General features: G+C 62.3%; 108 protein-coding genes, 4 tRNA genes, 1 other RNA gene and 1 pseudogene (1 of these 114 running past the window's edge). 61 read left to right on the top strand and 53 right to left on the bottom strand.

Going from position 1 to position 112,157, the window contains the following annotated elements; all coding sequences use genetic code 11:
• Window positions 1-347: the 5' end (the start) of a thermonuclease family protein gene (locus ACIOWL_RS00570; RefSeq protein WP_400380351.1), read on the bottom strand. It extends 691 nt beyond the left edge of the window; only the first 347 of its 1,038 coding nucleotides appear in the window; the start codon lies at window positions 345-347; its stop codon lies beyond the left edge, outside the window.
• 232 nt (window positions 348-579) lie between these two features.
• On the opposite strand from ACIOWL_RS00570, the gene cls reads away from it, so the two are divergent.
• Together cls and ACIOWL_RS00560 are read left to right on the top strand one after the other, a co-directional pair.
• The gene (cls, locus tag ACIOWL_RS00565; RefSeq protein WP_400380349.1) at window positions 580-2,088 is read left to right on the top strand and encodes a cardiolipin synthase; all 1,509 of its coding nucleotides are present in this window, start codon (window positions 580-582) and stop codon (window positions 2,086-2,088) included.
• Window positions 2,089-2,175: 87 nt separating this feature from the next.
• Window positions 2,176-2,979 carry an IclR family transcriptional regulator gene (locus ACIOWL_RS00560; RefSeq protein ID WP_400380347.1) on the top strand — a complete coding sequence of 268 codons (804 nt, stop codon included), beginning with the start codon at window positions 2,176-2,178 and terminating at the stop codon, window positions 2,977-2,979.
• Window positions 2,980-3,007: 28 nt separating this feature from the next.
• On the opposite strand, the gene ACIOWL_RS00555 is transcribed toward ACIOWL_RS00560, so the two are convergent.
• The 8 genes from ACIOWL_RS00555 to efeU form a co-directional block, all read right to left on the bottom strand.
• Entirely contained in the window at window positions 3,008-4,033 is a 1,026-nt protein-coding gene (locus ACIOWL_RS00555; RefSeq protein WP_400380344.1) for a 2-hydroxyacid dehydrogenase, read from the bottom strand.
• The gene (locus ACIOWL_RS00550) at window positions 3,985-4,947 is read right to left on the bottom strand and encodes a hydroxymethylglutaryl-CoA lyase (RefSeq protein WP_400380341.1); all 963 of its coding nucleotides are present in this window, start codon (window positions 4,945-4,947) and stop codon (window positions 3,985-3,987) included. The genes ACIOWL_RS00555 and ACIOWL_RS00550 overlap by 49 nt, the downstream gene beginning before the upstream one ends.
• Window positions 4,944-6,203: a CaiB/BaiF CoA transferase family protein gene (locus ACIOWL_RS00545; RefSeq protein WP_400380338.1), complete on the bottom strand. Its 1,260-nt coding sequence runs from the start codon at window positions 6,201-6,203 to the stop codon at window positions 4,944-4,946. Before ACIOWL_RS00545 ends, ACIOWL_RS00550 begins: the two co-directional genes overlap by 4 nt.
• Before the next feature lie 35 nt (window positions 6,204-6,238).
• Window positions 6,239-7,657: a GntP family permease gene (locus tag ACIOWL_RS00540; RefSeq protein ID WP_400380335.1), complete on the bottom strand. Its 1,419-nt coding sequence runs from the start codon at window positions 7,655-7,657 to the stop codon at window positions 6,239-6,241.
• A gap of 150 nt (window positions 7,658-7,807) precedes the next feature.
• On the bottom strand, window positions 7,808-8,992 hold the full coding sequence (locus ACIOWL_RS00535) for a thiolase family protein (RefSeq protein WP_400380332.1): 1,185 nt from the start codon (window positions 8,990-8,992) through the stop codon (window positions 7,808-7,810).
• Window positions 8,993-9,061: 69 nt separating this feature from the next.
• Window positions 9,062-10,345 carry an iron uptake transporter deferrochelatase/peroxidase subunit gene (gene efeB / locus ACIOWL_RS00530; RefSeq protein ID WP_400380330.1) on the bottom strand — a complete coding sequence of 428 codons (1,284 nt, stop codon included), beginning with the start codon at window positions 10,343-10,345 and terminating at the stop codon, window positions 9,062-9,064.
• Between the two features lie 66 nt (window positions 10,346-10,411).
• Window positions 10,412-11,563, bottom strand: coding sequence for an iron uptake system protein EfeO (gene efeO, locus ACIOWL_RS00525; protein WP_400380327.1), 1,152 nt, complete (start codon window positions 11,561-11,563; stop codon window positions 10,412-10,414).
• A gap of 28 nt (window positions 11,564-11,591) precedes the next feature.
• Window positions 11,592-12,428, bottom strand: a complete 837-nt coding sequence (gene efeU, locus ACIOWL_RS00520) for an iron uptake transporter permease EfeU (protein WP_400380324.1) — start codon at window positions 12,426-12,428, stop codon at window positions 11,592-11,594.
• Window positions 12,429-12,704: 276 nt separating this feature from the next.
• Here efeU and ACIOWL_RS00515 point away from each other — a divergent pair, with 276 nt between their 5' ends.
• On the top strand, window positions 12,705-14,522 hold the full coding sequence (locus tag ACIOWL_RS00515; RefSeq protein WP_400380322.1) for a DUF222 domain-containing protein: 1,818 nt from the start codon (window positions 12,705-12,707) through the stop codon (window positions 14,520-14,522).
• 42 nt (window positions 14,523-14,564) lie between these two features.
• Here ACIOWL_RS00515 and ACIOWL_RS00510 read toward each other — a convergent pair whose 3' ends face one another.
• Window positions 14,565-15,194, bottom strand: a complete 630-nt coding sequence (locus ACIOWL_RS00510) for a LysE family translocator (RefSeq protein WP_400380320.1) — start codon at window positions 15,192-15,194, stop codon at window positions 14,565-14,567.
• Between the two features lie 261 nt (window positions 15,195-15,455).
• Between ACIOWL_RS00510 and rpsP the strand changes: the two genes are divergently transcribed.
• The 17 genes from rpsP (at window position 15,456) to ACIOWL_RS00425 (ending at window position 30,177) form a co-directional block, all read left to right on the top strand.
• Window positions 15,456-15,866: a 30S ribosomal protein S16 gene (gene rpsP / locus ACIOWL_RS00505; protein ID WP_400380317.1), complete on the top strand. Its 411-nt coding sequence runs from the start codon at window positions 15,456-15,458 to the stop codon at window positions 15,864-15,866.
• Between the two features lie 2 nt (window positions 15,867-15,868).
• Window positions 15,869-16,111, top strand: coding sequence for an RNA-binding protein (locus ACIOWL_RS00500; protein WP_047118965.1), 243 nt, complete (start codon window positions 15,869-15,871; stop codon window positions 16,109-16,111).
• Between the two features lie 137 nt (window positions 16,112-16,248).
• Window positions 16,249-16,791 (top strand): ribosome maturation factor RimM, encoded by a 543-nt coding sequence (rimM, locus tag ACIOWL_RS00495; protein WP_400380313.1) that lies wholly within the window; start codon window positions 16,249-16,251, stop codon window positions 16,789-16,791.
• On the top strand, window positions 16,791-17,615 hold the full coding sequence (trmD, locus tag ACIOWL_RS00490) for a tRNA (guanosine(37)-N1)-methyltransferase TrmD (RefSeq protein WP_400380310.1): 825 nt from the start codon (window positions 16,791-16,793) through the stop codon (window positions 17,613-17,615). Before rimM ends, trmD begins: the two co-directional genes overlap by 1 nt.
• A 260-nt stretch (window positions 17,616-17,875) precedes the next feature.
• The gene (gene rplS, locus ACIOWL_RS00485) at window positions 17,876-18,235 is read left to right on the top strand and encodes a 50S ribosomal protein L19 (RefSeq protein WP_400380307.1); all 360 of its coding nucleotides are present in this window, start codon (window positions 17,876-17,878) and stop codon (window positions 18,233-18,235) included.
• Between the two features lie 13 nt (window positions 18,236-18,248).
• Window positions 18,249-18,896, top strand: coding sequence for a signal peptidase I (gene lepB / locus ACIOWL_RS00480; protein WP_400380305.1), 648 nt, complete (start codon window positions 18,249-18,251; stop codon window positions 18,894-18,896).
• Window positions 18,897-19,437: 541 nt separating this feature from the next.
• Window positions 19,438-21,828, top strand: a complete 2,391-nt coding sequence (locus ACIOWL_RS00475; protein ID WP_400380302.1) for a trypsin-like serine protease — start codon at window positions 19,438-19,440, stop codon at window positions 21,826-21,828.
• Window positions 21,829-22,013: 185 nt separating this feature from the next.
• Window positions 22,014-22,595: a hypothetical protein gene (locus ACIOWL_RS00470; RefSeq protein ID WP_400380300.1), complete on the top strand. Its 582-nt coding sequence runs from the start codon at window positions 22,014-22,016 to the stop codon at window positions 22,593-22,595.
• Window positions 22,596-22,790: 195 nt separating this feature from the next.
• Window positions 22,791-23,492, top strand: coding sequence for a signal peptidase I (lepB, locus tag ACIOWL_RS00465; RefSeq protein WP_400380297.1), 702 nt, complete (start codon window positions 22,791-22,793; stop codon window positions 23,490-23,492).
• Window position 23,493: 1 nt separating this feature from the next.
• Entirely contained in the window at window positions 23,494-24,213 is a 720-nt protein-coding gene (locus ACIOWL_RS00460) for a ribonuclease HII (protein ID WP_400380294.1), read from the top strand.
• Window positions 24,213-24,533, top strand: a complete 321-nt coding sequence (locus ACIOWL_RS00455; RefSeq protein WP_400380291.1) for a DUF2469 domain-containing protein — start codon at window positions 24,213-24,215, stop codon at window positions 24,531-24,533. The genes ACIOWL_RS00460 and ACIOWL_RS00455 overlap by 1 nt, the downstream gene beginning before the upstream one ends.
• A 101-nt stretch (window positions 24,534-24,634) precedes the next feature.
• Window positions 24,635-25,000 carry a YraN family protein gene (locus ACIOWL_RS00450; protein WP_400380288.1) on the top strand — a complete coding sequence of 122 codons (366 nt, stop codon included), beginning with the start codon at window positions 24,635-24,637 and terminating at the stop codon, window positions 24,998-25,000.
• The gene (locus ACIOWL_RS00445) at window positions 24,997-26,538 is read left to right on the top strand and encodes a YifB family Mg chelatase-like AAA ATPase (RefSeq protein ID WP_400380286.1); all 1,542 of its coding nucleotides are present in this window, start codon (window positions 24,997-24,999) and stop codon (window positions 26,536-26,538) included. Before ACIOWL_RS00450 ends, ACIOWL_RS00445 begins: the two co-directional genes overlap by 4 nt.
• Before the next feature lie 24 nt (window positions 26,539-26,562).
• Window positions 26,563-27,822 carry a DNA-processing protein DprA gene (locus tag ACIOWL_RS00440; protein ID WP_400380279.1) on the top strand — a complete coding sequence of 420 codons (1,260 nt, stop codon included), beginning with the start codon at window positions 26,563-26,565 and terminating at the stop codon, window positions 27,820-27,822.
• Between the two features lie 28 nt (window positions 27,823-27,850).
• Window positions 27,851-28,879, top strand: a complete 1,029-nt coding sequence (locus tag ACIOWL_RS00435; protein ID WP_400380276.1) for a tyrosine recombinase XerC — start codon at window positions 27,851-27,853, stop codon at window positions 28,877-28,879.
• A gap of 141 nt (window positions 28,880-29,020) precedes the next feature.
• Window positions 29,021-29,524: a DUF3145 domain-containing protein gene (locus tag ACIOWL_RS00430; protein WP_400380273.1), complete on the top strand. Its 504-nt coding sequence runs from the start codon at window positions 29,021-29,023 to the stop codon at window positions 29,522-29,524.
• 278 nt (window positions 29,525-29,802) lie between these two features.
• On the top strand, window positions 29,803-30,177 hold the full coding sequence (locus ACIOWL_RS00425; RefSeq protein ID WP_400380270.1) for a VOC family protein: 375 nt from the start codon (window positions 29,803-29,805) through the stop codon (window positions 30,175-30,177).
• Between the two features lie 12 nt (window positions 30,178-30,189).
• Here the strand turns inward: ACIOWL_RS00425 and ACIOWL_RS00420 are convergent, their stop codons facing one another.
• The 6 genes from ACIOWL_RS00420 to aceE all read right to left on the bottom strand — a co-directional run bounded on the left by ACIOWL_RS00420 (window position 30,190) and on the right by aceE (window position 38,001).
• Window positions 30,190-30,765 carry a dihydrofolate reductase family protein gene (locus ACIOWL_RS00420; protein ID WP_400380267.1) on the bottom strand — a complete coding sequence of 192 codons (576 nt, stop codon included), beginning with the start codon at window positions 30,763-30,765 and terminating at the stop codon, window positions 30,190-30,192.
• A gap of 167 nt (window positions 30,766-30,932) precedes the next feature.
• Window positions 30,933-32,180 carry a beta-ketoacyl-ACP synthase II gene (fabF, locus tag ACIOWL_RS00415; protein WP_400380264.1) on the bottom strand — a complete coding sequence of 416 codons (1,248 nt, stop codon included), beginning with the start codon at window positions 32,178-32,180 and terminating at the stop codon, window positions 30,933-30,935.
• A gap of 131 nt (window positions 32,181-32,311) precedes the next feature.
• On the bottom strand, window positions 32,312-32,557 hold the full coding sequence (locus ACIOWL_RS00410) for an acyl carrier protein (RefSeq protein ID WP_188947790.1): 246 nt from the start codon (window positions 32,555-32,557) through the stop codon (window positions 32,312-32,314).
• Window positions 32,558-32,776: 219 nt separating this feature from the next.
• Complete coding sequence (locus ACIOWL_RS00405; protein WP_400380261.1) at window positions 32,777-33,700, bottom strand: ACP S-malonyltransferase; 924 nt, start codon at window positions 33,698-33,700, stop codon at window positions 32,777-32,779.
• A gap of 173 nt (window positions 33,701-33,873) precedes the next feature.
• Window positions 33,874-35,073, bottom strand: a complete 1,200-nt coding sequence (locus ACIOWL_RS00400; protein WP_400380258.1) for a PucR family transcriptional regulator — start codon at window positions 35,071-35,073, stop codon at window positions 33,874-33,876.
• A gap of 138 nt (window positions 35,074-35,211) precedes the next feature.
• The gene (gene aceE, locus ACIOWL_RS00395) at window positions 35,212-38,001 is read right to left on the bottom strand and encodes a pyruvate dehydrogenase (acetyl-transferring), homodimeric type (RefSeq protein ID WP_400381517.1); all 2,790 of its coding nucleotides are present in this window, start codon (window positions 37,999-38,001) and stop codon (window positions 35,212-35,214) included.
• Window positions 38,002-38,319: 318 nt separating this feature from the next.
• Here aceE and ACIOWL_RS00390 point away from each other — a divergent pair, with 318 nt between their 5' ends.
• The 5 genes from ACIOWL_RS00390 to ACIOWL_RS00370 all read left to right on the top strand — a co-directional run bounded on the left by ACIOWL_RS00390 (window position 38,320) and on the right by ACIOWL_RS00370 (window position 40,891).
• The gene (locus tag ACIOWL_RS00390; RefSeq protein WP_400380255.1) at window positions 38,320-38,736 is read left to right on the top strand and encodes a DUF3052 domain-containing protein; all 417 of its coding nucleotides are present in this window, start codon (window positions 38,320-38,322) and stop codon (window positions 38,734-38,736) included.
• The gene (locus ACIOWL_RS00385) at window positions 38,737-39,186 is read left to right on the top strand and encodes a redoxin domain-containing protein (protein ID WP_400380252.1); all 450 of its coding nucleotides are present in this window, start codon (window positions 38,737-38,739) and stop codon (window positions 39,184-39,186) included.
• A gap of 84 nt (window positions 39,187-39,270) precedes the next feature.
• Window positions 39,271-39,346: transfer RNA gene (locus ACIOWL_RS00380), tRNA-Val, on the top strand.
• 245 nt (window positions 39,347-39,591) lie between these two features.
• Window positions 39,592-40,725, top strand: a complete 1,134-nt coding sequence (locus ACIOWL_RS00375; RefSeq protein WP_400380250.1) for an AI-2E family transporter — start codon at window positions 39,592-39,594, stop codon at window positions 40,723-40,725.
• 93 nt (window positions 40,726-40,818) lie between these two features.
• Window positions 40,819-40,891 (top strand) — tRNA-Val (locus tag ACIOWL_RS00370).
• A gap of 453 nt (window positions 40,892-41,344) precedes the next feature.
• On the opposite strand, the gene ACIOWL_RS00365 is transcribed toward ACIOWL_RS00370, so the two are convergent.
• From ACIOWL_RS00365 to ACIOWL_RS00340, 6 genes are all read right to left on the bottom strand, one after another.
• Window positions 41,345-42,151, bottom strand: a complete 807-nt coding sequence (locus ACIOWL_RS00365; protein WP_400380247.1) for an ABC transporter ATP-binding protein — start codon at window positions 42,149-42,151, stop codon at window positions 41,345-41,347.
• Window positions 42,152-43,255, bottom strand: coding sequence for a FecCD family ABC transporter permease (locus tag ACIOWL_RS00360; protein WP_400380244.1), 1,104 nt, complete (start codon window positions 43,253-43,255; stop codon window positions 42,152-42,154).
• The gene (locus ACIOWL_RS00355; protein WP_400380241.1) at window positions 43,252-44,286 is read right to left on the bottom strand and encodes a FecCD family ABC transporter permease; all 1,035 of its coding nucleotides are present in this window, start codon (window positions 44,284-44,286) and stop codon (window positions 43,252-43,254) included. The genes ACIOWL_RS00360 and ACIOWL_RS00355 overlap by 4 nt, the downstream gene beginning before the upstream one ends.
• Window positions 44,287-44,297: 11 nt before the next feature.
• Window positions 44,298-45,086, bottom strand: coding sequence for a siderophore-interacting protein (locus ACIOWL_RS00350; protein ID WP_400380238.1), 789 nt, complete (start codon window positions 45,084-45,086; stop codon window positions 44,298-44,300).
• Window positions 45,087-45,088: 2 nt separating this feature from the next.
• Window positions 45,089-46,075, bottom strand: coding sequence for an ABC transporter substrate-binding protein (locus ACIOWL_RS00345; RefSeq protein WP_400380235.1), 987 nt, complete (start codon window positions 46,073-46,075; stop codon window positions 45,089-45,091).
• Between the two features lie 292 nt (window positions 46,076-46,367).
• Window positions 46,368-47,738, bottom strand: coding sequence for a helix-turn-helix domain-containing protein (locus tag ACIOWL_RS00340; protein WP_400380232.1), 1,371 nt, complete (start codon window positions 47,736-47,738; stop codon window positions 46,368-46,370).
• A 107-nt stretch (window positions 47,739-47,845) separates the two neighbouring features.
• Between ACIOWL_RS00340 and argE the strand changes: the two genes are divergently transcribed.
• Entirely contained in the window at window positions 47,846-49,012 is a 1,167-nt protein-coding gene (gene argE, locus ACIOWL_RS00335) for an acetylornithine deacetylase (RefSeq protein WP_400380229.1), read from the top strand.
• Window positions 49,013-49,102: 90 nt separating this feature from the next.
• Here argE and ACIOWL_RS00330 read toward each other — a convergent pair whose 3' ends face one another.
• Window positions 49,103-49,795, bottom strand: coding sequence for a hemolysin III family protein (locus ACIOWL_RS00330; protein WP_400380226.1), 693 nt, complete (start codon window positions 49,793-49,795; stop codon window positions 49,103-49,105).
• A gap of 199 nt (window positions 49,796-49,994) precedes the next feature.
• Complete coding sequence (locus ACIOWL_RS00325) at window positions 49,995-50,261, bottom strand: GlsB/YeaQ/YmgE family stress response membrane protein (RefSeq protein WP_400380224.1); 267 nt, start codon at window positions 50,259-50,261, stop codon at window positions 49,995-49,997.
• 272 nt (window positions 50,262-50,533) lie between these two features.
• Here ACIOWL_RS00325 and ACIOWL_RS00320 point away from each other — a divergent pair, with 272 nt between their 5' ends.
• From ACIOWL_RS00320 to ACIOWL_RS00310, 3 genes are all read left to right on the top strand, one after another.
• Window positions 50,534-51,040 carry a gluconokinase gene (locus tag ACIOWL_RS00320; RefSeq protein ID WP_400380221.1) on the top strand — a complete coding sequence of 169 codons (507 nt, stop codon included), beginning with the start codon at window positions 50,534-50,536 and terminating at the stop codon, window positions 51,038-51,040.
• 53 nt (window positions 51,041-51,093) lie between these two features.
• The gene (locus tag ACIOWL_RS00315) at window positions 51,094-52,512 is read left to right on the top strand and encodes a GntP family permease (protein ID WP_400380219.1); all 1,419 of its coding nucleotides are present in this window, start codon (window positions 51,094-51,096) and stop codon (window positions 52,510-52,512) included.
• A 130-nt stretch (window positions 52,513-52,642) separates the two neighbouring features.
• Window positions 52,643-53,968: a hemolysin family protein gene (locus ACIOWL_RS00310; protein WP_400380216.1), complete on the top strand. Its 1,326-nt coding sequence runs from the start codon at window positions 52,643-52,645 to the stop codon at window positions 53,966-53,968.
• Window positions 53,969-53,982: 14 nt separating this feature from the next.
• Here ACIOWL_RS00310 and ACIOWL_RS00305 read toward each other — a convergent pair whose 3' ends face one another.
• Window positions 53,983-54,714 carry a FadR/GntR family transcriptional regulator gene (locus ACIOWL_RS00305; RefSeq protein WP_400380213.1) on the bottom strand — a complete coding sequence of 244 codons (732 nt, stop codon included), beginning with the start codon at window positions 54,712-54,714 and terminating at the stop codon, window positions 53,983-53,985.
• Between the two features lie 207 nt (window positions 54,715-54,921).
• Here ACIOWL_RS00305 and gndA point away from each other — a divergent pair, with 207 nt between their 5' ends.
• From gndA to ACIOWL_RS00285, 4 genes are all read left to right on the top strand, one after another.
• The gene (gndA, locus tag ACIOWL_RS00300) at window positions 54,922-56,361 is read left to right on the top strand and encodes an NADP-dependent phosphogluconate dehydrogenase (protein ID WP_400380211.1); all 1,440 of its coding nucleotides are present in this window, start codon (window positions 54,922-54,924) and stop codon (window positions 56,359-56,361) included.
• A 278-nt stretch (window positions 56,362-56,639) separates the two neighbouring features.
• Window positions 56,640-57,617 (top strand): phosphodiester glycosidase family protein, encoded by a 978-nt coding sequence (locus tag ACIOWL_RS00295; RefSeq protein WP_400380208.1) that lies wholly within the window; start codon window positions 56,640-56,642, stop codon window positions 57,615-57,617.
• 11 nt (window positions 57,618-57,628) lie between these two features.
• The gene (locus ACIOWL_RS00290; protein ID WP_400380205.1) at window positions 57,629-58,726 is read left to right on the top strand and encodes a GtrA family protein; all 1,098 of its coding nucleotides are present in this window, start codon (window positions 57,629-57,631) and stop codon (window positions 58,724-58,726) included.
• A gap of 31 nt (window positions 58,727-58,757) precedes the next feature.
• Window positions 58,758-60,353: a carbohydrate-binding domain-containing protein gene (locus ACIOWL_RS00285; protein ID WP_400380203.1), complete on the top strand. Its 1,596-nt coding sequence runs from the start codon at window positions 58,758-58,760 to the stop codon at window positions 60,351-60,353.
• Here the strand turns inward: ACIOWL_RS00285 and ACIOWL_RS00280 are convergent.
• Complete coding sequence (locus tag ACIOWL_RS00280; protein ID WP_400380200.1) at window positions 60,350-60,940, bottom strand: TetR/AcrR family transcriptional regulator; 591 nt, start codon at window positions 60,938-60,940, stop codon at window positions 60,350-60,352. The two genes, ACIOWL_RS00285 and ACIOWL_RS00280, sit on opposite strands and share 4 nt — an antisense overlap.
• A gap of 70 nt (window positions 60,941-61,010) precedes the next feature.
• On the opposite strand from ACIOWL_RS00280, the gene ACIOWL_RS00275 reads away from it, so the two are divergent.
• The 3 genes from ACIOWL_RS00275 (at window position 61,011) to ACIOWL_RS00265 (ending at window position 63,164) form a co-directional block, all read left to right on the top strand.
• On the top strand, window positions 61,011-61,433 hold the full coding sequence (locus tag ACIOWL_RS00275) for a DUF1304 domain-containing protein (protein ID WP_400380197.1): 423 nt from the start codon (window positions 61,011-61,013) through the stop codon (window positions 61,431-61,433).
• A 64-nt stretch (window positions 61,434-61,497) separates the two neighbouring features.
• The gene (locus ACIOWL_RS00270) at window positions 61,498-62,508 is read left to right on the top strand and encodes an NADP-dependent oxidoreductase (protein WP_400380195.1); all 1,011 of its coding nucleotides are present in this window, start codon (window positions 61,498-61,500) and stop codon (window positions 62,506-62,508) included.
• A 47-nt stretch (window positions 62,509-62,555) separates the two neighbouring features.
• A complete protein-coding gene (locus ACIOWL_RS00265; protein ID WP_400380192.1) occupies window positions 62,556-63,164 on the top strand; it encodes a class I SAM-dependent methyltransferase in 609 nt (202 codons plus the stop codon).
• An 8-nt stretch (window positions 63,165-63,172) separates the two neighbouring features.
• Here ACIOWL_RS00265 and ACIOWL_RS00260 read toward each other — a convergent pair whose 3' ends face one another.
• Entirely contained in the window at window positions 63,173-65,434 is a 2,262-nt protein-coding gene (locus ACIOWL_RS00260) for an ATP-binding cassette domain-containing protein (RefSeq protein WP_400380189.1), read from the bottom strand.
• A gap of 150 nt (window positions 65,435-65,584) precedes the next feature.
• Between ACIOWL_RS00260 and ACIOWL_RS00255 the strand changes: the two genes are divergently transcribed.
• Window positions 65,585-66,511: a ketopantoate reductase family protein gene (locus ACIOWL_RS00255; protein ID WP_400380186.1), complete on the top strand. Its 927-nt coding sequence runs from the start codon at window positions 65,585-65,587 to the stop codon at window positions 66,509-66,511.
• Between the two features lie 253 nt (window positions 66,512-66,764).
• Window positions 66,765-68,045: a dicarboxylate/amino acid:cation symporter gene (locus ACIOWL_RS00250; protein WP_400380184.1), complete on the top strand. Its 1,281-nt coding sequence runs from the start codon at window positions 66,765-66,767 to the stop codon at window positions 68,043-68,045.
• A gap of 226 nt (window positions 68,046-68,271) precedes the next feature.
• On the opposite strand, the gene ACIOWL_RS00245 is transcribed toward ACIOWL_RS00250, so the two are convergent.
• The 4 genes from ACIOWL_RS00245 to msrA all read right to left on the bottom strand — a co-directional run bounded on the left by ACIOWL_RS00245 (window position 68,272) and on the right by msrA (window position 71,694).
• A complete protein-coding gene (locus tag ACIOWL_RS00245) occupies window positions 68,272-68,997 on the bottom strand; it encodes a hypothetical protein (protein WP_400380182.1) in 726 nt (241 codons plus the stop codon).
• Between the two features lie 259 nt (window positions 68,998-69,256).
• Window positions 69,257-69,841, bottom strand: a complete 585-nt coding sequence (epsC, locus tag ACIOWL_RS00240; RefSeq protein WP_400380179.1) for a serine O-acetyltransferase EpsC — start codon at window positions 69,839-69,841, stop codon at window positions 69,257-69,259.
• A 166-nt stretch (window positions 69,842-70,007) separates the two neighbouring features.
• Window positions 70,008-70,943: a cysteine synthase A gene (cysK, locus tag ACIOWL_RS00235; protein ID WP_400380176.1), complete on the bottom strand. Its 936-nt coding sequence runs from the start codon at window positions 70,941-70,943 to the stop codon at window positions 70,008-70,010.
• 130 nt (window positions 70,944-71,073) lie between these two features.
• Window positions 71,074-71,694, bottom strand: a complete 621-nt coding sequence (gene msrA, locus ACIOWL_RS00230; RefSeq protein ID WP_400380174.1) for a peptide-methionine (S)-S-oxide reductase MsrA — start codon at window positions 71,692-71,694, stop codon at window positions 71,074-71,076.
• A gap of 38 nt (window positions 71,695-71,732) precedes the next feature.
• On the opposite strand from msrA, the gene ACIOWL_RS00225 reads away from it, so the two are divergent.
• Both ACIOWL_RS00225 and ACIOWL_RS00220 read left to right on the top strand, forming a co-directional pair.
• Entirely contained in the window at window positions 71,733-72,683 is a 951-nt protein-coding gene (locus tag ACIOWL_RS00225) for a Nif3-like dinuclear metal center hexameric protein (RefSeq protein WP_400380171.1), read from the top strand.
• Between the two features lie 10 nt (window positions 72,684-72,693).
• Window positions 72,694-73,077 carry a VOC family protein gene (locus ACIOWL_RS00220; RefSeq protein WP_400380168.1) on the top strand — a complete coding sequence of 128 codons (384 nt, stop codon included), beginning with the start codon at window positions 72,694-72,696 and terminating at the stop codon, window positions 73,075-73,077.
• A gap of 545 nt (window positions 73,078-73,622) precedes the next feature.
• Here the strand turns inward: ACIOWL_RS00220 and ACIOWL_RS00215 are convergent.
• Window positions 73,623-74,411 (bottom strand): YaaA family protein, encoded by a 789-nt coding sequence (locus tag ACIOWL_RS00215; protein WP_400380165.1) that lies wholly within the window; start codon window positions 74,409-74,411, stop codon window positions 73,623-73,625.
• A gap of 95 nt (window positions 74,412-74,506) precedes the next feature.
• Here ACIOWL_RS00215 and rnpB point away from each other — a divergent pair.
• The 6 genes from rnpB (at window position 74,507) to ACIOWL_RS00185 (ending at window position 79,493) form a co-directional block, all read left to right on the top strand.
• An RNA gene (gene rnpB, locus ACIOWL_RS00210) (RNase P RNA component class A) lies at window positions 74,507-74,863 on the top strand.
• A 184-nt stretch (window positions 74,864-75,047) separates the two neighbouring features.
• A complete protein-coding gene (locus ACIOWL_RS00205; protein ID WP_400380163.1) occupies window positions 75,048-76,505 on the top strand; it encodes a glyceraldehyde-3-phosphate dehydrogenase in 1,458 nt (485 codons plus the stop codon).
• Between the two features lie 96 nt (window positions 76,506-76,601).
• On the top strand, window positions 76,602-77,012 hold the full coding sequence (locus ACIOWL_RS00200; protein ID WP_400380161.1) for a hypothetical protein: 411 nt from the start codon (window positions 76,602-76,604) through the stop codon (window positions 77,010-77,012).
• Between the two features lie 185 nt (window positions 77,013-77,197).
• The gene (locus ACIOWL_RS00195; protein ID WP_400380159.1) at window positions 77,198-77,773 is read left to right on the top strand and encodes a hypothetical protein; all 576 of its coding nucleotides are present in this window, start codon (window positions 77,198-77,200) and stop codon (window positions 77,771-77,773) included.
• 74 nt (window positions 77,774-77,847) lie between these two features.
• Window positions 77,848-78,453, top strand: coding sequence for a hypothetical protein (locus ACIOWL_RS00190; RefSeq protein ID WP_400380157.1), 606 nt, complete (start codon window positions 77,848-77,850; stop codon window positions 78,451-78,453).
• Window positions 78,450-79,493 (top strand): winged helix DNA-binding domain-containing protein, encoded by a 1,044-nt coding sequence (locus ACIOWL_RS00185; RefSeq protein ID WP_400380154.1) that lies wholly within the window; start codon window positions 78,450-78,452, stop codon window positions 79,491-79,493. Before ACIOWL_RS00190 ends, ACIOWL_RS00185 begins: the two co-directional genes overlap by 4 nt.
• On the opposite strand, the gene def is transcribed toward ACIOWL_RS00185, so the two are convergent.
• The 5 genes from def to ACIOWL_RS00160 form a co-directional block, all read right to left on the bottom strand.
• Complete coding sequence (def, locus tag ACIOWL_RS00180; RefSeq protein ID WP_400380152.1) at window positions 79,490-80,062, bottom strand: peptide deformylase; 573 nt, start codon at window positions 80,060-80,062, stop codon at window positions 79,490-79,492. The genes ACIOWL_RS00185 and def overlap by 4 nt on opposite strands.
• A gap of 26 nt (window positions 80,063-80,088) precedes the next feature.
• Window positions 80,089-81,237 (bottom strand): acyl-CoA dehydrogenase family protein, encoded by a 1,149-nt coding sequence (locus ACIOWL_RS00175; RefSeq protein ID WP_400380149.1) that lies wholly within the window; start codon window positions 81,235-81,237, stop codon window positions 80,089-80,091.
• A gap of 463 nt (window positions 81,238-81,700) precedes the next feature.
• Window positions 81,701-84,355: a LuxR C-terminal-related transcriptional regulator gene (locus tag ACIOWL_RS00170; RefSeq protein ID WP_400380146.1), complete on the bottom strand. Its 2,655-nt coding sequence runs from the start codon at window positions 84,353-84,355 to the stop codon at window positions 81,701-81,703.
• Window positions 84,356-84,603: 248 nt separating this feature from the next.
• The gene (locus ACIOWL_RS00165; protein ID WP_400380143.1) at window positions 84,604-85,437 is read right to left on the bottom strand and encodes an aldo/keto reductase; all 834 of its coding nucleotides are present in this window, start codon (window positions 85,435-85,437) and stop codon (window positions 84,604-84,606) included.
• Window positions 85,438-85,455: 18 nt separating this feature from the next.
• Entirely contained in the window at window positions 85,456-86,304 is an 849-nt protein-coding gene (locus tag ACIOWL_RS00160) for a helix-turn-helix transcriptional regulator (RefSeq protein WP_400380140.1), read from the bottom strand.
• A 102-nt stretch (window positions 86,305-86,406) separates the two neighbouring features.
• Here ACIOWL_RS00160 and ACIOWL_RS00155 point away from each other — a divergent pair, with 102 nt between their 5' ends.
• Window positions 86,407-87,870: an MFS transporter gene (locus tag ACIOWL_RS00155; protein WP_400380137.1), complete on the top strand. Its 1,464-nt coding sequence runs from the start codon at window positions 86,407-86,409 to the stop codon at window positions 87,868-87,870.
• Window positions 87,871-87,932: 62 nt separating this feature from the next.
• Window positions 87,933-88,814 carry an aldo/keto reductase gene (locus tag ACIOWL_RS00150; RefSeq protein ID WP_400381514.1) on the top strand — a complete coding sequence of 294 codons (882 nt, stop codon included), beginning with the start codon at window positions 87,933-87,935 and terminating at the stop codon, window positions 88,812-88,814.
• Between the two features lie 252 nt (window positions 88,815-89,066).
• On the opposite strand, the gene ACIOWL_RS00145 is transcribed toward ACIOWL_RS00150, so the two are convergent.
• Window positions 89,067-90,332 (bottom strand): Fic family protein, encoded by a 1,266-nt coding sequence (locus ACIOWL_RS00145; RefSeq protein ID WP_400380135.1) that lies wholly within the window; start codon window positions 90,330-90,332, stop codon window positions 89,067-89,069.
• A gap of 525 nt (window positions 90,333-90,857) precedes the next feature.
• Between ACIOWL_RS00145 and ACIOWL_RS00140 the strand changes: the two genes are divergently transcribed.
• The gene (locus ACIOWL_RS00140; protein ID WP_400380132.1) at window positions 90,858-91,073 is read left to right on the top strand and encodes a hypothetical protein; all 216 of its coding nucleotides are present in this window, start codon (window positions 90,858-90,860) and stop codon (window positions 91,071-91,073) included.
• On the opposite strand, the gene ACIOWL_RS00135 is transcribed toward ACIOWL_RS00140, so the two are convergent.
• On the bottom strand, window positions 91,070-91,594 hold the full coding sequence (locus tag ACIOWL_RS00135; protein WP_400380129.1) for a TetR/AcrR family transcriptional regulator: 525 nt from the start codon (window positions 91,592-91,594) through the stop codon (window positions 91,070-91,072). The genes ACIOWL_RS00140 and ACIOWL_RS00135 overlap by 4 nt on opposite strands.
• Before the next feature lie 154 nt (window positions 91,595-91,748).
• Between ACIOWL_RS00135 and ACIOWL_RS00130 the strand changes: the two genes are divergently transcribed.
• A complete protein-coding gene (locus tag ACIOWL_RS00130; protein WP_400380126.1) occupies window positions 91,749-92,204 on the top strand; it encodes a VOC family protein in 456 nt (151 codons plus the stop codon).
• 14 nt (window positions 92,205-92,218) lie between these two features.
• Here ACIOWL_RS00130 and ACIOWL_RS00125 read toward each other — a convergent pair whose 3' ends face one another.
• The gene (locus tag ACIOWL_RS00125) at window positions 92,219-92,866 is read right to left on the bottom strand and encodes a hypothetical protein (RefSeq protein WP_400380123.1); all 648 of its coding nucleotides are present in this window, start codon (window positions 92,864-92,866) and stop codon (window positions 92,219-92,221) included.
• Between the two features lie 121 nt (window positions 92,867-92,987).
• Here ACIOWL_RS00125 and ACIOWL_RS00120 point away from each other — a divergent pair, with 121 nt between their 5' ends.
• On the top strand, window positions 92,988-93,911 hold the full coding sequence (locus ACIOWL_RS00120; RefSeq protein WP_400380120.1) for a MerR family transcriptional regulator: 924 nt from the start codon (window positions 92,988-92,990) through the stop codon (window positions 93,909-93,911).
• Window positions 93,912-93,926: 15 nt separating this feature from the next.
• Window positions 93,927-94,859 (top strand): dihydrodipicolinate synthase family protein, encoded by a 933-nt coding sequence (locus ACIOWL_RS00115; RefSeq protein WP_400380118.1) that lies wholly within the window; start codon window positions 93,927-93,929, stop codon window positions 94,857-94,859.
• Between the two features lie 514 nt (window positions 94,860-95,373).
• Here the strand turns inward: ACIOWL_RS00115 and ACIOWL_RS00110 are convergent.
• Window positions 95,374-95,688: a hypothetical protein gene (locus ACIOWL_RS00110; protein ID WP_400380115.1), complete on the bottom strand. Its 315-nt coding sequence runs from the start codon at window positions 95,686-95,688 to the stop codon at window positions 95,374-95,376.
• Window positions 95,689-95,902: 214 nt separating this feature from the next.
• Window positions 95,903-97,327 (bottom strand): Abi family protein, encoded by a 1,425-nt coding sequence (locus tag ACIOWL_RS00105; protein WP_400380112.1) that lies wholly within the window; start codon window positions 97,325-97,327, stop codon window positions 95,903-95,905.
• A 266-nt stretch (window positions 97,328-97,593) separates the two neighbouring features.
• Here ACIOWL_RS00105 and ACIOWL_RS00100 point away from each other — a divergent pair, with 266 nt between their 5' ends.
• Entirely contained in the window at window positions 97,594-97,857 is a 264-nt protein-coding gene (locus tag ACIOWL_RS00100) for a hypothetical protein (protein ID WP_400380109.1), read from the top strand.
• On the opposite strand, the gene ACIOWL_RS00095 is transcribed toward ACIOWL_RS00100, so the two are convergent.
• Together ACIOWL_RS00095 and orn are read right to left on the bottom strand one after the other, a co-directional pair.
• A tRNA-His gene (locus ACIOWL_RS00095) sits at window positions 97,836-97,911 on the bottom strand. The two genes, ACIOWL_RS00100 and ACIOWL_RS00095, sit on opposite strands and share 22 nt — an antisense overlap.
• Before the next feature lie 167 nt (window positions 97,912-98,078).
• Window positions 98,079-98,684 (bottom strand): oligoribonuclease, encoded by a 606-nt coding sequence (gene orn, locus ACIOWL_RS00090; RefSeq protein ID WP_400380107.1) that lies wholly within the window; start codon window positions 98,682-98,684, stop codon window positions 98,079-98,081.
• 151 nt (window positions 98,685-98,835) lie between these two features.
• On the opposite strand from orn, the gene ACIOWL_RS00085 reads away from it, so the two are divergent.
• The 3 genes from ACIOWL_RS00085 (at window position 98,836) to ACIOWL_RS00075 (ending at window position 99,743) form a co-directional block, all read left to right on the top strand.
• Window positions 98,836-98,911 (top strand) — tRNA-His (locus ACIOWL_RS00085).
• Window positions 98,912-99,315: 404 nt separating this feature from the next.
• Window positions 99,316-99,615 carry a DUF4411 family protein gene (locus ACIOWL_RS00080; protein ID WP_400380105.1) on the top strand — a complete coding sequence of 100 codons (300 nt, stop codon included), beginning with the start codon at window positions 99,316-99,318 and terminating at the stop codon, window positions 99,613-99,615.
• Window positions 99,612-99,743: a DUF4411 family protein gene (locus tag ACIOWL_RS00075; RefSeq protein ID WP_400380103.1), complete on the top strand. Its 132-nt coding sequence runs from the start codon at window positions 99,612-99,614 to the stop codon at window positions 99,741-99,743. Before ACIOWL_RS00080 ends, ACIOWL_RS00075 begins: the two co-directional genes overlap by 4 nt.
• 157 nt (window positions 99,744-99,900) lie before the next feature.
• On the opposite strand, the gene ACIOWL_RS00070 is transcribed toward ACIOWL_RS00075, so the two are convergent.
• A complete protein-coding gene (locus ACIOWL_RS00070; protein WP_400380100.1) occupies window positions 99,901-100,509 on the bottom strand; it encodes a TetR/AcrR family transcriptional regulator in 609 nt (202 codons plus the stop codon).
• 72 nt (window positions 100,510-100,581) lie between these two features.
• Between ACIOWL_RS00070 and ACIOWL_RS00065 the strand changes: the two genes are divergently transcribed.
• The 5 genes from ACIOWL_RS00065 (at window position 100,582) to ACIOWL_RS00045 (ending at window position 107,065) form a co-directional block, all read left to right on the top strand.
• On the top strand, window positions 100,582-101,520 hold the full coding sequence (locus ACIOWL_RS00065; protein ID WP_400380097.1) for an SDR family oxidoreductase: 939 nt from the start codon (window positions 100,582-100,584) through the stop codon (window positions 101,518-101,520).
• 24 nt (window positions 101,521-101,544) lie between these two features.
• Window positions 101,545-102,369 (top strand): hypothetical protein, encoded by an 825-nt coding sequence (locus ACIOWL_RS00060; RefSeq protein WP_400380094.1) that lies wholly within the window; start codon window positions 101,545-101,547, stop codon window positions 102,367-102,369.
• Between the two features lie 172 nt (window positions 102,370-102,541).
• Complete coding sequence (gene mptB, locus ACIOWL_RS00055) at window positions 102,542-104,179, top strand: polyprenol phosphomannose-dependent alpha 1,6 mannosyltransferase MptB (protein ID WP_400380091.1); 1,638 nt, start codon at window positions 102,542-102,544, stop codon at window positions 104,177-104,179.
• Window positions 104,180-104,208: 29 nt separating this feature from the next.
• A complete protein-coding gene (gene mptB, locus ACIOWL_RS00050; protein ID WP_400380088.1) occupies window positions 104,209-105,759 on the top strand; it encodes a polyprenol phosphomannose-dependent alpha 1,6 mannosyltransferase MptB in 1,551 nt (516 codons plus the stop codon).
• Window positions 105,746-107,065: a glycosyltransferase family 87 protein gene (locus ACIOWL_RS00045; RefSeq protein WP_400380085.1), complete on the top strand. Its 1,320-nt coding sequence runs from the start codon at window positions 105,746-105,748 to the stop codon at window positions 107,063-107,065. The genes mptB (ACIOWL_RS00050) and ACIOWL_RS00045 overlap by 14 nt, the downstream gene beginning before the upstream one ends.
• Before the next feature lie 341 nt (window positions 107,066-107,406).
• Here the strand turns inward: ACIOWL_RS00045 and ACIOWL_RS00040 are convergent, their stop codons facing one another.
• The 8 genes and pseudogenes from ACIOWL_RS00040 to ACIOWL_RS00005 form a co-directional block, all read right to left on the bottom strand.
• Window positions 107,407-107,538 carry a hypothetical protein gene (locus tag ACIOWL_RS00040; protein WP_400380083.1) on the bottom strand — a complete coding sequence of 44 codons (132 nt, stop codon included), beginning with the start codon at window positions 107,536-107,538 and terminating at the stop codon, window positions 107,407-107,409.
• Between the two features lie 292 nt (window positions 107,539-107,830).
• A complete protein-coding gene (locus ACIOWL_RS00035; protein WP_400380080.1) occupies window positions 107,831-107,974 on the bottom strand; it encodes a hypothetical protein in 144 nt (47 codons plus the stop codon).
• Window positions 107,975-108,173: 199 nt separating this feature from the next.
• Window positions 108,174-108,641, bottom strand: coding sequence for a hypothetical protein (locus tag ACIOWL_RS00030; RefSeq protein ID WP_400380078.1), 468 nt, complete (start codon window positions 108,639-108,641; stop codon window positions 108,174-108,176).
• 14 nt (window positions 108,642-108,655) lie between these two features.
• Window positions 108,656-109,195 carry a hypothetical protein gene (locus tag ACIOWL_RS00025; RefSeq protein ID WP_400380075.1) on the bottom strand — a complete coding sequence of 180 codons (540 nt, stop codon included), beginning with the start codon at window positions 109,193-109,195 and terminating at the stop codon, window positions 108,656-108,658.
• 46 nt (window positions 109,196-109,241) lie between these two features.
• On the bottom strand, window positions 109,242-110,174 hold the full coding sequence (rhuM, locus tag ACIOWL_RS00020) for a RhuM family protein (protein ID WP_400380072.1): 933 nt from the start codon (window positions 110,172-110,174) through the stop codon (window positions 109,242-109,244).
• 111 nt (window positions 110,175-110,285) lie between these two features.
• Window positions 110,286-110,894 carry a hypothetical protein gene (locus tag ACIOWL_RS00015; protein WP_400380069.1) on the bottom strand — a complete coding sequence of 203 codons (609 nt, stop codon included), beginning with the start codon at window positions 110,892-110,894 and terminating at the stop codon, window positions 110,286-110,288.
• Complete coding sequence (locus tag ACIOWL_RS00010) at window positions 110,891-111,292, bottom strand: hypothetical protein (RefSeq protein ID WP_400380066.1); 402 nt, start codon at window positions 111,290-111,292, stop codon at window positions 110,891-110,893. Before ACIOWL_RS00010 ends, ACIOWL_RS00015 begins: the two co-directional genes overlap by 4 nt.
• 472 nt (window positions 111,293-111,764) lie before the next feature.
• A pseudogene (locus ACIOWL_RS00005) lies at window positions 111,765-112,157 on the bottom strand (hypothetical protein); the annotation flags it as partial.

Here is a 112,157-nt window from a genome sequence, read left to right as displayed (position 1 = left end):
TCGTCCTTGAACACGCCGGCCAGAACCCGCCCGTAGTGGTCCTCGCGTTCGATGTCGTATTCCAAATCCACCTTGTCGCCGGGGTGTAGCAGCGTTGTGAGGTAGTCCGTGGCTTCCGGGCCCATGCATTCCACGGCTTTGTCGGGCTCCACGGTTTCTGGCGTGTCGATATTCAGCAGCCGCACACGCGTTTGTTCACCTGCGACCTCCAGATCCACGGTGTCTCCATCGACAACACGGATGACCGTGCCGTGGGAATCGGAATTCGAGGTGGCGGCGTAGACGGCCCCGCCGGCGACCAGCGAGGCGATGACACCAGCTGAAATCCATCCAGTTCTCTTGCTCATGATGCCTGTTTTCCTTGGATACGGGTGATGAAGTGCAGCGATGACTGCTGCGGCAAGTTACTTGCACCTTCGATATATCTAAGTGCCGGTCACTGCGCTTTGACAAGCCAGAAACCTGCTGGAAGGTTGAACATCCTCCGGTTGCGCGTCATCGGAGGGAAAGCGCGCTCTTGAACATAGGATTTCCTACAGGGCCGCATTCGGCCTTCGCGGCCCTGACCGGCTGCGCACCATGGATTCGAGAGGCAGTGTTTTGAGTACAGCTGACATCACCGGCGTGGTTCTACTGATCCTGCACCTGATCATCGGCATCACCGCCGCGATTGTGATTTCGGCCAGGCGCAAACCTGCCACCGCCATTGCCTGGATCATGGCGATCATTTTTATTCCCTATCTGGGAGCAATCGCGTTTTTCCTGATCGGTTTTGGCCGTTTGCCCCGCCACCGCCGGGAGAAGCAACTCAAGGTCAACGAGCTGATGCATGCAGCTTCCGGGATCAATGCCCACCGCGCCCGCTTTGATTCGCCGCAGTGGCTGATCCCCACCGTGGCAATGAACGAAAAACTCGGGGCCCTGGCCATGGTTTCGGGAACCTCCGCCACCCTGATCGGAGGCTACAAGCAGTCGCTGGCGTCCATGGTCCGCTCCGTTGACAAGGCCCGGAGTTTTGTCCATGTGGAGTTCTACATCCTTGTCAACGACGAGACAACCGGCGAGCTATTCGCCGCCTTGGGCCGCGCGGTGGCCCGCGGGGTGCAGGTTCGGGTGCTTTTCGACCACCTGGCCTCGCTGACCTTGCCGCGACGCAAGGAAACCATCGAAGAATTGGACCGGTTTGGGGTCCAGTGGCAGCACATGCTTCCGCTGAAACCGCTCAAGGGCCACTGGCGCCGACCGGATTTCCGCAACCACCGCAAACTGCTGATAGTCGACGGCGAGGTCGGCTTCACCGGCTCGCAGAACCTGATCGATTCAACCTACCTGAAACCCGGCAACCTGCGCCGGGGGTTGCACTGGAAGGAACTGATGGTTCGCCTGGAAGGGCCGATCGTCAGCGAGCTGGACGCGGTGTTCCTCACCGACTGGTACAGCGAAACCGGTGAACTGCTCGAAGGGGAGAAATACCGCGCCCGCCAGGCGAGCATTCACCATGAAACACCCAGCGAACACCAGTCGCGAACCGTCCACGAGCTCGACGCCCAGGTGATCCCCAGCGGCCCAAGTTTTGAGAACGACAACAACCTCAAGCTTTTTGTGTCGCTGATCCACAGCGCCCAGCGGCGGGTCAGCATCACCAGCCCGTACTTCGTCCCGGACGAGGCCACCTTGCAAGCCATCGTGACCGCGGCATCCCGCGGGCTGGACGTTGAACTTTTTGTCTCCGAGGTCGCCGACCAGGCGATGGTGTATCACGCACAACGCTCCTATTACACAAGCCTGCTTTCCGCGGGGGTGAAGATCTACCAGTACCCCTCGCCCACCGTGCTGCACTCGAAACACTTCTCCATTGACGATCAGGTCGCGGTGATCGGCTCCAGCAACATGGATATCCGCTCCTTCAGCCTGAACATGGAGGTGTCCCTGCTGGTGCGCGGCGAGGGGTTTGTCGCCGAAATGCGCAAGGTGGAGGACGGATACCGCAATCTCAGCACCCCCATCGATCCGAAGGCCTGGCCGCACCGCCCGTGGCGCGAAAAAATCCTGAACTCGCTGGCCCGGCTGACCTCCGCCTTGCAGTAGCGTGAAACCGCACTAACGTGACGCTATGCGCGGAAACCCGCCGCCTGCGGTGGACGGGCCGAACGCCCATGGAATAATCTCGGTTTTATGTCGAAGACCGAAACCGGAACCACAAACAACAATTCCCTGTTGGTGCTGGGAAAAATCAGCTCAATCCTTGATTCCTTCTCTCTGCGTGAACCGGTTTTGACCCTGGCAGACATCCGCGAGGCCACCACCCTGCCCACCTCAACGGTTCAACGTCTGGTGGCCAATCTGGTGGGCCAGGGTTTCCTGGACCGTGAGGGCGACGGATACCGGATCGGCATGAAAATGGCATATTGGGCCGCTCCGGCCACCCGCGGCAAAGAAGTACTTGACGTCATCAGCCCGCTGCTGGCCAACCTGCGCGACCTCACGGGGGAGACCACGTGCCTGTTCCGTGCCGAACAGCACCTGCGGGTGTGTGTCGGGATCGCCGAAACCCGGCACATGCTGCGCCGCGAGATGCACCTGGGAAAGCTCGCGCCGCTGCATGCCGGGTCCGCCGGCCGGGTCCTGCTGGCCTGGAACCCCGCCCTGCTGGAGGAAATCCTGGCCTCCGACCTGGAATCGCTGACCACCACCACGATCACCACGGCGGATGACCTGCGATTGGCGGCCGCCCAGACCCGCGCCGACGGAATGGCGATCACCACCGGGGAACGTGAATCCGGGGCCTCGGGCCTCTCGGCACCGGTGTTCGACTCGGCGGCCTCGCTGGTGGCGGCGGTGACCATCAGCGGGCCGAGCCTGCGGATGCCCCGTTCGGTGTGCGAGGGCTGGATCGAACCGCTGCTGGAAACCGCCGAGCAAATGACGCGCCTGATCGGCGGCCGTTTCCCCGGCGAATCCCTGCGCCCCTCGGTATAACCCAACTCCGGTCTAATCCAACCCCGGCCTAAGGCAGCACGGGGTGCGGCGGGGTGTTCCCGCGGGCCATGGCCAGTGCGTTCAGGGCGCTGAGCCGGGCCATTTCGGCGCGCACCTCGACGGTGGCGCTGCCGACATGGGGCAGCAGCACGGTGTTGGGCAATTCGGCCAGCCCGGGGGCGAGGGCCGGCTCGTCCTCGTACACATCCAGCCCGGCCCCGGCGATCCAGCCTTCGTTCAGGGCCCGCACCAGGGCGCTTTCCTGGAGAATCGGACCGCGCGCGGTGTTCACCAGAATCGCGCTTGATTTCATCGCTCGCAGCACCGCTTCATCAACCAGGTGACGGGTTTGCTCGGTCAGCGGCACATGCAGCGAGAGAAAATCGCTGTCCGCCACCAGCTGCTCCCAGGACACCTGCTGCACCCGGCCGGCGAACTCGCCAAGTTCCTGCTCACCGACCACCCGATCGCCAGGCGGGCGCGGGGCAAAAATCACCCGCATGCCGAAAGCCAGGGCGCGGCGCGCGGTGGCGCGGGCAATCCGCCCGAACCCGGCCAAACCAAGGACCTTTCCGGAGACATCGGAACCAAGCATCAGCTGCGGCGCCCAACCGGTGAATCCGCCGGTGCGCACCAGCGCATCGGCCTCGATGACCCGGCGTGCGGTGCCCAGGATCAGCAGCAGGGCGATATCCGCGGTGGCGTCGGTGAGCACCCCGGGGGTGTTGGCCACCTGGATTCCGGCGCTGGTTGCCGCCGCCACATCGATGTTGTTGTAACCCACCGCGTAGTTGGCGATCCCCTTGATGTTGGCCCGGGCCAGCAGCGGTGCGTCTATCCGGTCGCGCAGCTGGGTGATCACCACGTCGTAGCTGCCGCTGGCGCACAGCTCGGCCAGTTCCGGGTAACTCGGCGGCGTGGCAGGAACACACAGCTGCGCCTCGCGGGTCAATAAGCTTCCCGCCGGTTCCGGCAGCTGAGCGGTGCACAGGATCGTGGGGCGGCTCACAGGCTCGGCTCGCAGGCAGGGCTCTGCGCGGAGTTGATGACCCATTCAAAGGCCTGCGCCTTGGACCGGGCGCCCTGGGCCGACTTCGAGCGGTTCGGTTCACCCAGTTCGCCCAGCAGGGATTCGGAGAGCTGCACCAGGGCGGCGAAAACCTGCGGGTTCAGCCAGTTGGGGCGGGTGGCGAAAAGGATGTCCTCGGTGGAGGTGTTGCCGCTGGCGCCGGGGGCGAACGGACAGCCGCCCAGTCCGCCCAGCGCCCCGTCGACCACCGCGGCCCCGGAGGCGATCGCGGCCAAGGTGTTGGCCACCCCCAAACCCCAGGTGTCATGCCCGTGGTACACGATGCGCCGCGCGGGAGTTTCGGCGCGCACCCGGCTGATCAGCGAGCCGACCTGCGCCGGGTAGGCCTGGCCCAGGGTGTCGCAGATGACGATGTCGCAGGTTCCGGCCGCCCGCGGGTCATTGGCGATGGCAAGGATCCGTTCCTCGGGCACCGGACCGTCAAAGGGGCAGGTGAAGCTGGTGGCCAGGCACAGCTGGATCTTGCCGTTGACCTGTTGGGTGTAGCGCACCGCTTCGGGCAGGGCGGCCAGGCTTGCCTCGGTGCTGCGCCCGATGTTCGCCTGGTTGTGCTGATCCGAGGCGGAGAGGCAATACTGGAAGTTGCGCAGGCCCGCGGCGGCGGCCTTGGCCACATGCCCCGGGGTGGCCACCCACACCCAGCAGCGTTCAAGCTCCTGCTCGGTCAGCGCCGCGGCCACCTCCAAGGTGTTGGCCATGGGAGGCACCAGATCGGCCCGGGCCATGGAACCCAGTTCGATCTCCGGGACCCCCAGCCTGATAAGCTCGCGCACCACCGCGACCTTGCGTTCGGTGCTCAGCAGTTTGCCGGTCAGTTGCAGGCCGTCGCGCAGGGTGACATCTCGCAGGATCACGGGTGCGGTGTCAGCGGTGTTCATACCAGGGTTCCTTCGGTGTTCGAGATTGCGGGGGTTGAAGCGGCGGAGATGGCGGCGGCATCCATGCCCAGCAGCCCGCCGAGGATTTCTTGGGTGTGCTCGCCCAGGTCCGGGCCCAGGGACCGGATGGGCAGCGAGGTGCCGCCGAGCACCGGGACGATGCCCGGGAAACTCACGTCCTCAAGCACCTCGTCACCGGTTGAGACCGGCAGCTTCTGGATCATGTTCCGGGCCGCGTATTGCGGCTCGGCGCCGATATCCGCCGCGGTGTAGATGGGGCCGGCCGGGACTCCGGCCTCTTCCAGCAGGTCCAGGGCTTCGGCGGCCGGTAGGGTGGCGGCCCAGTCGCCGATGGCCGCATCAAGCAGCTCGCGGGCCTCCCAGCGTTGCGCATTGGTCTGCAGGTTTTCATCGGTGCCCAGCTCCGGGCGCCCGATGGCCTGCATGTAGCGCCGGTAAATCGCGTCCCCGTTGCCGGCCACCACGATGCTCGCCCCGTCGGCGCAGACATACGCGTTGGACGGGGCGATCCCTTCCATGCGCCCGCCGGTGCGCTGCCGGTCATCGCCGTAGGCGTCGTGGTCCGGGATCAGCGATTCCATCATGGAGAACATCGCCTCGTGCAGCGCCACGTCGATGATCCGCCGATTCAGCGGGATCTTCGCCGCCGCACCGCGCAGCGTTTCGCGCTGGAACAGGGACATCACCGCGCCGAAGGCCGCATACAGTCCGGCAATCGAATCGCCGATCGACACCCCCACCCGCACCGGGGGACGGTCCGGGTCTCCCACCAGGTTGCGGAAACCGCTGAATGCCTCTGCGACGGCGGCGAATCCCGGACGCTGAGCCAGCGGTCCGGTCTGCCCGAAGGCGGAGATGCGGGTGATGATCAAATCGGGGTTCACCTCGTTGAGCACCTCGGGGCCCAGCCCCCATTTCTCCAGGGTGCCGGGGCGGAAGTTCTCCAGCAGCACGTCGCAGTGCTTGACCAGTTCCAGCACCGCCGCGCGTCCGGCGGCACTGCGCAGATCCAGCACCACGGATTTTTTGTTGCGGTTGATGGTGCGGTAGAGCATGGAGACCGAGCCCTTTTTCAGCCGCCAATTGCGCAGCTCATCCCCGGTGCCGGGGCGTTCGATCTTGATCACCTCCGCGCCGAAGTCAGCCAGCAGGCGTCCGGCGGTGGGCGCGGCGATGTAGTTGCCCAGCTCCAGCACCCGGACCCCGTGCAGCGGCGCAATGTTGGCAGTACTCATGATGTTGACCTTTCGTGAGGTGAGAAGAATACGGTTTAGAGGAAGATGCTCAGCGTGAGCACCATTCCCAGGGCCACCACGGAAGCGACCGAGACGCCGAAGGACACTGTTTTCAGCGCGCCTCGCACGGTTTGTCCCAGCAGCGTCTGCAGCAACCAGAAGGTATTGGAGGTGACGTGGACCATGAACAGCGAGCCGGCGCCGGCGGCCAGCGCGATCAGGATCGGATCAAGTCCCAGCACCGGAGCGATGGGGGCGAGCATCCCGGCGGCGGTAATGGCGGAGAGGGTGACCGACCCGACCGCGATGTGCAGCACCGCGGCAATCGCCCACACCACTACCAGCGGTGCGACCGCGCTGGCGGAGAAAAATCCACCCAGGATATCGCCCAGCCCGGCCGCCGCGACCGTGGCGGCCAGCGAACCGCCCACACCGGTCAGCAACAGGATCTGGCCGCTTTCCTTGAATCCCGTGGCGATGGCGTTTTCAACCCCCTGCTGGCCGATGGCAAACCGGCCAACAATGGTGGTGCCGATCAAGCCGATCAGCAGGGCGACCACCGGGTCGCCAAGCAGTTCCAGCGCCGGCACGTGGGCTTCCAGGATTTCCACGATCGCCCCGCCGGCGATCAGTGCCAGGGAGAGCAGCAGGGGAGCGAAAAGCATCAGCAACGGAGTTTCGCGCTGGGTTCGTGTGCTGGTGGCCACCGCCACGCCGGATCCGGCCGGCTCGCCCTGGCCTTCTGGCTCGGTGGGCGTCCGGGCGCCAACCCGCGGCTGGGAGGTGGGGAAATCCTCTTCCTCGAAAACATTCTGCTCATCCCGGCTGGCCTTCCAGAAACCGCGTTTGAACAAAAAGGACATGATGGCGATGGAAATCACCACGGTTGGCACCACCACCAGGAAACCGAAAATCAGCATCTTGCCCAGCGGCACACCCAGCAGTCCGGCCAGCGCCAGGGAGGCGACCCCGGGAACCATGAAGACGATGCCGCATTCAAGGGCGATGGCCATGGCCGCCGCCATCCGTGCGGTGCCGAGCTTGCCCACCTTGGGTGCCATCCGCCGCGCCAGCGGGGCGGAAATCACCAGCAGCACGTCCAGGAAGATGGATTGCAGGGCCGTGGCGATGGCCAACGCCATGGTGTAGGGCAAATATTTGGGGCCGAAAACCTTCACCAGATGATCCACCAGCCGGCGAATGGCGCCGACATCGTTCAGGATTGAGCCCATCAGCACACCAAAGGCGATCAGCAGGCCGACCTCCACCATGATCTCGCCGAAACCTTCGGTAATTGTTTCGATGGTTTTGCTGACGCCCAGGCCGGTGGACAGGCCCAGGTAGAGGGAGCCGAGTACCAGGGAGATCACCGGGTTCACCTTGAACCGCACGATCAGCACCACGGTGGCGAGCACTGCCACCGCGGTATTGATCAGGATCGCTGTATCAGACATGAGGTTTCCGATCTGGGGGAGGGATGAGGGTTGAAAAGTGACCACCGCCACGTTCGCTAACTCATACTATGAGTTTAAACCCACGATGTAAACATTGTGATGCGATAAACCTCCAGAAAATGGGAAAACTCTAGGCCAGGCGTGTGCTTCTCACGCGCGTTTGAGCAGCATCGCAATTCCCTGCCCGCCGCCGATGCACAGGCTCACCACCGCGAATTCCAGGTCCCGGCGCGCCAGGTCCATGGCAGCCCGCAAGGCCAGGATGGCGCCGGTCGCACCCACCGGATGACCCAGCGCAATCGCTCCGCCGTAGGGGTTGACCTTCTCCGCCTCCAGCTTCGCATCGCGGATCACCGCGACCGCCTGCGCGGCAAAGGCCTCGTTCAGCTCGAACACGTCGATGTCACCCGGCCCCAGGCCGGTGTCGGCGAAAAGTTTGCGCAACGCAAAGGTTGGCGCGTAGCCCATCAGCCCCGGTTCCATGGCGGTCACCACCACATGCTCCACCGTGGCCAGCGCCGGCATACCGCGCTCGCGCACATACTCGCCGCGGGCCAACACCAGGGCCGCGGCCCCGTCGTTCACCCCGGAGGAGTTCCCGGCGGTTGCGGTTCCCTCCGGGGAAAACGCCGGTTTCAGCCCCGCCAGGGATTCACGGCTCACGGTCGGTCGCGGGTGCTCATCACGATCCGCCGCCGCACCGCCGATCAGGGTAGCCCCGAGGATTTCTTGGGTGAACACTTCCCGGGCCGTGGCGGTATCGGCGCGGCGCTGCGAGCCCAGGGCGAACTCATCCTGCTCCTCGCGCGGAACCCCGTACCGTGCGGCCACCGCATCCGCGGTGGTCCCCATGTGCTGGTTGCTGAACGGGTCGGTCAGCATCGCCAGGGTGCCGTGCTGCAGGGTGCGCGGGGCCAGGGAACGCCCCTGCCCACCCGAGTAGTCCAGGTACGGCATATTGGTCATCGATTCGTTCCCGCCGGCCACCACCACCTGCGTGGCGCCAACAGCCAGCGATTGGGCGGCGCTGAACACTGCCTGCAACCCGCTGCCGCACAGCCGGTTCACGTTAAACGCCGTGGTTTGTTGCGGCAACCCCGCACCCAATGCCACCCGCCGCGCATTGTAGGATTCCGGGCCTACCTGCCCGATACAGCCCATGATCACCTCGTCGACCTCCGCAGGCGCCAGCGAGCTGCGAGCTAAGGCCTCGCGCACCGCGGCCGATCCCAGCTGCGCGGTCCCAAGGTCCTTGTACATGCCGTTGAACCTGCCCACCGCGGTGCGCGCCCCGGCGATGATGGTGATCTTCTGCTGCCGCAATACCGTGTTCATGAGCCCTCCATCGCATAAGAGTTGTTGCGCCCAGTGTAGATCAGCATGGGTGCCGGCCCTCCCGCGGGATCAGGACTCGAAGAGCTGCTGGCCCAAATACTGGCCTTCGCTGATGCCCGGCAGCACCGCGTAGAGGCCGGAGGAGGTGTTGCGCAGGTATTCGCTCATCGCGTCGTTGGTGCTCATGGCGGTCTGCAACGGCACAAAGTGGGTGCGTGCGTCGATCACGAAGGCGATAAAAAACAGCCCCGCATCCAGCCGGCCCAAAACGTCGGAGCCATCGGTGTAATTAAACCCCCGGCGCAGCATCTGCACCCCCTGGTGGTTGGAGGGGTGCAGCACCGCAACGTGCGAGTCAACCGGGATGACCGGGCCGGCGGAACCCGCCATGGTGAAATCCGGGGCGCTGAACTCCTCGCCGCCGGATAAGGGCGCGCCGGTGGACTTCACCCGGCCCACCACGTTCTCCTGCTCACGTAGCGCCGAGCGGTCCCAGGTTTCAATCTGCATCCGGATCCGCCGGGTGACCATGTAGCTGCCGCCCACCATCCACGGCTGGTCGGTCGAGTCCGCCCCCACCCACACATGCTGGTTCAGCAGGTCCTGGTCATCGGCCAACAGGTTCGCGGTGCCGTCCTTGAACCCGAAGAGGTTGCGCGGGGTGGCCTGCGCCTTGGTGGTTTTGGCGGTGCGCCCGAATCCGATCTGGCTCCACCGCACCTGCACCGTGCCGAAGCCCAGGCGGGAGAGGTTGCGGATTGCATGCACCGCGACCTGCGGATCATCCGCGCAGGCCTGGACGACGATGTCCCCGCCGCTGCGCTGCGCCTCGATCTGGTCGCCGGAAAAATGCGGGAGCGTGATCAGCGCTTCGGGCAGTTTGCCCGCCAGAGCGAACCGGGGTTCGTCGGCCTCGGTGAGAAACAGGCTGCGCCCGAATCCCACGGTGACACTCAGATTCGCGGCGTCCAGGTCCATCGCCTCGCCGGTGTCCGCCGGCGGGGCGTCGTAGGAGCCGGAGGCCGGATCCTCGGAGCCAATCTGCCGCCCCTGGGTCATCGCCGCGATCGCCGCGGTCCACTGCGCCAGCAGGGCGATCAGCTTGGCCCGGTCCTCGGTGATGACGTCGAAGACGGCGATGTGCATCCGGTCCTGGGCCGCGGTGGTGATCCCGGCCTGATGGGTGCCGTAGAAGTCGACCACATTGGCCGCCGCGCGGGAGTTCGCCGCCTCGCGCAAGCCCGCGTGGGCCAGCGCGCCGATGGCCAGGCCCGCGCCGCCGGCACCCGCCGACGTCAGCAGCGCACGGCGCGACAGGCGGGGTTTGTTCTCACCGGCAGGTTCTCGGGACACGTCATACTTCCTCGGGTGGTAAGGTGCTGGGCACGGCCGCTGGCCGCGCCCCACGGGCAGCGGCTGCTACTTGATGACTGCTGCGGTCAGCTTGGACAGCGGCTCGGACAGCGCGTCGACCCCGGCCGACAGCTCCTGGACCTGCTCCTTGCTCAGCTCGGTGTACAGCTTGAAGCCATCGCCTTCACGATACTGGTCAAGGCGCGCCTGCAGCGAGTCGAAGTTCTCCTTCAGCTGCGCATCGAGCTCGTCATCGGTTCCCACCAGCAGCGGCTGCAGGTCCTGGTAGGCGATTTTCGCGCCTTCCATATTCGCCTGGAAGTCCCACAAATCGGTGTGCGAGAAGGTCTCTTCCTCGCCGGTGACCTTGCCGGTGGCGACCTCGTCGAGCAGCGACTTGGCGCCGTTGGCCAGCTGATCCGGGGTGTAGCTCAATTCCTGGGTGCGATCGTAGAGCTCCTTGGTGTTTTCCACCATGCCGTCCGCGATCTCCTGGCGCTCTTTGCCGGTCATCTTGGTGTAGCCCGACGGGGCCCAGAGGTCCTTCTCCGCGCGGTGCCAGCCGGTGAATTCCTCGCCCTCGGCCAGGTCTGCCTCGCGGGCGTCCAGGATCGGGTCCAGGTCGCCGAAGGACTCGGCCACCGGCTCGATGCGTTCCCAGTGCATACGGGTTGCCGCGTACAGTTCCTTGGCCTTCGCCTCGTCCCCGGCGGCGAACGCGTCGGCGAATTCCTGGGTACCGCGCACCAGCTGCTCGGTCTGGTCCTTCACATAGGCGGCGTACTGGGTGGCGGCGGTGCGCTGCATGGTGGCGCGGTCCGCGGAGACTTCCTGGCCGTCGGCTGCGGCGGTCACGGTGAAGGCCGAACGGATCCCGTCGCCCACCATGCCGGGTTTGCAGGAGGCGAAGTAGCTTCCCTCAGGGGCCAGCACCACCAAGTCGCGGGTCACGCCGGGGCCCACGTTCTCCACTTCGCCCACGATGCGCAGGCCGTCGTCGGCCAGCAGGTAGAACTCGTTGATTTTGGTGCCGTCGTTTTTCACGTTGAACTTCAAGGTGCCACCCGGCGCGGTGTCGGTGGACACGGTGCACGAATCATCGGTGGCAACCACGTCGATGGCGCCGTCGGCCGACGCGTCGGCGTTGTTATCGGTGCAGCCGGTCAGGGCCAAGGCGCCCAGAGCCAGCATCGCGGCAGGTGCGAGGATCTTTTTCACGAGGTAATTCCTAAAGGGGTAGTAGCAGTTAGTTGTTGTCCGCAGCGGACTTTGCCGCGCGCGAATCGGCGGTGATTTTGCGCAGGTAGAAAAACATCACCGGCACCAGGTAGGCCCACCAGGCGATGGCCGCCAGCCACGGGGTGGAAGGATTGAAGTTGAACACACCCTGCAGCACGGTTCCCAGCCAGCCGGACGGGGCGATCACCGAGGTGACGTCGTAGGCCAGGTTGTTCAGCCCCGGCAGCACCCCGGCCTCTTGCAGGTCGTGGATGCCGTAGGAGAACACCCCGGCGGCGACCACCACAAGCGCGGCCCCGGTCCAGGCGAAAAATGTGGAGAGCTTGATTTTCACGATGCCGCGGTGCAAAAGCATCCCGATCACGATCGCGCAGACGATCCCCAGCAGAGCCCCGAGCAGCGGCTGCCAGGTTTCCCCGGTGCTGCGGGCCGCGGCCCAGATGAAGAGCGTGGTCTCCAGCCCTTCGCGGCCCACCGACAGCGCGCCGACCAGCACCAGGCCCCACACCGAGCCGTCGGCCGCCATGTCGACCTGGTTTTTCAAATCCTGGTTCAGCGTTTTCGAGGCGCCGGCCATCCAAAAAATCATCCAGGTCACCAAGCCGGCGGCGATGATCGACAAACCGCCGCCGATGATCTCCTGCGCCTGAAAGGTCAGTCCCCGCGGGCCGAAGGTCAGCAGCGCGCCGAATGCCAGCGACACCGCCACCGCAAACGCCACGCCGGCCCAAATGCGGGGCAACAGGTTCCGGCGATCGGTTTTGGTGAGATAGGCGATCAGCAGGACCACAATGAGTACCGCTTCAAGCCCTTCGCGCAGGCCGATCAAAAAATTTCCGAGCATGGTGTCGTGCTTTCACAGGTCTGAGGAGCGCAGGGGGCGAGTGCCCGGTGCGGCGCAGCCATCACCGAGCACGGCAATGGTTGCAGAGGCCAACAGAATCTAAGGTTAGCCTAAACTCACAAGTAACAGAACCATTTCAGCCGCTTTCCGGATCCGTCACGGTTCGCACCCGGGTTTTGGCGCGTGGCGAAGCCGCCGCTAAAAAAAGTTTCACACTTCTCCACAGTTCGTCGTGCGCCGCGGCGCCTCATGCAGGACGGCGCTCAAGCTGGGTCCATGAGTATTCACCAGCTAGCCGCAGCACTTCAGGTCTTGCGCGAAGTTTTCACCGGGAGCATCCCGCGCGGCGCCGCCGCCGTGGTGCTTGAGGTGATGGCTTCATGCTGCGCGCTGCTGGTGAAACTCTCCGAGGTCCTGCGCGGCATGGATGACCCGCGGGTTGCCGCCGCCCATGCCCAGCTCGTCGAAGACGTCAGCCACTATTGCCAGCGCGAACAGCTGCGCAGCCAGATTCACCTGGAATCCACCGGGGCTCACCTGCTCGCAGACCAAGAACTCAGCGCCCTGCGCGCCGCCCACGACGCCAACTCCTACACCCGGTTGAACCTCGCCGCCGCCCCGAAGCAGCATTCGGGCCGCGCGCACTACCAGAACACCGAGGATTTCACCGCCAGCTGGCTGGGCTTGAACTACCATGGCGCCGCCGCGCGACTGAAGGAGGCCCACCTGCTCATCGCCCGCCGGGGCATGGATGGAAGCGCCCGCACCCCGCGCCTGGCCCGTCTCGCCCAGCTGTACACCGCGCCCGGCAACATCGACCCGAGTCGCATTATCCAGGCCGCCCGCGCGCTGGACAAGCTCGAACCGGCGGACACCTGTTTCGAGGGGGCACCGCTGCCGCCCACCGCCCGGCACCGCGACGGCGCATTCATGCAAGACCACGTCCTCGCCGCGCTGAGCGAACCGAACCGCACCACCAGTGAAAAACTTGTCTCCGCGCTCTTCGCCGAGTACCGTGCCGATCACGGCAAAAACACGTCGCCGAGCACCGGGATCTTCTTCCGCGGGACCCGCGGGGATGTCGACTGCTACGACGTGCGCACCAAGGGGGAGCAGGCCGAGCAGCTGCGCTCACTCCTGGGCCAGGCTGATAACCCGCGCACCGAAGCCGGCAAGGCAGCACGCAACGCGAAGAGCACCTCCACTCATGACGGAGCGCAAAATTCCGCGAGCGGCGATACCTCGCACCAGGACGCAGCCCCACCCCAGGACACGGCCGCGCACGACGACCTTTTCAGCTCATCCGACCCCGCCCCGCCGTGGGCCGGCATCGATTCCGAGCCCGAGGAAACAATCAACCTTCACCAGCGGCGTGCCGAAGCCGACGCAACCCAAGAAACCTTGTGCGACGAGACTGAACAAGATTTTGAGTTTGTAGATTCCGCCGAAGAGGCCGCAGAGGCCGCCGACGGGCAGCGGCATACCGACTTCAGCGACCAGGATCCCGAGCTTGGCGGCGATGCGGATGTGTCCCCGGCCCAACGCCGGCTCAACGCATTCCTTGCCGCCCTGATGGCGGGCAATGCGGCGAACGGACGCAAAACCATCACACCCCGGGTGGGAATCCATATTCAATTGGAGTCGTTGGAGGATTTGCGGCACCCCGAGAGGCTGAGTTCAACCACGGATCACGGGCTAACCCTGAATGCCGCCGAAACCGGCAGGCTGATCTGCGAAGGAGCGATCTACCGGGTGATTTTCGGGCCCGATGGACAACCCCTGGATGTGGGGCGAACCCAACGCTTCTTCACCGAGGCGATCAAACGCGCCGCCCTGGCCCGCGACCGGGGATGTATTGTGCCCGGCTGTACCGCGCCGCCTGAAATGATCGAGTACCACCACGATGACTGGTGGGAGCACGGCGGAAAAACCAGCTGCCGCAACGCGTCCTGCCTGTGCCGGCGGCATCACCTGGCGATCCACGCCGGCCTGCTGACCCTGGTTAAAATCGGGGGACTGGCTCACATCTTGTTCCCCAAACACCTCGACCCGCTGCAGATACCGCAAAGAAACCGGGTGTACACCGCTGCCTAAAACCAGCTGAACCGACCCCGCCCGACCAATGAATGGCGCCAGCTAGGGACGGGAGAGCGCGACCTTCAAGCCGGATCCGACCAGCACGGTACCGGTAATCCGATCCATCCACGTCACGGCCTTGGGGGTGCTCAACCATTTGCCGGCAAGGCTGGCTCCGAGGATCAGCACACCAGCCCAGGCGAGAGTCAGCACCACATGCACCGTCGACAGGGCAATACCCATCAGCAACGCGTTGGCGTCGGCCGGGGTGAACTGGGGAATGGCGGCGATGTAGAACACGCCAATTTTCGGATTCAGCAGGTTGGTGACGAGCCCGGTGCCGAAGGCCTTCCAGCGGCTGGTGGCAACCACCACCTGTGTCGCGGCGACTTCTTTTCGGCGCAGCGAACGGTAAATCATCTGCCCGCCCAGGAAGATCAAATAGGCCGCGCCGGCATAGGTGAGCAGTTGATAGGCCAGGTGGGAGGCGGCCAGCACCGCGGAGGCCCCGGCGGCGGCCACGATGCCCCACACAAATACCCCGGAACAGATGCCCAGGGCTGCGACCAACGCATCAATCCGACTTCGAGTCACGGCCGATCGCAGGATCAGCGCGGTGTCAACACCCGGAACCAGGGTCATCAATGCGGCAACAACGGCGAAGGCAAGCAGTGCAGAAGTAACGGTCATACAATAAATGGTAGGGCTAGCAACCGGTAAATAGTCGGGCGCACCCGGTAAGTGATCAAGCTCATTGGCTTCACCGGCACGCTGGTGCGCTGAGCAATTGGTTTGCGCCCGCAATCTCTGGCATAATTGCAGGGTACTCGATTTGTTATGGACCCTCTCTCCGTTCCGAATCCTGTCCTTTTAGAACTCAAGTTAGTAAGGCCTGCCCCACAGGTGCACAACGCTTGGTTCGACCATGTTGAGAAACAGGAGACCACTAAAGTGGCCGTAAAGATTCGTCTGAAGCGCTTCGGTAAGATGCGCGCACCTTTCTACCGCGTTGTTGTCATGGACTCGCGCTCCAAGCGCGATGGCCGTGCCATCGAGGAGATCGGCAAGTACCACCCGACCGAGCACCCTTCGATCATCGAGATCGATTCGGAGCGCGCTCAGTACTGGCTTTCCGTTGGCGCTCAGCCAACCGAGCAGGTACACGCTCTGCTGAAGATCACCGGTGACTGGCAGAAGTTCAAGGGCATCGATGGCCAGGAAGGCACCTACCAGGTTGCCGAGCCTAAGCCAGCATTCGTTGCTCCTGACAAGGGCTCGGTCATCCTCAAGGAAGCCATCACCAAGAAGGCTGAAAAGCCAGCTGCCGAAGAGGCAGAGGCTGAAGCTACCGAGGCTGAGTAATCATGCTCGTTGATGCGCTAGACCACTTGGTACGCGGGGTTGTCGAGGAACCGGAGGATGTTCAGGTTGCCCTGAAGTCCACCCGCCGCGGCGACCTGCTCGAAGTACGTGTGAATCCGGATGATCTTGGTCGTGTGATCGGTCGTCAGGGACGCACTGCCCGGGCGCTGCGCACCGTGATGGCAGCGTTGGCCAAGGAGCCGATTCGTGTTGATGTGATCGACACGGATCGACGCCGAGGCTGAACATCTTAGGGGTTCGACGTTGTTTGAACCTCATCATTGAAGGAGTTTCCGCACCACCATGCGGGAGCTCCTTCAGTGTTTTATTCCAGTTTTATTCCCCGTCTGAAGTCATCCACCGAAGAAAAGGTTCAGCGAACATGCGATTGCAGGTAGCCCGCATCGGCAAGCCCCACGGCATCCGTGGCGAAGTCACGGCCCAGGTCCTTACCGACGCGCCCGAAGAACGCTTCATTGCCGGCGAGGTACTGCACGTCACCGATGGACCGGTGAGCGAGCTGACCATCAAAAACGCCCGCTGGAACAAGGCCATCTTGTTGCTGTCCTTCGAGGAGATCACGGATCGCAACATCGCCGAGACCCTGCGCGGATCCCGCCTCGAGATCGAGGTGAGTGAAGAGCCGGAAGACGACTCGGATGAGTGGTACGAGCACGAGCTGCAGGACCTGAAGGTGATCCACAACGGCGTCCAGGTGGGTGTGGTGACCGCGCTGCGCACCAATCCCGCACAGGACCTGCTGGTTTTTGAAAACTCCGACGGTGAAGAGGTCTACCTGCCGTTTGTGGACGAGTTCGTCCCCGAAATCGATACACAGGCCGGCACCTTGCGAATCACCCCTCCGGCCGGTCTGCTCGAGCTGAACACCGAAGATTCCTCAGCCGCAGAGGGAGAGGGCAACTAGTGCGCCTGGATGTCATCTCCATCTTCCCCGAGTATCTGGACCCGTTGCGGCTCTCGCTGATCGGACGCGCGGCCCAAGACGGCATCCTTGAGCTGAATGTCACCAACCTGCGCGACTTCACCACGGACAAGCACCGCAAGGTCGACGACACCCCGTACGGCGGAGGCGCGGGCATGGTGATGATGCCCGAACCCTGGGGCCAGGCCCTGGACGCGGTTCGCTCGCAGGCGGCGGTGGAGAAGAAGCCGATCCTCATCGTTCCTTCGCCGGCCGGTGCCGTGTTCAACCAGCAGATGGCCTACGAGCTGGCCGATGAAGACCACCTGGTGTTCGCCTGCGGCCGCTATGAGGGCATCGACGAGCGGGTCATCGAGTACGCGCAGGAGAACTTCACGGTGATCCCGGTGTCCATCGGCGACTATGTGCTTAACGGCGGCGAGGTCGCGGTGATGGTGATGGTGGAGGCCATCGCCCGGCTGATCCCGGGTGTCATCGGCAATCCCGAGTCGCTGGTTGAAGAATCGCACTCCGACGTGTTGCTGGAGTACCCGGTTTACACCAAGCCAGCCTCGTGGCGCGGCCGCGAGGTGCCCGAGGTTTTGCTCGGCGGAAATCATCACCGCGTCGCCCGCCATCGCCGGGATGAGCAGATCAAACGCACCGCCGAACGGCGTCCGGACCTGATTTCCCAGCTGGAGGTTCAGTCTCTGAACCGGCGTGACCGCGATGCCCTGTGGCATAACGGTTTTGCGGTCATCGACGATGAAATCCTGCCCAAATCGCAGCTCGACTGGGCCACCGGCGCCGGGACCGAGGCGGACTAACGCGCCTCACGAGGGCAACATCACCCGGGCGACGATCTCCGCGGTGTTCGCCTGCGGCCGGTTTATATGGCAAAATTGATTCTTGGTGTGTTTTGTCCGATTCCTGCCGCAGGGGGATCCCGGACTTCAAAAACCGCCGCATCGGTTGCTAAAGCCAGCCGATGGCAAACGTTCCGGGGAGTTCGGCGCCTTGCAAGGCGCACGAAGAGCCCCGCTACGAGGATTCGGTGACCTGCGGCATTGATCCTAGGAGATGCACCATGCATATTCTTGACTCTGTAAACGCAGCCAGCCTGCGCTCCGACGTTCCTGCATTCGGTCCTGGCGACACCCTGAAGGTGCACGTCAACATCATCGAAGGCAAGAACTCCCGTGTTCAGGTCTTCCAGGGCTACGTAATGGGCCGTCAGGGCCACGGCGTAGGCGAGACCTTCACCGTTCGCAAGGTTTCCTTCGGCACCGGCATCGAGCGTACCTTCCCAGTTCACTCCCCAATCATCGACAAGATTGAGGTTGTGTCCAAGGGCGATGTGCGCCGCGCCAAGCTGTACTACATGCGCGATCGTCACGGCAAGGCTGCTCGCATCCGCGAGAAGCGCGACTTCAGCGGCAAGAAGTAATCTGCGTTCTTCGATGAAGCAGATTGCTCGCCCCGAAGCGGCAATCACGAAGCGCCGGGCCTTTTACTGGGTCTGGCGCTTCGCTGTTCTCGCCGTCATCTGCGCACTGATCGCCGTGGTCGTCATCCGCGCATTTTTTGTCGACGTGTTCAGCATCCGCTCGGATTCAATGCAGCCCACCCTGAACCCGGGCCAGTCGATCTCGGTCGATCGGCGCGCCTACACAGACTCCGATCCCCAACGCGGGGACGTCATCGTGTTCGATGGCCGCGGCTCATTCCTTCCCTATGCCCGTTCGACGGTACTCGATGACCTCACCGGCGCCCTAAAGCTTTCGGGCAGCTCCAACTCCTACGTTAAACGGGTGATCGGCATCGGCGGCGACACGGTTGAATGCTGCACCGTGGACGGCAAGCTGGCGGTCAATGGTCAGCCGCTTGACGAACCCTATCTCTACCCGGGTGACGCACCGAGTGAGGTGAACTTCGTGGCCGAAGTACCCGCAGGCCGTGTGTGGGTCATGGGGGACCACCGCTTGGTATCGCAAGACTCCCGATCCCTGCTGGGAGCCAGCGGAGGCGGCATGATCAGCCTCGATCGCATCAACGGGCGCGTCACCAACATCATCTGGCCATCGGAGCAACGCACCGAAATCCGCTAGGGCATGGATGCGGCAACGTAGTTATCGGCCGCACCCCCGCACCCACGCATGATGCACTCGTGCGTGGGTGTTTCTGCGTCTGCGCGGCTTTCGGCGGTGGCCGCGCTTGAAAGCTCAAGAACGAAACAGAGGTTAACAAACCCGCACATGGGCGGTTCCACAAGGGTAAACAGCCTGAGTCGACACGCTGCAGTTAATATCAATTTTGGATAATTCTGCGGACATTTTCGAATCTGCTCAGCACGCTGAGCGGATTCTGTGCAAAAATACATCTTACGCCAAGCTGACTAGGCGGAAGAAAGAGTAGCTGAATCTTCAACTTTTTGAGTTAGTGCACCAAGTGTGTGCAGGGCAAAATTTACGAAGTCTACTTGACTAGGCGTAATGCGATCCCGTGTTTATACTTTCGCTGGAGCTGGTGCTTGAAACTGGCATGCCATCCCCGATAAGGTTTCATTTTGGTAACAAACTGAGTTTCAACATGTCCGCAACTACCAGGACATGCCAGAACCCTCGCACCATAAAATTGGGAGAAGCATTAATGCCAAAACCGAATACGAAAGCGGCGCAACGAGGCTTCGTTGCTGTGGCAGCCACGGCCCTTGTGGTCGGCGGTAGCTTCATGCCTGCCGCCGCCGCGCCCGAAATTAACGATGCTCCGGCCGAGTCGCCGAGCGCGTCGGCCTCTGAGTCGGCAAGCTCTTCGGCTACTGCTACCGAAGGTGCTGTGCAGACCGAAGGCCTGAGCGAAGCAGTGCAGCGCGACCTGGGCAAGAGTGTCGAAGAATTCAACGCCGAGTCCAAGGTGTCGGAAGAAGCCGCGGAACTCCGCGAGAAGTTGACCGCCAAGGGCATCGAAGCTTCCGCCAGCGTCGAAGACGGCAAGGCCGAAATCAAGGTCAGCAAGGCTGATGAAGCCAAGGCCAAGAAGGTTGTCGAAACCTCCGCGGCCAAAAATGCTTCGATTACCACCGAGATCGGCAAAATCCGGAACGTCTCCGACGTCTACGAAGAAGTGCTTGAGAACGTCAAGCCAAGCGAGCTCTCGCGCTTGACCGCGATCATGAACACCAAAGATGGCCTGCAGATCATCGCCGACGGTCCCGCCGGCGCAGAACGCAAAGCCAGCGCAAGCCCGAGCAAGTCTTCTGCAGTGGTGTCCTTGACCCTGGAAGAGTTCGTGGAGCAGGCCAAGGGTGTGGAACTTGTTGAGGGTTCCGGCCCAGCCAAGACCACCGCCGCGAACGACTTCTTCGGTTCCATGGGCTACCTCATGGACAAGTCCGGTCAGCCTTCGGCGAATAGCACCGTCTGCTCGGCAGGCTTTAACGCCTGGTCCCCGAGCGGGGCGGACGCCATCATCACCGCCGGCCACTGTGCCGAAGACGGTAAGACCCAGGTGATCGGCATTGCCGAGCAGAGCAAGCCGAATACTCTTGATGCTCTCGGCGCCCCGCTGGGCAACTTCGGATTCAGCCAGTTCGGCGGGCCGAACAACTCGGGTATCCCCGCGGAAGACCTTGAGGGTCTCACCCAGGAGGAACTGAACGAAGTCCTGGCGAACACCGAACCCGGGACCGACGTCGCGGTGATCGATGACATCAACCCGGAGCTGAACCTGCCGGCCGCTGTGTCGAATTGGCCGGCTGCCGGACCGCGTGAGGGATCGGTCAACGTGACCGGTGTCGCCAAGGCGGTTGTCGGCGCAAATGCTTGTTCCTCGGGCCGCACCACTGGCTGGAGCTGCTCCGAAATCCTGGGCGAAGGCATGTTCTTCGTCTTCGGTTACAACAACGATCAGCGTGCCATCTGGGGCTATGTAGCCGAGAACCCGGGGCAGACCGTTCTTGACCAGGGCGACTCCGGTGGAGCCGTACTGGTTGGCTCGCGCGCCATCGGCGTGAACTCCGCCAACAGCGCCGGTGCTGACGGTGCTGAGAACACCGCCGATGACATCGCCTTCTACACCTCGCTGTCCGACGTGCAGTCCAAGGGCTACATTGACGGCTACCAGGTGAAGTTCTTCGTGAACGTCCCGGCGGTGACCTCGGTGGCCAATGGCGCAGAGGTTGAGCCAGGTACCGCAATCAAGGGCTCGGTATCCGATGCCAGCAGCGGCACCCAGGTCAACGTGATCGTCGACGGCAACGTTGTTGACACCGTGAATGTTGATTCCTCCGGGAACTTCAGCTTCAGCGCCCCGCAGACCGAAGGCACGTTCAACTACACGCTGGAGGCGGTCAATGGGCGCAACAAGTCCGAGCAGGTTACCGGCAACGTTGTAGTGGTGGCGGCAGAGCCAACCCCGACTCCAACTGAACCGACGACTCCAACTGAACCGACGACTCCGACTGAGCCTACGACTCCGACCGAGCCGACTGAGCCTACGACTCCAACTGAGCCTACGACTCCGACCGAGCCGACTGAGCCTACGACTCCGACCGAGCCGACTGAGCCTACGACTCCGACCGAGCCGACTGAGCCTACGACTCCAACTGAGCCTACGACTCCGACCGAGCCGACCGAGCCTACGACTCCAACTGAGCCTACGACTCCGACCGAGCCGACCGAGCCTACGACTCCAACTGAGCCGACCGATTCGACTGATCCGACCGAGCCGACCGAGCCGACGACTCCGACCGAGTCGACGGATCCAACCGAGTCATCGACCCCAACCGAGTCGAGCTCTTCCACCGAGGAGCCATCCGCCTCGGCTTCGGAATCCGCCACGGACCAGCCAACCGCATCCGCCAGCGACTCGCCTAGCAAGTCCAGCGATGCCAAGGACCCGAAGACGGACCAGCCGAAGAAGGACGACCCACTGGCTGACACCGGTGCGAGCAGCGTTCCGCTGATCGCCGCTGGCGGCGCCCTGGCACTGATCGGCGCCCTGGTGCTGCTGGTTCGCCGCGGCACCCGACGCCACGGCTAAGGAACAACGTTCCACGGTGAGCGCAGCACGCTCACACTGACAATGCCCCGTTGCCGGCTTCCGGCAGCGGGGCATTGCCATGCGGCACACATCTGCCACTGAGCTGGCTTTACGCAACACACGCTAGGCTCGGGACAGTGGCAGTCCAGGCGCGCTCAACGACGCGCCAGAAGACGAGGTAAAAGATGAGAAAAACAGTAACGAGCCCGCTGGCCCTTGCGGCCTCGGTGGCCGTCGCGGGGCTGGTGTTGGCCGGGTGCGGCGCTCAGGAACCAGCGGCCCAAGGCACCGAAAACCCAAGCGCAACCCAGAATTCGAGCAGCGGAGCAGCCACCGTGGATCAAAACGCACTGCTGGCAACCAACGAGCACTTAGCGCAGGAGCTGGGGGAAGCGTACGTGCAGGGCTGGATCCAGGAAGGGCAGCTGAACGTCTCGGTGACCAGCGACGACGCGCTGAAAACGGTTGAGGATGCGGGGGCGGTGGGCCACCTCACGCAGTTCAGCAGCGACGAGTTGCGCGCGGGGATTTCGCAGATCATGGCGTGGCAGGCGACGCAGCCGACGCAGCTGCGCACCTCAATCCACGCCTACACGCTGAACCCGAACACCGGTGGAATAACCTTGGCGGTCGATCCCGCCCAGCGCGACGCCGTTGAAACTGCGCTGGCCGAGGACAAGCCGGCCGGGCAGATCCCGCTGGACTTCACCGACAGCGCCGGCCCGGCCTCCCCGGCCCCGGCCACCGTCGGCACCCCCTCGGGGTAGCCGACCCAAAACCATGCCAGGCCGGTACCGCGTTGCGCGGCACCGGCCGCAGGTGTTTGATCGGCCGCCACCCCGCCGGGCACACACGCAAAAGTTCGGGTGATTTTGGCCGTGCAGCGCGCCACTGGCTCGTGGTTGGAGCGCGGCTACGTAAGATAGAGTCATCGACCACCAGTGAAAGGGGCAGACTCAGCCGTGAGCGCCGAATCAGCCGAAAGCCCGCAGCAGGGCGGACCGCTCTACAAACTTTGGCGCTTCATCCGAGAGGTCGTGATCATCCTCGCGATCGCCCTGGTGTTGTCCTTCGTGATCAAGACCTTCTTCTTCCGCGCCTACTACATCCCGTCGGGCTCCATGGAAAACACCTTGCAGATCAACGACCGCATTTTCGCCAACCTCATGGTGCCGGGCCCCTTCGAGCTCGACCGCGGTGACGTGGTGGTGTTCCGCGACGACTTGGATTGGCTGCCGCCGCTGCAGTCCCAGCCCACCGCGGTGGAATCCGCCCTGTCGTTTGTGGGGATCCTACCGGCCGCGGGCGAGCAGTACCTGGTCAAACGCATCATCGGCACCGCGGGTGACACCGTTGAATGCTGCACCGCGGATGGGCTGCTCACCGTGAACGGCACCCCCATTACCGAGCCGTACATCTACCCCGGCAATAACCCCAGCGACATGGCCTTTAAGGTCACCGTGCCGGAAGGCAAACTCTGGGTGATGGGCGATCACCGCGCCGAAAGCGCCGATTCGCGCTTCCACCCGGACGTGCAGGGCGGATTCGTGGACGTGGACTCGGTGCAGGGCAAGGCCTCGATCATCTCCTGGCCGGCCTCGCGCTGGGGGAGCATCGACTCCCACAAGGAAGTTTTCGACTCCGTCCCGACCCCGGGGTCCTGAGATGTCCTCCTCCAATCCCACCACCCTTGAACACGAACGTGCGCTGGCCGCCGAACACTCGGTGCGTTTCATCGGCGCCGTCGACGAGGTAGGCCGCGGCGCGCTGGCCGGGCCGATCAGCGTCGGGGTGTGTGTGATCGACATCCAGGCGGTCGCAGAATTCCCGGAACTGCGCGACTCCAAGCTGCTGGCTCCCGCCGCCCGCCAGGCGCTGGTTCAGCCGGTGCGCGACTGGGCCGCCGGCTACGGGGTGGGGCATGCGACGGCCAAGGAAGTCGACGAGCTGGGGGTCACCGCGGCGCTGCGGCTGGCCGGAACCCGCGCGGTGGCACACTGCGCGGTGGCACCCCAGGCGGTGCTGCTGGACGGCAGCTACGATTGGCTCACCGCACCGGAGCAGGACTTGTTCGACCTGTTGGCCGATGACCGCGAACCGGTCGGCCTGCACACCCCGGTGCGCACCGTGATCAAGGGGGATATGACCTGCCAGGGAATCGCCGGCGCCTCGATCCTGGCCAAGGTCGAACGCGATCAGCTCATGATCGAGCTGGCCGCCGAACACCCGGACTTCGGCTGGGAAGTCAACAAGGGCTACGCGACCGCCGCCCACCGCGCGGCGATCGGCAAACTCGGACCCTGCGTGTACCACCGCACAAGCTGGAACTTGACTTCGGACCCCGACTCGGACCAAGGTAAAGCCACCGACACGAAGGCAAAATGATGGCTGGCGACGAACTAGAAAACTACGAATCCGACATGGAGCTGCAGCTCTACCGCGAGTACAAAACCGTGGTCGGGCTGTTCAACTACGTGGTGGAAACCGAACGCCGTTTTTACCTGGCCAACCAGGTGGACGTGAAAACGCTGTCCAACGCCGGCGAGGTCTACTTCGAGCTCGCCCTCACCGACGCCTGGGTGTGGGACATCTACCGCCAGGGCCGTTTTGTGAAGGCGGTGAAGGTGCTCACCTTCAAGGACGTCAATATCGAGGAGCTTACCCGCGACGAACTGCAGATCCCCAAGGACGGTCTGGAAACCTAATCACCGGGTTCTCCACAATCCGCCACCCCGCCCGCCGCCGCCTTGGCGCCGCGTTTGACAATGGTTCTCACACGCACCGGCAAATACCTATGGAGGCGGCGATGAGAACCACGCAGCAACAGCTCGGGGACCGCGGGGAGGCGGCGGCGGCCGAGTTCCTGATTGCGGCCGGCTACTGGATCCTGGAGCGCAATTGGCGTTGCCGATTCGGCGAACTGGACCTGGTGGCCCGGGACCCGGCCGGTGCGCTGGCCGCCGTTGAGGTCAAGACCCGCTCGTCGATGAGGTTCGGTACCGGATTCGACGCGGTGCACCCGGCCAAGTTCGCCAGGCTGCAACGCCTGCTGATTGCCTGGTGCCAGGCCCACGGCAGCTACTGCCCGGCGCCCCGGGTGGACGTGATCGAGGTTTATCCCGCCCCCGACGGCTCCCTGAGCTGCCGCCACCTCAAAGATGTGCGCTCATGAGTACCGCCCGCACCTACGCGGTGGCATTTCACGGTGTGCAGCCGGCGCTGGTGGAGGTGGAAGCCGACCTGGGCAACGGCATCCCCGGTTTTGTGATCCTGGGGCTGCCCGATGCGTCGCTGAACGAGGCGCGCGAACGGATCAAGGCGGCCGCCCGGAATACCGGCATGCCCGTCGCCAACCGCAAACTCACCGTGAACCTCAGCCCGGCGACGCTGCCGAAATTCGGTTCGGCCTTCGACCTGGCGATCCTGATTGCCGCCCTGAGCGCGGATCGGCAACTGGCCGCGCCCCCGAATACCGTGTACCTGGCAGAGCTGGGCCTGGACGGGATGCTGCGGCCGGTGCCCGGGGTGCTTCCGGCCGCGCAATTGGCGCTCGCGCTGGGATTTGACAACCTGGTGGTGGCGCGCGGCAACGAGGCCGAGGCCCGGCTGGTTCCTGGGGCCAGTGTTTTCGCGGCCGACCACCTGGGCCAGGTGCTCGTCCACTGCGGGGCGCAGGCCGGCGCCCTGAGAATCACCCTGCGCCACCGCACCGCGACGGCCCCGCCTGCCGGCCCCCGGGAGCCCGAGGCAACCGACCTGTCGCTGGTCACCGGGCAGCACGAAGCGCGGTTGGCCCTGGAGCTCGCCGCGGCCGGGGGACACCACCTGATCATGGTGGGCCCGGCCGGCGCAGGAAAAACCCTGATGGCCAGCGCCCTGCCCACGATCCTCCCGCCGCTGAACGAGATGCAAGCGCTGGAGGCCACCGCGGTGCATTCAATCACCCAGGGGGCGCTCGCCCCCATCACCGAGCTGCGCCGGATTCCGGCATTCATCTGCCCGCACCACACTGCCTCGCTGTCCGCGCTGATCGGCGGCGGAACCCGGCGCCTGATCCCCGGTGCGATCACCCGCGCCCACCACGGGGTGTTGTTCCTGGACGAGGTGGCCCACTTCAACTCCGGGGTGCTCGACGCGTTGCGCCAGCCGCTGGAGGCCGGCAGCATCACCCTTGATCGCACCCGCGGGCATAGCAAACTTCCGGCCCGGTTCCAACTGATCATGGCGGCCAACCCGTGCCCCTGCGGGCGGAACTATGGCACCGGGACCGGGTGCACCTGCACCCCGATGGCCCGCCGGCGCTACTTCTCCCGGTTATCCGGGCCGATCCTTGACCGGACCGACCTGCAGGTTCGGCTGAATCCGGTGACCGGGTCCCAGCTTTTTGGCGCGCCGCCGGGCGAGTCGAGTGCCGTGGTGCGCGAGCGTGTCCTGGCGGCCCGTGAGCGCACGGCCCACCGCTTGGGCACATACGGGATCGGGTGCAACGCCGCGCTGCCTACCCGGATCCTGCGCCACGAGTTGAGCTACCCGGCGGCCACCGGCCAGGCGGTGGACTCCGCCGCCGCGCGTGCCGAGCTGTCGGCCCGGGCCACCGACCGGTTGCTCCGGGTGGCCTGGACCATCGCCGATCTCCAGGGCCATGACCGGCCCGACCCGGGCGACGTGGACCTGGCAGCCCACCTGCGCCAAAACCTCAATGGCGTTTAACCTTCGCGGGAAAGGAACCCCACCGTGAGCAGCACCCCCGAACCTGGACCCCGGCGGCACGACGCCGTGGGCATTCCGGCGCACACCCTGTGTTTTGCGCAGCTGAACCAGCTCATCGAACCGAACGACCTGACCGCCACCGCCCTGCTGGAACTGATGAGCCCGGCCGAATTGCTCGCGCTGATCCACCGGGAGGACCATGTGCCCTCCGGCCTGGAATCCGGGCTGGCCCAGCTCACCGGCCGGCAGCCGGAGCCGAACTCCGCGCAGGACCTGCGGGTATCGTTGACCCGCTGGCGCAAGCGGCTGCCCTACGCCAACGCGCACGCCGCGCTGGAGAGCATCGCACGCTTGGGCGGCGGGTTGCTCAGCCGCCAAGACCCGGGGTGGCCGGCCCAGCTGGACGATCTGGGATTCGCCCGGCCGCTGTGCCTGTGGTGGCGGGCCGGATCACCGCACTGGCTGCACACGCAGCGCCCGACGCATACGGTGTCCGTGGTTGGTTCGCGCGACGCCAGCGACTACGGCAACCAGGTCACCGTCGAGCTGGCCCGCGCCCTGGGGCGCCAGGGAATCACCGTGGTCTCCGGCGGTGCGTACGGGATCGATGCGGCCGCTCACCGCGCGGCGTTGGCCACCGGGGAATGGGACTTCCCCAATCCGCCGACCATCGCGATCCTGGCCGGGGGAGCGGACCGGCTGTATCCCGCAGGGAACCATACCCTGCTTGAAGAGGTGATCGCCCGCGGGGTGCTGTATTCCGAGGTGCCGCCGGGCAGCACCCCCACCCGCTTCCGGTTCTTGAATCGCAATCGGCTCATCGCCGCCTACTCCCGGCTGACCATCGTCACCGAGGCCAGGCACCGCTCCGGCGCGCTGAATACCGCCGGCCACGCCCTTGAGCTGGGCCGCGAGGTCGCGGCGGTGCCGGGCAGCGTGTTTTCACCCAATTCCGCGGGCACCCACCGGCTGATACGGGCCTCGGCGGCCGCGCTGCTGTCCAGCCCGGCCGACGCCGTCGAACTGCTGGACCTGCCCGCCGACCAGGTGCCCGGCGCTGTGCCGGCCGACCCGGCAGATCCGCGCCATTACCCGGCCGATTCGCTGAGCACCGAACAGGCGCTGCTCTACGATGTGCTCCCCATGCGTAAAACCCTCAGCCCGGATGAGCTCTCCGCCCGCAGCGGGGTGAGCATCCTGCAAACGCTCCGCGGACTATCCGAACTGGAACGGCGCGGGCTGGCGGTGCGCAGCGAGGCCGGATGGAAACTGGTGCGCGGCTAGGGCCGGTTCACGCGGTATTCTCGAAGAGATGACGCACCCGAGCCCCGACACCCCGCAACCCCCGGCGCAATTTGCCGAACCGGTCGCCGACTACCTCGACTACCTGCGCCTGCAGCGAGGGCGCAGTGAGAACACGCTGCGCGCCTACGAGGGCGACCTGCGCTCCCTGGCGGTGTTTGTCCACCGCACGCACCAGGTGCTCACACCTGCGCAGGTCCAGGTCTTCATGCTGCGCGAATGGCTTGCAGGCATGTACGAAGCCGAGATTTCCCGCACCACCATCGCCCGCCGGATTTCCTCGGTGAAGAACTTTTTCGCCTGGGCGCTCAAACACCGGCTGGTTCCCGAGGATCCGGCCCTGCGATTGGCGGCCCCGAAGAAGGAGCGGCGCCTGCCGCAGGTGCTGCAGCCCGGGCAAATCGACCGGTTGCTGGCCGATCCCGCGGACCAGCCCGCCGCGGGCGCCAGCCGGCAGGATTCGCCGGACACCGGGCAACCGGGTACCGGGCAAACGCCCGCCGGAATACAGCTGAGCGAGCAGCAGCTGGCGATCCACGCCCGCGACCGGGTGATCGCCGAACTGCTGTACGCCTCGGGGCTTCGCATCAGCGAGCTGGTTTCCCTGGATGTTGCAGACCTGGACTTCACCCGGCGCACGCTGAAGGTGCTCGGCAAAGGCAACAAGGAACGTATGGTGCCCTTCGGCAGTCCGGCGCAGCGGGTGCTCACCAGCTGGCTGCTGACCCATCGAAAGGTCTTGGCCGACGAGGACAAGGCCCGCGGCGCGCTGCTGGTCGGGGTGCGCGGCGCCAGGCTGAACGTTCGCCAAGCCCGCGAGGTGATCGCCCGGGCGCTGAAATCCTTGGGGGATACCTCGGCGAGCGGGCCGCACGCCCTGCGCCACACCGTGGCCACGCACCTGTTGGACGGCGGGGCGGATTTGCGCGCGGTTCAGGAATTCCTGGGCCACTCCTCGCTGGCGACCACGCAGCTGTACACCCATGTTTCCGTGGACCGATTGCGGCAAAGTTACCAGCAGGCGCACCCGCGGGCCTAGGCGTTTCTTCCGATTCTCTGCAAATCGCCCTTCCGAGTAGCGAAAAGTGCTGTTCATCGGGCAAAATGGAAGTATCGGCGGTTGCTGCACCAGCACGATGTTGACGTAGGGGAAGACGATCAACACCGTACGGAGGATGGCATGTCTGCACCGATGACCAGGGGCGTAATTTTTATTCATTCCGCCACTGCTGCACTATGCCCACATCTGGAATGGGCAATCGGGTCCGTGCTCGGAACACCGGTCAAGATGGAATGGACCGAACAGCACGCAGCACCCGGATTTCGTCGCGCCGAAATTGAGTGGATGGGCCCCCAGGGGACCGGAGCGCTGCTGACCAGTGAAATCCATGGCTGGCAGCACCTGCGATTTGAGATCACCGAAGACCCGAGCCCCGGAGTCGATGGCAGCCGCTGGTCGGTCACCCCGGATCTGGGGATCTTCCACGCCACCGTCGACACGGCAGGCAACGTGATGGTCAGCGAGGAACGTATCCGCTGGGCCTATGAAAAGGGCGACGGCAACCCCTCCATCTTCTACCAGGAAATGTCCATCGCCCTGGGTGAAGCCTGGGACGAAGAACTTGAACCATTCCGCCACGCAGGTGAGAACGCCCCTGTTCGATGGCTCAACCAGGTGGTTTAGCCACTGGTTATCAAGTCTCCGAGTCGGTGCCCACTGGCCCGGATCCAGCCCCGGTGGTGCGGGGTTGTTACCAAAAAACAACATGCGATCCCAGCAGTCAGGGGGTCGCATGTTGTGTGTGGCCAGATATTGCTGCCCGGTGTTAGGCTGGGCATGATGAAAACCAGTCTGGCCGCCGCAGGCCGCTCCCGGAACGGCTACCTGGTCGTTCCCTGATCCGCGCTCCACCCGCTGCCCGTTTGTCCACGCACCTGAACATTCGTACAGACAAGGGAATCATGACCGCGTATTTTAATCACACCATTATCGCCTCGCACGATCCAACGCAGATGGCAACGTTTTATCTGGCCCTGCTCGAAGCCACCCGGCAACCGTCCTGGGGGCCGTTTGAGAACATCACCATAGCCGGTGGTGTTTTGCTTCAATTCGCTGCGCCGCCGCAAAGTTTTCCGCCCCAGCACTACGCCTACCTGCTGGACGACGCGCATTTCGACCGCGCCTACCGCTCCATCTGCGCGGAGGGCATCGAGCACTGGGCCGACCCGCAGCGCCAACGTCCCGGGCAGATCAACACGGAGCATTCCGGGCGCGGGGTGTACCTGCTGGACCCTTCCGGCCACTACCTGGAGCTGATCACCAGGCCCTACCTGTGAGCCGCCGGGGCGTTAGCGCAGCACGTCGAAGACGTTTTTCTGGATGCCGTTGGCGTACACGGCGGAATCGACGAGTTTCAGCTTCTGGGCCGGCAGGTCCGCGTCGCTGAACAGCCGTTTGCCGGCGCCGAGCAGCACCGGGAACACCAGCAGGTGGTACCGGTCGATCAGCTGGTGTTCCTGGAGGGAATGGATCAACGTCGCCGACCCGTGGATGCTGATCGGGCCGCCCTCGCCGGCGCGCAGCCGGGCGACATCGGCCGCCGATCGCAGGATGGTGATCTCACCCCAGTTGTGCACCAGGTCCTTGGCGCCAAGGCTTGTCGAGACCACGTATTTGGGCATGGCGTTGTACCCGGGGAATTCCTCGGTCATCTGCGGCCAGATCGGGGCGAAGGCCTGGTAGCTGCGGCGCCCCAGCAGCAGCGCGGTGGCCTCCTGCTGCTCGGTCCCTTTCAGCTCATACGCCGCGGGATCGAACGGCACCGAGGTCATGGTCCATCCGGAGCTGCGGTAGCCGCTTTCGCCGCCCGGGGCTTGAACCACGCCGTCCAGTGAGATGAAAGCGGTGGCGATGATGGTGCGCATTTTCGGACTCCTGGTGCGGTAGCGTAGCTGGCCTCTGGGATGTGAGCCTAACAATCCCGGGCACCGCGCGACAAGCTCCCGGGGGTAAAACCCGGTTTAAACCCGGTTAAGATCCAGGGGCCGGAACCGGGTGTCCGGTTCCGGCCCCTGGGGCAGAGCGGGTGGTGCTAGACGCTGCGGATGGCGACGACGGCGTTGTGCCCGCCGAAGCCGAACGAGTTGTTCAGCGCGACGATGGTGCCTTCGGCCCGCAGGTCGGCCGGTGCGCCGGTGACCACGTTCAGCGGAATTTCCGGATCCTGGTTGTCCAGGTTGATGGTGACCGGGGCCTTGCGGTGGTAGATGGCCAGCGTGGTCAACACGGACTCCACGGCGCCCGAAGCGCCGAGCAGGTGGCCCATCTGCGACTTGGTGGCCGAAACCAGCACATTCTCCAGCTGATCGCCCAGCGCCGCCTTCAGTGCGGTGTATTCCGGCTTGTCGCCCACCGGGGTGGAGGTGGCGTGCGCGTTGACGTGCACCACGTCCTCGGGCTGGATGCGGCCGTCGTACATGGCGGCTTTCAGCGCACGGGTGGCGCCCAGGCCCTCGGGATCCGGGGCGGTGATGTGGTAGGCGTCGGCGGTGACCGACGAGCCTGCCAGCTCGGCGTAGATGCGGGCGCCGCGGGCCAGCGCGTGCTCCTCGGATTCCAGCACCAGGGCGCCGGCGCCTTCACCCATGACGAAGCCGTCGCGGTCGATGTCATACGGGCGCGAGGCCTTGGCTGGATCGTCGTTGCGGCGCGAAAGCGCGTGCATGGAGGCGAAGGCCGCCATCGGCATCGGGTGGATGGCGGCTTCCGCGCCGCCGACCATCACCACGTCGGCCTTGCCTGCGCGGATCAGCTCCATTCCCACGTGCATGGCCTCGGTGCCCGAAGCGCAGGCGGACACGGGGGTGTGCGCGCCGCCGGCGGCACCCAGGTCCAGCGATACTGCGGCGGCCGGGCCGTTAGGCATCAGCATCGGCACGGTCATCGGCAACACCCGGCGCGGGCCCTTTTCCTTCAGGGTGTCCCAGGCGTTCAGCAAGGTCCAGACTCCGCCGATGCCGGTGGCAAAGGCCACGGCCAGCTTGTTGCGGTCGACGTCGTCCTTGGACAGTCCCGAGTCGGCCCAGGCTTCGCGGGCCGCGACCACGGCGAACTGCGTGGACGGGTCCATGCGCTTGGTCTCCGGGCGGGTGAGCACCTCGGAGGGCTGCACTGACGCGCGGGCGGCGAAGGTCACCGGCAGGTCGTATTCCTCAACCCAGCTGTCGTCCATGGTTGCGGCGCCGGACACACCCTTGAGGGCGTTCTCCCACAGGGTAGGGACATCCCCGCCGATGGGGGTGGTGGCTCCGAGACCGGTGATCACTACTTTGCGCGCCATCATCAAACTCTCTACTGGGGTACAACATTGTTGTTAAAAAGGTAAGTGGGGCCGGCTTGACGTACCGGCCGGTGTGCGCGGCTTGCCCGCACAACGGTGGCGCCCACACCGCTGGTGCGGGCGCAAAAGTGCTAGGCCTGGGCGCCGGCGATGAAGCTGACTGCGTCGCCCACGGTCTTCAGGTTCTTGACTTCCTCGTCCGGGATCTTGACCTCGAACTTTTCCTCGGCCTCAACGACGATGGTCATCATCGAGATCGAGTCGATGTCCAGGTCCTCGGTGAAGGACTTGTCCAGCTGCACGTCTGCTTCGTCCAGGCCGGTCTCCGAGTTCACGATCTCGGCGAGGCCTGCGAGGATTTCTTCGTTGCTAGCCATGGATGGCTCCTTTTCTCATGATGCCGGAACATTCCGGTCGTTGCTTCTGGATTCATACCCGCCAGGGCGGGGCAGTATCCGACTTATCGAAACTATTTGGGCGCCCCGCGCGGGGCGCCCAAACGGTTTCACCGCTTAAAGCTTAGGCCAGGTGGCCCTCACCGCTTGAGCGATGACGCGTTAGGCGGGCGAAAATTTTTGGTTTGCGCAGGCTTTTGCCTAGTTGCCGGTGTGCTGTGCGATGAACTCGCGCGCCGCCTCAAGATCGGCCGGGGATTTGAGTGCCAGGGTTTTCACGCCCTTCAGGCCGCGGCGGGCCAGGCCCACCAGGGTGCCGGCCGGAGCCAATTCCAGGATGCCGGTGACACCTTGGGCGGCGAGCGTCTCCATACACAAATCCCAGCGCACCGGGCGGGAGACCTGGGCGACCAGAGAGTCCAGGTTCGCCGCCCCGGAGGCCACCGGGGCCCCATCGAAGTTGGAGAGCAAGGTGGTGCTCGGCTCGGCGGGGGACAGTGTGGCGGCCAGTTCCGCCAGTTCGCCCAGCGCGCCAGCCATGTGGGCGGTGTGGAATGCGCCGGCAACCTTCAGCGGGATCACCCGGGCCTTGGCCGGCGGGTTTTCACCCAGGGCCGCGAGCTGCTCCAAGGTGCCGGCGGCGACGGTTTGCCCTCCGCCGTTGGCGTTGGCCGGGGTCAGGCCCAGCTCGGCCAGGCGCTGAAGGACTTCCTGCGGATCGCCGCCGAGCACGGCGGCCATTCCGGTGGGGGTGGCGGCGGCGGCCTGGGCCATCGCGTTGGCGCGTACCCGGACAAAGTTCATCGCGTCGGTTTCGCTCAGCGCGCCGGCCAGTGCCGAGGCGGTGATTTCTCCGACCGAGTGCCCGGCCAGGATCGTGTTCTCCGGCAGCTGCCGGCCCAGCAGGGCGCGGGCGGTGATCAGTCCGGCGGCCACGATCAGCGGCTGCGCCACCGCGGTGTCCTTGATCTGCTCCTCGTCGGAGAGCGTGCCGTGCTCGATCAGGTCGCGGCCGGTGATCTCGCTCAGTGCGGCCAGGTGCTCGCGCACGCCGTCGACGTCGAGCCACTCGGAAAGAAAACCTGGGGTCTGGGAGCCCTGTCCCGGGCATACGATTGCTAACACTCTTACAGCTTTCCAAAAAATGCTGGCGCGTGGCGCGCGGTCGCGCACCAAGCTCGCAGCCATGGTTTGTAGGTTTCCTACAAAAGCCTAGCGCATGGGGCGCGAAAATTCCCATGTAATGCCACCACATGACGGTGCGCCGACTGTACGGAACCGCCAAAAGGGTCGCGGGCTCACTCGCTCAGGCGCCCGATCACCAGGGCGCTTTGCAGCACAAATGCATCCCGGGGCGAGAGCGGATCCCACCCGGTGATTTCACTGACCCGTTTGAGCCGGTAGCGCACGGTGTTGGCGTGGACAAAAAGCCCGCGCGCGGTCCCCTCCAGCGAGTGCCCCAGGGCCAGGTAGCTGGACAGGGTTTCCAACAGCCCATTGGAAGCCTGCTGCAATGGCCGGTAGATCCGTTCGAGCAGCGCGGTGCGGGCCAGCTGATCCCCATTGAAGGCGCGTTCGGGCCAGAGATCGTCGGCCCCCACCGGGTTTGGCGCCTGCGGCCACGCTCCGGCCGCGGCGTACCCGGCGATGGCCGCCTGGGCGGCCTGCGGCATCTCGGTGACGGTCAGGGCCAGCGGGGAGTACACCAGCGGGCCGGGGCCGAAGAACCGGGCGAGCCGCCCCAGGTCGGCTTCCTCGAATTTGGTGTCGGAGAGCATCAGCACCGAGCGTTCACCCAGCACGCTGACCAGTGAATCGCGGGCGTAGCGGGTGGACAGGCGGCGGATGGCGGAGACGAAACTGACCGAATTGGCCGCCGGGGTCACCCCCACCAGGATGCGGATGTTGCTCTGCGATTTCCAGCCGATGGCCGCCAGCCGGGAGGAGAGCGAATCGTGGCCCTCGCCGTGCAGCACCGCATCCACCACGTGGGCTTCGAGCCGCGAGTCCCACGCGCCGCGCGTTTCGGCCGCCCGGGCGTAGACGTCGGCGGCGGCAAAAGCGACCTCGCGGGAATAACGCAGCACCGCCTCGCGCAGCGCCGCCTGTTCGGGCTCCGGGGCGATGTCCGGGACCTGGGACTCGACCACCTCCACAATGGTGCGCAGCAGCCCCAGCGCCTTTTGCAGCGAGATGGAGCGGGTCAGCTCGGTGGGGGCGGCGCCGAAGACGTCGGTGACCACCCAGGAGGGGGTGGAGGAGGGGTCCTCGTACCAGGTGACGAAGGTTGAAATACCCTTTTGCGCAATCAAACCCAGGGCCGCCCGCTCATTGGGTTCCAGCAAGCGGTACCAGGGCAGCTGCTGGTCGAGATACTTCAGCGCGCTGGTGGAGAGCACCCCGATGTGGTTTTTGAGCCGTTTGACGGTTTCGGCGCTGGGGGTGCGGCGGTTGCCTCGGGTGCGCGCGGCTGAAAACGCTTCGCTGTCTGGGACCATGTCTTCAAGTTTAGCGGTGCACCGCGGGCTTGCCGGGAAGGACCCGGGCCCCTGCGGCAGGGGCGAAAACAGCCGCCCCGCCCGAATGTAGATCGGGCAGGGCGGCTGCGGCGGGTGATGCTCGATGAACCCCGGAGTTTAGGCGTCGCCGCCTGCATTGCCGGACTGGCCGGCGTTCGGGTTGTTCAGATCGTACTTGGCGTGCGCCTTGATGGCCGCGTCGGCAGCGATCTCGCCGCGCTCCACCAGGGCGTGCAGGGTCTGCACCACCAGGGAGTGCGCGTCGATCTTGAAGAAGCGGCGCGCCGCGGAGCGGGTGTCGGAGAAGCCGAAGCCGTCCGCGCCCAGGGTGTGGTACTCACCCGGGACGTAGGGGCGGATCTGCTCCGGAACCGCACGCATGTAGTCCGTGGTGGCGATGAACGGACCGGTGGCCGATGACAGCTTCTTGGTCACGTACGGCACCCGGCGGGCCTTGGACGGATCGACCAGAACCTGCTCGTCGGCGTGCAAGCCGTCGCGGGTCAGCTCGTTCCAGGAGGTCACCGACCAGACATCGGCGGAGACTCCCCACTGCTCGGCCAGGATCTGCTGGGCTTCAAGCGCCCATGGCACGGCCACGCCGGAGGCCAGCAGCTGGGCGCGCGGACCGTCGGTGGTGGCTTCCTTGAGCAGGTAGATGCCCTTCTCAATGCCCTCGACGTCCACGGTTTCCGGCTCGGCCGGCTGGTGGATCGGCTCGTTGTACACCGTGAGGTAGTACATCACGTTTGGATCTTCGTGCTTGCCGCCGTACATGCGCTCGAAGCCCGAGCGCATGATGTGCCCGATCTCGTAGCCGTAGGCCGGATCGTAGGTGATGACCGCCGGGTTGGTGGAAGTCAGCACCGGCGAGTGGCCGTCGGCGTGCTGCAGGCCCTCACCGGTCAGCGTGGTGCGACCGGCCGTGGCGCCGATGATGAAACCGCGGGCCATCTGGTCCCCGGCGGCCCAGAACTGGTCGCCGGTGCGCTGGAAACCGAACATCGAGTAGAACACGTAGATCGGGATCAGCGGCTCGTTGTGGGTCGAGTAGCTGGTGCCGGCCGCGGTGAACGCGCCCACGGCGCCGGCCTCGTTGATACCCGGGTGGATCAGCTGGCCCTGAGGGGATTCCTTGTAGGCCAAAACCAGATCGCGGTCCACGGAGAGGTAGTTCTGGCCGCCCGGGTTGTAGATCTTGGCGGTCGGGAAGAACGCGTCCATGCCGAAGGTGCGCGACTCGTCCGGCACGATCGGAACGATGCGGTGACCGAAATCCTTGTCGCGCATCAGGTCCTTGAGCAAACGCACAAAGGCCATGGTGGTGGCCGCCTGCTGCTTGCCCGAACCGCGTTTGGCGATCGCGTAAACCTTTTCGCCCGGCAGGCTCAGCTTCACGTCCGATTCCTGGCGGCGCGACGGGACCGATCCGCCCAGGGCGGCGCGGTGCTCCATCATGTACTTGTACTCGGCCGAATCCTCGGACGGGCGGTAGTACGGCGGCAGGTAAGGGTTTGCCTCAAGCTGCTCGTCGGTGATCGGGATGCGCAGGTGATCGCGGAAGCCCTTCAGGTCCTCCAGGGTCAGCTTCTTCATCTGGTGGGTGGCGTTGCGGGCCTCGAAGTGCGAACCCAGCCCGTAGCCCTTGACCGTTTTGGTCAGGATGACGGTCGGCTTGCCCTTGAACTCGGTGGCTGCCTTGTAGGCGGCGTAAACCTTGTGGTAGTCGTGGCCGCCGCGCTTGAGGTTCCAGATTTCATCGTCGGTGTAGTCCGCGACCAATTCCTTGGTCTCCGGACGCTGGCCGAAGAAGTGCTCGCGCACAAACGCGCCGGACTCGGCCTTGTAGGTCTGGTAGTCGCCATCCGGGGTCTGGTTCATGACGTCGACCAGGGCGTTGGTCTTGTCGGCTTCGAGCAAGGTGTCCCACTCGCGGCCCCAAACCACCTTGATGACGTTCCAGCCGGCGCCGCGGAAGAAGGCCTCCAGCTCCTGGATGATCTTGCCGTTGCCGCGGACCGGGCCGTCCAGGCGCTGCAGGTTGCAGTTGATCACAAAGGTGAGGTTGTCCAGCTTTTCGTTGGCGGCCAGCTGCAGGAATCCGCGCGACTCCGGCTCGTCCATCTCGCCGTCGCCCAGGAAGGCCCAGACGTGCTGGTCGGAGGTGTCCTTGATGCCGCGGTTGTGCAGGTAGCGGTTCAGCTGCGCCTGGTAGATCGCGTTGGCCGGGCCGATGCCCATCGACACGGTCGGGAATTCCCAGAAATCCGGCAGCGAGCGCGGGTGCGGGTAGGAAGGCAGCGCATGGCCTTCCTTCGACTTCTCCTGGCGGAAGCCGTTCATGTCCTCTTCGGACAGGCGGCCTTCGAGGAAGGCGCGGGCGTACATGCCCGGGGAGGCGTGACCCTGGAAGAAGACCTGGTCGCCGCCGCCTGGGTGGTTCTTGCCGCGGAAGAAGTGGTTGAAACCAACTTCGTAGAGGGTGGCCGCGCCGGCGTAGGTGGAGATGTGTCCGCCGACGCCGATGGAAGGCTCCTGGGCGCGGTGCACCATGATGGCCGCGTTCCAGCGCATGAAGGCGCGGAAACGGCGTTCGATCTGCTCGTCGCCCGGGAACTCAGGTTCCTGGTCGACGGGGATGGTGTTCACGTAGTCGGTGGTGGTCACCATCGGCACGCCCACGGACTTGGCTCCGGCGCGCTGCAGCAGCGAGCGGATGATGAACTGGGCACGCTCGGTGCCCTGGGTTTCGACCAAAGCGTCGAACGAGTCCAACCATTCCTGGGTTTCCTCGGGATCCCGATCTGATAGCTGGTATGTCAACCCACTACGGATCTGGGAGATGTGTTCCTCTACAGCCACTGAAGCTCCTTGATTGAAATTGCGGCTCCGCTGCGGCGCAGACATTTTCTGCCATGCAGCGGGATTGGACATCGGGTGCAGTAACACTGGAGTGGTGTGTCCTGCTCGGTTCACTGCCTACTCTAATGAATCCAAAGACCGAAAAACGACGAGATTTTTGGGCAAAATACCATTAAATCTGCTATTTGAGGTGACTTGCGCAACATTGTGCAGGAGTCACTGGTAGATTGATCCTGTCACTGGGTGTTGGGTCACCTTTGGGTGGGTTATATTTATTCGGCGTGTTATTGCTGCAGCGCTTGAATGGAACGCCGAAACGGTGTTTCGTTGGTAGTAACGCTTTGCACCATCAGGAGGAATGAAGTGAGCGACGCCGTATCGGCAAACTTGGAGACGGTTAAGAAACTGGGCTTCAAGAATGAAGACCTTATCCAGGAACTGGGTTACGACGATGACGTGGACTACGATCTTCGCGACGCGATCGAGGACACTATTGGTTCAGAATTGCTCACCGAAGACGACCATGACGTTGTTGACTCAGTGATTTACTGGTGGCGAGACGGTGACGGCGACCTGGTCGACGCACTGATGGATTCGCTGGGCAACCTAGGTGAAGGCGGCATCGTTTGGCTGCTCACACCTAAGCAGGGTCGCGAGGGGCATGTGTCCCCAGCGTTGATCCAGCAGGAAGCACCAAGCGCCGGTCTGCACGTCACCACCACCGAAGGTGTCTCGGCCGACTGGTCGGCCATTCGTTTGGCACCTCGCAAGAAGAACTAGATGATCGAAACGGGTTCGCGCCTGTTCGATTTTTCGCTGGAAAACCAGTTCGGCGAAACAATCACCAGCACCGGGCTGTCTAGCGGCCGGGTGCTGGTTGTTTTTTATCCATGGGCTTTTTCGAGGGTCTGCGGCTCGGAGCTGGCGCAGCTCCAAGAGCACTTCGAGTACTTCGCCTCCAGATCGGTGCGCATCGTGGGGATTTCGGTTGATCACAAGTTCGCGCTGCGCAACTATGCCGAAATGATGGGGATCGAATTCGATTTGCTGGCAGATTTTTGGCCCCATGGCCAGGTTGCGCGGCTGGCCGGCGCGTTCGACGAACGCCAGGGGGTGGCCACCAGGCTCTCGCTCTACCTGGAAGACGGTGTCGTGCGGCAAATCTTCACCAGTGCCATGACCGAGCCTCGTAATCTGACCGACTATCAGCGGGCGATCGACGGGGAATAGGATGCACTCAAAGCGCCGATTTGCATGTTGCGAAAAAGCTCTGTAGAGTAATTCCTCGTTGGCTTGCAAAAGCCGATGTGGTTAGGGCCTTTAGCTCAGCTGGTAGAGCGTCACGTTTACACCGTGAATGTCATCGGTTCGATCCCGGTAGGGCCCACCAACACGGAACCCGCATCCTTGATTTCCATCGAGGATGCGGGTTTTCTTGTGCGTTGTAATCCGGTCTAAAAGACACCGGGGCGGTTCTTCGCCCGACCTTGGTGTGCGAAGCTGATCGGTCTATGGTGTTCCTCGCCGCGCTCCCGGGCTAGACGGCTAAACATTTCTCACTTCTTCCATGACGACTAGGGGAAACTTGAACATCTAGTATGTTCAATCTCGTCAACGGGGCGGTATGGTACTGACATGAGCATACATTCGAGTGAACCGGGCCGCAGCGGGCGGCGCACTATTGCTTTGACCAGTTTTCCTAAAAGCCTGTCGGTAGTTCCCGGGCAACCGTTTGCCACGGGGTTTGTGATGGCCGCCGGGGCCTTGCTCGCACTCGGGCTGGCAATAGTTGTCATCTCCATGTCCTCGGTGCTGATGTCCATCACCTTGGCGCTGTTTTTGGCCTTGGGGTTGACTCCGGCGGTGAATGCGCTCAAGGGCCGAGGGATGCCCCACGGTTGGAGTGTGCTCACGGTGATTGTGGTGTTTGTCCTGCTCATGGCCGGAGTGATTGCGCTGGTTGTTCCCGCGATCATTAGCCAGTTCACGGCATTCATCGCGAGCATTCCGCAAGCGATCGATGACATGCAGTCAAGTTCTTGGTATGCCGAGCTGTCGGAGACCCTGGGATTCAGCGCCAGCGAACAAATACTGGCCGCCATCGAAACCTACTTCACCGCGCAGAACCTGTTGGCGCTGTCCGGGGGTGTGCTGCAGGTTGGGTTCGGGATCGTCAACGGCATCTCCTCCGCGTTTTTGGTGATCGTGCTGACGCTGTATTTTGTGTCCACCCTTGACGCGATGAAACTGGCGGTAGCGCGTTTGATTCCGGCTTATCGGCGCGAAGGGTTCTCGACGACCCTCAATGCGATTGTCTTCACCGTTGGCCGCGTGGTCGCGGGAGCTGTCACCCTCTCGGCAATCAACGCATCATTGGTTCTGGTTATTTTCCTGATACTCGGATCCAAGGTCGCGATATTGTTCGCCCTCGTCGCCTTCCTGATTACGTTAATCCCGATGATCGGGTCCGTGCTCTTTTTGTGTATCGGCACGGTGGGCGCGCTACTGATGAGCCCTACGGCCGCGGTCATCTTCCTGATCGTGTACTTCATTTACGTCCAGCTGGAGGCGTACCAAGTTACCCCTCGAATCATGGGCAAGGCAGTTAATGTCCCGGGTGTTTTGATCATCATCGCCGCGATGACCGGAGCGGCGCTGATGGGACTCTTCGGCGCACTGCTGGCCATCCCCATTACCGCGTCGATCTTGATCATCGTGCGTGAAGTGGTCATTCCCAAGCGCGATGCGCAGATTGAACCACCGGCGTAGAGATGCACATCACTAGGCTCTGACTTGCGTGGATGCAGGATTCCGGATAAAGTTATTTTCTGTTGGCGCAAGAAGTTCGAGCGTCAATGGTGAGGGCCTTTAGCTCAGCTGGTAGAGCGTCACGTTTACACCGTGAATGTCATCGGTTCGATCCCGGTAGGGCCCACCGCAAAGTAACCCGTTCCACTTTGACCGCAATGGCAAGTGTGAGCGGGTTTTCTGCATCCCGCCTCAAGCTACCTGGGTTAGGGTTCTGAGCTTTTGAGGTCGGCGAACGGTTCGCTGGCGTCGGTGAAACCTCGCGGTGGCCATCGTTCGCCCAGCCCTAGATTCGAACCGTGGCTTCGATCCCCGGGCACGCGGTGACCAATCTCGGGAGGGGGCGTAATATTTCAGTAATATGAAGAACTTCGGAAAATCTAAAATGAATCCGTATCATTACAGGAGTTTTCGTTGTAGCCTTAGACCAGTGAAGGCCCGTTGATACATTGTCTCTTGGGGGAGACCTGCTTCCGGGTACAGGCCAACGTAAATATGGGGATATGGACGTTAGACTTTTCACTCGCAACAGAACCCCGCCGGAGATTTCCGGCGGGGTTCTGGTTCTTTGTGGCAGCGATTAGCGGCAGGCTGCGCTGCCGTGCGGGATGATCATCGGCCCTCCGGCGATCGGATCTTCGATGACCGCGCAGTCCAGCCCGAAAATCTGCTTCACCAACTCCTCGGTGATGACCTCGCGGGGTGTGCCTTGGGCCCTGATGCGCCCGTCTTTCATGGCGATGATGTGGGTCGCGTAGCGGGCCGCATGATTCAGGTCGTGCAAGACGGCAACCAGCGTGCGCCCCTGGGCGTGCAGCGAGCAGAACAATTCAAGCAGTTCGATCTGATGCGCGATGTCCAAATAGGTGGTTGGCTCATCGAGCAATAGATAGGGCGTTTGCTGTGCCAAGGCCATAGCCACCCAGACCCGTTGGCGCTGCCCACCGGAGAGTTCATCCACCAGCCGCGTCGACAGGTCGGTGGTGTTGGTAGCGCGCAACGCGGCGGCTACCGCTTGCTCGTCGCTGCCGCTCCATTGGTGCATCAGGGTTTGGTGCGGGAAACGCCCGCGTGCCACAAGCTCTGCGACGGTGATTCCATCCGGGGAGATGGCCGACTGCGGAAGCAAACCGAGCCTCTTGGCCAGTTCCTTGGCGCGAAATGATGAAATATCTGCGCCGTCTAACAAGATGCGACCGGTGCGCGAGGGTAGCAGGCGGGCCAGAAGCCGCAGCATCGTCGATTTGCCGCAGGCATTGGGGCCCACGATGACGGTGAAGCTCCCGGCAGGGATCGACACATCGAGATCGCTGGAAATGATGTGTTGCTCGTAGCCGACCGTCGCATTCTCGATGCGCAGGCCCGGCTCGGGGGTGATCCTGGACATTTATCCCTTTCTGGATTCACGGACTAGAAGCCAAATAAAGTAGAAACCGCCCAGGCTGACCGTCATGATTCCGACGGGCAACGGGGTGGCCGGGGCCAAACGCTGGGCGAGCACGTCGGAGATCAGCAAAAGCAAGGCGCCGATCAGGGCGGTGGGAAGCAACGCCGGCCCCGAGGCCTTGGCCAGGCGCCGGGCGATATGCGGGGCGACCAGGGCCACAAAAGAGATCGGTCCGACCGCGGCGGTGGCCAAGGCGGTGAGCGCCACCCCGATGAACATCAGATACAGCCGTTGCGGCTGCGTCCGGGTTCCCAAGGCGCGCGCCGCATCATCGCCCAGCTCTATTTGACGCAGGGTGGGCGCGGTGGCCAACGCCGCCGGAATGAGCGCCAGGCAGATCAGCGCCACGATCCCCAGCAACTCGAAATTCGCCCCGGCCAGGGTGCCCGCGCCCCACACCGTGGCGCGCAAGGCCACGTCGAGGTCCGCCCGGATAATCAGCAGCGTATTGACTGCCGCCAGCGCTGTGGAGACACCAATGCCGACGATGATCAGCCGGAATCCGGCCACGCCGCGGCGGTAGGAGAGCAGGTAGACCACCAGCGCGGTGGCGATCCCGCCGACAAACGAGCCCAGCGCGGTGTATGCGTAGCTCCCGGCGCCGATGATGATGCTCAACAGTGCGCCGGTGTAGGCTCCGGTGGAGAAACCGATGATGTCGGGGGAGCCCAGCGGATTGCGGGTCAGCGATTGGAAGATCGCCCCGCTCAGCGCCAGGCCGGCCCCGATCAGCAGCGCAAGCAGCACCCGCGGCAGGCGCCATTGCACCACCACCATGTGGCTGCGGCGGGTCCCGGAACCGAGCAATGCCTGAACGACCTCGCCGGGCTTCACGGTGGCTTCACCCCACACCAGGGCAAGCAGGCAGGTGGCCAGGATCAGTGCAAAGACCGCAAGGCAGAGGTACACGACCCGGCGGGAGATACGCAGGTTTAGCAGCCGGTGGCGCAGGGTGAACCCGGCCTGGGCGAAGTTCACGTGCTCGCCACTGCCCGCGCGATGCTCGGAGTCGGTCATGGGGTGCGCTTTCACATCCTCGCTCATAGGCCGGAGATTTTTGCTCGACGGGCCAGGATTACCAGCACCGGTGCGCCAAACAGCGCGGTCACGATGCCGACCTGCAATTCCTGCGGTGCAATGATCACCCGTCCCAGCACATCGGAGACGGTCACCAGCAGCGGCGCGGCCACCAGCGTGAGCGCCAGGATCCAGCGTTGGTCCGGCCCCAGCAGCCAACGGCACACATGCGGAACCATCAGCCCGACGAAGCCGATGGGCCCCGCGGCTGCCGTGGCGGCCCCGGCCAGCAGCGTTACCGCGATGATCACCAAGGCGCGGGTGCGCACCACGCGCGCCCCCAGCGATTGGGCGAGTTCATCACCCAATGCAACGGCGTTTAACGTCGGGGCCGCGATCAGCGCAAGTACCAGCGCAATCACGATGAACGGGAGCACCGCCAGCAAGATCGGCCAGTCGCGCCCGGAAATGGTGCCCGCGCCCCAATCGCGCATCTGGTCGAAAGCCGCGGGGAAACTGATCATGATGCCGGAGGTGATTCCGCCGAGCAGCGCCGCGACCGCCACCCCCACCAGGGTCAGCTGCAGCGGGGAAATCCCGCCGCGCCCGGCGGTTCCCAGCAGATACACCACCACGGTGACGGCCCCGGCCCCGGCAAAGGCGAACCAGAGGTACCCGTGGATCGAGCTGACCCCCAGGAAGGCCACCCCGAGGGTCACCGCGAACGCCGCCCCGGCATTCACCCCGAGGATTCCAGGGTCGGCCAACGGGTTGCGGGTGAAGGCCTGGATGAGCGCCCCGGCCACCCCCAGCGCCATCCCGACCACCACTCCCAAAACCGCCCTCGGCAACCGCGACTGGAGCACCAGATACACCTCGTTCTGCTCGCCGTTGCCGCCCAGCGCCGAGAAAACCAGTCCCGGCGGGATCGGTTTGGCGCCGGTCATCAGGCTCAGCGCAAAGGCCACCAGCAGCAGGGCCGCGGCGAGAACGCACCACAGCACCCGGCGTGTGGTGGCCGCCGCTGGGAGGGTTGCCGGCGCGGGGAGTTGATCCACCACCGCCGGCATCAGCCGAGGTCCGCTGCCCGGTCGCCGGACAGGTCCTGGGTCCAGTAGCCGATGACGTGATGGCGGTCGCGGGCCAGATCCAGCCGTGACCGCAGGTCTTTGCGGATCGATCGGCTGGCCGCCGATTCGCAGGCAACCCAGGCGTACCACGGCACCGCGGGCGCCGAAAGTTCCTGAACGGCCGCGGCCAGTCGGCTTGGCCCCAGTCCGTTGCCGCTGCCGGTGATCCAGTCGAACTGGACCGTGGCGGCGCTTGGCAGCACCAGGATATCGGCCGGGTCGGGCACCTCGATCAGTGCCCGGGCACTGACATGGGCCGGCAGCTGTTCTACGATCCGGGCCAGCCCGGGCAACCCCGTGGCGTCGGCCACCAGCAGATGGTGTTGCGCATCGGCGGGCGGACGGTAGTAGCTTGAGCTGCTCTCCCCGTCGAAAACCCCGATGACATGGCCGGCCTCGGCGCGTTCGGCCCAGGCGGAAGCCAGCCCGCCGGCGTGGATGACAAAATCGATGTCAAAATGCCGTCCGGAGTTTTCAACACGCCGCACCGTGTAGTGGCGCCACGGCGGTTCCTCGCCGACCCAACCCCGGCCGTACTCGGGGGAGTTGAAAATTTCCAGCTCCGCCCGATCGTGCCCGGGGCGGGGCAGGGCGATATCGATGCGTTCATCGCCGATCCCGTCGGTGAACCACCGCCAGGACCCGACGGTTTCGAATCGAATACGCTGCATGTTCGGTGAAATACGCTCGACGTTCAGCACACGCGCCGGGGAACAGGGGATCGCCATGGTTAGTTCTTCACCTGCTTCAAGATGTTTTCCACGGAGTCCAGGTTGTACATGCCCCATTCGAAGGAGGAGGTCGCCGGGGAGTCGTTCCAGGCGAAGACGTTGCCGGCTTTCACCGCAGGCAACGAGTTCCACAACGGATTGTTTTTGTAGCGTTCAAGCTGCTCGTCTTCCAGCACCAGAAGAATGCCGGCGTTGTCCAGCTTTTCCAGCAGTTCATCCGAGATCCAGGCCCACTGATCGTGCTCCTTGGCTTCCCCGTCGGTCGGTTCGCGGAATTGCGCGTCGACGGCAACCCAGGCAGGTGAAGCCCAACCGGTCGGGGTGTACCCGGCCCAGGTGGCCTCGTTGGGATTCAGCGAAAGGATGCCCAGCGGGTTTTGCTCCAGGACATCGCGGTAATCCTGGGAAATCTGGGCCGCGCGCTGTTCAAAGGCCGCCTGCTGCTGCTTGGCAGTGTCTAGTTGGTTCACGGCGTCGGCCACGCTCAGTGCCCGGTCATCCCAATCGCCGTTGACATCGACCTTGAAGGAGGGCGCGATCTCTTCGAGCCGTTTCACGGTCTCCGGGTCGCTGAACTCCGAGTCGACGATGATCAAATCGGGATCCAATTCAAGGATCTTTTCCACGTCGATCTCCGCATAGGTGCTGATTTCCGCAGCGCCCTGCAACGCGTCGATGTATTTCTGGGGCCGGCTCTCCGGTTCGGTCACACCCTGCATCGTACCCACGGGAATGATTCCCACGTCCACCAAGAGGCTCGATGAGTAAAAATCGGTTGAAACCACCCGTTGCGGGTCGCTGGGGACTTCAACCTCGCCGGTGGCATCCGTGACGATGCGAGTTGCCGAGGCCGCCGTTTCGGACTCTTCACCTGCCGCGCCGCATCCTGCTAAGACTGAGCCGCTGAGGGTGAGCATCATGGCCCAGGATAGTAGCTTGATGCCGGGGTGTTTTTTGGCGGCGAGGGCCGGGTGTTTCTGGTGCACTGAACATCCTTTGGGTGCGAGTTGATAACGTAGGTAAGGATTACCTCAATCGAGTGTAGTCGCACCGAATGATGGTAAATGTTCGGTTCGTGATGGTTTTTGGCGCGCGGACAATTCATCCGCTGCCGAAGGGATGGCCGAGATGATTCGCCGCAGAGGCCCGATCATTCGCGAAGATCGGCGATGGAATGACTCCACTGCGGGATTACTGGTAGTCCACTATAGGGGCAGGCAAATATTGCCTATTTCAATGTTCTGGACTGCGGTGACCGCTTGGTGAAGGGAGGGCGGCCTAGTCCCGTGCGTGACCGAGGTAGGCTGCTGGGGTGCTGCCCATCGTGGTCCGAAAATGGTTGATAAACGTACTGGGGCTCGCATAACCCAGCCGGCGAGCCGTGGTGGCGACGGGTATCCCGGAATCCAGCAGGATCAGCGAGGCCCGAATCCGGGCTAGCACCCGCCATTGAGTCAGCGACAGGCCGGTCTCTTCCTGAAAGGCGGCGGACAGGTCGCGTGGTGTCATTCCGAGTATGGTTGCCCACTCGCCGGTGCTCGTTTTTGCATCCAGGGCACCGAGGATGCCCTCGGCCACCCTTATCAGCAGCGCGCTGCGCGGCATCTTCAAATCGACCTCGGCGGCAACGGCCGGGTGGATGAGCTCAACCGCTAGCTGTTGCAACCTCAACCGCCGCTCATCGGGCATTGCGTGTTCGGCATTAAACAGCAGGAGCTCGCGAAGCGCGGGGGATAGCTGCACCAAACAGACCCTGGGCGGAAGCGTCGCAACGGCGCCCCGGGAAAAGTAGGTTGCCTGCAACAATGTTCCGGCAGAGACGTCGATCGAATGGGGAACATCCCGCGGGAGCCACAGGGCCTGGTGAGCTGGGACCGTCCACAACGCGTGGGCGGCCTGGACCCGCAGCGTTCCGGCTGTGCTCCACACCAGCTCGTCGCGAAAATGCCGTGATGAGCTCCACGTTTGCTGATTGCTGGTGGCGTGGCGGACCGTGGTGAACAGGAATTTTCTCAGGTTGGCGGTTGAGATTTTTGAGTTCGCCGGGATCGTGTGTTGCTGCTCAATCAAAGATTGGGCCAGGGTGGCCGCGCAGCTGCGAAGCCGGGTTTTGGCTGCATCTGCGTCCACCGGCGCGGCTGCGCTGGAACCGGCTGCTGGGTGCGCGATCGCCTGAGCGAGAATCAGGTCCATGACCCCCTGAAGCGCCGCCCGGGCGGAAGCTGTGCTCAGCTCGGGCAGGGCTCGTTGGAGATGCTCGCCGAGTTTCGTCATGAGCGTATCCATAAGCGCCGGTGTTGCGTGCCGGTCGATACGCTCGCGATACAGCAGCCGAGCGGTGGCGGCGTCTTTCATCAGCGCGTCATGCAGCGCGTCGAACAGTTCGGGGAATCCATCCGCCGACTGCACACTGGGGATGCCAAGCAGCCCGGTGCACAGCTGCTCGAAGGCGGCATTGTATAAACCCGTCTTGTTTCCGAAATGGCCGTAGATCCGTTCCTTGCTGATGCCGCAGATGTCGGCAATAAAATGAACGCGGGCTCCGGCAAAACCGAATTCCGCGAATTCTGCGGTGGCGGCCCCGATCAGGCGGCGTCTGGTGGTTAATGGGTCGCGCGGCATACGGCCCAGCTTATCGAAACCAACCATATGTTTGGTTCCTGTGTGACGGTAATGTTCCGCTCGTGTGCTTTGGCTCGGCGGGCTGTGAAAACATGGAAGAAACCCGCCAGCACATCAAGAGATAGGCACCTGAGATGGCAGAACCCAGCGAATCAAGTTTGTCCGAAATCCGCGAGCTCATCGCGGTCGACACCACCAGCCGTGAGAGCAACCTGCCATTGATCGAGCTGATCACGCAGAAATTGTCGGCTGCGGGGATTGCGTCCACGCTCATTCCCAGTCCGGACGGGCTCAAGGCCAACCTGTTGGCCACCATCCCGGCGGCCGATGGCACCGGCAGCGGGGGAATTGTCCTCTCGGGGCATACCGACGTGGTTCCGGTTGACGGGCAGCAATGGAGCAGCAATCCCTTCCAGACGCAGGTGCGAGATGGCCGGCTGTATGGCCGGGGCACCTGCGACATGAAGGGTTACCTCGGGGTGATCTTGGCGAAACTTCCGCAATTCACCGCCGCTGAACTTCGTGAGCCGATCCACCTGGCCTTCTCCTACGATGAAGAAATTGGCTGCGTGGGGGCGGTCTCGCTAGTTGAGGAGATCGTCAAACTGCAGTTGGCGCCGCGTGGTGCGTTGGTGGGCGAACCAAGCAGCATGCGTGTCATCCGCGGCCACAAGTCCATGAACGTGTTCAAGGTCCAGTTCCACGGGGTGGCCGCCCATTCCTCGCTTCCCAGCGAGGGGCTCAACGCGATCTCCTACGCCCTGCGATTTGCGAGTTTTGTTGAACAGGTCGCCGATGAATTGCGCACCGAAGGCCCGCAGGACCCGGCCTTTATCGAACCGACCACCACGATGAACGTGAACCGGATCGACGGAGGCATCGCGGTGAACACCATCCCGTCCGAATGCGTGGTCTTTTTTGAGTACCGCTCCCTGGCGATCGTGGATCGCGAGGCGCTCACCGCCCGATTCGTCGCCGAGGCCGAACGGCTCGAAGCTCAGATGCAGGCAAAAAACCCGGCCGCCTCGGTGAGTTTTGAACAGCAAGCCGGCGCTCCGGGTCTGGACACGCACGCGGGAGCGGACATCATTACCTTGGCCGCGCAGTGCGGGGCGACTGCAACCGATGAAAAAGTCACCTATGGGACCGAGGCCGGACTGTTTTCCGCTGCAGGCATCCCGGCGGTGGTGTGCGGTCCGGGCGACATCGCCCAGGCTCACGCCCCGGACGAATACATCGAGTTGTCGCAAATCGCTGCCTGCGAAGAGTTTTTCGACGCGCTGATCGCCGAACTGAGCTAATCGGCCACGGCACTTAATCTGGATTAAGGCATCAAGGGTCGCCCACCCGTGCGGTGAGCGACCCTTGATGGCGTGTGCCGGGGACCGGGGTTACAAGGCAACCAGGAGCACCGCACTCCAGTGGCAGGCAAAAGCCAGCACCGTGCACGCGTGGAACAATTCGTGGAACCCGAAGACCGTCGGCAGCGGGTTGGGCCGTTTGGTGGCGTAGAACATCGCCCCCACGGTGTAGGCGAGTCCGCCGACGATGATCAGGATCATCACCGCCGGGTTGGCGGCCCAGAAGGCCGGGAGGTACATCACCGCACCCCACCCGAGCAGCACATACAGCGAAACACCGATCCAGCGCGGAGCCCAGGGCCACAAGGACTTCACCGCGATGCCTGCCAAGGCGCCACCCCAGATGATCGACAGCACGATGATCGCCTGCCGAGGCTGCAGTGTCAGCGCCGCAACGGGGGTATAGGTGCCGGCGATCAGCAGGAAAATATTGGCGTGGTCGGCGCGGCGGAATAAACCCATCACCCGATCGGTCCAGCGGCCTCGGTGGTACAGCGCGGAGGTGCCGAAAAGAATGATGGAGCTCAGCGCGAAAACCGCGGTAGTCCATTCGGCCAACCGTCCATCGGCCAGGACCACCAGCACCAAACCCATGGCGATGATCACCGGGGTGGACCACGCGTGGATCAACCCGCGCCAGCGGGTGCGTTCAGTACCCTGGGGCGGCATGGCGCGCACGGGCTTTTTGGGAGCCTCGGGGGCCGCCAGCGGAGCAGAAGTCATACACATCCTTCGATCGGGCGGGCCTGTGCCAGCCTTGAGTTGAGTCTACGCTCCCTGACTGATCATCGGCTGTGCTCGGCTCCTTCCGAGCCGGATCACCTCGCCACCGTACGGCAACCGGGACCAAGCTCTAGGCTTGGCCCCGGTGATGTGCAGGCATGGATTGTCGATACGCCGCTGGCGATCGACGCCTCGCCGGCTAGGCGGTTTTTCTATTTTTGGTGAGCAAACCCCACACCAGCAAAACAATCAGCGAGCCGACAATGGCCATGACCCAGGTCCATAGCGACCAGAAATCCGACAGCGGTTCGTTGAACATCAGGCTGCCGACCCAGCCGCCGACGACTGCTCCGATGATCCCGAGGATGAGGGTGGCGAACCAACCCCCGCCCTGCTTGCCGGGCAAAATCATTTTCGCGATGGCACCGGCGATCAACCCTAAAACGACAAATCCAATAAATCCCATGGTGTTCTCCATTGGCTGCTAGGTTCCCCGTGGACGCTCTGTCCACGTGGTGCCGAGACTACGCTGTTGCGGCAATGCGGTCTGCGGCGGGGGGAAAACTCGCAGGTTTTGTTGAGGAACCGAATCAGGGTGCGATGGGTTGCGCCTGTGATGGTTGCCATAAGTTGCCTTGACAATCGGTTCGTACGACTCCTAATCTGGATAAATCTGATTTTATGAACCATGGCACAGCTAAAGTCTGATATTTGGTTCGGGCACGACGGAGTGAAAATATGACTGAGAAAGTTCCGCCCATTGTGGTGATGGGTGTTTCCGGCAGCGGAAAATCGACCATCGGCGCGATGCTGGCCGAAAAGCTGGGGCACGAATTCATCGACGGCGACAGCTTGCACCCGGTGGCCAACAAGGACAAGATGGCTGCCGGCCACGCCCTGGATGACACGGATCGCCGGCCGTGGCTGGAGATCATCGGCGGAACGCTGGCCCAAACCAACCGTGAAGGCCACCCGGTCATCATTGCGTGCTCGGCGCTCAAGCGCTCCTACCGCGACCTGATTCGCTCACATGAACCGCAGACCCTGTTTGTCCACCTCTCGGGCGGAAAAACCCTGATTCACGACCGGATGGCCGCACGCGAACACGAATACATGCCGCCGTCCCTGCTGACCAGCCAGCTGGCGACGCTAGAAGAGCCGACGGTTGACGAGCACGTGCTGACCGCAGACATTACCCGCAGCCCCGAGCAGATCGTGGATGATCTGCTCATCGATCTGGCCTAGCGGCCCGCCATTTCGTAGACCCTACGCTGCTTTTTTATTGATCAAGGACGACAATGACAACTGAGCTCGACATGACATGGACGCTGGGCACCCCGGCGCTCCTGGGCCTGGCGGTGGCGTCCATCGCCGTGCTGCTGGTGCTGATTATCCGCTTCCGGGTCCATGCCTTCTTGGCGCTGGTACTGGTCAGCCTGCTGACCGCGGTCGCCGCGGGCATCCCGGCCGGATCCATTATTACGACCCTCACCGGAGGTTTCGGCAGCACCCTGGCCAGCGTGGCCCTGCTGGTGGGCCTGGGCGCCATGCTGGGGCGCATGCTGGAAACCAGCGGCGGCGCCGATGTGCTGACCAACTGGCTGATTTCCAAATTCGGCGAAAAACGCGCTCCGCTCGCGCTGTCCATCGCCTCCTTGCTGTTCGGCTTCCCGATCTTCTTCGATGCCGGCCTGATGGTCATGCTGCCGATCATCTTCACCGTGGCCCGGCGCCTGGGTGGATCGGTGCTTTTCTACGCGATCCCCGCCGCGACCGCATTCTCGGTCATGCACGTATTTGTGCCGCCGCATCCCGGCCCGGTGGCCGCGTCCGGCCTGCTGGAAGCCAACGTCGGCCTGGTGCTGATCCTGGGCCTGGTGGTAGCCATTCCGACCTGGTTCATCGCCGGTCACCTGTTCGGCAAGTTTGTGGGCAAGAAGTTCGACATCCCGGTTCCGCACATCCTGGACGCCGCGCTGGGCAATGGCAACACCGACAAGGACGCGTTCAAGTCCTCCCCATCGGTAGCTACCGTTTTCATCCTGCTCTTTTTGCCGCTGCTGCTGATCTTCATGAACACCGGCCTGAACATGCTCGGCTCCGCCGGCGTGGTCGACGCTGAGGCATCCTGGGTGCAGTGGCTGCGCCTGCTGGGCGAAACCCCGGTGGCGCTGCTGATTACCGTGCTGCTGGGCATGTACCTGCTCGGGTTCCGCAAGGGCAAGGAAAAAACCCTGATCGAGACCGTGGTTGACTCCGCGCTCGGCCCGGTCTGCTCGATCATCCTGATCACCGGCGCCGGCGGCATGTTCGGCGGGGTGCTGCGTGCCAGCGGCATCGGCAACGCCATCGCCGACTCGCTGGACGCCGTGGGCCTGCCGCTGATTGTTGCCGGCTTCCTGATTGCCGCCGTGGTGCGTGTCGCGCAGGGTTCGGCGACCGTCGCGCTGACCACCGCAGCGGCGATTGTGCAGCCAGCGGTGCTGGCCGATGCCTCGCTGAGTGTTTTCCAGGTGGCCGCCATGGTGCTGGCGCTGGCCGCCGGCTCGGTCTTCGCCGGCCACGTGAACGACTCCGGCTTCTGGCTGGTCTCGCGCTTCTTGCAGATGGACGTGCAGACCACCTTGAAGGTCTGGACCGTTGGCCAGGCGCTGGTCTCCGTGGTCGGTTTCGCCTTCGTGATGGTGCTCTACGGCATCGCCACCGCGCTGGCCTAACACCAGCAGCTGGCCCGGGGCCGATCCTGCGATGAACCACCGCGGGGTCGGCCCCGTTCCCTTTTAACGTTGTTCCTGTGAATGCCGGCAGGCGCCGCCGCTCTCAGGTGCCTTTGGTAAAGTGTGGGCCATGGACGGGTCCACCCTGCAAAGCCTGCTGCTCGTGATATTTTTTGTGCTGCTGGGCGGGGTGTTCGCCGGCACGGAAATGGCGCTGGTGTCGCTGCGCGAAAGCCAGATCGTGCAGCTGGAGAAATCCGGGGGCCGCGGGGCCCGCACCGCGAAGCTGGCCCGTGATCCAAATCTTTTCCTGGCCGCCGTGCAGATCGGGGTGACCCTGTCGGGATTCTTCTCCGCCGCCTACGGAGCTTCCACCCTCGCCCCGGATCTCGCGCCATTGCTGGTGCGACTGGGCCTGGCCGAAAATACCGCGCAGTCCACGGCCTTCATCGGAATCACGGTGCTGATCGCCTATCTCTCGCTGGTGCTGGGCGAGCTGGTGCCCAAACGGCTGGCCATGCAGAACGCCGCAGGGTTCACCCGTGTTCTCGCCCCGCCGCTGGGGGTTTTCGCGTGGCTGATGCGTCCGGTCATCGCGTTGCTCTCCTTCTCCACCAATACGGCGCTGCGCTTGCTGGGGGCCGACCCGAGCGTGAAGTCCGAAACGTTCGGCAGCGAGGAGCTGCGCCACTTGGTGCGCGAAAACGAGGAACTCCACGAGGACAGCCGCGCAATCCTCGGTGACGTCTTCAACGCGGGCGAAAGAACCCTGCGCGAGGTGATGCGCCCGCGGACCGAAGTCCAGATGCTTGATGCGACGCTGAGCATTGCCGAAGCCCGCGACAAGGTGGCCGCGTTGCCCTACTCGCGCTATCCGGTGATCGGCGAGTCCAAGGACGACGTCTTGGGATTCATCCACGTGCGGGACCTGTACGCCGAGCACGACGAGCATCCGGCGAGTATCGGCCAGCTGGCGCGCGAGGTCCTGGTGCTTCCCGGGACAAAACAAATCCTGCGCACCATGGCGCAAATGCGCCGGGAGCAGCGCCACATGGTGCTGGTCGCGGACGAGTACGGCGGCACGGACGGGATTGTGACCCTGGAGGACCTGGTGGAAGAGATCATCGGAGAGGTGTACGACGAATTCGACACCGACGTCGAATCCGAAGACCGGGTGCTGCATCGAGGCCGTTGGCTTCAGATCGACGGGGGACTGATCCTGCAGGAGTTCGCCGGGCTGACCGGGGTGCACCTGCCCGAAGGACCGTATGAAACCGTGGCCGGGTTCCTCGCTTCCCGCCTGGGACGGATGCCCGCGGTCAACGACGCGGTGCAGGCGGCGGGCCTGCAGCTGACCGTGCAAACCCTGAACGGGCGGCGTGTGGGATGGATTCGGGTGGAAAATCCCGCGGATGAGAAATGGCCCGCCGGCCCGGCAGATGACCTGCCGGACTAGCGGCGGCGCCGCGGCTACGCGGTGTCTTGGGTATCCACAAAAAGGCGTGGTTCGTGCTCCCAGAGGCTTGAAATTTCATTGTGCGTGCGGCGCATGATGCTTTCCATATTGCGCCGCGCCGCGGCCGGATCCGAGTTGGAAATCGCGTCGGCCACCGATTGGTGCCAGAGCAAGGCCTCCTCGTGAGGGCGCTCGGGCATCAGCCCTAAATCGGTGCGTCCGCGCAGGATCGCCCCGACGGGGGTTGCCAGGTTGGCGAACATCTCATTGCCGCTGGCACCGAGCACCAGCGCGTGGAAACGAATGTCGAGTTCCAAAAAGCGGCGCAAATCGCCCTGGCGTCCATAGTGGTTCATCTGCGCCGAGATCAGCATCAGTTCCTTGCGCATTTCTTCCGGTGCCACCTCGGCGGCCAATTCGGCGGCCATGGGTTCAACGGAAATACGCAGTTCGGTCAGCGAACGCAACTGCGCGCCGCGCTGATCGCTGGCCAGACGCCAGCGGATCACGTGATCGTCGTAGGGATTCCAGTGCTCAGCGCTGAGCACCCGAATGCCGACACGTTTGGTGCTGTTCACCAGGCCGCACTGGGCCAGGACACGCACCGCCTCACGGATCACCGAACGGGAGACCTGGAGTTTCTGCTCTAAGTCGGCGGCCAGGATGATGGAGCCGCGGGGAATTTGTCCGTTGACGATGCGGGAGCCGAGGTGCTCAACCACATGAGCGTGCAGACTAGTTGCCATGACGTTAGTTTAGCCAATGAGTAGTCGCGATTGACCATCGTGGGCCACGTTGCGCGAAAACAAATATGTTTTAAGTATGACTTCGCTCTGGGAATCGCATGCCTGATCCTAGTAAGATGAAAAGGTCACGTGGTCGTGATTTGAGACCGCGTCGTATCCGGTCTCTATCCTGGCCCACCTCCCGGTAATTGATGGAGTCTTATTTTTATGCCTGCACAGATTGGTGTCACAGGTCTGGCCGTGATGGGTGCAAACCTCGCACGCAACTTCGCCCGCAACGGATACACCGTAGCCCTGCACAACCGTTCGGTCGCCAAGACCGACGCCCTGCTCGAGGCTCACGGCGACGAGGGCGACTTCATTCGCACCGCGTCCCTGGAAGAACTTGTTGCCAACCTCGAGTCGCCGCGCCGTGTGATGATCATGGTCAAGGCCGGTGGCCCGGTTGATTCGGTCATCGACCAGCTTGTTCCGCTGCTGGACGAGGGCGACATCATCATCGACGGTGGCAACTCGCACTACACCGATACCCGCCGCCGCGAGGCCGCGCTGTCCGAGAAGGGTCTGCACTTTGTCGGCGTCGGTGTGTCCGGCGGCGAAGAGGGCGCCCTGCTTGGCCCATCGATCATGCCAGGCGGCTCGGCCGAGTCCTACAAGGCGCTGGGCCCGATGCTGGAGAAGATTTCCGCAAAGGCCGACGACGGCGCGCCATGCTGCGCCTGGATCTCCACCGACGGTGCCGGTCACTTCGTGAAGATGGTGCACAACGGCATCGAGTACGCCGACATGCAGGTCATCGGCGAAGCCTTCGATCTGCTGCGCAGCGCCGCAGGAATCGAGCCGGCGGCCCAGGCGGAAATTTTTGCCGACTGGAACAAGGGCGAGCTCTCCAGCTTCCTGATCGAAATCACCGCCGAGGTCCTGGGCCACACCGACGCCGCGACCGGCCTGCCGCTGATCGACGTCATCCAGGACTCCGCCGGGCAGAAGGGCACCGGCCGCTGGACCGTGCAGTCCGGCCTGGATCTGGGCTCCCCGGTCTCGGCCATCGCCGAATCCGTGTTCGCCCGCTCGCTGTCCTCCCAGCGCGGGATCCGCGCCGTGGGCCAGCAGGTTTTGGCCGCCGAAACCAGCGAGGTCACCCTGCCGGAGAACTTCGTGGAGGACGTGCGCCAGGCATTGTTCGCCTCGAAGCTGGTTTCCTACGCCCAGGGCATCGACATGCTCACCTCGGCCGCTACCGAGTACAACTGGGAACTGAAGCTGGATGAGATCGCCGGCTTGTGGCGTGAAGGCTGCATCATCCGCGCCGCCCTGCTCAAGGACATCACCGCCGCCTACGCCGGCGATGCGAAGCCGGAGAACTTGCTGTTCGCCCCAGCCTTCGCCGAGGCGATCGCCAAGGCCGTTCCGGCCTGGCGCCGGGTCATCTCGGTTGCCGTGCAGCTGGGTATCCCGGCTCCGGTCTTCTCCTCCTCGCTGGCCTACTACGACGGCCTGCGCCGCGACCGCCTGCCGGCGGCCCTGACCCAGGGCCTGCGCGACTTCTTCGGTGCGCACACCTACCGCCGCACCGACAAGGATGGAACCTTCCATACCCTGTGGAGCGGCGATCGCTCGGAGATCGCCGCAGAGGACACCCACTAGGTCCTCGCACCGATCAACCGGTCGCGTCCCGCGCAGATTCTTCTGCCGGGGCGCGGCCGGTTTTTCTATCCCTCCAGGCTGTGCGGCAAACTTGAAAACTCAGCCCTGACATAGGTGTTTCTACATACTTTCAGGGTTTCGAAGCGGCCCGGGGGGCCGGCGAAAAAAATTTCTGGCCGCATTTTTTCCCCGGATTTCCGGGGGTGGGCACCCCGGCTCTAACGTTGCACAAATCTTCACCGCGCATGGGCCACAGGTCACCGGCATAAAGAATGGTCATGACCATTACACCTGAAACCCCACGCACCCGCGCAGAGAATAAGACGGCGAAAAACAAAACCTCCCGACGCACCTTCATCGCCGGGGGACTGGCCCTGTTGGCCGGGGCCGGAGGCTCGGTCAGCTGGGCGCTGGACCGCTTCGTGATCGAACACGTCGAACAAAGCGATGTCTCCGCGGACAGCTCCACGGGCAATGAACAGGCCTCCAGCGACGGTTCGGCAGTCATCGGGGAGAACAGCTACTCCTCGGATTCGGCCACCCTCAAGATTTCGCAGACCAGCACCGGCAGCGGCTCCTCGCTGGTCACCTACTATGTGGCCGAGCTCAAGCTCGATGATGCGACCGCCCTGCGTTCGGCCTTCGCCAAGGACAGCTTCGGCGAAAACATCATCGAGACCACCAGCCAGATCGCCGGGGATCACCAAGCCATTTTTGCGGTCAACGGAGACTATTACGGTTTCCGCGACACCGGCATCGTGATCCGCAACGGCAAGGCCTATCGCGACAAGGGCGCCCGCGAAGCGTTGGCCTTCTACCGCGACGGAACGGTGAAGGTCTACGACGAAACCGCCACCAACGCCCAGGCGCTGGTGGACGAAGGCGTCTGGAACACCCTGTCCTTCGGCCCGGCGATCGTGGCCGCGGGCAAAGCCATCGCCGGGATCGACGAGGTCGAGATCGACACCAACTTCGGCAACCACTCGATCCAGGGCCAGCAACCGCGCACCGCGGTGGGGGTGATCGACACCAACCACCTGGTTTTTGTGGTGGTCGACGGCCGCTCTGAAGGGTACAGCGTGGGTGTCACCATGCCGGAACTGGCTGCCATCATGACCCAGCTGGGCGCCAAAACCGCGTACAACATGGACGGCGGCGGCTCCTCCACCATGTATTTCAACGGCGCGCTGGTGAACAATCCGCTGGGCCGGAACAAGGAACGCGGAACCTCCGACATCCTCTACGTCGCAGGCTAGGTGGGAAAACCATGATGGTTCTCATTCCGGCCTACCAGCCCGATCACAAACTAGTCGACCTGGTAATTTCGCTGGCTCGGCAGCTTCCCGAGGTGCAGGTCGTGATCGTCGACGACGGCAGCGGCGGCTCGTATGACAACCTGTTTGCCGCCACCGCCACCCACGGCGCGGTGGTGCAGCGGCACCCGGTGAATCGCGGCAAGGGAGCGGCCCTGAAATCCGGTTTTGCGCTGATCGAGCGGCACTACCCGGGCCAGGCGGTCATCACCGCGGACTGCGACGGCCAGCATCAGGCCGCGGACATTGCCCGCGTCGCGGCCACCACCGCGCAAACCGGGGCCCTGACGCTCGGCGAGCGCCAATTCACCGGCCGGGTTCCGTGGCGCAGCAAGGTGGGCAACCGGGCCACGAGCCTGTTTTTCGCTCTGTCCACCGGCAGCTGGCTGGGGGATACCCAGACCGGGTTGCGCGGGTTCCCTGCCGGGTTGCTGCCGTGGTTGCAACGGGTTCCGGGTGAACGCTACGAGTATGAGCTGAACATGCTTCTTGAAGCGCGGCGGCTCTCGATTCCTTTTGCTTCGCAGCCCATCGAGACTATTTATCTTGAGGGAAACGAGTCGTCGCATTTCAGGCCGGTTCGTGATTCGCTGCGGATTTATGCGCCGCTGCTGAAGTTTGCTGGCTCGTCGTTGACCGGTTTTGCGGTGGATACCGTGCTGTTGCTGGTGCTCAGTGCGCTGTTTTCTGCCCTGCTGCCCGCGGTGGTGCTGGCCCGGGTGGGCAGCGGTGCGGTGAACTTCTGGATTAATCGGCGTTTGGTGTTCAGCTCGGGGCGCGAGCACTCGCTGAAATCCTCGGCATTGCGTTACCTGGGGCTCGCGGTGGTGTTGCTGGCGGCGAATTATGAACTGTTGGCGCTGCTCACCGGGTGGGGTATGCCGCTGCTCGGCGCGAAGCTGCTGACCGAAGCGACATTGTTCGCGGGAAGTTATGCGGTGCAGAAACGTTGGTTGTTCGGTGCTCGCCCGCGGTCTGCGGCGCCTTCACAGGATTCACAAGTTCAGCTGTTGCGCTCAACAGAGCTGTCACAGCCTCGGGACCAACAATAGAATTAGCCCCTTCAACCTCAAGGATGACCCCATGAAGTTCTCATTGCGTACCAAGGCCCTCACCTCGGTTGCTGCCCTGTCCCTGGCGTTGAGCTTGGCCGGATGCGCCTCGGGCTCAACCCAGACCGTGTCCGAGGTGACCGGCAACAGCACCTTCCAAAGTGCCGCGTTGCCCAGCACCACCCCGGATTCCAGCAGCGTGTCGGCCCAGGAAGTCACCGAGGATACCCATTTCGACGCCGATGACCTGCAGTGGGATGCGGCGAGCGAGACGACGCTCAGCCTGGCCGATGCCGGATCTACCGTTTCCGGTGAGGATGCCGGCTCGGTTTCGGTGTCCGGCTCGGTGGTGACTATCAGCGCCGCGGGCACCTACCGGGTGAGCGGAAGCCTGAGCGACGGGCAGCTGGTGGTGGATGCTCCGAAGGAGGACGTGGTGCGGATCATCTTGGATGATGCCGAGATCACTTCCTCCAGCGGTGCCGGGATCAACATCATCGAGGCGAATGAGGTGCTGCTGTATTTGGCCGATGGCAGCTCGAATTCGGTCAGCGACGCGCAGTCCTATGCGGACACCGCGCAGGACGCGCCGAATGCGGCCATCTACTCCATGGCGGATCTGAGCATCGCCGGTGACGGGGCGTTGAACGTGCAGGGCAACTACCAGGACGGGATCGTGAGCAAGGACGGCCTGGTTCTTGATTCCGGGCAGGTGACCGTGGCCGCGGCGGATGACGGAATCAAGGGCAAGGATTATGTGCTGGTGCTCGGCGGGAATTACACCGTGACCGCCGCCGGCGATGGAGTCAAGGCCACCAATGACACCGACGAGGGCCGCGGCTGGCTGCACCAGTATGCCGGGCAGCTGAGCATTTCCGCCGGGGATGACGGGTTGAAGGCCGAAACCACGCTGAGTATCAGCGGCGGGACCGCGGTGATCAGCGATTCAACCGAGGCGTTGGAAGCGGCGACGATCGATATTTCCGGTGGCACGGTCACCGCGACGGCCAGCGATGACGGGCTGAATGCCGCAGGTGCGTCCACCGACTCGGACACCGCGGCCGCCGGCGGCGGGGCGATTCAGCAGTCCGGTGATTTCCACCTGAATATTTCCGGTGGCACCGTCACCGTCACGGCCGAGGGCGACGGGCTTGACTCCAATGGGGATATCAATATTTCCGGCGGGCAGGTCCTCGTGAACGGACCGACCAATGGCGGAAACGGTTCCATCGATGCAAACGGCGAGGTGTCGGTGACCGGCGGGGTGCTGGTGGCGGCCGGGAGCGATGGGATGGCCCAGGGGCTGGGCAGTTCCTCCACCCAGGGAGGCCTGCAGGCGTCGTTGGGTTCAACCCTCCCGGCGGGCAGCGTGATCCAGATTGCCGATGCGTCCGGTGAGCTGGTTGCCACCTTTGTGACCAGTAAACCGACCGCCAACCTGGTGTATTCGGCGCCGGAGATTATCGACGGGCAGACTTACACCATTTACACCGGTGGTTCGGCCCAGGTCCAGGCCGGGTTGGGTGCCGGAGAGCTCGACGGGGCCGCCGAGCTGATGAGCGTGACCGCCGGTGAATACACCTCTGGCATGGGTGGGGGCATGGGTTCCGGCCCTGGCGGGCGTTAGGCCTGGACGGCGGGATGCATCAGCTGCCGGGCCGCCTCGATCAAGCGGGCGGCCTCGCTGGGGCTGATGCGCACCAGGGCGAAGGCGGCGATCACCAGGCCGGTGATGGCGTCGGCCAGCAGCAGGTGGCGGTCGGCGGGCAGCTGCGGGGCGGCCGCCCGCAGCCCGCGGGAAAAGGCGTGATGCAGTTCTTCGCGATAGGCGGCGATGGCCTGGCTGACGTGTTCTTCGCGGGCGATCGGCGCATTGGCGCTGTTGATGAGCAAACACCCGTTGGCCGCGGGCAGGGATTCTGGTTTCTGGAACAGTTCGCCGGTGGTTTGCAGGTAGCGATCTAGGGCTTCGGGAGAAACCTGGGCGGCGGTCAGCGAGCTTAACCGCGGGCGGATCACCTCATCTAGATAACTTTGAACCGCGGCGTCGAACAGGCCGCGTTTGGAGCCGAAGGAGTTGTAGATGCTGGATCGGCTCAGGCCGGTGGCCGCTTCGAGTTCGGGCACGGAGGCTGACTCGTAGCCGCGCGACCAGAAAACCGCGCGAGCCTGGCGGATCACCTCGGTGCGGTCAAAGGCTAGTGTTCTGGCCATCACAGTCCCTTCCTCTTTTCGTAACGACCATTTCAGTATATATTGAAATGGTCGTTACAGAAATAGGTTCGTGGCCAATGCCACCACCGAGGGAAAGGTCCACCTCATGATCCTCGCATCACAACTGCTGGCGTTGCTCGCAGCACTATTGCACGTCTACATCTTCCTGATGGAGTCCCTCTGGTGGGAGCGGCCCGCCACACGCAAGGTTTTCGGCACCAGCTCCGACGAAGCTGCCACCACCAAGGCCATGGCCTTCAACCAGGGTTTCTACAACCTGTTTTTGGCCCTCGCGGTGATCATCGGGCTGGTCTTCCAGTTCGCCGGCCACCTCGCGGTGGGCTCCACCCTGGTCTTCACGGGCCTAGGCTCCATGGCGCTGGCCGCGACCGTCTTGATCATCTCCAGCCCCGACAAATCCTCGGCCGCCCTGAAACAAGGGGTGCTGCCGCTGCTGGGGCTGATCGTGCTGATCCTCGGATTGATCCGCTGACCCGCTTGCCAACCCTGTTCCGACCTAACCCCTGCACCCAATACAAGAAAAGGTAAAACACCCCATGAGCGAAAACAGCAGCACCCAGATCCTGCTCGCCTCCCGTCCCACCGGCTGGCCAACCGATGAGAACTTTGAGGTCCGCACCGTGCAGCTGCCCGAACTGAGCGAGGGCCAGGTGCGCGTGCGCAACGAATTCATCTCGGTGGATCCCTACATGCGCGGACGGATGAGCGCGGCGCGTTCCTACGTGGCCCCCTATGAGATCGGGTCGCAGATCGCCGGCGGCGCGGTGGGCCGCGTGATCGCTTCCGCCGCCGCTGAACTTCCCGTCGGCACCCTGGTCACCCACCAGCACGGCTGGTCGGACACCGTCCAGGATACGGCCGACAGCTTCAAGCCGGTCCCTGAAATCCCCGGGGTCCCCAACTCGCTGCGCCTGCACATGATGGGGATGACCGGGCTGACCGCCTGGGTCGGCCTGAAGGCCATCGCCCAGATGAAGGAAGGCGAGACCGTGTTCATTTCCGGTGCCGCCGGTGCCGTGGGCACCGCCGCCGGCCAGATCGCGCGCCTGCTGGGCGCCAAACGAGTCATCGGGTCGGCCGGCAGCGCGCAAAAGGTGGCGCTGCTGACCGAAAAGTACGGTTACGACGCGGCCTTCAACTACAAGGACGGGGACGTCACCGGCCAGTTGGAGGCGCTCGCCCCAGAAGGCATCGACGTGTTTTTCGACAACGTGGGCGGTGAGCACCTTGAAGCCGCGCTGGCGGCCTTCAACAACGGCGGACGCGCCGCGCTGTGCGGGGCGATCTCCGGGTACAACGTCACCGAAAAGGCTTCGGGCCCGATCAACATGGCCAACCTGATCACCCGCGGGCTGAAGCTTGAAGGTTTCACCCTGGCCAACTACCTGGAACACGCCCCGGCATTCGGGCAGCAGATGGGTGAATGGTTCGCCGCCGGACAGATCGCCTACGACGAGACCATCGTGGACGGGATCGAGAACACCGTCGAGGCCTTCATCCAGATGATGCAGGGTGCCAACACCGGCAAGATGCTGGTGCGCATCTAGTCTGAACCGCACCACGGGCCGCCGCGGCCTATGAGAAACTGGGGACCATGACTTCTCCCGATGAAAACCTCTGGCTTGCGGCGGTCCGCAACAACCCCGACCATGCGGCAAATTACGCGCAACGCTGGCGTGATTTTGCGGCGCAGGGGCGCGACATCTACGGCGAGGCGCGGCTCATCGACGCCATGGCCGAGCGCGGCTCGCGGATCCTGGACGCCGGCTGCGGCACCGGGCGCATCGGTGGCTGGCTGTCCCAGCAGGGACACCGGGTCGTGGGGGTGGACCTCGATCCGCAGCTGATCGAGGTCGCCCGCCAGGACTACCCCCAGGTTCCCTGGCATCAGGGCAACCTGGCGGACTTCACCCTGCCCGCCGGAGCGAATCAGCTCACCGAATTCGACCTGATCGTCTGCGCCGGAAACGTGGTGACCTTCCTCGCGGCGGCCGAGCGACGCCCGGCGCTGAACCGGCTGCGCGAGAACCTGGCCCCCGGCGGCCGGCTGGTGCTCGGGTTCGGGGCCGGACGCGGCTACGGTTTCGAGGATTTCCGCACCGACGCCAGCGCCGCCGGATTCTCCGTGCACGGCGAATACTCCAGCTGGCAGCTGCACCGGCCGACCGGCGAATTTCTGGTCGCGATCCTCGGCGCGGCGTAACCGCCGGCTCAGGGGCGGATGTAGGCGGCCAGGTGCTCACCGGTCAACGTGGGTGCCGCCGCCAGCTGCTGAGGCGTGCCCTCGAACACGATGCGCCCGCCGTCGTGCCCGGCCCCGGGCCCCAGATCGATCACCCAGTCCGCGTGGGCGATCACCGCCAAATGGTGTTCGATCACAATCACGGTGTTCCCCTCGTCGACCATTTCATCCAACAGGGCCAGCAGGCGCTGCACATCGGCCAGGTGCAACCCGGTGGTCGGCTCGTCCAGCACATAGGTGCCGGCCCCCTTGCCCAGGTTGATCGCCAGCTTCAGGCGTTGGCGCTCGCCGCCGGAGAGGGTGTTCAGCGGCTGGCCAAGCTTGAGGTATCCCAGCCCCACCTGGTTCAGGCGTTCAAGCATGGGCGCGGCCTTGGCGATTTTCAGCTGCTCCGCGGCCTGCTCAAGACTCAAATCCAGCACCTGGGCGATGTTCAACCCCTCCAACAGGTACTCCAGCACCTCGGGTTTGTAGCGTTTGCCCTCGCAAATCTCGCATGGCAACGCCACCCCGGCCATGGACACCAGATCCGTATAGGTGAAACCCACCCCGCCGCAGTGCGGGCACGCGCCCTCCGAGTTGGCGCTGAACAGCGCCGGCTTCACCCCATTGGCCTTGGCGAAGGCCGCCCTGATCGGTTCCAGCAGCCCGGTGTAGGTGGCAGGGTTCGAACGGCGTGAGCCGCGGATGGCCGACTGGTCGACCACCGCAACCCCTTCGCGTTTGGAGATGGTTGAGTGGATCAGCGACGACTTGCCCGACCCGGCCACCCCGGTCACCGCGCACAACACCCCGGTGGGGACCTCGACATCCACGTTTTTCAGGTTGTGCAGGTGCGCCCCGCGGATCTTCAGTGCTGGCCCGCCGGCGCGGACCTGCTCCTTGAGCGGGATGCGGGTGGAGAAATGCTGGCCGGTTAACGTGCCGCTGGCCAGCAGCCCCGCCACGTCCCCGCTGTAGGTGACCTGCCCGCCGTGAACCCCGGCGCCCGGCCCCAGATCGATCACGTGATCCGCGATCTTGATGACTTCTGGTTTGTGCTCCACCACCAGCACCGTGTTTCCCTTGTCCCGCAGGTCCTGCAACAAGCGGTTCATCCGTTGGATGTCATGCGGGTGCAACCCCACGGTCGGTTCGTCGAACACGTAGGTCACATCCGACAGGGCGCTGCCCAAATGCCGGATCATTTTCACCCGCTGCGCTTCGCCGCCGGAGAGGGTTCCGGCCGGCCGGTCCAAGCTGAGATATCCCAAGCCGATCTGCACCATCGACTCAAGTACCGCCCTCAGGTTCAGCAGCAAGGGAGCCGCCTGCGGGATATCAAACGACTCAAGTTCCACCAGTACGTCGGAAACCTGCAACGCGGTCAGCTGCGCGATACCCAGATTGTTGATCTTCGACGCGCGGGCCTTTTCCGACAACCGGGTCCCGTCACAGGCCGAGCACGGCGCGGTGGTGGAAATCCGTTCAATCCAGTCCCGAATGTGCGCCTGCTTGATCTCGCGTCCCGAATGGATGTAGTTGCTTTTGATCCGGGTGATCAACCCGGAATAACTCATATTCGCCCCGTTGAGTTTCACCTTGCCGTTTGGTGCATTCAAGAGGCGGTCGAGCATTTCCTTGGGCATCTCGCGCAGTTTCACATCCAGATCCACCTGGGTTCCGGCGGTCAAGGTCTGCCACAGCCACGCCCCGGGGGCGAAATTCGGTGCGGTGATGGCCCCCTCATTGAGGGTCTTATCCCAATCGAGCAGCTCGTCGAGGTCGATGCTGGCCTCGGTGCCAAAACCCTCGCACACCGCACAGGCGCCCTCGCCGAGGTTGAACGAGTATGCACCGGCACCGCCGGCACTGGGTACCGAATATCTCGAATACAGCACCCGCAGCAATGAATAGGCATCCGTTGCGGTGCCCACGGTGGATCGCGAATTGGCGCCCATCCGCTCCTGGTCGACCACGATCGCCGCCGACAGGTTCTCCAGCACCTCCACATCGGGGCGCGGCATGGAGGGCATAAACGTCTGGATGAACGAGGTATAAGTTTCGTTGATCAACCGTTGCGACTCCGCGGCAATGGTTCCGAACACCAGTGAGGACTTGCCCGAACCGGACACGCCGGTGAACGCGGTGATGCGGCGTTTGGGGATATCGGCGTCAACACCGCGCAGGTTGTTCTCCCTGGCCTGGCGGACGCGGATGGTTGCATGGGTGTCGGCTAGGTGATGGCTCATACGCCCAAGCCTACTTAATCTGCGAGGTCTTTGGCTGCTGCGGGTGTGTTGCGTTGCGGGTGGATGAGCGCCGGCCGATAGGCTCAACACCGCGCCACGTTCGGTCATCCGGTTTCCTGCGCGGCAGCCAACGAAAAGGAGAAACACCCGATGACTCGAATCCTCATTGTCGGCGCCGGAGCGACCGGCGGAACCTTGGGCGCTCGACTGCTCAGTGCAGGGCGCGAAGTGACCTTTTTGGTCCGCGAGCGCCGCGCCGAGCAGCTCGCCGCCAACGGCCTGCGCTACAGCGCCCCCGGCGAGCAGCAAACACACCGGGTTCACGCGGTGACCAGCCTGGCCGGGTTGGCCCCCTTCGATCTGGTGATCATCACCGTCAAGGCCCCGGCCCTGAAAGCGCTCCTGCCAACCCTGGCCCCGGCGATCGGCCCCGGAACACTGGTGCTCCCGTTGCTCAACGGCATGTCACACCTTGAGCTGCTGGAGCGCACCTTTCCCGGGCGCGTGCTCGGCGGCCTGATCAGAGTTGTCGCAACATTCCATGCTGCCGGGGAAGTGGAGCAAATGACCTCGTTGTGCACACTGAGCCTGGGCGGGCTGGGTGCCGCGGCGGTTCCCGCGCCGATTCGCGCGGTCCTGGACGTTGAAGGAATTAATCTAGAGGTCGACCCCGAGATCACCGCGCGGTTGTGGGAGAAATGGGCGTTTATCGCCGCGGCCGGGGTGGTCACCTGCCTGTTCCGCGGCACCGTCGGCGACATCCTGGCCGCCGGGGGAGAAGTACAGATTCGCCAAGCCATCACCGAGGGCGAGCTGATCGCCCAGGCAGCCGGATACCCGGTTAGCCAGGCCGCCCATCACCAGTCGCTGGGACTGCTCACCGAACCCGGCTCGGCGTTCACCTCCTCGCTGTACCGCGACCTGCAACACGGCGACCCGCAGGAGGCTGAGCACCTCATTGGCGATTTCGCCGCCCACGCGGCCCGGCTGAACGTGGCGGCGCCGCTGCTGAACGTGACGCTGCTCCAACTGCGAACCCACAAGCAAGCGCTGATCCGTGCGAAGGCCGCCAGCTAAACGCCGAGCAGCCTGCCCCGTCATACTTTCGCCAATGGCTTGTGAGATTGCGGATAACCTGAACCGTTCATCGCACTAACCCGACAACTTGTCTACGGTTGGCCGTGATCCACGCCAAAGAGTACAGGATCGCTGTTGCCGGATTTCAGGTGGACATTCCCACCCTCTAGGCTTGTTCGGGTCGTGCGCCACGCCACAGCCTAGGTGCACCGCCGATCATCACCCACCGATTTTGAATTTCCGAAGGAACCTCATGATGTTGCTGAAATCAATACCCTTGCTTGGCTGGATCCTTGTCGCCATCGTGCTGGGCATCCTGCTCGGACCGGTCATGCCCACCTGGCTTGGAAGCGTGTTCCTGACCTACAACTCGATCTTCTCCGGCTTCTTGGGGTTCATCGTCCCGCTGGTGATTTTTGGCCTGGTGACCCCGGCGATCGCTGAACTGGGCAAGGGAGCTGGCAAATGGTTGGGGATCACCGCGGCCATCGCCTACGGTTCCACGCTGTTCGCCGGGCTGCTTGCCTACTTTGTGAGCCGGTGGCTCTTCACCGCCTCGCTCTTCGGCCAAGGCCTGGCAGAGATCGAGGAAGGCGAGGGCTCGGGATTCAGCGCCTATGTGTCGCTGGTGAACTCCGCCCAGGGATCGGCAACTGAAATTGTGCTGCCACCGCTGTTGGACGTCATGACCGCCCTGGTGCTGGCATTCATCATCGGGGTGGGAATCACCGCCTTCCATTCCAAGGTGATCTTCCGCGGCGCGGTCGAATTCCGCAGCATCATCGAAGCGGTCATCCGCCGCATCATCGTCCCTGCGCTGCCGCTGTTCATCTTCGGGATCTTCCTGGAGTTGTCCGCCAGCGGCGCGGCCATCACCATCATCACCAAGTTCCTACTGGTCGCCGTGGTCTCCTTCGCCCTCACGCTGGTAGTGCTGCTGATTCAATTCACCGTCGCCGGCGCCATGAACAAGGAAAACCCGCTCAAGGCGCTGTGGAACATGCGTGATGCCTACTTCACGGCACTGGGCACCAGCTCATCGGCGGCCACCATCCCGGTGACCCTAGCCTCAACCAAAAAGAACAAGGTCTCCGACGCCGTCGCGGGATTTGTGGTGCCGCTGTGCGCCACCATCCACCTGTCCGGGTCGATGGTCAAAATCACCTGCTTCTCCATCGCCGTGGTGCTGCTGTCCGGCGGAGATGTCTCATTCGTTTCCTACCTGCCATTCATCCTGATGCTCGGCGTCATGATGGTCGCCGCTCCCGGCGTACCCGGCGGGGCCATTGCGGCGGCTTCCGGACTGCTGGTGCAGATGCTGGGCTTCGGAGACGTGGAGGTCGGTTTGATGTTCGCCGCCTACATTGCCCTGGACAGCTTCGGAACCGCGACCAACGTCACCGGCGACGGTGCCCTGGCAATGATCATGAACAAGCTAACCCGTGGCAACCTGGGCGCCCAAGCGCAGGATCCAGCCGACGAAGAGGTTCAGTCGGTGAACGGAAGCACTGAAAACCACGGTCTGGCACAGTAGCCAGCCGGTAATAACTAAAAATTCAGACACCTGCCGGGTGAGTCATCTTCGACTCACCCGGCAGGTGTTGATCTTCAGGGGCCATCTTGAACCCGCGCGTCCCTGACGCCAGGCACCAATAAATCCTAACTGGCCGGTGGGGAACCCCAGATTTCACGGGACACCGGGGCGAACGCCCGAGCCAATGCCTGCGCCCAAGCCGTGACCTCCATGACGTCGGCAGAGCCTACGGTCGCAACACCAACATGAGAATTTCGGTATCCTCGTGCCTGAAACGGGTGTTCCGTGCCAAAAACCTGCTGGTGTTTCGAAGCATGCCGATCGCGTGATAGCACCGCGTGGTTTCCGGCTTCGACCCGTTCAGCTTCCTCCCAGGCCCGGTGCAGGGCCCGCTGCATCCGCTCGATGCTGGCAGCATCCGCTCGATGCTGGCAGCATCTCGCTGATCGGATTCATCGGTGCGGAAACCGACTTTCGCCGTGAACTTCAGCTCCCTGCCTTTGGTGCGCGCGGGTTCAACCTGGCCGAAAACCCAGGTGTTCGCCACTTGCAAGTCCAGACTCGGGTATCGGCTCTGGGCATACGTCAGTTCGAAATCCACCTGATCGGTTCCCGGAGCCGAACGCCCGATGACTTCTAATGCTCGATGCATCATGTGGCGCGCACGCGCTTTGCTGTCAGGCAGCGAACTCATCCGATTAATGTCTTCTTCGAGCTGGCAGGCTATGGGGTTGACTAAAGCCAGACTGGCCAGCAAATCCTTCCAGCACACGACCCTTAGCTCCGGTCGCTGTTCTACGACGCTGACAACGTCTGGTGCCGTAGCATCAGGGACAAGCAGAACACCGTATGACTGCGGTAATTCGGCGGTGTACTTGTCGATTTGTTCCACGGAGACAAAATCGTCAATCTTTGCTTCCAAAAATACCGAACGGCCAGCTTCGGTGCGCAACAGAAGATCGGTCCGATGATCTTCACGCCGGACCGAACCGGGAAGAACACCTGTCAACGGCAACCCGGTGATCTCGCTCAGAGACCGCCCGAATTCTTCGGCATGACAGATCGCCAGCGCAGCGAGTGCGCGCACCGCAGTTGTTTCAGAGGTCCAGACTTGCGGGCGTTGTCCCGGAACATGCATGATTCACCGTTCTCTGGGTGGTGCAACAAAGACCCCGCCCAAGGGCGGGGCCTTCTCGGTTAAAGGTGGTGTGCTAGATCCACATTGCCGGATCGATGTATTCGGCCGGATCCACGGCCGGCTGATGCTGCTCAGGGGTACGCGGGCGATTCTGCGCCGGAATACCGGTCACAATCGAACCTGCCGGGGCGTCCTTCACAACCACGGCGTTCGCACCGACCGCTGAATCCGCGCCGATGGTGATGGGACCTAGCACCTTCGCGCCGGCACCGATCACCACACGGTCTTCGATGGTTGGGTGGCGCTTGACCTTGGCCAGCGAACGGCCACCGAGGGTCACCCCGTGATACAGCATGACGTCGTCGCCGACCTCAGCGGTCTCGCCGATGACGATCCCCATCCCATGGTCGATGAAGAACCGTCGGCCGATGGTCGCGCCCGGGTGAATCTCAATACCGGTGGTCGCGCGGTTCGCCTGGGAGAGCAGGCGCGCCGGCCAGCGCAAGGCAGGGTTTTGCCACATCCGGTGGGCCAGACGGTGCAGCCAGATGGCATGCAGTCCGGAATATACAAAAAAGTTTTCCACGTCACTGCGCGCGGCTGGGTCATGGGAGCGGGCGGTGGCCAGGTCTTCACGAAGCCGGGAGAAGAAACTCATGAAATCTACCTTAGTGGTTAGTGGTTTTTGTGACAGAAATACTGTTGTCACACAGCAAATCGGCGCGAGCCCACCGTGGCGAACCCTAAATGGTTCAACGGTGGCTCACGCCGATTTATTCACGCTTGGACAAATTTCTTGTCAACGATCTCGCGTCGGTAACTGATTAGCCGCGGATGTCATCAAAAAGCAGGGTGGAGATGTAGCGCTCGCCGAAGTCGGGGATGATCGCCACGATCAGCTTGCCGGCGTTCTCTTCACGAGCGGCAACCTGCAGTGCGCCCCACACAGCGGCGCCAGCGGAAATACCGCCTAGGATGCCTTCCTGCACACCGAGCGCACGGGCGGTAGCGACCGAGTCCTCGATGCTTGCATCGAGCACCTCGTCGTACAGGTCGGTGTCCAGCACCTCCGGGATGAAGTTTGCGCCCAGGCCCTGGATCTTGTGCGGGCCTGGCTTGCCACCGTTGAGGATTGGCGAATCCTTGGGCTCCACGGCAACCAGCTGCAGGTTGGCGTTCTTGGACTTCAGGAAACGGCCGGCGCCGGTGATGGTGCCGCCGGTACCGATGCCGGCGACCAGGATGTCGACCGCTCCATCGGTGTCTTCCCAGATTTCCGGACCCGTGGTGGTTTCGTGGACCTGCGGGTTCGCGGCGTTGGCGAACTGCTGGGCCCAGATGGCGTTCTCGGTGGTGGCCACGATCTCCTTGGCCTTCTCCACCGCACCGCGCATGCCATCGGCACCCGGGGTCAGCACGATCTCGGCGCCGAAGGCACGCAGCATCACGCGACGTTCGGTGGACATGGTTTCAGGCATGGTCAGGATGACCTTGTAACCGCGAGCCGCGCCCACCATGGCCAGGGCGATACCGGTGTTGCCCGAGGTGCCCTCCACGATGGTTCCACCTGGCTTCAAAGCGCCAGCCTTTTCCGCGGCATCGACGATGGCCACGCCGATACGGTCCTTGACCGAGTTGGCTGGGTTGTAGAACTCCAGCTTGACCGCGATGTTGCCCGGGAGGCCTTCGCTCAGGCGGTTCAACTTCACCAGCGGGGTGCCGCCAACGACTTCGGTGACATTGTTGTAGATCTTGGCCATCTTTGATGCAATCCTTACGTGACTGTGAGGCAAGTGTGATTCACGGGGTGTGATTTGGTGTTTCGGCCCCAAAGGGAGCATCACACCTCGTGAGTGGTTCACCTCCAACACTAGTGGGGCGACCCGGCGCTTAGGCCTCGATTAGCCATTGAGCGTAATATTTCCTGACTTTTGCGAGCTTTGGGTCGATGATGACCCGGCAATATCCCGCCTGGGTGTTGTTTGAGTAGTAATCTTGATGAATTTCCTCGGCCGGGTAGAAATCTTTCGACTTTTCTATTGTGGTGACGATCGGATCGGGGTATAAGCCCTCGTATTTTGTGATGGCTGCCTGAAAAACCTCGTGCTGCTGGTCATCGAGTGGGAACATCGCCGAGCGGTACTGGGTGCCCACGTCGTATCCCTGCCGGTTGAGGGTGGTCGGGTCGTGCACCGTAAAAAACATGTCCAAGATGACGTCGGCCGGGACCACGTTTTCATCAAAAATCACGGCTAGACCCTCGGCGTGGCCGGTCGTTCCGCTGCACACCTGGTAGTAGTCCGGATCTACGGTATGACCGCCGATGTATCCCGAAATGACCGCGGCTACGCCTTTGGTGCGCTGGTACACCGCGTCGAGGCACCAGAAACAGCCGCCGGCCAGCACGAAGGTCGTTAGCCGTGTGCCGTCGATGGTCAGGCTGGGAGTGAAATGATGGGGCGATTGAATGCTCAGAGTACTCACACAGATCCCAACGTCGCGGCGTTGCATTCTGTTCCATCCCCAGTTTCAGCGCGTAGGCTTGGGATATGCAGAGCAAGGCAAATAACTCGCACGAACCGCAGTCGAAAGTTGCTGCGGTGGCGCCTCCTGCGCTCAAGCCCGTTGCCGATGAACCGGCGGATACGCAGGGGGAGAACACCACTGCGCCCGCGACGTTGGGCAATGTCCTTGAAGCAGCCGAGGAACTCTGGCCGCAGTCCCTGGCCGAGGACTGGGACGCCGTTGGCCTGGTGACCGGACGAACCAGTTCACAGGTCTCCAAGATCGTTGTGGCGGTAGATCCCACACTGGAAGTGATCGAGGATGCGATCGACCGCGGTGCCGATCTGCTGATCACCCACCACCCATTGTTGTTGCGCGGGGTCACCCAGGTCGCCGGAACAAACTTCAAGGGCGAGGCGATTCACCGGTTGATTGAAACCGGTACCGCGCTGCTCACCGCACACACCAACGCCGACAGCGCCGTGGGCGGGGTCAATGATGCCCTGGCCGATGCCTTTGGGCTGAAGAACTGCGTGCCGCTGGTTGAATCCAAAGACGGTTTGCCCGAAGAAGGCTTGGGCAGGGTCGGATTCCTGGATAAACCCATGAAACTCGAAGACTTTGCCGAACGTGTATATTCGGTGCTTCCCGCCGTGGCCGGCGGGATCCGTGTGGCCGGTGACCGTACCGGATTGGTGCGCAAGATCGCCCTGTGCTCCGGGGCGGGGGACTCTTTGTTCGACGCGGTGCGTTCGCATCAGGCCGACGTGTATGTCACTGCCGACCTGCGCCACCACCCGGCCAGTGAAGCTCGTGAAGCGGCCGGAACGGGATTCCCGTACCTGATCGATGTGTCCCACTTCGCCTCGGAATGGGTCTGGCTGTCCTCAGCGGCCAGGGCCTTGGGCAATGTTCTGCGGGATCTGGGCCACGAGGTTGACATCGAGGTTTCCCAAATAAATTCGGACCCGTGGGACTTCGTGCTCACACCTTGAGCGGGATTTGATGCTTCACCACCTGGAAGTGTGGGTTCAAGATCTAGCGGCCAGTGAGCGTTCGCTTGGCTGGTTATTGATGCGCCTTGGATTCGGACTTGACTCTCGGTGGAGCGCCGGAGTCAGCTACCGTCACAAGGATTTTTACATAGTTCTTGAATCGGGGAAAGATGTACGACCCGGTATGCACGAACGCACCCAAGCCGGGGTGAACCATCTGGCCTTCCACGCTGGAAGCCGGAAGAACGTAGATCTGCTCACTGCTGAAGCGTTGGACCATGGCTTTGAGTTGATGTTTGCCGACCGCCATCCTTACGCCGGCGGACCGCAGCACTATGCTGCCTACCTGGAAGACGAGGCCGGATTCGAAGTCGAGCTGGTCGCCTCACCATGAGGTGAATCCACTTCGCGGATCTCGGCAACGTTGTTGAAGCCTCGGGTGCCCGCAGTGAGTGAATCACTGATTGCCGCCGGCAGCTATTCGACGGTTCTCGGGGTGCCTGGCGGAAACAAAAAATCGTGTGTACTTTGCCCGACGGCGCGGACTTCCCGAGCTATCCTTGGTGCATGAACGGAGGCCATATCCATGACTAAAAATTCGAAAACCACTGTCAATCGGGTATCGGAAACCGCTCAGTCTGCGGCTGCGTCGGAGCGGCCTCTTGAGACAGACCTTCCCTATGTCGAAACTCCTAACACGGTTCGGAATCGTCGCGGCACCCTACTCTGCGGCTGCACGTAAGCGCGACCTTGCGTGGTTGCTTGCGGCAAAGCCGAAATAGACGGACAGCACATCTAGTTCGTCAAGCTTCAACGAGCCGTATTGGCGTGGAGTATTCAACATGCTGAACAATTTTTTCGCTCAGCGTGTTGCTGCCGGCATGCTGGTGCGGGCGGAGATCTGATCTTTTAACCTGTATTAGTTTTTCGTCCTGCAGCTCAGCTCGCCGGTTTCGAGGTGGTGAACTGGTGATCCTGTGGGAGCAGGATATTCAGCGCCAAACCCTTTTTGTCTTCCAACAGGCTCGCTTCCCAACGTGTGGAAACCAGCTCCAGCAGTTCCTGCGGCGTGGAAGGAGCCTGGGATTGCTGGACCAAAAATCGTGCAACCTCGCCACGGGTGTGTTTCGCAAAATGGGAGACCACTTTGGGGACGCCGTTGCGAAGTTGGAAAACATTCACGGCCACACAGTGATTCCCGGACGGTTTATAGGCGGCCGCATAGGTGCTCGACCGTGCGTCAACGATCAGCTGCCCCGCAGCCGCTTCATCAAGCACCGAAGTCATACGCTTTTTCCACCAGCTAGCGAGTTTTCCCAAGGGCTCAAGTTTCACCGACATCGACAGCCGGTAGGGAGGAATCCGGTCCGCGAAGCGCACGGCTCCCCACAAGGCGGAGATCACCACCACGCAGTCATCGGCACGTTGCTGCGACGCGGTATCCAAGCTGGAGTAGCCCAGTGCCTCGAAGAGGACACCCGAGTAAATATCGTGGGCGTGGGCGGCCGGTTCGGTGTGAAGTTCAATGTTGCGGGTGACCTCGTTGGCCAGTGACGCGCCAACACCCAGCAGCTCCAGTGCATTTTCACGCGATGAAGTCTCGGCGAGCGCACCGATGACCAGTTCCCTGTCCTTGGTGAGTTCGGGGAAGGAGAGATCTTGGATCTCGAAGGGAGCTCCGGCTGCGTGGGCGGTTTTGCCTTCTGAAGGCGGCAACAAAATAAGCACGCTCTCCAGCTTATCGCCGGAAAGCCCTAGTGTGAGCCAGTTCGCGTGAGGGTGGTCAAGATGTTGCTCACTTGAGGGACTAGACTAGTGGTGAATGGGATGGCTAGACGGTCGCGTGGCAATTTTTTGTCCCGAGGAACGTCCGGGCTCCACAGAACAGGGTGGTGGGTAACGCCCACTCGGGGTAACCCGCAGGCTAGTGCCACAGAAAATAGACCGCCAGGTTTTCCTGGTAAGGGTGAAACGGTGGTGTAAGAGACCACCAGCATCCCGGGTGACCGGGATGGCTCGGTAAACCCCACTCGGAGCAAGGTCAGACAGACTGCGTTATGAGGGCTGTTCGCCCCATGCAGTCGGGTGGACCGCTAGAGGCTGTCGGCAACGGCAGTCGTAGATAGATGATCGTCACCGCTTCGGCGGGACAAAACCCGGCGTATCGGCCATCCCATTCACAATCCTTCACGGTGAGATGATTCACAGGTGGAAATCTGTGGAATATCCCAGCACCGTCTAGAATGGAAAACGTACTTGCGGGGATGATCCTGTTACCCCGCGCCACCGCAAAAGCAATGGTGCTTCTCTCGGTGCCAACCGACTTTATGGATCTGCAAGTCGGCTGATTTGGAAGGATTCTCTGTGACCCAGCAGTCTGTCGTTGCCCAGGAAGAATGGAGCGGGCGCGAAGAGCTCGCCGAGGCCATGATTCCATTGATCGGACGTCTCTACCGCAAAAACAATGTGGTGACCTCCGTCTACGGCCGCAAGCTGATCAACCAGTCCGTCATCGATATCATCAAGGCCCACCGCGTCGTGCGCCGCATCGATGGCGCAGAGCTGGATCTGAACGCCACCAAGGCAATCCTCGATGTCATCGAAACCTTGAACGTCGGTTCGGTTTCCGTTGACCTTGGCCGCCTGAACAAGAAGTTCGTCGAGTCCGGCTCCGCCGACTTGGAAGCATTCGTCGCCGCTGAGCTGGGCGCCAAGGTGGGCCAGGCCGGCGCCACCGATGCCGAGCCAACAGACGTGGTGCTGTACGGATTCGGTCGTATTGGCCGTTTGCTGGCCCGCATCCTGATCGAGCGCGGCGGTTACGGCCTGCGCCTGCGTGCCATTGTGGTGCGCAAGGGCTCGGATGACGACATCGTCAAGCGCGCCTCGCTGCTGCGTCGCGACTCGGTGCACGGCAAGTTCGATGGCACCATCACCGTGGATGAGGAAAACAACACCATCCTCGCCAACGGCACCCTGATCCAGGTCATCTACTCGAACGACCCGGCGACCATCGACTACACCGCGTACGGCATCGACAACGCGATCGTGGTTGACAACACCGGCCGCTGGCGCGACCAGGCTGGCCTGTCCCAGCACCTGCAGTCGAAGGGTGTTTCCCGGGTGCTGCTGACCGCACCGGGCAAGGGCGATTTGAAGAACATCGTGCACGGCATCAACGATGGCGACATCACCGCCGAGGACACCATTGTCTCCGCCGCATCCTGCACCACCAACGCCATCACCCCGGTCCTGAAGGCCCTGAACGACAAGTTCGGTGTGGTCCACGGCCACGTTGAGACCGTTCACTCCTTCACCAACGACCAGAACCTGATCGACAATTTCCACAAGGGCGAACGTCGCGGACGCTCGGCGGTCCTGAACATGGTGATCACCGAAACCGGTGCCGCCAAGGCCGTGTCCAAGGCGCTGCCGGAGCTTGAAGGCAAGCTGACCGGCAACGCGATCCGCGTTCCAACCCCTGATGTGTCCATGGCCATCTTGAACCTCAACCTTGAGACCGCCACAGACAAGGAAGAGCTGAACAACTACCTGCGTGCAACCTCGTTGGGTTCGCAGCTGCACAAGCAGATCGACTTCATCGACTCGCCTGAGGTTGTTTCCACGGACTTTGTCGGTTCGCGCCGTGCGGGCATCGTTGACGGCCTGGCGACCATCGCCACCGGCAAAAACGCCGTCGTTTACGTCTGGTACGACAACGAGTTCGGTTACTCCTGCCAGGTGGTCCGCGTCATCGAGACCATGGCCGGAACCCACCCGGTCGCAGTACCTGCAGCGAAGGCTGAAGCGGTCACCGCCTAAGTCTCCCGCAGCGCTCTTCCACAGGGGCCGCATCCTCGTGCTACGTGGCACGGGGTGTGGCCCCTGTGGCGTAGTTGGCGGCTCTAGACTGAGGGCATGCCGGATCTGCTCACAACACGGTTGGATCGTGTGGTTGCCGCGACGTTTGATGAGGGTTTCACCGTACTGGAAGCCGAGGTGCGCGAGAACCCGCCACGGTATTCGGTTCGTGTGGGCGGCGCGCCGGGCTCAAGCCGCACCGTGTGCTTCCGCTTGGACGGGGTGTGGTTGGAAGCTTTTGTTCCTGAGCTCAACGTCCAGTGCGCAATCCTTGATGACCATGACGCTGGGATGGACCCCGATGAAGGCTTGGCCATGCTCTGCCGTGCGCTGCGTGTTTATCTTCGCGGTGAGGCGCGTATCGAGCATCGGCCGCGGTTGCTGCGCGCCGGAGCGAACACAGTTCTTTGCATCGAATCGGACGGGCACCGGTGGCGCCTGGGCCGGAACCGCTGGAGCGTGAAGTAGTCCGTGCGTTGACGCACGGCGCCGGCTGATTTTCTCTGTCTGGAAGTAGCCACTGGCGCGGCTGTGCCCTCACCCCACAAGGACACGAATCAGCCAGCCGCGGCGTTCGGTGTGCCCGGGAAGAAACCTGAACAGATTTATTGCCACTCGTTGCCAAGACCGGTTGCCTGTGCCAAGCTCGGGACATGATGCTGGACGTGGACAATCAGGCGCAAGCCATCCGGATGCTGCTATTTATCCGTCACGCCTGGCACCTGGCAGAAGAGCTCCCGCTCCCGCAACTGCACCCGGCCCCCGAATCCGGGACTTCTGCGATGCCCCGCGAGACCGACCCAAAACTCTGGGAACAGCGATGGCGGCAAACCTGGCTGGAGGCCTGGGGCGCCCAGACGCAGGGAAGCTATCGAGCCCCGGGAACCGCACAGAGCCTCGCGGCCACGGAGCACCTTAGTGAAAATGATTTCTGGACCGCGAAGTACGGCACCGCAGGCCTGGACTGGGCCGCGTTTCAGCAATGGGAACAGATGTTCGATCCGGCTTTCGGGCTTGGCCTCGACCCGGTGCTGCGGAGCCCGCAAGTTCACCCCGTGCTTCTCGCCGCCTGGGAGCGCGGGCTGCGCAAGCTCACCGTGGTGCCCTGGGCCGGGTTCTGCGTGCACCGGCTGAGTGATTCGCACCTGGTGACATCCTTCGACACCGCCGCCAGCAGGCCGTTGCTCACCCGGGCGCTCGCCGAATGGCTGCGCACACCGCTGGAGTAGCTGCCGCAGTCTTGAGTTGCCGCGTCTGTTGTGGAAGGCTCGCACCAACACCCAGAGAGGTCAAGGAGCGCACCATGGAACCGAACACTTCCGGTGAAGGCCTGTCCTTCAGCGTCAACGACCAGATCAGGCCGCTGGCCATGCTCCTCTTTGTCCGCACCGCGTGGGGCTTGGCGCAAGATCTTGACCTGCCGGCGCTGGACCCGGCACCTGATACGGGGGCCTCCGCACTGCCTGCGGGAACGCCACGCAGCGTGTGGGAGGCTCGCTGGCGCCAGTTATGGCTGGATGCCTGGGTTGCGAATGCCAGCGGCGGCTTCACGGTTCCCGGTCTAAGGATGGAACTGCCTCGTGGGGCAAACGCTGAGCTTGAGGACGGGGCTCCGGTTCCTGGCAGCTGGTCCGTGGCCTTCGGCGAGCACGGAATCGATGTTCCCGCGTTCCAGGCGTGGGATCGGCAGCTGGACCAAATGCGTGGTGTGCTCCCGAGCGAGATACGGGAACCGCGTTTCATGCAGGCTATCGGCAATGGCTTGTCCGAGTTCATTGTCTTGCCGTTGGCTGGGTACTACGTGCACCGGCTCGGGGAGAATCGTATGGTGCTGTCATGGCAAACCCTGCACGATCTGTCCTTGCGGCGGCGCGCGATCGATCAATGGTTGAGCGGAGCCGGAAGATGAGTGGAAGCCTCACCCCGAATAGGATCAGGGCGTTGCGCATGGCCAACCAGTTGCTGCTGTCGCCGGCCGGGTCCGTTCTTGGGGCAGCCGGGCACATGCTGGCCATTCAGTCCCAGGATCTGGCCGCCGGGCGGTACGCACTGGCGCACCGCGCGAATCCCGGCACCACACGTTCTGAGATTGATGCGCTGTTTTCCTCCGGGCAGCTGGTCCGTTCGTGGACCATGCGCGGCACCCTGCATCTCTGCCTGCCAGCAGATGTTCGATGGCTGGTGCGGCTGGCCAGGGAACGCACCCTGGCGGCCATGGCACCGCGCCTGCACGAACTGCAGATCACCGCGGCCGATATCGACACCGCTGGCGAACTGATCATCAGCCACCTGACAGATCACGGCAGCGCCAGCCGGACAAACCTGTTCGCCATGCTCAATGAACACGGGATAGGCACCTCTGCGCAACGCGGGGTGCACCTGCTGATGTGCCTGGTCTTGGACGGGCTGCTGTGTTTAGGCCCGATTCCCGACGGTGCCGGCCCGAGTGGGCAAAACCTCATTCTGCTCGAAACCCTCACCGCCGCCGACCTGGAACCCGCAGAACCCCTTCAGGAGCTGCTCAGACGTTATCTGCGCGCCCACGGACCGGCCAGCGTCCGTGATGCCGCCTGGTACACCGGGCAGACGCTCACCACGCTGCGCAGAGCCGCCGCTGACTTGGGCGCCGAACTGCACTGCGTGGGGCAGGACGCCCGGGGAGAGGATCTCTACCTGCTCACCGACTACGCGGTGCACGAAACCGCGCTGCCCTCCAGGTTGCCGCTGCGCCTGCTGGGCCCCTTCGACGAGTACTACCTGTCCTACGCCGACCGGTCCCTGGCGGCCGATGCGCAACTGCAGGCGAGCATCGGCCCGGGGAAAAACGGGATGGTCAAAGCCTTCTGGCTGCGCTTAGGCCGGGCAACGGAGCTCTGGAACGCAGAAACAGCGCCGACCGATCGAATCGGTGCGGCGCTGCATCAGCGGTATGTCGAGTTTCGAACCTAGTGGCCGAACGGGTCTTCATCGGTACCCGGCAACCAGGTGATTCCCGCAACACCCCAGCCCAGGGACTTCTTGGCCTTTTTCCAGCGCTTGTCCCAACGCGGCTGCAGCTTGTCCACGTACAACAGCCCATCCAGGTGGTCGTATTCGTGCTGCATGATCCGGGCGAACCACCCGTGAGCTTCAAACGAGATCGGATTGCCGAACTCGTCAAAACCCTCCACCTTGGCGTATTCGGCGCGCTTGAGCGGGAAATCCAGCCCAGGCACCGACAAACACCCCTCGGAGTCGTCATCCGCGTCGGGGGCGGCCCCGGAGACCTTCGACAGCGTCAACCTAGGGTTGATCACCACACCACGTTCCGGGGCGTCATCCTGATCCGCGTAGACGTAGGTGAACAAACGCAACCCGATCCCGATCTGCGGTGCGGCCAAGCCGACACCGTGCGCGGCATCCATGGTGGTGTGCATGTCAGCCACCAGCTGGCGTAGCTCGTCGTCGAACTCCTTGACCTCAACTGCGCGAGAATGCAGGACGGGTTCCCCGTAGACGGTGATCTGCCGAATAGGCACGTGATCAGTTCCTTTCCAAAAAATGCTTAGAGTGCTCGTCCAATAGTTTCACGCATGATCTCACTTGTGCCACCGAAGATGGTCAGCAGCCGAGAAGCGGTAAACGATTGGGCGATCGGGTACTCCATGATGTAGCCGTACCCGCCATGAATCTGCAAGGCCCGATCGGTGAGCCTTTTCGCGCTTTCACTAGCCCAAAGCTTCACCTCGGCGGCTTCCTGGGCATTGAGCTCACCCTCATTAAACGCAAGCACCGCCCGATCCACAAAGCCCTGGGTGACATGCGACTCAGTCTTCAAATCCGCCAACTCGAAACGAGTGTTCTGGAATTCGGTCAGCACCTGCGAAAACGCCGAGCGCTCGCCGGCATGCGCCAACGCCTGCTCAAAGGCGGCCGAGCCAATGGCGCTCGCGGCTACTGCGATCGCCAGGCGGGCCTGCGGCAGCTGTTCCTTCACGTAGCTGAGCCCCTTGCCGACCTCGCCGATCAGATCGGCATCCGAAACCCGAACCTCGTCGAAGAACAACTCAGCGGTGTCCGAAGCCCGCAACCCCATCTTGTCGAAGGGCTGGCCATTCGAATAACCCTCGGAACGCTCAACCATAAACAGCGAGAACGAATCCTCGCCGGCACGCGTGGTCAAACCATCGGTCCTCGCCAGAACCACGGCCGCATCACCATACGCACCATTGCCGATGAACGTCTTTTGGCCACTGAGCAACCAATCCTCGCCATCACGCACGGCCTTGGTGCGCACCCCACGCAGGTCTGAACCGGCACCCGGCTCGGTGAATGCACAGGACGTAATCGTCGACCCATCCACAAAACGTGGCAGCCAACGCTGTTTGAGATCCTGCGAGCCATAGGCCAACACGTAGGGCAGCACCAAATCATCGTGAAGGTGGAACGCCAAAGCCACCGCCAGATGCCCGGAACGGACAAACTCCTCATCCAGCACCACACGGAAACGATAGTCCTCGATCCCCATGCCGCCGAACTCCTCTGGTACCGCCAGACCCAGCAAGCCGTTCTCGCCGGCCGACTGCCACACCTCGCGGGGGATCTGATGATCCTTCTCCCACTGGGCATACTTGCCGGAGATCTCGCGGGAATTGAACTCAAGGGCAAGTTCGCGGAACTGTTCGTGATCTTCTTCAAAGAGCGCGCGTTTCACGGGGCGATGCCTTTCGACTGGGGGATGAGGGGTCAAAGCAGGCGCACCGGCGAGCGACGGCCTGCCACACTATTCCCTTCCATTATGGTCTCACCCGTTGACATGCACCTATTTGTTGTCGAAAATCCGAGCCACCCGTCATGTTTCAGACAAAAAGTCTCAAAAAACACGGGGTTAGACCATCTCAACGAGCAGATTCGAATATAGGTTCGAATCAATCGACCGACAGTCATGTCACATTTGCTTAACGACAAGGTGCCAGCGTCAAAAGACACTGGCACCAGCCGGTATCGGTGGAAGTCTTTTGCGCTCATTGCGAGTGAAAGCAAGCTACTATCCCGCCAACATTCCGATCAACTACTGTGATTCCCCCAAGAACCCATCGCGTAGACAGATCGAACAACAATCATCATATGCGCAAGTATCGACACTCAGTGGAAAATCACGCGGACTAGGTAGGTAATCACATCGAAATAGGTAGGCCTAGAGTATCCACCGGAGCCACAGAGTCCACATCTGCACGCTCCGCGATCAACTGACGACGATCCGTAATCCCCAGCTTCGTATAAGAACGCTGCAGATGACCTTCCACGGTACGAGTAGACAAAAACAACTCCTTAGAGATCTCAAGGCTGCTAGCACCCTTAGCCGCCAACACACATGTCGCATATTCACGAGCAGTCAAAAGAGACGAATCAATCCGGGCACGCCCCCAGGCAAAAGTATTAACCTGCTCCAACGGCTGCCCAATCTCTACCGACAACCCCAACAAATGCGTCGCCACAGCACGCCGCCCCAAAATCCGAGCCTGCTCCGAAGCGCGCGCGGCCAACTGCGCCGCCAACAACAACTGACCAGCTTCAACATGAGCCTGCACCAACGGAACAACACTCAACTCCGTCGGATCCTTCAGTGCATCCTCATAACCCGACAAAACCGCCGCCAAAGGACCCTGAACCTGCCGTGCAGCCTCAGAGAGCTGAGCAACATCACCGAGCAAGCCACACTGCCACGCCTCAAGCAACAAACGCATCACCAGATTCTTTCGGCCGAAAGCTTCAGCCGCAGACAGATGCTCCCGCAAATGCACCTGCGCCGCCTGCGCACCGTCAAGATCCAGAATCACCGACAACAAACAACGATCGGCAACCGGCCGAGAAATCTGCCCAGAAACCTCAGGCTCCGCACGCGACATCGCTAAATACAACGACGCCTTCTGCCGCTCACCGAGCAACGTTGCCGCAGCAGCAGCCAACGCGGCGGCAAACCCCTTCACCAAATTCGGGTCACCAACCGCAAACAAACCAATAGCCTGCTCAAAACACGCCAGCGCTTGCTCCGCCAACCCGGACTCCAGATAACCCATACCAATACCCACAATCACATTCCCATGACAAGTATTAGCAGTCTTCAAATCCTCACCCAGCGACAAATCCGCAAAACGCGCAGGATTCAACCCCAACGCAAACGCAATCGTAGGAAACGCGAAAATCAATTCAGAACGAACCGAAGCCGGCCACTGCTTCCACTGCGCAGACTCAGTCAACTGAACATACTCAGCCATCGAATCCTCGGCCAACCCGGCATGCGCCTGCTCAACCAACACATGAGCCAAAATCGCCGCCCGACCTTCACTGCGCAGCTCAGGCATCGACGCATACCTTCGCAACGCCGCAACATCAACAACCTTGTTCGCCCTCGAACGAATCAACAACAAATAAGCCGCAACACCTGGCGGATCCCCCGGGAGAGCCTGAAGAAACTGCTCAGCAGTCTCCAACCGGCCCAAACTCGCATAAGCGATCTTTGCCGCAACAAACCGCAGCTCAGGCGAGCCCGTCGCAAGGTGCTCCTGCAACAACGTCAACGCCGCCTCAGGCATCCCGAACTCGGACAACGCCTCAGCACGAGCCACCAGCAACGTCTCCAACTGCAACGCGGACTCAACCAGCTGCCGATCAAGCAGATCCGTCAACGCAATCACCTGATCAAACTGCCGAGCACCCGAAGCCTGCCGCACATCGGAGAGCAACTCGTCAATGGGCACCGTCAAGCCCATATCCAACCGATGCCTGGTAAAACGACTACGCGCGGCCGAATCAAAAAGCTCCCACGTCAACTTCTCATCAATGGTCCGAACATGCCGACGCAGCGTTGACGCATCAAAACTGTTAAACACCAACTCCGATGAAAGACCCGTTCCCAACCGAACCTGTTCTACGCGCTCGCCGGTCACCGGGTTTTCAGAAATGACGTCTAGGCGCACCAACTCGGTCTCGATGGCTTCGTAGACGGACTGCCCTACGAGTTTGAGGGCAACTTCAAGGGGGACCGGTCCGGTCACGGCGAGAAGTTCCAGCGCTTCTCTCACGTTTTCGGTCTGGTTGCTCAGCCGGGCGTTGATCAACTCCGAGGTGCGTTTGCCTCGGGGAGTCCACGTCCGGCTCAGGGTCCAGTAGTCGTGTTGTTTGGTCAGTGCGCCGCTGGCTCGGGCATCCAGGGACAGCTCGCGCAGATGCAGCGCATGGCCCCCCGCGAATTCCAGGAGCGAGGTGATGGTGCTTGAATTAACCTCACCGCCCAGGATTTCACCGAGCATCATCTGCGCGTCGTCGTATGTCAGCGGTTCTAGGTCAACACGCAGAAGATTCGGTGATGAGATCATTGAGCGCAGCTCCGATGGCATGGAGCGAACCGAGGAGGCGGCGATTACCAAACGAATGTTTCCTGAGATGGAATACTGTTTGAGGACCGCAGCGCTTTGCTCGTCGACATGTTCTGCGTGGTCTAGAAAAACCCACTGGATGTGTTCACTCGTTGCGCGAGCGATGCCGGTGACCAGCGCTGTGGGTGTGGTGCCTGCCGATCCCTCGGGGAGCTGGGTCGCGAGAACGCTGAGCGTAGAAAACGGCACGGAGCTAAGCGCCTTCGAGCCGACGATCCAGATGAATTTGGAGTCGATCCGATCCATGAGCTGCAAGGAAAAGGTGGTTCGGCCCGTCCCGGCGTCACCGATAATCAGGATGGGGCCGCCGCTACGTGCAACGTCAAGCGCTGTGTTAAGCGCCTCGACGCGCGAAGGCAGCACCGCTCGGCGTTCGTTCTGGAATCCGGTCATTCTACTAATATCGAACCCTTGGGCTACTCCGGTCAAGTAGCAGTCAGCTTAAACTCAAGTAGTTTTAGGGGTATTCAAGAGTGGATTAACTAGCAATAATGTCGCGTTCACCGAGAAATCGACCCAAGATCCCCAACAAATAGCGCGCAATTCGAGTATTCGCGCAAGGTGAGCTCACGCGCGGCACCCGAGGCGTGCCGCACCGGGGAAACTTTAGGCAATTCGACGTTCGACGCACAGGTGTGGGTTCAAAGCATCTCAAGCGGCGTCGGGTAGAGCGGAGCCGGGAATGCGTTATTAATCGCCTCAATGTGTTGGTCGGTCAATCGAAGCTGCGCGGACGCTGCATTTTCCGCGGTGTGCTCAACACGTGAAGACTTCGGGATGGCGATGGTTGAACCGTCACGGATGGCCCAGGCGATGAGGAGCTGGGCGATGCTTGCGCCTAGGTCCTCCGCAACCGCGCGCAAGGTCGGATCAGCAAGTAGCCTGCCTTGCTCAATGGGGGAGTAGGCCATGGTGGTGATCTGCGGGGCCGCGGCCGAGTGCAAGGGCAACAGGTCGAATTCCACCCCGCGCCGACTGGGGTTGTAGAGGACCTGGTTCACCAGTGGAGACGCGGGCAATGCATGCAGTTCGTCGGAGTCAAAATTGCTCACACCCCAGTCGCCGATTAATCCGCGGTCTTTCAGGTTTTCGAATCCGCGAACGGTTTCCTCCACCGGATGCGAGCCAGGCCAGTGAAGGAGCAGCAGATCAATGTAATCCGTCCCCAGTCGTTCAAGGGAACCTTCGCAGGAGGAAATGACCCCTGCATACGACGCTTCGTAGGGAAGTACCTTGTCCACGAGGAATACGTCGTCGCGTACCGGGGTGATGGCCTCGCCAACCAACTGCTCGGCGAGCCCGTCCCCATACATGGTGGCCGTATCGATGAGGGTTAACCCCAGTTCAATACCGTGGCGCAACGCAGCAATTTCCTGTTGTCTAATGTTGGGATTCTCGCCCATGAACCACGTGCCCTGTCCGATGGCGGGAACTGCTTGCTGGTTGGATAAGAGTACGTCCTGAATTTTTGGCATGTTTTCAGTCTAGGAGTGCTAGACCTCTGCAGCGCTCCAGCTTGCGAGCACCTTGAGCGCGTCGGCAGACGGCGTATTCGGATCGGCGGTGTAAATATTCAGGCGCAGACCCGGATCTCCGGGAAGGTCGAAGGCTTCGAACGCGAGATCCAGGTCGCCAACCACCGGGTGGTGAACCTGCTTGCGGCCGGTGCGGTGGTAGCGCACATCGTGTTTAGCCCAGCGAGTTCGGAACTCTTCACTCTGCGTCGACAACTCGCCAACCAGATCGGTGAGGTCCTTGTCGTAGGGATTGCGCCCCGCAGTGGAACGAAGGATGGCGACGATGTCATCGGCGGCTTGCTCCCAGTTGGTGTAAAACTGCCGGGCTTTAGGGTTCAAAAAAGTGAAGCGGGAATTGTTGGGCGGTTGGACCACCTCGGCCATGAGATCTGCGTACAGAGCGCGGGCCAGGGAATTGGCGGCCAGAACGTCACCGCGGTCGTTTCGAATCCAGGCGGGAGCGTCAACAATCGCATCAATGATGCGGGACAGGCTGGGTCGAACCGTTGTCGGGCTGCTCTTGCGTCGAGTTCTAGGTGCGGCAGATGCGGCCCGGGCCAGATCGTAAAGGTGAGCGGTTTCCGCCTCTGAAAGTTGCAACGCCCGCGCCAGGGATTCAAGCACGCTGTCGGATGCACCCGAGAGATTACCGCGCTCCATTTTGGTGTAGTAATCAACGCTGACTCCTGCGAGCAATGCGACCTCTTCGCGGCGGAGCCCGGGAACTCGTCGATTTCCGCCATAAACCGGGAGGCCAGCCTGATCGGGGGTGAGCTTGGCCCGGCGCGAAGCAAGAAACGCCTTCACATCGCTGGTGTGTGTCATGCACTCAACGATAGGCGATCGTGCGCAACCGTGGGAGGTACTGACAGACCCCGGAACACCAGAGTCTGTCCTCTGCCTGGCATGAGCGGTTGCATTGAAACTATGACAAATCATTCAACAATCCGCGATCCGGCGAAGTCCTTTCATCAAACTGGAATCCTCGCGGTGGTCTTGATGAGTTACTTTATGATCTTGCTTGATAACTCGGTGATCTTCACGGCGCTACCGAGCGTGCAGAATGACTTGGATCTCAGTTCCGGAGAACTCTCGTGGGTGCAAGATGCCTACACCTTGGTATTTGGCGGGCTCTTGCTGATTGGTGCCCGCGCCGGCGACCTGTTCGGGCGCCGCCGGGTTTTCGTGTTTGGACTCATGGTATTCTCTCTGGCTTCCGCCCTGATCGGTCTCGCGCCGGTTGGCTGGTGGGCGATCGCAGGCCGCGCGCTTCAAGGTGTTGGTGCCGCGATCATCGCACCAACCTCCCTGTCGCTGCTCACCGCTTCATTTCCACCAGGACACGCGCGAAATCGAGCCGTGGCTTGGTACGGGGCAATCGCAGGGATTGGGGCAAGCCTGGGACTGGTGATTGGCGGTGTGCTGGCGCACTGGGTCTCCTGGCGAGCAGGGTTTTTCGTAAACGTGCCCCTGGGCTTGGCAATGATGTTCCTTGCCCCGCGCTTCCTCGTTGAGACGCCGCGGGCGAGAGGCCGCTTCGATATCCTGGGAGCCGCGTGCGCCACACTATCCGTCGGCTTGATGGTGTTTGGCATCATTAACACCACCCAGCGGGGCTGGGTGTCCTTTTCAACCCTCCTGCCCATCTGGACCGGAATTATTCTGCTCGGTTGCTTCGTGGCCATTGAGGCTAAGGCAACCCAGCCGATCATGCCGCTGAGCTTGTTCGCCAGTCGGCGTCGCACCGGAGCATATCTGGCGCGTTTGCTCTACATGGGTGCGATGATCGGTTTTTTCTATTTCCTGACGCAGTTTATGCAGTACGTCCTCGGCTTCAACCCGCTGCAGGCTGGGCTCGGCTTTCTGCCCATGACCATCGTGAATTTTGTTGTTGCCCTGACAATTCCCAAGATTGTGAGGCGTTTGCCAGCCTCGATTCCGCTGTTGCTAGGTATCGCCTTCACGCTGGCGGGAATGTACTGGCTTAGCACAGTGCACCCGCACACCGGATTCTGGGACGGTATTGCACCGCCGATGGCGCTGATCGGGATTGGTCAGGGGCTCGCGTTTGCGCCTCTCACCTCTTTTGGGATCATCAACACCCCGGTCGAATTTGCTGGGGCCGCCTCAGGCCTAGTGAACACCTTCCACCAGATGGGTATGACGCTCGGTCTTGGAATCATGGTTGCCTGCGCCACCGGCGGCCCCGCGCAAACGTCGTTCAGCGGGCAGATCAGCGCCGAAGTGTATACGGCCTTGACCGTCGGGTGCCTATTGCTCGTCCTCAGTTTCTTGGCAGTGTTGTTCTTGGTGTTCCCCGGCGATCTTCGAGCTCACCGGAAGCGCTTGGCGATCACCACCGAGCCGACGGTCGGCACTTCACGTCGATGACACAGGTACTCGCAGACCCTGCCACGATCATCCATCGATTCCCTACCATGAAAGACATGAGCATGAATCTGACACTAAACAACGGCGTTACGATGCCGGCCATCGGACTTGGTGTGTACCAATCGGCACCGGAAGACACCACCGCGGCAGTTGAAACCGCACTGAAATGCGGCTATCGGCACATTGATACAGCGGCGGCTTACGGAAATGAACGAGAGGTCGGCGAGGGCATCCGCCATTCCGGGGTTGACCGCGACGAGGTATTCATCGAAACCAAGGTCTGGGTGTCAGACTATGGTTACGAATCGACCCTGCACGCGTTTGAAAAAGCCACCGCGAAGCTGGGTTTCCAGACGCTTGACCTGTTGCTGTTGCATCAGCCGGCACCAGAGCGATTCGATCAGACCGTCGCGGCCTATCACGCACTTGAACAGCTGCTGGCCGATGGGCGTGTGCGAGCGATTGGCGTCAGCAACTTTATGCCGCATCACTTGGAAAACCTGCTGGCTGAAACCGAGGTCATCCCGGCGGTGAACCAGGTTGAGTTGCATCCGTACTTCACGCAGCCGCAAGTGCAGGATGCCAATGCGAAGCACGTCATCCTCACCCAGGCCTGGTCACCGATCGGCGGCATCACGTTTTACCCTGGGTGGGGCGAAGGGCGGAAAAACGTCCTGCAGGACGACACCGTTGCTCGAATTGCGAAAGCACATGGCAAAAGCCCCGCGCAGATTTTGCTCCGCTGGGGAATATCTCAGGGGCGATCCGTGATTCCGAAATCAACTAATCCACTGCGGATCGCTGAGAATTTTGACGTCTTCGACTTCGATCTGGGCACCGCTGAACTCAATGAGCTCAGTGGCCTTGACCGCGGTGTGCGCAACGGTCCGGATCCCGATCAGCCGCGCCCGGAAATGTTCTCGCGTGTGATTCCTGAGGCTTGAGACTTTGGTCGCCGCCGTACGGGTGCTGGTCGATGGGCTTCTCTCAAAACATCGTGCGGCGGTTGAACCGGGTAGTGCGCATGTGAAGAACTGGGAGATCCTCGCGAGGATTCATTATGGGGTGTTCCGCGCACTGCGAGCGGTGACCCTTCGTAATCTTTCGTTGCTGGAATTCTTCCGTGCGCGCTTGTCCGGGGCCACGTGCTGACTAAGCCGCAAGGAGTGTCAGGCGCAGAACGCTGGCAATTGGGATTATCCGCGAGCTCGCCGTCCCGCTCTGGCGGCAAAATTATCCAAGGCCTCGATAACCTTCGGAGCGATCCACACCCGATGCCCGTTGATGTGACCAGATAGCTTCAGCGCACCGGCCTTCTCTAGGCGCTCGATATTGCGGTAGGCGGCACTGGAGGACTGGCCTGCGGTGTCACTGAGTATTTGTGCGGTAATAGCGGGCTCGCGCAGTATCAACTCAGCCGCCCATTTGAGCCCTTCACCCGGGGCTCGGCCAAATTCGGCGTAAACCTGTTGCCGAATATTGCCAATATCCTCAGCCAGCTGTCGGCCGTTAGCTGTGGCTCGGAATGTCGACTCCGCGAACATCTCCACGATGGGCACAATATCGCCCTCGCGGAAAGCGCCCAACGCGTCAAAATAGGCTTTGGTGTCGGTCAGCAGCCCGGATGAGACAGGAATGGTTACCTTCTCGGTAACGCCTTTATTTCTGAGCATAGAACCGACTAGGGCGCGTCCGGTTCGTCCGTTGCCATCTGGGAATGGGTGGATGGTCTCAAATTGGGCGTGGGCGATCGCGGCCTGGGTCAGAGCAGGAATATCGTCACGGCGCATGAAGCTGATGAGATCTGCCATGGCTTCGGGAATGTGTTCATAACTGGGCGGCACAAACATGGCAGTGTGCGGAGAGTTGCCGCCAATCCAGACCGCTTCGGTACGGTAGTGGCCAGCCATCAGGGGTTCTGACGGCCCCAGCAAAGCACGGTGCATGGCCAGTATGTTGGTCTCATCCAAGTTGTCGGCCAAATCGACCGCTGCCGCCATCGCGGAGATGTTGGAGGCCACCAACGCTGCGTTGGAACTGGAGCGATCTCCCAGCTGTGCCAAGGCAATACGTTTGGCGCCAACAGTCAGGTTCTCAATCTGAGAGCTCGCCGCCGATTCGCTACGCAACAGCAAGGCCGCGAATGGGGCTGCGTCATCTCCCAAGTCCCTGTCGAAGCGCACAGTCTCAATGGTTGCTTCTTCCACCAACGCTGCGGTCTGCCCGGAAACCAGCGGCTGGGCATTCGAAATCTCGGGGGCTATGGCGGCCTGATATGGACCTCGGGCGCGCAACCTTTGACGCCTCGAATGAGCCGGATCATGGGCCGATTCCCACTGCTTCTCTTCATATCCAATAGGTGGCCAACAGGTTGTCGGCAAGTTGATGTCGGGTTCTGCGAGATAGCGCTTGGGCTGCCGGCCGCCTGTGCTGATGCCACGCGGATCGGATGCTTGATTCATCCAAGACCCTTTCTGAGATGGGAATGGCTCAATCCTATTTTCCCATATTATTGGAAAGATGGGAATGCAGGGTTTACAGTTCCCGCCTCCAAACACTCCCAACTGACTTTCCGTGCGCAGACTGTGCATTGACCTGAGCCGATGGTGAAAGAGCATGGGGCCCGATAGTGAGCAATTCCCAGCTGGTGTTCCAATGATCTGAATGTTGGTCTCAGCCCATTTCAAAGGTTGTCTCCCTGGGCCAAAAGTATGAGTTATCCGAGAAGTGCAGATGGATCTCCAGTACCGTCACTAGGTATTCCAGCTGTACTATCCCAACGACTTTTCCCCAAAACACTGATCTGCGCAGCGGCGATCGTTAGGCCGGATACTCCCACCGATGGGATTCTTCTAGGCGGGATATTCATCCAAGTTGAAGCTCCCGGGGCGAAAATTGCAGCCGACGTGGTGCTTCCTGCGATGAATTGCAAGGGAAGTCTACCCTTTACCGGCGGGGGACAAGCCGGCAAGCCGTCGTCGGATAGTGTGTCCCTTTCGCCCGGCAAGGCCTCACTGCGTGCTTTTGTGCGGGCGTTGGCCGCCGAACAGGCTCCGGGAGGTGTTCGCGCAACGGTCATCACGCTGAATGGCGGGGTCAACAGCGGTGCCGAGTCTTGGTCAGCCTCGGTGGTTGCCCAAGACTACCTCGACCTGCATCATCAGGAAGCTGTTTCCTGGACCGCGGAGGTGGTACGGAACTAGGTCAACGGGCCGCTGCGAGCGATCTCGCCGATACGTTGGGCCAGCGCCTTGCGTAATCGGTGCGGGATATTGAGTTCTGTCAGTAGATCGCTCGCCCACAAACCATCAGCGGCGAGCAATGCGATCAGCTGGTCCAGACCCTGCTGATCATCCTCGCGGACCTGCTTCGCATCAGGCACCCAGCGGGCCGCCACCCGTGAGTAGGGTGCGCGCATTTCCCCGTGGAGGGATGCCTCGACCATGAGGATCAGCTCGGCACCGGTGGCGCTGCGTTCACTCGCGGCGGCGTACGTGGCAATCCGGTCCTCGATCGAGGCGTCTTCCGGTTGCGTCCCGAGTGCGTCGACAAGCTCGCCCTCCCAGCGTTCGGCGAGGTGCTCGTGCAGGGCTACCAGTAGTTCGGTTTTGTTTGCGAAGTGATACAGCACCCCGCCCCGGGAAACTCCGGCGGCCTCCGCCACTGCCTCGAAGGTGACGGCCGCCGTGCCTTGGGCGGTGATGATGCCTTGCGCGGCATTCAAGATTTTGAGGCGACTGCTTGGGCGCATAACAACTCGATCCGGATGTAGGCAGCACTCACTGCGGGCTTGGCTCTCGTTACATACTAACCGGATGTGTTGTATAGTTACGAACCGGACGCGTTGTATAGTTACGCACAAAAACGGAGGAGTAAGTATGTCGACCCTGACCCCGATGCCCGACGGCAATTGGTTTGAAAACGTTGAGAAGCGGCCGCACCCGTGGCCGGGACTTGAATGGTTAACGACGGCGCTGGTGTTCGACGACGTTGCCGCCGCGGTCGAATTCTATGGTTCAACGCTCGGTTTTGTGCCGATCGCGGTGCTTCCCTTTGCCGACCGCGAGGGCACCATGTTCGCCCGGCTTCGGTATCGCGGGATCAACTTCACGCTGAATTCTCGCGAGTTTGAGCCGACCCTGGCCCCGCCCGCCGAAGCGGCGCCAAGCTCCATGTTCTACGTCTACGTCGACGATGTGCCCGCAGCCACCGCGGCGATGCGGGAAGCCGGAGCGAGTGTACTGGAAGAGCCGACCGAGCAGTTCTGGGGCGACCTGCGTGCGCGCGTGCGCGATCCTTTCGGCTACATCTGGGATCTGGCACGCCCGATCTGAGCGCAGGGGAACGCCTAAACGAAACCTTCCTCCACCAGCACACACGCGTTCTCGGTGATGACATGCGCCTGGCCGGAGCCGCCGACCACGCGGCTCCAGCTCTCCACCAGGAGCCGGTCCTTGTGCAGGGACAGGGAGAACCCGCCGTACATGCCGGGGTAACCGAAAAAGAGGTTTGCCAGCGGCTCCAACGCCAAGACTTCGGTAGATACCTGCCGGATCTTCACCGGGTCGATCCGCTCGGTGCGCTCCGTGATCAAACGCGCCAGGTGGGCATCCCAGGCGGCGAATTTTCGCAGCTCTTGGGCTCCGGATTCTCTCACGTCCAGTATTTCGACGAGGTGCGAATGCCCCCGTTTTCGGGCGATGTCGACCGGTCGCTGGTTTTCCGCATTGCGCAACGACCGCCACGCCCCGCGGTCCGTAAGCTCCTTGACCACCTGTACCGGAGCGCCGATCCAGGTGGCCTGGTGCAGTGGGGTGAACCATGAGTCCCCGGTAATCCGCCATTGGTTGGCGCTGAGCACATGGTTTGAGTCGAGCAAGCCGAACACCTCATCCCACGCACCGGCTTTGGAAGCGTCGGAGAGGCGGTTCACCGCCTCGATGTGGCTCGCCTGCAAAACGTCGGTGTCGATGACTCCGGGCCAATCGGCATCCATCCTGGGTCTCCTCGGGTTGTTATCCGGCTTGAGTAGGGTGCCATCGTATCTTCAGCGACCGACAACCTGGCTTGACCCGGCCCCCAGGGGCCGAGTTTAGGATGAGAGGCAGGAGGATGAGATGCGTATTGGGGAGTTGACGGCGCGCACCGGTGCCACGGTCAAGGCGGTCCGCTATTACGAGCAGCTGGGGCTGATTGCCCCGACGCGGCGGGAGAACGGGTACCGGGAGTTCGACGAGCAAGATGTGCGGGCGGTGGCAGAAATCCGGGAACTTGCGAGCCTTGGGATCTCCCCGCAGCGGGCGGCGCCGTTCTTGGAATGCCTGGGCCTGGGGCATCAACACGGAGATGACTGCGTCAGTTCGCTTAGTGTTTACCGCGAGGCGATCGCGGACCTGGACCGCATGATCAACTCTCTCACCCTGCGGCGCACCGAATTGAACCGCCGCCTGGAAGTCAGTGCGGGGCGCACCTTCACCCGGGTGGAGCCGGTGGCCGACTACACCGTCTTGCCGGAGAACCTTCCGGTACCTGACGACGACGGCGCCGCTGAGCATCTGCGCGGGCTGGCGATGCCCGCGCTTGAGCTGTCAACGAGCGACGGCCAGGGGGTGCGGCTGGCGGATCTAGGTCCCGGCCGCACCATACTGTACCTCTACCCGCTCACCGGTAGGCCGGGGATTGATCTGCCCCAGGGGTGGGATGAGAATCCCGGTGCGCGGGGCTGCTCGACCGAAGCCTGCGATTTCCGCGACCACTTCGGTGAACTCCGGGCGGCGGGTGCCGAGCGTGTGTACGGCATGTCGAGCCAGACGCCCGAATACCAGGCCGAGGTTGTCAATCGGCTCCGGCTTCCGTTCACCATGATCTGTGATGAATTTTTTGCGCTCGGAAAGGCGCTGCGCCTGCCGGTGTTCGCCGCCCAGGGTCACGACCGCCTGTATTCGCGACTGACGTTCATCATCCAAAACGGTCTGATCGAGCATGTTTTTATCCGATTTTCCCACCGAACCTGCACGCCCAGCAGGTGCTCGACTGGCTGAAGGAGAACCCGAACCATGAGCCTTTTCACCGGCCTGAGTGCCTTCCCGCTGACCCCGTTGCGTGACGATAAGATCGACGAATTCGCCTTCGTTGGGCTGATTGAGCGGCTGGCCGCGGCGGGTGTCGATTCGATCACCGCGCTCGGTTCCACCGGGTCCGCTGCTTATCTTTCACCACAGGAGCGCGCCAGGGTCGCGCGGCTTGCCGTCGAACAGGCGCAGGACACACCGGTGTTCATCGGGGTCAGCGGCTTGCGCACCTCGCAGGTGCTTAACCACGTCGAGTCCGCGCAGCAGGCCGGCGCCGCGGGAATCCTGCTCGCACCCATGTCGTACCAGGCGCTGACGCCTAAGGACGTGTTCGAGTTGTACCGAACCGTCACCGAGCACACCGCACTGCCGGTCATTGTGTACGACAATCCCGCCACCACGCATTTCAGCTTCACCACGGCGCTGTACGCGCGCCTGGCCGAGTTGCCCGGCATCGCATCCATCAAGATTCCCGGTGTTCCCCTCAACCAGGCCGAGGCGCGCGCCCGCGTGGCGGCCATCCGACGGGTGGTGCCGGAGCATGTCACGATCGGTGTCTCCGGCGACGCGTTTGCCGCGGCCGGGCTCACCGCGGGTTGCGATGCCTGGTATTCGGTGATTGGCGGGACCCTGCCCGCCGCAGCGCTTAGGATCACCCGGGCCGCGCAATCCGGCGACGTGGCCGGTGCCATGGCCGCATCGGACCGGCTGGCACCTTTGTGGCGGCTTTTCACCGAGTTCGGCAGCCTGCGAGTGACCGCGGCGATCGCCGAGGAGCTGGGTCTGGCGCCGGCGCGCTGCCTGCCGCTGCCGATCCAGGGCCTGGATCACGCGCAGTGCACCCGGGTTTCGGGAGTCATGGAGGGCTTAGGACTTCTGGCGTCCGGAGCCACGGGGGATTTCCCTGCTGGCATGTGAAGCCCGGGCGACGCAGAATGCCAGCACGAGACCGAGCATCGGCAGGCTTTGCTCGGCGAGGCTTGAGCTGAGCGCAACCCCTCCGAGAGCTGAGCCCATCGCGATGCCGATGTTGAAAAACGCGTTGCTCAACGCTACCGGCAGCACACCATGAGACCGTGCGGCGCGAAGCGAACCCGAACGCGCCCATCAGGGTGATGAAGGGCACGATGGAAACAACCGGACTGTCTGCCCACATCAGCAGCGTAACCAACGCGGCCTCCAAGCCCGCGACTGCGACAAGGACTACTCGATAGGGGTGCTTGTCGCCGAAGCATCCGCCGGTACTGAGCGCGGCGAGCAACGGCATCAACCTGCTGCTCCAGCAAGCTCGCGCACACCTGATCACGCACGCGACAGGCATGCAAGACCTCGCCAGGCCCGGTGGCAGCTCCACACTGACTCAGACCTTCGATTCTGTGCCAGCGAAGTCAGCGCGACGGGAGAACTAAGCCCCGCGGATGCTCAGATGCTTCTACTTCTGCAGGCTCGGGCCGTCACTGGACGGGCCGAGCCTGTCGCGTGTGATCCACTCGGGATAGCAGGCCAGGAACGTCGCGGGGTCGGTCGGGGCGCGGCCGTAGTCGATGCCGCCATCCTCGGTGTGGAGGAAGCCGTGGATGAGGTGCGCGAGTACGACAGCCACGTACCCGGCGAGAAGCTGTGTCTGGAGCGGCTGCGCTGCCTGCATCCGCAAGAACCAGCAGTGCTTAACCTGGGCGGCCTTCTCGAACGGGAACCCGGCAAGGGTGCCAATCTTCGCGGCACGTTCGGCATGGTCAGCGATCACCGCCGTTTGCGGGACATCTTCAAATTCGTTGACGTCGTCGAACCTGGCTCAGCGCTTCCGGCCGGGAAGCTCCAACACCGGCTCGATATGCGGTCGCAGTTCCGAGTCTCATTTAGAGAAGCGAGCCTGTCGTATTACTGCCAGTAATAGTGGAGGTGATTGTCTCGAATCGAACCTCGGAATCATACGAAGCCCGTGAGCCGAGGGGGGACGGTCAGAGCATGAAGGTGCCTGAGGCGTTCACACGATCGAGGGTTTCCCGGAACTTATCTTCCGTTACGCTCTCAAGCAGCTGTTGCGGTGATATGGCCTGCCCATCGGACGATACCGGTAGACCAGAGTTGGGTGTCTGCCACCAGGTGACGAGTGCCTCTGCCAGCGTAGTCTCCTCCACATCACCGGCCCGGCGAATGAGCTGCTGGGTGATGTCGCCGACGGCGTCGATTATCTTGCCGTCACGGAACTGGAATTGGGGGTAATGCTTTGTCTTGCCGATATTGATCTCGATGAGGCAGTCGTAGTGCAGATAGGTGCGAAGCTGGGTGCGTTGTGCAGCGGCGAGACTCCGCGGCGACGTCGCGGAGCTGTCCGTATGGACCTGTGCAGCAGTGAGCGCAGCTCGGGTCTGGGCTGCGGTGAACGATCGTGCTTGGTCCAGGAGTCCCGCGGCGGTCATCGCTTGCGAGTCCAACATGAAGTTCGGGTCCCACAGTTCGTCGTTCTCCCACGCCTCGGGAAAGCCGAGTTGCGGAAGACGGAAGCCGATCCGCTGCGCTTGTTCCGTGACGAAGTCCACCAGGTTGAGCACGCTTCGGTCGTCGGGCGCGATGCTCAGGAGGAGGTAGCGCAGAATCGACAGGACTCCGAAGAGGCGATTCGACACCGTGCTCGTGCCTAGATGATGGAGCGGGTGTTCACCATTGCTGCGGGCGTCTCCGGGGGCGTCGATGATGACGTCGAAGACGCGGTTCCATACACGGCCGTAGTGGGCACAGATGTTCCTGACTACACGGAGCGCGTTGAGCCAGTTCGCGAAAGCGCCGCGATCTCCCTTGCCGTCCGCGGTATTCACTTGGAACCGGGCCGCGAGGACCTCCTGGTCGAGTTGCGGCATCAGAGTGTAGAGGTTGCTGAGGACGCCGAAAGACATCACCTCGGTCGCAACCCAGATCGGCAGGTGTGGCCCGTACTTTCCGCGGAAGTGCAGCACGAACTCGTCCCGGGCGCGGGACTCGTGCCGATCGTATTCAGTGAGCCACTCGGTGTACGCCGTTGTCGGCTTCTGTTCTTGACCGGGCTCAGCCGGACGGAGTGTTCCGAGGACTTCGGGCTTACGGTGCGCGAACAGATCGATGGCACCGAGCCTGTGTCCGATGAAGAACCGCAACGAGATCTCTAACCGGCTTAGCAGAGTGCTCAAGCGAGTGCGCAGTTCCTGGTCGAAATCGTAGATTGACACCACCTGGTCAAGCTTGGCTCCGGGGCGGAACGTATCGAGGCGGTTCTCGCGACCTTCTTCGTTCAGCGCCGGTGCAGGAGCAGGCTGGAACTGACGGTAGGTATGCCAGTAGCCGGAGAGCCTGTAATAGCCATACCGTTCGAGCACGGCAGCAGCGAACTCGTCAGAACCGCAGGCCATGCCGCGAGTGCGTAGCCGCCGGATCTGAGCAGGGACCGACAAGAAAGGCTTCGCGTAAGAGCTGTCCAGATTCTGTATGCACTCGGTATCCTCACGAGGTATGTCCCGTTGGAGTGCCTCGGCCAAAAGAGAACAGACCCGCGTCTCATCTAGAGAAGCGAGCCTGTCGTATTACCTCTTATTTTAGACGAGGGCCATCGGGGCGGTCAAGCCGCCGTCGCCTTGGCGAAATCAGGGGGATGCTTTCAGCTCATCATGACGATTGCTTGGCATTGCCGGAGAACGTGGCGTTGATCTATGGGCTGTGCGACAACCAGAACCGGCACCTGCGCAACCAGGTGTTCTTCCGCAAGATCTTCATCGACGAAGACCGAACGGTGCGGGTCGCCTACCAAGCGCCGTGCGACGCACTGTGCGATGCCCGTGCACAGGGCAACGCTCTGAATTGGGCCGCCGAGGCAACGAAAAAAGCGAGGTTCAAACCTAAAAGATTTGAACCCCGCCTGCCTGGGGTGAGTAACGGGGTTTGAACCCGCGACCTTCTGGACCACAACCAGACGCTCTACCGACTGAGCTATACCCACCATGTTGGCTTTCTGGCCTAGTCAAAGCACTTTTGCGCTTCAACTTCGCGTTTAGCAACGAGAAATACTATACACACAATTTCGCGCTGTTGACCAATCGAAAGCGCCTCCGGAGGCTGTGTGGTGCATCACTGGCCTCCGGGGCGGCGTCGCTTTTGGTATCGAGGCTACTTCGACTTGATCTGCGCAGCGATTTGCGCGGCTACCGACGAGGTCGGACCGGGGGCCGAAACCATGACTGCCGCACGGTAATAGCGCAACTCGTCGATGGAATCTTGAATATCACCCAGGGCGCGGTGATTGCCATCCTTGGCCGGTGCGGAATAGTAGGCCTTCGGGTACCAGCGCCGGCTGAGTTCCTTGATTGTCGAGACATCGATGATTCGGTAGTGCAGGTGCTCGATCACTTCTGGCATGTCGCGCACCAGGAAGTTTTTGTCGGTTCCGACCGAATTACCGGCGAGCAGCGCCGTATTTGGTTCTGGAGCGTAGGTGCGGATGTACTCCAATACGATGGAGGTTGCTTCGGACATGCTCACCCCGCCATCGAGCTCTTCGAGTAGGCCGCTGTTGATGTGCATGTTGCGGACAAAATCACCCATCTGCTCCAGCGCCTGCGGCTCTGGTTTGATGACAACGGAAACTCCATCACCCAAGATGTTCAGTTCCGAGTCGGTCACGAGGACCGCGACTTCAATCAACGCGTCGTTCTCAAGGCTGAGCCCGGTCATTTCGCAATCGATCCACACAAGTTTTTCTGCAGAAGTAGGCATGAGGTCAAATTTACCGCACGAAAAAACGTCACGCGCGGAGCGTGAATCACCTGATTGGCATTTCCCGAAAGTTTCGGTGTATAGTAATTCTCGTTGCCAAGGACTTTTGTTGAAGCGCATAAGCGATGTGACTAGGTTCTAAGTAAACATGGTGGGTATAGCTCAGTCGGTAGAGCGTCTGGTTGTGGTCCAGAAGGTCGCGGGTTCAAACCCCGTTACTCACCCCAGATAGGCGAGGTTCAAATCTTTTAGGTTTGAACCTCGTTTTTCGTTACTTCGGCGGTTTGGAACTCGTCCTCGTTGTCGAGTATCTTAGTCCGCTGCGCGATCTCAGCTTCTCCCCGCTAGACTACGTCGGTGGCTGATGATCCCGGCGGACCGCTTTGTTCGCCCTCGCCGGCCTTGGTGTTCATGCATTCGCTGAACATTTCCACACGATTCGAACCATCGCAACGCAATGGGACATGTGGCGCATGGTTCCACCGCTCAGGCCCTATCCCATGCGTGGCGCACCCGATGCAGGGACCTTGGAAAGGCTACGTGGGAACGATCGCTCGAGCTCTCGAGGAAGATCGCGTGGTTATGCTCGATGCAGGCTGCTTGGCGAGTGCTACAGGACCGAGGGCCGGTAGTGCGCTACACGCTGGATGCCAACATCCCTGTCAATATGGAGCGCCTCTATCCGAGGGAGTTCTTCGGCTCGTTATGGGATGCAGTTGAAGAGGCCGTAGCCCGGGGCGAAATATGCATGTGCGAGGTCTCTCGCAGGGAATTCGAGCGCGGAGATGACGAGCTCTCGCCTTGGGTTGCGAACGTCCCCAGTTTTGTTTGTCAAACGACGGATATTGAGTTTGCCATTGTCGCCGCCATTTCGATCGCCCACCCGGGTTGGGTTCAAGACCAAAGAAACGCTGGCGATCCGTCGTTGTGACCGAAGAGTCGCGAAAGGGCGCTGGAACCATCGACAAGAACCAGAAGATCCCGAATATCGCCGATGAACATGGTGTCGCCTGTATCAAGTTTTTTGACCTCCTTCGCGCCCAGAGATGGCGGTTTTAACGTGTGTTGGGGCAAATGGAAAAGTTTCCGCAACCTCGTTGTTACGCAGACCCAGCTGACGGTAGTGCACCTGCGCACGGCAGCTCGGTGCCTCCGGGAACTTGAGTGAAGTACCTGTACGGTTGCGATCTCCTTGCGCATCACGCCGCGGCGAAGCTCAAATCCGTCCAAGCCCGCCAGTGAGCAGACCACCCAACACCAGATCGCTGAGCAGTTCGTGATCGTCGGCGTTGTCAGGTCGACCCAGACGCCGGGCGAGCGGCGGCTGGCAATACAGCGAGGTGGGGGCCGTCACCAGAAAATAAAACAGGTACCAGGGCATGGGCCGCACAGTGCCGTCCGCGACCAGCCGGTCAAAAAGCGCCTGGAGCGGCCTATTCAGTGAGGCTAGCTGCTCGATCAGGAAATCCAGCCGATCGGATTCGATCCGCGCCTCGTGATCAACCAAACGGGCGAAGTCCGCGGCGCCGGCAGCCGTTTGATGCAGGGCTCGCACCGTGGCGATGAGCGTTGCCCGGTCATCGCCCTGTTGCGTGAACGCCTGCTCGATCGCTGGTTCGGCAAGCAGCGCCGCGTGCGCAACGGCAGCCTCCCACAATGCCCGTTTGGTCCCGTAGCGGTCGGCCAGGAAGGTGTGCCCGCGCCCCAATTGCGCGCTCAGCGAGCGCATCGACACACCCTCATATCCATGAAGCACAAAGGAATGCAGTACTTGACCCAGGACGTCGACGCCGTCCAAAATTTCACTTTTGCGTGGCCGCCCCATGACCTACCCCTTGTTTAATCCGTCAGGTGCCTGATTATAATGACGATGCCACCATACGACGGGAGAATGCTGATGTCACGTTCCACTGCCCAGATCGAACTTCCCGACCTCGCGCATCGTCGGGCCCTGGTGACGGGCGCCAGCGACGGGATCGGACTCGGTATTGCGACCCGACTCGCCGCCGCGGGCGCCGAGGTCATCATGCCCGTGCGCAATCACGCCAAGGGACAGGCCGCGCGCGCCAAGATCCTGGATGCGGTCCCGGCGGCAACCGTGAGGTTGATGGCCCTGGATTTGTCATCGCTGGAATCCGTGAAGGCTCTGTCTGCTCAGCTGCTCTTGCAGGCGGCTCCGATCCATATCCTTATCAACAACGCCGGGGTGATGACCCCGCCGTCCAGGCAGAGCACCGCCGATGGTTTTGAGCTGCAGTTCGGCACCAACCACCTGGGTCATTTTGCGCTGGTTGGCAGGCTGCTCCCGCTGCTTCGAGCTGGCCGCGCGCGAGTGACATCGCAGGTCAGCGTCGCGGCCAACCAGCATCGGGTGAACTGGGATGATATCAACTGGGAGCGCAGCTACAACGGGCGCCAGGCCTACAGCCAGTCGAAAATCGCTGCTGGCCTGTTCGGGCTGGCCCTGAATTCCCGCAGTGCCGCGCAGGGCTGGGGAATCACCAGCAACCTCTCTCACCCCGGGGTCGCGCCAACCAACCTGCTCGCCGCCCGCCAAGAACTCGGACGGCCCCGCCAGACACCGCTGCGCACCGTCATCCAGGCCTTGTCTGACCGCGGGGTAATTTTCGGTACCGTTGAATCGGCTCAGCTGCCGGCCTTGAAAGCCGCGACCGATCCGGTCTCCAGCGCGGGCAAATTGTTCGGTCCCAGCGGCTTCCGGCACCTCGGAGGCCCTCCGGCGGAACAGCCCGTCTATTCACGGCTGCTTTCGACATCCGACGCGGACCGCATGTGGCAGGTCTCCGAAAAGCTCACCGGGGTGAGCTTCGCCTGAGCGAGCCGAAGCGAGGAGGTACCGGTGAAACCCTCTGGCCCTGAACAGCCGTGGCCCTGGCTGGATGAATGGCCCGTCTTCACGACGCACGGCGAAAAATTTGGCGCGGTCACACGTGTCCCGCCGGGTGCATCGCTTGAGCCGCTCGGGATGCGATTCGCTGTGCTTCTCGGCGCGCTGGCGGTAGCGGTCGGGGTGGCTGCTGCGGCCGGGGGACTGGTGGTGTGCTCGCTGGCCAACGCCGCCGGCCCGAAGTTCTGGTGGTGGCTGGTGCTGGCAATTCCCGCCCTGGGAGCCTCGCTGTTCTTTTTCGCGGGGGTTCACGTGCGCGGCATGGAACTGATCATGCGGGAACGACCTCGCAACCTTTTGACCCTGGCCTCCGTCCTCGGGGGTATCGCGCTTGGCCTGGGTGCCCTGGCCGGTGTGGTGAACCGAGAAGGGTCCATGGTGTTGACCGCCACCGTTATCGCCGCTGCCTGCGCTGCCAACCTGTTGGTTTTTGGGGTGCGTGGTACGCGCCGCGCGCGATCGGATATTGCCCGGATCCTCCGGCTGCGCGCCACCGGCACGGCTCATGACGGGCAGGTTATCTCCCTGCCGGAACCTGGCAGCTGGGACTGCGGCGGCGACGTGTCGATTCGTTATGCCGATGACGCGGGGGTCCGGTTCGTGCGTATCCGGCTTAATACCTATGCGCACGAAATTCCGCGGCGCGGGACCCGGGTGGTGGTGTTCACCGATGGCCGCGGCGACCTGCTGGTAGAGCTGGACCCGCGTTATCCGGTTGAATACCATCGCGATTACCGGGCTTATGAAACGGATACCAGTGGTGGCGGCAGCATGTAGGATCGCTCACATTAAAATATCTTGTTGATGTGATTCGGTTCGCATGCGGGCTGTCGCCAAGGGTCTATGCAGGCCTGCATGCTAGAGTTTTACGTTGATTCTTTGATAATTCTGGGCGCTTGTTGCCCGGCCGTGGGAGAAGTTTGCAGCGGGTCCGTTTTCGGCTGTTGACGTGCGCAAAGTACACGCGGCACAGCGCCGCCCCGAGCGGTTCGAGGACGGCGAAAGGGAAAAGATGGCGCCAAATAGACCCAAGGGCTCCGACACGCGTCCTGTGCCGGATGGCGCTTCGAGGGCCACCGCACGTTTCACCGTGGACCCACTGTGGCAGGGCCTGATCGGCTCACTGATGATCACCCTGGGTTCCTTTGGCGTCGGTTGGTTGGCCAGCGTCTCGCCCATGAACCGCAACTCCCTGTTGATCGCGATCCGCACCGAATACTCCGGGGTGATCGCCTCCACCGTGGTGCTCACCCTTGGATGTTGGATCCTCTTTCGCGCCTGGTTGCGTTTCGGGCAGGAACACGCCGGCTGGGGTGCAGGATCCCTGAAAGCGGTCAAGCGGGCCGTATGGGTCTGGTCCGCCCCAATGCTGCTGGCACTGCCAATTTTTTCCCGCGATGTTTTCGCCTACATCGGCCAGGGCCGCCTGGTAGACGCAGGGCAGGACCCCTACGTCACCGGGATCTCCTCGCTGAACAATTGGTTCCAGCTAGGCACCGACATCACCTGGGCCCAGGACGAGACCCCCTATGGTCCGCTGTTTCTGCTGCTGGAATACTGGGTATTCCGCGCCGTCGGTTTCAGTCCGGACCTTTCGGTGCTGCTCTTCCGGCTGATTGCCTTTGCCGGGGTGATCCTCTGCCTGATCTACGTTCCCAAGCTCGCGGCCCTGCATCATGTTTCCGGGGCGAAGGCCGCCTGGATCACCGTGGCCAACCCGCTTTTTCTGATCAGTTTTGTCGCTTCGGCACACAACGACGCCGTGATGGTGGGGCTTGCCGTGGCCGCGACCTACTACGCCGCCACCCAGCGGGGGATCTTAGCGGTGGTGCTGATGACCGCGTCGATCGGCATCAAGCCGATCACCATGGTATTGCTCCCGTTTATCGGCTTGCTCTGGGCCGGAACCAACGCCAACTGGCCCCGTAAACTCCTGTACTGGTGCTACACCCTGGCCCTGTTTGCGGCGATCATGCTAGCGGTCGGTATCGCCAACGGCTACGGGGTCGGCTGGCTTAAGGTCATGCTGGGTACCGGTACCGGTTCAGTGCTGTTCGCGCCGGTCGGCGCCTTGAACGCATTGCTTTCCGGAATTTTTGACGCCTTTTCACTGCCCACCAACTGGATCCTTCCGGTGCTGAAGATCGGCGGGCGGCTGCTTTCGGTGGTGCTGGTGCTTGTGCTGATTTTTAAGGGCAAACCGTCGCACCTGGTGCAGCGAATGGCGTTTGCTTTCACCGCATTGGTGGTGCTCTCGCCGATTGTCCAGCCGTGGTATCTGTTGTGGCTGTTGCCGTTCTTCGCTGTTACCGGTATCCGAGATGACTGGCAGATCGTTTGGGTTTATTTCACGACCGCGTTTTTCATCGCCTTTGGCGCCGCCGATCAGCTCTTCATCTGGCAGTTCCTGGGAGATCTTGACCCGTGGGTTAAGCACCTGTCCACCGGAATTTCCTGGGCCGTGATGTTTTATTTGGCCTATCTGGATCCACGAACCCGCACGCTGTTCACCGGTCTGGTGCCCTCCAAACAGTGGCTTCGGGTTTTCCGGTCCGGCCCGAAAAAGGATGAGGTAGCGCCATCGTAGCCCCGATCCATCCTGACGACCGGCAAGCCATGGCGAAACAGCCTGCCGGGATGACCGACTCCAAGGGGCCGATCCTTCAGGGGCTGCTAGCCTCGGCGATGGTCACCTGTGGCTCCTGGGGAGTGGGCTGGCTTCCCTACGCCCAAGAATCGGTGCTCGCCCGTTCTCCACTGGTGCTCCCGCTGCGGGCCGAGACCCTGGGCGTCATCATCTGCACCCTGCTGCTTGCCGTGGGCACCGTATTGCTGTTCCGCGCGTGGTTGCGGCTGCGTCAAACAACCAAGAACCTCGGGGAGCAAGCACTTGGACTGATGCGCAGGGCCGCCTGGACCTGGTCCGCGCCAATGGTGTTTTCCTTCCCGATTCTGTCTCAGGATGTGTATTCATACCTGAGTCAGGGGCGGCTGATGCACTCCGGACTTTCACCCTATGAGAACTGGGTTTCTCAGCTTCCAGGCTGGTTCGCCCAGGGTGCCGACTCGTTATGGGCAGAATCCTCCTCACCCTATGGGCCGCTGTTTCTGGTCTACGCACGCATGGCCTACTACGTTTCCGGGGGAGTTCCCGAATACGGTGTGATCATGATGCGCCTGGTTGCGGTGGCAGGGGTTGCTCTGTGTGTTTACTCAATCCCTCGGCTGGCTCAGCGGCTGGGCGGCGACCCCACTTGGACGTTATGGGTCTCGGTGGTCAACCCGTTATTCCTGATGAACATGGTTGGCGGTGTGCACAACGACGGCCTGATGCTCGGCGGGGTGTTGCTCGCCTTTTTGCTGGTGTATCGCAACCGCCGGGTGCTGGGGATCGTAGTTATGGCACTGTCCATTGCGATCAAACCGGTCATGCTGTTGACACTGCCGTTTTTGGGATTGGCGATGCTTCCCGCCGACGCCAGGCTTCGCGCAAGGGTTCGTGTGTGGTTGTGGATCAGCGTGCTGACCGTCGCCATTCTTGCAGTGCTGGGTGCCGTCACCGGTCTGTGGTTCGGATGGATCGCAGGGATGGCCAGTTCGGGTGACGCGGCGTTCCCCTACGCCCCGGTGGGCCTTTTGGGGCTGCTGATCGGATGGGTCGGTTCGCTGTTCGGGGCCAGCATTAGTTCCGTGTCCGGCGTGGTGTACACCATCTTCAAGATCCTCAGCATGGCGATCATCGCCTGGCTGGCGTTGCGCAAACCCGCTGGACACCCTCTGCTCTACTCGGGTTATGCATTGGCTGCCAGTGTGCTTCTCGCGCCGATTATTCAGCCGTGGTACATCCTGTGGCTGATCCCGTTTTTCGCGCTCGGACGAAAATTCTCCGTGGGGCAAGAACGTCTGCTGTATGTGATGTGCTTGATCTTGGCGATTGCAGGAGTGGTCGACCAGCTTTCGGTGGCGCAGTGGTTCTCACTGTTGTGGATGCGGATCTTCGCCGCCCTCGTTGGGCTGCTGTGTGTTGCCTATATGGTGTTTATCGATCCAAAAACCGCGCCGCTCTTCGGCCATCTTGGTCGTCGGCTCAGTCCGCGGACCCGCAAACTTTTACGTATTCCCAACCCAGAAGAAACGAGGCAACAGGACCGTGATGCAACCGGTTAAGACCCTGTTCAATGCCCGCGAGGCGACGCGTCCGGTGATCCTATGGCTACTGGTTCTGACTGCGTTAGGTGCGGTCATTGCGGTACTGACCAAACAATGGTGCCGCGTGAATGCTTGGCCTGCGGCCGAGCAACACCTGCATATGTGTTATTCGGACTTCACCCAGCTTTTTGGCACCCGTGGGATGGCCGACAAACTATTCCCGTACTTCACCGGACTTCCAGCCGAACAGGCCTTGGAATACCCGGTGCTGTTGGCGGTTGTTGCGGGTGTTACCGCGATGATGATCCCCGGAATGGGGTTCTCTGCCGAGCGGCAGCTGGCATACTTTGACCTGAATTCCGCTCTGTCCTTCATCTGTTGGGCGGTGGTGGTTGTGGCCGTTGCGTACGCTGCACGCCATCGCAGCCGCGACGCGATCATGGTCGCGCTAGCTCCGGGAATTATCCTGACCAGCCAGCTCAACTGGGACCTTTGGGCGGTCATGCTCGCCACGCTCGGCCTGCTGGCCTTTTCCCGCAAGCACATTGTGTTGGCCGGCGTGCTGCTGGGGCTCGGCGCCGCGGCAAAACTGTACCCGTTTTTCATTTTCGGCGCGATCTTGGTGCTGTGTCTGCGCTCCGGACGCATGCGTCATTTCTGGGTATCCTTGGCGTCCGGCGTAGTCGCATGGCTGGCGGTCAATGTGCCATTCATGCTGACCGCTTTTGATGAGTGGAGCCGTTTTTACACCTTTTCGGGTGACCGTCCAGCCGGCAACTCCTCGTTGTGGTTGGCCTTCGCCGGCACCGGGATGTCCGGTTCAACGATGTCGCTGCTGTCTAACGGGCTGTTCGGGCTTGCCTGCCTCGGCATTGCCTATCTGGGGCTCACCGCGCAGCGCCGTCCTCGAATGGCGCAGCTTGCATTCCTGATCGTTGCGGCGTTTTTGCTCTTGGGCAAGGTCTATTCTCCGCAATTTGTCATGTGGCTGATTCCGCTGTACGTTTTGGCGCGCCCGAAGTGGCGAGAATTCCTGATCTGGCAGCTCGTAGAGGTTTTCCACTGGGCCGTGGTTTGGTTGTGGAGCGCCAAAGCAGTTTCCGATGGTGGTTACTTCGGTGGCAGCTGGACCATCGAGATCCTTTACGGTCTGGGTATCGTCGCGCACATGGTGATGTTGATTTACATCTGCATCAAGATCATTGGAGATATTCGAAAACCCGAAAGGGATGTGATTCGTGCCGATGGCACAGATGACCCGTTGGCCGGACCGATAGAGAATACCGAAGATGTTTTTGTCCTAGGCGCAGCGAAGAATCGCTAAACCGCAAGCACACATACTGGATGCCGCCGATTTTCCTGTTGAAAGGGAATGTCGGCGGTTTCTTGTATTCGGGGGCAGCGGTGAGTTAGTCTTCTGGGTCCGGGTGAGGATCGATAAACACTTCACGGACCAGTTTTCTCCCGCGGACCCACTTCGAGCGAGCTAGCAACTCCGGGAATTTCCGGTGCCGGTACCCGGTCACCGGTGGAGCGACCGATTGATAGTACGTCCCGGTGCCGGGGTTGATCCTGATGGTGTGCAGGGGGAAGCATTCTTCGATGGGCACTTCGATCCAGTTCGGGGATTCTTTGGCCTTGTTACACAGGCTGCATTGTGCAACGTCAGTCCGGGGCCGCCAGCGAGCCCTCCAAGTGCTCAATCTTGTAGTAGGCCTCTTCGATTTTTTCGATCACCGCTTCAGTCCCGGGTTCTCCGAGATGAGTGTTGATCGCAGGCAGTTGTTCAGTGCTCATGATTCTCCTTAGGGTCGCTCTGCATGTGCGCGGCGAATCCAAGGCTGTCGTCTTGGCTAACTAGCTACCGTCTTTAATCCACATCGGACTGAACTCCATCACCCACAAGTCCCAGGCGAGCAAGCGCTCGTTGAGATCTGCGAGCACCCAGTGGTGGTCGGTAGTCCCAATTGGGATATGTACCGCATTCCTGTGGCTGAATCTGACAATGCGTTGTCCATGGAATGCGAAGTCCGCGGTGCCGAACCGGTCCCAGGCCATCTTCGCATCGTCGAGACGTGAATGCCTGCCCTCATAAACCCAGCGACCTCCACTCGCGCAAGGTGATGGCACCGTCAGCACAGTCCGCTGGAACCGGCGGTTCCTGCACCTGGTTGAGCAGGGCGATGACGTCCGCGGCCATTCTGGGGAAAGTCGCTAGTTGGGCATCGTTCACGGATGGAGCCTGGCCACACTGATCCAGCACCGGCCCGCCTGACCCGTGAATAGAGCGATATGGGGCAACGGCGTAGGCAGGGCAAGCCTGCCTCCGGTATGGTCGACAGATTCTTTCGACCTCGAAAATTGAGAGAATCTACCGGCAAAGGTGCCTCGGATTGCAAAAATCCGAGGCACCTTTGCCGTGATGCTAATTGCTAGGCGACAGTAGGAGCCGCCACAGTTTCAGCTCTGCTGTGCTTGTTATTTCTTATCAGTCCCACCAGGAAATACAACACCATGAAAGGTAGGGCCCATAGCCATTGTGTCCAAACAACAAAAGCTCCGGGGTCGGAAACGACGGCGGGCTGGCTGCCGAGCGAATTCAACAGTGGGTAGAGTACGCCCCCAAGCAGGGGAGCGATAGCCCATGAAATGAGTGACGCTATGAACCACCATCGTGCTCTCCATCGTGAACTCGGATGGATAAGAAGTGCCACGTGGCTCAGAAGTAACATCACAAGCACGACCGGCAATCCGCTGAAGAAGAGCATGTAGCCTAGGAATCCGATCGTGTTTATCGCAAATGATATGAAGAAAACAAAGAAAAGTACCGCGAATCCCGCCAAGTTGTCAGTAAGCAAGGTCCGCCAGCCTATGCGATTCGTTGCTGTTTGCGTCTCCATGACTCTGTTTCTCCTCAACCGCAACGGCCTGTGTACATGATTTTATCGTCAAACTTGATGTTTGTCGCGAATTGATACCACATCAACTTGGCCCCAGCGATATAGGCTGGATGCGTCATTCCAGCCGGTCGATCTTTAGCGATCGAAGCGACGATGTACAGCTTGTTTTCACCTTTGTGCAGTGATTTGACAAAAGTGAATTTTATCCAAGACCCTGCGCCATCGATGTGGTTTTTCGTTGAATTGAACCGAAATCCCCACCATTGTTCGCTACCATCACTGCCGGAGAACTGTGAAAGAAACGTGCAGTTGAAATTGCGAGTCGCTGTCGTGAGGGGAAGGAATTGACCTACTTTTGGAAAGTTTGCAGGCCGCCCACTCACAGGGAAGGACTTGAAACCATTTGAGGCTTTGAGACGCTTGGCTACAGCTGTTGGTGTGTCTTTCTTGTACAAGCCATATGAAAGCGTGTAGCTCCAATTGGGATGCATGAATTCGGTGGCATGGGCGAGCATCAGCTGGTCGCTGATGCTGCTGGTCAGGTTCTGAGGCATGAGTTCTCCTTGGATTGTAGAACTCATGTGTGCGGGCAAGGCTGGCTCAGCTGCCGGCTTCCAGCATTTTGATGATTAAGGAGACCATGAGGTCTTTTTCTCTCGGGTCGCTAGCGGCTACCAGCAAGGTCAGTGCGGCCAAACCGCTGTTGGTTACCCTGGGGTTTCCGTTCTCTTCATTCAGCAGGCCGTTGCGCGCCAGGAAGGTGACGAAAAGTGCGGCAGCGCTGCGCTTGTTACCGTCGGCCAGCGGGTGATCCTTGATCACGAAGTACAGCAGGTGCGCTGCTTTCTCCTCGGTTGTCGGGTAGACATCCTGTCCGCCGAAGCTCTGGTACACCGCCGCGACGATTCCCTCCAGGGCATCTCCTCGTTCTCGCCCAGCCAACGTATCGGCGGGGAACTCGGCTGCGACCGTGGCGATGATGTTTCGCGCCTCAACTAAGGTCAGCTCCCATGTGGGAACTGCTTCCGGGGAGATGTCGACCCGGCCTTCGTCGTAATCGTGCAGCAGGACCAGGCCAGGCAGGTAGGCGCTAACGACTTCGGCAATCCCTGACGCCAGCTGATCCGAGGACCGGGACAGGACGGAAACTACCTTGCCCAGCTCAGCCAGTCGGCTCTCATTGATGACTGCACCTTGGACGAGGTACCGCTTGAGGACATCGTTGGCCCACCTGCGGAAGTGCACACCTTCTGCAGATTTCACACGGTAGCCCACCGAGATAATCAGGTCGAGGTTGTAGTGCTGCACCCGGTAGGTTTTCCCATCCGCGGCAGTTGTCGCAAATTTTGCGACAACTGAAATTCCGTCCAACTCCTCCCTCTGGGCGTTGGCGATGTGCTTGCCGATGGTCTTCACATCGCGGCCGAACAGCGTAGCCAGCTGCTGGCGGGTCAGCCAGACGGTGTCGTCATCGGAGCGCACGTTCAGCACGACGTCTCCGGACGCGGATTCGTACAGCTCTACCTTGTTCAATGGATCCTCATTCCCAAATTCAGCACCTGTCCCCATCTTATGTGGGGTGTCCGAGGTACATGTAAGCTGTCCCGCTGGTGTAGCAGCGACACGGCGGTGACAGGTGTTCGCTCACGCGGCCACGTCCATGGTGTGCTGGCGGTGTATGCTGCACGGCGCAGGGGTTCCGCACATGGTGCAGCAGTAGGTTCGCTTGCGGTCCAGCCAGATCGTGGGCACCGAACGGTGCAGCGGTTCACGCTGGGCAGTCTTGGCCGCGGCGGACATCAGCGAGATGGTGAAGTCCAAGGGGGGCCGGCTCCGGGGTGAGGCGGGGCGCCTTGAGCTTGGCACGCAGTCGGTCCCCGGACTGGACGAGCAACCCCACCCCTCCGGCAGCTCTCCGGGCTTGACGATGGACGCATCTGGAACTACCAGATACCAGTGGTGCATGTAGCGCTTGATGGCCTCGGACTTATCCAGGTCCCGCAGTTCGGTGAGCCAGTCGGCGCGGCTAACCTTCACCTCGTGGCCGATCAGTGCGAGCGTTGAGCCGTACGGGATTCCTGGCCGCTTGTCGGCCGCTACGAAGTCGGCGGTGCGCTGCCCGACGGAGTAGCCCAGGCCCGATTTCACATGCTCGGCACGCACCCACCGGTCTGTGAGCGTGCCGATGCGGAAGTCGGTGTACCTGTCCAGCAGCAAGTTGAGCATGCTGCGTTCGGTAGGCTTTCCAGTCATTGCTTCTTGCTCTGTAGCTCGCGGAAGGCTTTGGTGCGCTTGGTGGCCGCCACCTGGGAGTCCGACCACATTCCGGGACCGTCCTCAGTGGGGGAGTGCTTGGCCTCTCCAAGCAGGAGGAGCCGCTCAGCGCTCCATCCTTCGGCGAACAGTTCGTCAGCGGTGCGGAAGCCATCGCCTAGGAACGCGGTGGCGATTCGCCCCTCCTGCGTGGGGCGGGCATCCCAAATGGAAAGGATGATCCGGTTCACCAGACGGCCGCGGCTGTCGGGAGTGGGTACCAGCGCCCCGACGGTCAGATTGGATTTCAGGTCAATGACGAAGCGTCCACGGGGACGGTTCTGAGTTTCGAACGTGGCATAGCCTTTGCTGCGGCCGAAGAAAGGCAGGCTGCTCATGGGGTCTCCGTGTTCTTGTAGGGGGTGATGGTGTCGGGGTCGACTGGCCGATCGCGCGAAGCGGACTGCTCGCCTTTGCAGAAGCCTGCATGCCATGCAGCAGCCAGCTTGGCGTCCGTAAGGCCGTGCTCGGCCCCAGGGTTCAGGTTAGGCTCCGGGGGCGCCGGTGTCCTCGCCGGGAGCACAGACGAATGGGCGTCGAGCGCCGCCTTGGCATAGCCGCGCCAGCGCTGCTTGGCATCGTTATTCCAGTGATCCCAAAGAACACAGCCAGCGCTCTCAGCTATGGCCCGCGCAGCTGCATCCAGCGCATACTCGTCGTATGGGGCCACACCTGCATGGACGGCAGGCTCAAGGTGCGCAGATGCTTGGGTCTCGGTGTCGCGCTCGAGCCTCCATGCCAGTCGGGCGCGGTGGACGCAGCGGTGGAAGCCGGCGTTGAATGCTTTTGATATTGCGTTTGACGGGCGTCTTAGCGCTCGGATGTAAGTTGTAGTTTAGAAATAGTTACACCGTTATCTTGACAGTCCCCTTCGACCAGTTGGTCGCAGTAGGGGGTGCGGCAGTGCTTGTCGCGGATCTTGATGAACTCCCGTAGGGATTTGGGGAAGATCCGGGCTTTGGAGTCCATGGCGATCAGTTCGGTGTCCCCGGGGGCGGTGTAGAGTCGTTGGATTTCGGGGAAGGACTCGATGCGGCGGGCGAGGTCGTCGTGGTCCTTGGACTGCGTGGCCGATGAACAGGTCTGCTTCGAGTGGGCGAGGGTGCGCGGGTCGCCGTGTTGGCGGAGTTTGCGGGCTCTTTTGCGCAGGCTTTGTTGCAGGGCGATGCCGGTGGCCAGGGGGAGTTTGCCGCTGATGTTCAC

Origin of the sequence: Glutamicibacter sp. NPDC087344 (assembly GCF_044744225.1) — a bacterium.
Classification (GTDB): Bacteria; Actinomycetota; Actinomycetes; order Actinomycetales; family Micrococcaceae; genus Glutamicibacter.
This window is presented reverse-complemented; position numbering and strand designations above follow the sequence as displayed.

Excerpts from the sequence above, each read along its gene's own strand:
- cls (WP_400380349.1), top strand. The coding sequence starts at position 580 with ATGGATTCGAGAGGCAGTGTTTTGAGTACAGCTGACATCACCGGCGTG.
- ACIOWL_RS00560 (WP_400380347.1), top strand. The coding sequence starts at position 2,176 with ATGTCGAAGACCGAAACCGGAACCACAAACAACAATTCCCTGTTGGTG.
- ACIOWL_RS00555 (WP_400380344.1), bottom strand. The coding sequence starts at position 4,033 with ATGGGTCATCAACTCCGCGCAGAGCCCTGCCTGCGAGCCGAGCCTGTG.
- ACIOWL_RS00550 (WP_400380341.1), bottom strand. The coding sequence starts at position 4,947 with ATGAACACCGCTGACACCGCACCCGTGATCCTGCGAGATGTCACCCTG.
- ACIOWL_RS00545 (WP_400380338.1), bottom strand. The coding sequence starts at position 6,203 with ATGAGTACTGCCAACATTGCGCCGCTGCACGGGGTCCGGGTGCTGGAG.
- ACIOWL_RS00540 (WP_400380335.1), bottom strand. The coding sequence starts at position 7,657 with ATGTCTGATACAGCGATCCTGATCAATACCGCGGTGGCAGTGCTCGCC.
- ACIOWL_RS00535 (WP_400380332.1), bottom strand. The coding sequence starts at position 8,992 with ATGAACACGGTATTGCGGCAGCAGAAGATCACCATCATCGCCGGGGCG.
- efeU (WP_400380324.1), bottom strand. The coding sequence starts at position 12,428 with ATGCTCGGAAATTTTTTGATCGGCCTGCGCGAAGGGCTTGAAGCGGTA.
- ACIOWL_RS00515 (WP_400380322.1), top strand. The coding sequence starts at position 12,705 with ATGAGTATTCACCAGCTAGCCGCAGCACTTCAGGTCTTGCGCGAAGTT.
- ACIOWL_RS00510 (WP_400380320.1), bottom strand. The coding sequence starts at position 15,194 with ATGACCGTTACTTCTGCACTGCTTGCCTTCGCCGTTGTTGCCGCATTG.
- ACIOWL_RS00500 (WP_047118965.1), top strand. The coding sequence starts at position 15,869 with ATGCTCGTTGATGCGCTAGACCACTTGGTACGCGGGGTTGTCGAGGAA.
- rimM (WP_400380313.1), top strand. The coding sequence starts at position 16,249 with ATGCGATTGCAGGTAGCCCGCATCGGCAAGCCCCACGGCATCCGTGGC.
- rplS (WP_400380307.1), top strand. The coding sequence starts at position 17,876 with ATGCATATTCTTGACTCTGTAAACGCAGCCAGCCTGCGCTCCGACGTT.
- lepB (WP_400380305.1), top strand. The coding sequence starts at position 18,249 with ATGAAGCAGATTGCTCGCCCCGAAGCGGCAATCACGAAGCGCCGGGCC.
- ACIOWL_RS00475 (WP_400380302.1), top strand. The coding sequence starts at position 19,438 with ATGCCAAAACCGAATACGAAAGCGGCGCAACGAGGCTTCGTTGCTGTG.
- ACIOWL_RS00470 (WP_400380300.1), top strand. The coding sequence starts at position 22,014 with ATGAGAAAAACAGTAACGAGCCCGCTGGCCCTTGCGGCCTCGGTGGCC.
- ACIOWL_RS00460 (WP_400380294.1), top strand. The coding sequence starts at position 23,494 with ATGTCCTCCTCCAATCCCACCACCCTTGAACACGAACGTGCGCTGGCC.
- ACIOWL_RS00455 (WP_400380291.1), top strand. The coding sequence starts at position 24,213 with ATGGCTGGCGACGAACTAGAAAACTACGAATCCGACATGGAGCTGCAG.
- ACIOWL_RS00450 (WP_400380288.1), top strand. The coding sequence starts at position 24,635 with ATGAGAACCACGCAGCAACAGCTCGGGGACCGCGGGGAGGCGGCGGCG.
- ACIOWL_RS00445 (WP_400380286.1), top strand. The coding sequence starts at position 24,997 with ATGAGTACCGCCCGCACCTACGCGGTGGCATTTCACGGTGTGCAGCCG.
- ACIOWL_RS00435 (WP_400380276.1), top strand. The coding sequence starts at position 27,851 with ATGACGCACCCGAGCCCCGACACCCCGCAACCCCCGGCGCAATTTGCC.
- ACIOWL_RS00430 (WP_400380273.1), top strand. The coding sequence starts at position 29,021 with ATGTCTGCACCGATGACCAGGGGCGTAATTTTTATTCATTCCGCCACT.
- ACIOWL_RS00425 (WP_400380270.1), top strand. The coding sequence starts at position 29,803 with ATGACCGCGTATTTTAATCACACCATTATCGCCTCGCACGATCCAACG.
- ACIOWL_RS00420 (WP_400380267.1), bottom strand. The coding sequence starts at position 30,765 with ATGCGCACCATCATCGCCACCGCTTTCATCTCACTGGACGGCGTGGTT.
- fabF (WP_400380264.1), bottom strand. The coding sequence starts at position 32,180 with ATGGCGCGCAAAGTAGTGATCACCGGTCTCGGAGCCACCACCCCCATC.
- ACIOWL_RS00410 (WP_188947790.1), bottom strand. The coding sequence starts at position 32,557 with ATGGCTAGCAACGAAGAAATCCTCGCAGGCCTCGCCGAGATCGTGAAC.
- ACIOWL_RS00400 (WP_400380258.1), bottom strand. The coding sequence starts at position 35,073 with ATGGTCCCAGACAGCGAAGCGTTTTCAGCCGCGCGCACCCGAGGCAAC.
- aceE (WP_400381517.1), bottom strand. The coding sequence starts at position 38,001 with ATGTCTGCGCCGCAGCGGAGCCGCAATTTCAATCAAGGAGCTTCAGTG.
- ACIOWL_RS00385 (WP_400380252.1), top strand. The coding sequence starts at position 38,737 with ATGATCGAAACGGGTTCGCGCCTGTTCGATTTTTCGCTGGAAAACCAG.
- ACIOWL_RS00375 (WP_400380250.1), top strand. The coding sequence starts at position 39,592 with ATGAGCATACATTCGAGTGAACCGGGCCGCAGCGGGCGGCGCACTATT.
- ACIOWL_RS00365 (WP_400380247.1), bottom strand. The coding sequence starts at position 42,151 with ATGTCCAGGATCACCCCCGAGCCGGGCCTGCGCATCGAGAATGCGACG.
- ACIOWL_RS00360 (WP_400380244.1), bottom strand. The coding sequence starts at position 43,255 with ATGAGCGAGGATGTGAAAGCGCACCCCATGACCGACTCCGAGCATCGC.
- ACIOWL_RS00350 (WP_400380238.1), bottom strand. The coding sequence starts at position 45,086 with ATGGCGATCCCCTGTTCCCCGGCGCGTGTGCTGAACGTCGAGCGTATT.
- ACIOWL_RS00340 (WP_400380232.1), bottom strand. The coding sequence starts at position 47,738 with ATGGTTGGTTTCGATAAGCTGGGCCGTATGCCGCGCGACCCATTAACC.
- argE (WP_400380229.1), top strand. The coding sequence starts at position 47,846 with ATGGCAGAACCCAGCGAATCAAGTTTGTCCGAAATCCGCGAGCTCATC.
- ACIOWL_RS00330 (WP_400380226.1), bottom strand. The coding sequence starts at position 49,795 with ATGACTTCTGCTCCGCTGGCGGCCCCCGAGGCTCCCAAAAAGCCCGTG.
- ACIOWL_RS00325 (WP_400380224.1), bottom strand. The coding sequence starts at position 50,261 with ATGGGATTTATTGGATTTGTCGTTTTAGGGTTGATCGCCGGTGCCATC.
- ACIOWL_RS00320 (WP_400380221.1), top strand. The coding sequence starts at position 50,534 with ATGACTGAGAAAGTTCCGCCCATTGTGGTGATGGGTGTTTCCGGCAGC.
- ACIOWL_RS00315 (WP_400380219.1), top strand. The coding sequence starts at position 51,094 with ATGACAACTGAGCTCGACATGACATGGACGCTGGGCACCCCGGCGCTC.
- ACIOWL_RS00310 (WP_400380216.1), top strand. The coding sequence starts at position 52,643 with ATGGACGGGTCCACCCTGCAAAGCCTGCTGCTCGTGATATTTTTTGTG.
- ACIOWL_RS00305 (WP_400380213.1), bottom strand. The coding sequence starts at position 54,714 with ATGGCAACTAGTCTGCACGCTCATGTGGTTGAGCACCTCGGCTCCCGC.
- gndA (WP_400380211.1), top strand. The coding sequence starts at position 54,922 with ATGCCTGCACAGATTGGTGTCACAGGTCTGGCCGTGATGGGTGCAAAC.
- ACIOWL_RS00295 (WP_400380208.1), top strand. The coding sequence starts at position 56,640 with ATGACCATTACACCTGAAACCCCACGCACCCGCGCAGAGAATAAGACG.
- ACIOWL_RS00290 (WP_400380205.1), top strand. The coding sequence starts at position 57,629 with ATGATGGTTCTCATTCCGGCCTACCAGCCCGATCACAAACTAGTCGAC.
- ACIOWL_RS00285 (WP_400380203.1), top strand. The coding sequence starts at position 58,758 with ATGAAGTTCTCATTGCGTACCAAGGCCCTCACCTCGGTTGCTGCCCTG.
- ACIOWL_RS00280 (WP_400380200.1), bottom strand. The coding sequence starts at position 60,940 with ATGGCCAGAACACTAGCCTTTGACCGCACCGAGGTGATCCGCCAGGCT.
- ACIOWL_RS00270 (WP_400380195.1), top strand. The coding sequence starts at position 61,498 with ATGAGCGAAAACAGCAGCACCCAGATCCTGCTCGCCTCCCGTCCCACC.
- ACIOWL_RS00265 (WP_400380192.1), top strand. The coding sequence starts at position 62,556 with ATGACTTCTCCCGATGAAAACCTCTGGCTTGCGGCGGTCCGCAACAAC.
- ACIOWL_RS00260 (WP_400380189.1), bottom strand. The coding sequence starts at position 65,434 with ATGAGCCATCACCTAGCCGACACCCATGCAACCATCCGCGTCCGCCAG.
- ACIOWL_RS00255 (WP_400380186.1), top strand. The coding sequence starts at position 65,585 with ATGACTCGAATCCTCATTGTCGGCGCCGGAGCGACCGGCGGAACCTTG.
- ACIOWL_RS00250 (WP_400380184.1), top strand. The coding sequence starts at position 66,765 with ATGATGTTGCTGAAATCAATACCCTTGCTTGGCTGGATCCTTGTCGCC.
- epsC (WP_400380179.1), bottom strand. The coding sequence starts at position 69,841 with ATGAGTTTCTTCTCCCGGCTTCGTGAAGACCTGGCCACCGCCCGCTCC.
- cysK (WP_400380176.1), bottom strand. The coding sequence starts at position 70,943 with ATGGCCAAGATCTACAACAATGTCACCGAAGTCGTTGGCGGCACCCCG.
- msrA (WP_400380174.1), bottom strand. The coding sequence starts at position 71,694 with ATGCAACGCCGCGACGTTGGGATCTGTGTGAGTACTCTGAGCATTCAA.
- ACIOWL_RS00225 (WP_400380171.1), top strand. The coding sequence starts at position 71,733 with ATGCAGAGCAAGGCAAATAACTCGCACGAACCGCAGTCGAAAGTTGCT.
- ACIOWL_RS00220 (WP_400380168.1), top strand. The coding sequence starts at position 72,694 with ATGCTTCACCACCTGGAAGTGTGGGTTCAAGATCTAGCGGCCAGTGAG.
- ACIOWL_RS00200 (WP_400380161.1), top strand. The coding sequence starts at position 76,602 with ATGCCGGATCTGCTCACAACACGGTTGGATCGTGTGGTTGCCGCGACG.
- ACIOWL_RS00195 (WP_400380159.1), top strand. The coding sequence starts at position 77,198 with ATGATGCTGGACGTGGACAATCAGGCGCAAGCCATCCGGATGCTGCTA.
- ACIOWL_RS00190 (WP_400380157.1), top strand. The coding sequence starts at position 77,848 with ATGGAACCGAACACTTCCGGTGAAGGCCTGTCCTTCAGCGTCAACGAC.
- ACIOWL_RS00185 (WP_400380154.1), top strand. The coding sequence starts at position 78,450 with ATGAGTGGAAGCCTCACCCCGAATAGGATCAGGGCGTTGCGCATGGCC.
- ACIOWL_RS00170 (WP_400380146.1), bottom strand. The coding sequence starts at position 84,355 with ATGACCGGATTCCAGAACGAACGCCGAGCGGTGCTGCCTTCGCGCGTC.
- ACIOWL_RS00165 (WP_400380143.1), bottom strand. The coding sequence starts at position 85,437 with ATGCCAAAAATTCAGGACGTACTCTTATCCAACCAGCAAGCAGTTCCC.
- ACIOWL_RS00160 (WP_400380140.1), bottom strand. The coding sequence starts at position 86,304 with ATGACACACACCAGCGATGTGAAGGCGTTTCTTGCTTCGCGCCGGGCC.
- ACIOWL_RS00155 (WP_400380137.1), top strand. The coding sequence starts at position 86,407 with ATGACAAATCATTCAACAATCCGCGATCCGGCGAAGTCCTTTCATCAA.
- ACIOWL_RS00150 (WP_400381514.1), top strand. The coding sequence starts at position 87,933 with ATGAATCTGACACTAAACAACGGCGTTACGATGCCGGCCATCGGACTT.
- ACIOWL_RS00145 (WP_400380135.1), bottom strand. The coding sequence starts at position 90,332 with ATGAATCAAGCATCCGATCCGCGTGGCATCAGCACAGGCGGCCGGCAG.
- ACIOWL_RS00130 (WP_400380126.1), top strand. The coding sequence starts at position 91,749 with ATGTCGACCCTGACCCCGATGCCCGACGGCAATTGGTTTGAAAACGTT.
- ACIOWL_RS00125 (WP_400380123.1), bottom strand. The coding sequence starts at position 92,866 with ATGGATGCCGATTGGCCCGGAGTCATCGACACCGACGTTTTGCAGGCG.
- ACIOWL_RS00120 (WP_400380120.1), top strand. The coding sequence starts at position 92,988 with ATGCGTATTGGGGAGTTGACGGCGCGCACCGGTGCCACGGTCAAGGCG.
- ACIOWL_RS00115 (WP_400380118.1), top strand. The coding sequence starts at position 93,927 with ATGAGCCTTTTCACCGGCCTGAGTGCCTTCCCGCTGACCCCGTTGCGT.
- ACIOWL_RS00105 (WP_400380112.1), bottom strand. The coding sequence starts at position 97,327 with ATGGCCTGCGGTTCTGACGAGTTCGCTGCTGCCGTGCTCGAACGGTAT.
- orn (WP_400380107.1), bottom strand. The coding sequence starts at position 98,684 with ATGCCTACTTCTGCAGAAAAACTTGTGTGGATCGATTGCGAAATGACC.
- ACIOWL_RS00070 (WP_400380100.1), bottom strand. The coding sequence starts at position 100,509 with ATGGGGCGGCCACGCAAAAGTGAAATTTTGGACGGCGTCGACGTCCTG.
- ACIOWL_RS00065 (WP_400380097.1), top strand. The coding sequence starts at position 100,582 with ATGTCACGTTCCACTGCCCAGATCGAACTTCCCGACCTCGCGCATCGT.
- mptB (WP_400380088.1), top strand. The coding sequence starts at position 104,209 with ATGGCGAAACAGCCTGCCGGGATGACCGACTCCAAGGGGCCGATCCTT.
- ACIOWL_RS00045 (WP_400380085.1), top strand. The coding sequence starts at position 105,746 with ATGCAACCGGTTAAGACCCTGTTCAATGCCCGCGAGGCGACGCGTCCG.
- ACIOWL_RS00040 (WP_400380083.1), bottom strand. The coding sequence starts at position 107,538 with ATGAGCACTGAACAACTGCCTGCGATCAACACTCATCTCGGAGAACCC.
- ACIOWL_RS00030 (WP_400380078.1), bottom strand. The coding sequence starts at position 108,641 with ATGGAGACGCAAACAGCAACGAATCGCATAGGCTGGCGGACCTTGCTT.
- ACIOWL_RS00025 (WP_400380075.1), bottom strand. The coding sequence starts at position 109,195 with ATGCCTCAGAACCTGACCAGCAGCATCAGCGACCAGCTGATGCTCGCC.
- ACIOWL_RS00015 (WP_400380069.1), bottom strand. The coding sequence starts at position 110,894 with ATGACTGGAAAGCCTACCGAACGCAGCATGCTCAACTTGCTGCTGGAC.
- ACIOWL_RS00010 (WP_400380066.1), bottom strand. The coding sequence starts at position 111,292 with ATGAGCAGCCTGCCTTTCTTCGGCCGCAGCAAAGGCTATGCCACGTTC.